Origin of the sequence: Micromonospora sp. NPDC023737 (assembly GCF_040639715.1) — a bacterium.
In the GTDB taxonomy this organism is placed as follows: domain Bacteria; phylum Actinomycetota; class Actinomycetes; order Mycobacteriales; family Micromonosporaceae; genus Micromonospora.
Window position 1 is genome coordinate 1 of the sequence record NZ_JBFAAL010000012.1, and the last position, 113,669, is coordinate 113,669.

Annotated in this window: 99 protein-coding genes, 2 tRNA genes, 2 pseudogenes and 1 riboswitch (1 of these 104 running past the window's edge); of the genes and pseudogenes, 63 read left to right on the forward strand and 40 right to left on the reverse strand. The window is 71.4% G+C overall.

Features of this window, described 5'->3' with window-relative positions; all coding sequences use genetic code 11:
- Positions 1-555: 555 nt before the first annotated feature.
- Positions 556-2,163: pseudogene (locus AB0F98_RS22880) on the reverse strand (beta-N-acetylhexosaminidase); the annotation flags it as partial.
- A gap of 309 nt (positions 2,164-2,472) precedes the next feature.
- On the opposite strand from AB0F98_RS22880, the gene ppdK reads away from it, so the two are divergent.
- The 7 genes from ppdK to AB0F98_RS22915 all read left to right on the forward strand — a co-directional run bounded on the left by ppdK (position 2,473) and on the right by AB0F98_RS22915 (position 10,098).
- Positions 2,473-5,181, forward strand: coding sequence for a pyruvate, phosphate dikinase (ppdK, locus tag AB0F98_RS22885; RefSeq protein WP_357738456.1), 2,709 nt, complete (start codon positions 2,473-2,475; stop codon positions 5,179-5,181).
- A 197-nt stretch (positions 5,182-5,378) separates the two neighbouring features.
- Positions 5,379-5,729 (forward strand): VOC family protein, encoded by a 351-nt coding sequence (locus tag AB0F98_RS22890; protein ID WP_355143379.1) that lies wholly within the window; start codon positions 5,379-5,381, stop codon positions 5,727-5,729.
- Positions 5,730-5,738: 9 nt separating this feature from the next.
- A complete protein-coding gene (locus tag AB0F98_RS22895) occupies positions 5,739-7,013 on the forward strand; it encodes a deoxyguanosinetriphosphate triphosphohydrolase (protein WP_357738460.1) in 1,275 nt (424 codons plus the stop codon).
- A 15-nt stretch (positions 7,014-7,028) separates the two neighbouring features.
- Positions 7,029-7,859 carry a siderophore-interacting protein gene (locus tag AB0F98_RS22900; protein WP_357738463.1) on the forward strand — a complete coding sequence of 277 codons (831 nt, stop codon included), beginning with the start codon at positions 7,029-7,031 and terminating at the stop codon, positions 7,857-7,859.
- Positions 7,860-8,013: 154 nt separating this feature from the next.
- Positions 8,014-8,988: an ABC transporter ATP-binding protein gene (locus tag AB0F98_RS22905; RefSeq protein ID WP_357738466.1), complete on the forward strand. Its 975-nt coding sequence runs from the start codon at positions 8,014-8,016 to the stop codon at positions 8,986-8,988.
- Positions 8,985-9,836 (forward strand): ABC transporter permease, encoded by an 852-nt coding sequence (locus AB0F98_RS22910; protein ID WP_357738469.1) that lies wholly within the window; start codon positions 8,985-8,987, stop codon positions 9,834-9,836. The genes AB0F98_RS22905 and AB0F98_RS22910 overlap by 4 nt, the downstream gene beginning before the upstream one ends.
- 10 nt (positions 9,837-9,846) lie before the next feature.
- Entirely contained in the window at positions 9,847-10,098 is a 252-nt protein-coding gene (locus AB0F98_RS22915; RefSeq protein ID WP_076473468.1) for a helix-turn-helix transcriptional regulator, read from the forward strand.
- Between the two features lie 47 nt (positions 10,099-10,145).
- On the opposite strand, the gene AB0F98_RS22920 is transcribed toward AB0F98_RS22915, so the two are convergent.
- Positions 10,146-11,285 carry a low temperature requirement protein A gene (locus tag AB0F98_RS22920; RefSeq protein ID WP_357738474.1) on the reverse strand — a complete coding sequence of 380 codons (1,140 nt, stop codon included), beginning with the start codon at positions 11,283-11,285 and terminating at the stop codon, positions 10,146-10,148.
- A 192-nt stretch (positions 11,286-11,477) separates the two neighbouring features.
- On the opposite strand from AB0F98_RS22920, the gene dnaG reads away from it, so the two are divergent.
- Complete coding sequence (dnaG, locus tag AB0F98_RS22925; protein WP_357738479.1) at positions 11,478-13,346, forward strand: DNA primase; 1,869 nt, start codon at positions 11,478-11,480, stop codon at positions 13,344-13,346.
- Positions 13,347-13,883 (forward strand): hypothetical protein, encoded by a 537-nt coding sequence (locus AB0F98_RS22930; RefSeq protein WP_357738483.1) that lies wholly within the window; start codon positions 13,347-13,349, stop codon positions 13,881-13,883.
- Positions 13,884-13,911: 28 nt separating this feature from the next.
- Here the strand turns inward: AB0F98_RS22930 and AB0F98_RS22935 are convergent, their stop codons facing one another.
- Both AB0F98_RS22935 and AB0F98_RS22940 read right to left on the reverse strand, forming a co-directional pair.
- The gene (locus AB0F98_RS22935) at positions 13,912-14,931 is read right to left on the reverse strand and encodes a TAXI family TRAP transporter solute-binding subunit (protein ID WP_357738486.1); all 1,020 of its coding nucleotides are present in this window, start codon (positions 14,929-14,931) and stop codon (positions 13,912-13,914) included.
- Positions 14,928-16,922: a TRAP transporter fused permease subunit gene (locus AB0F98_RS22940; RefSeq protein ID WP_357738975.1), complete on the reverse strand. Its 1,995-nt coding sequence runs from the start codon at positions 16,920-16,922 to the stop codon at positions 14,928-14,930. The genes AB0F98_RS22935 and AB0F98_RS22940 overlap by 4 nt, the downstream gene beginning before the upstream one ends.
- A 484-nt stretch (positions 16,923-17,406) precedes the next feature.
- Between AB0F98_RS22940 and AB0F98_RS22945 the strand changes: the two genes are divergently transcribed.
- Positions 17,407-17,946 carry a hypothetical protein gene (locus AB0F98_RS22945; protein WP_357738488.1) on the forward strand — a complete coding sequence of 180 codons (540 nt, stop codon included), beginning with the start codon at positions 17,407-17,409 and terminating at the stop codon, positions 17,944-17,946.
- Positions 17,947-18,086: 140 nt separating this feature from the next.
- Here AB0F98_RS22945 and AB0F98_RS22950 read toward each other — a convergent pair whose 3' ends face one another.
- Both AB0F98_RS22950 and AB0F98_RS22955 read right to left on the reverse strand, forming a co-directional pair.
- Positions 18,087-18,428, reverse strand: coding sequence for a hypothetical protein (locus AB0F98_RS22950; protein ID WP_357738491.1), 342 nt, complete (start codon positions 18,426-18,428; stop codon positions 18,087-18,089).
- Positions 18,425-18,739, reverse strand: a complete 315-nt coding sequence (locus AB0F98_RS22955; RefSeq protein ID WP_357738494.1) for a PadR family transcriptional regulator — start codon at positions 18,737-18,739, stop codon at positions 18,425-18,427. Before AB0F98_RS22955 ends, AB0F98_RS22950 begins: the two co-directional genes overlap by 4 nt.
- Positions 18,740-19,028: 289 nt before the next feature.
- Between AB0F98_RS22955 and AB0F98_RS22960 the strand changes: the two genes are divergently transcribed.
- The 18 genes from AB0F98_RS22960 to AB0F98_RS23045 all read left to right on the forward strand — a co-directional run bounded on the left by AB0F98_RS22960 (position 19,029) and on the right by AB0F98_RS23045 (position 43,469).
- On the forward strand, positions 19,029-20,078 hold the full coding sequence (locus tag AB0F98_RS22960; RefSeq protein ID WP_357738497.1) for a YihY/virulence factor BrkB family protein: 1,050 nt from the start codon (positions 19,029-19,031) through the stop codon (positions 20,076-20,078).
- A gap of 637 nt (positions 20,079-20,715) precedes the next feature.
- On the forward strand, positions 20,716-21,894 hold the full coding sequence (locus AB0F98_RS22965) for an ROK family protein (RefSeq protein WP_076473482.1): 1,179 nt from the start codon (positions 20,716-20,718) through the stop codon (positions 21,892-21,894).
- Positions 21,895-22,246: 352 nt separating this feature from the next.
- On the forward strand, positions 22,247-23,761 hold the full coding sequence (locus AB0F98_RS22970) for a sugar ABC transporter ATP-binding protein (RefSeq protein ID WP_357738978.1): 1,515 nt from the start codon (positions 22,247-22,249) through the stop codon (positions 23,759-23,761).
- Positions 23,758-24,873, forward strand: coding sequence for an ABC transporter permease (locus AB0F98_RS22975; protein WP_357738500.1), 1,116 nt, complete (start codon positions 23,758-23,760; stop codon positions 24,871-24,873). Before AB0F98_RS22970 ends, AB0F98_RS22975 begins: the two co-directional genes overlap by 4 nt.
- Before the next feature lie 95 nt (positions 24,874-24,968).
- The gene (locus AB0F98_RS22980) at positions 24,969-26,027 is read left to right on the forward strand and encodes a substrate-binding domain-containing protein (protein ID WP_357738503.1); all 1,059 of its coding nucleotides are present in this window, start codon (positions 24,969-24,971) and stop codon (positions 26,025-26,027) included.
- A gap of 54 nt (positions 26,028-26,081) precedes the next feature.
- A complete protein-coding gene (locus AB0F98_RS22985; RefSeq protein WP_357738981.1) occupies positions 26,082-27,281 on the forward strand; it encodes a Gfo/Idh/MocA family oxidoreductase in 1,200 nt (399 codons plus the stop codon).
- A gap of 84 nt (positions 27,282-27,365) precedes the next feature.
- The gene (locus AB0F98_RS22990; protein WP_357738506.1) at positions 27,366-27,629 is read left to right on the forward strand and encodes a hypothetical protein; all 264 of its coding nucleotides are present in this window, start codon (positions 27,366-27,368) and stop codon (positions 27,627-27,629) included.
- A 265-nt stretch (positions 27,630-27,894) separates the two neighbouring features.
- Complete coding sequence (locus tag AB0F98_RS22995) at positions 27,895-29,061, forward strand: inositol-3-phosphate synthase (protein WP_357738509.1); 1,167 nt, start codon at positions 27,895-27,897, stop codon at positions 29,059-29,061.
- Positions 29,045-30,142, forward strand: a complete 1,098-nt coding sequence (locus tag AB0F98_RS23000) for an SCO3242 family prenyltransferase (RefSeq protein WP_357738512.1) — start codon at positions 29,045-29,047, stop codon at positions 30,140-30,142. Before AB0F98_RS22995 ends, AB0F98_RS23000 begins: the two co-directional genes overlap by 17 nt.
- A complete protein-coding gene (locus AB0F98_RS23005; RefSeq protein ID WP_357738515.1) occupies positions 30,139-31,170 on the forward strand; it encodes a sugar phosphate isomerase/epimerase family protein in 1,032 nt (343 codons plus the stop codon). Before AB0F98_RS23000 ends, AB0F98_RS23005 begins: the two co-directional genes overlap by 4 nt.
- Before the next feature lie 228 nt (positions 31,171-31,398).
- On the forward strand, positions 31,399-32,019 hold the full coding sequence (locus tag AB0F98_RS23010) for an EboA domain-containing protein (protein WP_357738518.1): 621 nt from the start codon (positions 31,399-31,401) through the stop codon (positions 32,017-32,019).
- On the forward strand, positions 32,019-32,885 hold the full coding sequence (locus AB0F98_RS23015) for a TatD family hydrolase (protein ID WP_357738521.1): 867 nt from the start codon (positions 32,019-32,021) through the stop codon (positions 32,883-32,885). Before AB0F98_RS23010 ends, AB0F98_RS23015 begins: the two co-directional genes overlap by 1 nt.
- Positions 32,885-34,123 (forward strand): metabolite traffic protein EboE, encoded by a 1,239-nt coding sequence (eboE, locus tag AB0F98_RS23020; RefSeq protein ID WP_357738524.1) that lies wholly within the window; start codon positions 32,885-32,887, stop codon positions 34,121-34,123. The genes AB0F98_RS23015 and eboE overlap by 1 nt, the downstream gene beginning before the upstream one ends.
- Positions 34,120-35,526, forward strand: a complete 1,407-nt coding sequence (locus AB0F98_RS23025) for a nucleotide pyrophosphatase/phosphodiesterase family protein (RefSeq protein WP_357738527.1) — start codon at positions 34,120-34,122, stop codon at positions 35,524-35,526. Before eboE ends, AB0F98_RS23025 begins: the two co-directional genes overlap by 4 nt.
- Positions 35,523-36,590: a polyprenyl synthetase family protein gene (locus tag AB0F98_RS23030; protein WP_357738530.1), complete on the forward strand. Its 1,068-nt coding sequence runs from the start codon at positions 35,523-35,525 to the stop codon at positions 36,588-36,590. The genes AB0F98_RS23025 and AB0F98_RS23030 overlap by 4 nt, the downstream gene beginning before the upstream one ends.
- Before the next feature lie 304 nt (positions 36,591-36,894).
- Positions 36,895-39,765, forward strand: coding sequence for a ricin-type beta-trefoil lectin domain protein (locus AB0F98_RS23035; protein ID WP_357738533.1), 2,871 nt, complete (start codon positions 36,895-36,897; stop codon positions 39,763-39,765).
- A 76-nt stretch (positions 39,766-39,841) separates the two neighbouring features.
- Positions 39,842-41,959, forward strand: coding sequence for a lectin (locus AB0F98_RS23040; protein WP_357738536.1), 2,118 nt, complete (start codon positions 39,842-39,844; stop codon positions 41,957-41,959).
- A gap of 502 nt (positions 41,960-42,461) precedes the next feature.
- Complete coding sequence (locus tag AB0F98_RS23045; RefSeq protein WP_357738539.1) at positions 42,462-43,469, forward strand: sugar phosphate isomerase/epimerase family protein; 1,008 nt, start codon at positions 42,462-42,464, stop codon at positions 43,467-43,469.
- A gap of 150 nt (positions 43,470-43,619) precedes the next feature.
- On the opposite strand, the gene AB0F98_RS23050 is transcribed toward AB0F98_RS23045, so the two are convergent.
- The 3 genes from AB0F98_RS23050 to AB0F98_RS23060 all read right to left on the reverse strand — a co-directional run bounded on the left by AB0F98_RS23050 (position 43,620) and on the right by AB0F98_RS23060 (position 48,759).
- On the reverse strand, positions 43,620-44,687 hold the full coding sequence (locus AB0F98_RS23050; protein ID WP_357738543.1) for a sugar phosphate isomerase/epimerase family protein: 1,068 nt from the start codon (positions 44,685-44,687) through the stop codon (positions 43,620-43,622).
- Between the two features lie 91 nt (positions 44,688-44,778).
- Positions 44,779-48,108, reverse strand: coding sequence for a ThuA domain-containing protein (locus AB0F98_RS23055; RefSeq protein WP_357738546.1), 3,330 nt, complete (start codon positions 48,106-48,108; stop codon positions 44,779-44,781).
- A 273-nt stretch (positions 48,109-48,381) separates the two neighbouring features.
- Positions 48,382-48,759: a hypothetical protein gene (locus AB0F98_RS23060; RefSeq protein WP_357738548.1), complete on the reverse strand. Its 378-nt coding sequence runs from the start codon at positions 48,757-48,759 to the stop codon at positions 48,382-48,384.
- A gap of 281 nt (positions 48,760-49,040) precedes the next feature.
- Here AB0F98_RS23060 and AB0F98_RS23065 point away from each other — a divergent pair.
- The 6 genes and pseudogenes from AB0F98_RS23065 (at position 49,041) to AB0F98_RS23090 (ending at position 54,359) form a co-directional block, all read left to right on the forward strand.
- A tRNA-Asn gene (locus AB0F98_RS23065) sits at positions 49,041-49,116 on the forward strand.
- A gap of 256 nt (positions 49,117-49,372) precedes the next feature.
- Positions 49,373-51,493: an MMPL family transporter gene (locus AB0F98_RS23070; RefSeq protein ID WP_357738551.1), complete on the forward strand. Its 2,121-nt coding sequence runs from the start codon at positions 49,373-49,375 to the stop codon at positions 51,491-51,493.
- Positions 51,486-52,727 carry an NAD(P)/FAD-dependent oxidoreductase gene (locus AB0F98_RS23075; protein ID WP_357738984.1) on the forward strand — a complete coding sequence of 414 codons (1,242 nt, stop codon included), beginning with the start codon at positions 51,486-51,488 and terminating at the stop codon, positions 52,725-52,727. The genes AB0F98_RS23070 and AB0F98_RS23075 overlap by 8 nt, the downstream gene beginning before the upstream one ends.
- 277 nt (positions 52,728-53,004) lie before the next feature.
- Positions 53,005-53,081, forward strand: a tRNA-Ile gene (locus tag AB0F98_RS23080).
- A 67-nt stretch (positions 53,082-53,148) separates the two neighbouring features.
- Positions 53,149-53,400 (forward strand): annotated as a pseudogene (locus AB0F98_RS23085) (site-specific integrase); the annotation flags it as partial.
- A gap of 479 nt (positions 53,401-53,879) precedes the next feature.
- A complete protein-coding gene (locus tag AB0F98_RS23090; protein WP_357738554.1) occupies positions 53,880-54,359 on the forward strand; it encodes a DUF488 domain-containing protein in 480 nt (159 codons plus the stop codon).
- Here AB0F98_RS23090 and AB0F98_RS23095 read toward each other — a convergent pair.
- The 3 genes from AB0F98_RS23095 to AB0F98_RS23105 form a co-directional block, all read right to left on the reverse strand.
- Positions 54,325-55,164 carry a hypothetical protein gene (locus tag AB0F98_RS23095; protein WP_357738557.1) on the reverse strand — a complete coding sequence of 280 codons (840 nt, stop codon included), beginning with the start codon at positions 55,162-55,164 and terminating at the stop codon, positions 54,325-54,327. The two genes, AB0F98_RS23090 and AB0F98_RS23095, sit on opposite strands and share 35 nt — an antisense overlap.
- A 264-nt stretch (positions 55,165-55,428) precedes the next feature.
- A complete protein-coding gene (locus AB0F98_RS23100) occupies positions 55,429-55,761 on the reverse strand; it encodes a tyrosine-type recombinase/integrase (protein ID WP_357738559.1) in 333 nt (110 codons plus the stop codon).
- 46 nt (positions 55,762-55,807) lie between these two features.
- Positions 55,808-56,257 carry a hypothetical protein gene (locus AB0F98_RS23105; RefSeq protein ID WP_357738562.1) on the reverse strand — a complete coding sequence of 150 codons (450 nt, stop codon included), beginning with the start codon at positions 56,255-56,257 and terminating at the stop codon, positions 55,808-55,810.
- Positions 56,258-56,378: 121 nt separating this feature from the next.
- On the opposite strand from AB0F98_RS23105, the gene AB0F98_RS23110 reads away from it, so the two are divergent.
- Both AB0F98_RS23110 and AB0F98_RS23115 read left to right on the forward strand, forming a co-directional pair.
- Positions 56,379-56,933: a hypothetical protein gene (locus AB0F98_RS23110; protein ID WP_357738565.1), complete on the forward strand. Its 555-nt coding sequence runs from the start codon at positions 56,379-56,381 to the stop codon at positions 56,931-56,933.
- Between the two features lie 585 nt (positions 56,934-57,518).
- Positions 57,519-57,998 (forward strand): hypothetical protein, encoded by a 480-nt coding sequence (locus AB0F98_RS23115; protein WP_357738568.1) that lies wholly within the window; start codon positions 57,519-57,521, stop codon positions 57,996-57,998.
- Between the two features lie 139 nt (positions 57,999-58,137).
- Here the strand turns inward: AB0F98_RS23115 and AB0F98_RS23120 are convergent, their stop codons facing one another.
- Positions 58,138-58,869, reverse strand: a complete 732-nt coding sequence (locus AB0F98_RS23120) for a methyltransferase domain-containing protein (RefSeq protein WP_357738571.1) — start codon at positions 58,867-58,869, stop codon at positions 58,138-58,140.
- Between the two features lie 414 nt (positions 58,870-59,283).
- Between AB0F98_RS23120 and AB0F98_RS23125 the strand changes: the two genes are divergently transcribed.
- Positions 59,284-59,538, forward strand: coding sequence for a DUF6817 domain-containing protein (locus tag AB0F98_RS23125; RefSeq protein WP_357738574.1), 255 nt, complete (start codon positions 59,284-59,286; stop codon positions 59,536-59,538).
- A 132-nt stretch (positions 59,539-59,670) separates the two neighbouring features.
- Here the strand turns inward: AB0F98_RS23125 and AB0F98_RS23130 are convergent, their stop codons facing one another.
- The 4 genes from AB0F98_RS23130 to AB0F98_RS23145 all read right to left on the reverse strand — a co-directional run bounded on the left by AB0F98_RS23130 (position 59,671) and on the right by AB0F98_RS23145 (position 63,058).
- Positions 59,671-60,882 carry a hypothetical protein gene (locus AB0F98_RS23130; RefSeq protein ID WP_357738577.1) on the reverse strand — a complete coding sequence of 404 codons (1,212 nt, stop codon included), beginning with the start codon at positions 60,880-60,882 and terminating at the stop codon, positions 59,671-59,673.
- The gene (locus tag AB0F98_RS23135; protein ID WP_357738580.1) at positions 60,879-61,397 is read right to left on the reverse strand and encodes a SigE family RNA polymerase sigma factor; all 519 of its coding nucleotides are present in this window, start codon (positions 61,395-61,397) and stop codon (positions 60,879-60,881) included. The genes AB0F98_RS23130 and AB0F98_RS23135 overlap by 4 nt, the downstream gene beginning before the upstream one ends.
- A 504-nt stretch (positions 61,398-61,901) precedes the next feature.
- Complete coding sequence (locus AB0F98_RS23140; protein ID WP_357738987.1) at positions 61,902-62,534, reverse strand: flavin reductase family protein; 633 nt, start codon at positions 62,532-62,534, stop codon at positions 61,902-61,904.
- Positions 62,535-62,695: 161 nt separating this feature from the next.
- Positions 62,696-63,058, reverse strand: coding sequence for a hypothetical protein (locus AB0F98_RS23145; protein WP_357738583.1), 363 nt, complete (start codon positions 63,056-63,058; stop codon positions 62,696-62,698).
- Between the two features lie 35 nt (positions 63,059-63,093).
- Here AB0F98_RS23145 and AB0F98_RS23150 point away from each other — a divergent pair, with 35 nt between their 5' ends.
- The 3 genes from AB0F98_RS23150 (at position 63,094) to AB0F98_RS23160 (ending at position 66,250) form a co-directional block, all read left to right on the forward strand.
- A complete protein-coding gene (locus tag AB0F98_RS23150; protein ID WP_357738586.1) occupies positions 63,094-63,999 on the forward strand; it encodes an AraC family transcriptional regulator in 906 nt (301 codons plus the stop codon).
- Positions 64,000-64,262: 263 nt separating this feature from the next.
- On the forward strand, positions 64,263-64,712 hold the full coding sequence (locus tag AB0F98_RS23155; protein ID WP_357738589.1) for a nitroreductase family deazaflavin-dependent oxidoreductase: 450 nt from the start codon (positions 64,263-64,265) through the stop codon (positions 64,710-64,712).
- Positions 64,713-64,831: 119 nt separating this feature from the next.
- Positions 64,832-66,250 (forward strand): aldehyde dehydrogenase family protein, encoded by a 1,419-nt coding sequence (locus AB0F98_RS23160; protein WP_357738591.1) that lies wholly within the window; start codon positions 64,832-64,834, stop codon positions 66,248-66,250.
- Positions 66,251-66,322: 72 nt separating this feature from the next.
- On the opposite strand, the gene AB0F98_RS23165 is transcribed toward AB0F98_RS23160, so the two are convergent.
- Both AB0F98_RS23165 and AB0F98_RS23170 read right to left on the reverse strand, forming a co-directional pair.
- Positions 66,323-66,685 (reverse strand): hypothetical protein, encoded by a 363-nt coding sequence (locus AB0F98_RS23165; RefSeq protein WP_357738593.1) that lies wholly within the window; start codon positions 66,683-66,685, stop codon positions 66,323-66,325.
- 150 nt (positions 66,686-66,835) lie between these two features.
- Positions 66,836-67,558: a methyltransferase domain-containing protein gene (locus tag AB0F98_RS23170; RefSeq protein WP_357738596.1), complete on the reverse strand. Its 723-nt coding sequence runs from the start codon at positions 67,556-67,558 to the stop codon at positions 66,836-66,838.
- 160 nt (positions 67,559-67,718) lie between these two features.
- Here AB0F98_RS23170 and AB0F98_RS23175 point away from each other — a divergent pair, with 160 nt between their 5' ends.
- The 3 genes from AB0F98_RS23175 to AB0F98_RS23185 are packed head-to-tail and all read left to right on the forward strand — an operon-like array spanning position 67,719 to position 70,292.
- Positions 67,719-68,660 (forward strand): ATP-binding cassette domain-containing protein, encoded by a 942-nt coding sequence (locus tag AB0F98_RS23175; protein ID WP_357738599.1) that lies wholly within the window; start codon positions 67,719-67,721, stop codon positions 68,658-68,660.
- Positions 68,660-69,400, forward strand: coding sequence for an ABC transporter permease (locus AB0F98_RS23180; RefSeq protein ID WP_357738602.1), 741 nt, complete (start codon positions 68,660-68,662; stop codon positions 69,398-69,400). Before AB0F98_RS23175 ends, AB0F98_RS23180 begins: the two co-directional genes overlap by 1 nt.
- Before the next feature lie 55 nt (positions 69,401-69,455).
- Positions 69,456-70,292, forward strand: a complete 837-nt coding sequence (locus AB0F98_RS23185; protein ID WP_357738605.1) for a DUF4097 family beta strand repeat-containing protein — start codon at positions 69,456-69,458, stop codon at positions 70,290-70,292.
- Positions 70,293-70,295: 3 nt separating this feature from the next.
- Here AB0F98_RS23185 and AB0F98_RS23190 read toward each other — a convergent pair whose 3' ends face one another.
- The 3 genes from AB0F98_RS23190 to AB0F98_RS23200 form a co-directional block, all read right to left on the reverse strand.
- Positions 70,296-73,430 carry a BTAD domain-containing putative transcriptional regulator gene (locus AB0F98_RS23190; RefSeq protein WP_357738608.1) on the reverse strand — a complete coding sequence of 1,045 codons (3,135 nt, stop codon included), beginning with the start codon at positions 73,428-73,430 and terminating at the stop codon, positions 70,296-70,298.
- Between the two features lie 60 nt (positions 73,431-73,490).
- A complete protein-coding gene (locus tag AB0F98_RS23195) occupies positions 73,491-74,840 on the reverse strand; it encodes an MFS transporter (RefSeq protein WP_357738611.1) in 1,350 nt (449 codons plus the stop codon).
- A gap of 444 nt (positions 74,841-75,284) precedes the next feature.
- Positions 75,285-75,962, reverse strand: coding sequence for an alpha/beta hydrolase (locus AB0F98_RS23200; RefSeq protein WP_357738614.1), 678 nt, complete (start codon positions 75,960-75,962; stop codon positions 75,285-75,287).
- An 85-nt stretch (positions 75,963-76,047) separates the two neighbouring features.
- On the opposite strand from AB0F98_RS23200, the gene AB0F98_RS23205 reads away from it, so the two are divergent.
- Both AB0F98_RS23205 and AB0F98_RS23210 read left to right on the forward strand, forming a co-directional pair.
- Complete coding sequence (locus tag AB0F98_RS23205; protein ID WP_357738617.1) at positions 76,048-76,671, forward strand: helix-turn-helix domain-containing protein; 624 nt, start codon at positions 76,048-76,050, stop codon at positions 76,669-76,671.
- Between the two features lie 79 nt (positions 76,672-76,750).
- Complete coding sequence (locus AB0F98_RS23210; protein ID WP_357738620.1) at positions 76,751-77,677, forward strand: aminoglycoside phosphotransferase family protein; 927 nt, start codon at positions 76,751-76,753, stop codon at positions 77,675-77,677.
- A 54-nt stretch (positions 77,678-77,731) separates the two neighbouring features.
- On the opposite strand, the gene AB0F98_RS23215 is transcribed toward AB0F98_RS23210, so the two are convergent.
- Positions 77,732-78,232: an SRPBCC family protein gene (locus AB0F98_RS23215; RefSeq protein ID WP_357738624.1), complete on the reverse strand. Its 501-nt coding sequence runs from the start codon at positions 78,230-78,232 to the stop codon at positions 77,732-77,734.
- A gap of 216 nt (positions 78,233-78,448) precedes the next feature.
- Here AB0F98_RS23215 and AB0F98_RS23220 point away from each other — a divergent pair, with 216 nt between their 5' ends.
- The 3 genes from AB0F98_RS23220 (at position 78,449) to AB0F98_RS23230 (ending at position 80,410) form a co-directional block, all read left to right on the forward strand.
- A complete protein-coding gene (locus AB0F98_RS23220; protein ID WP_357738627.1) occupies positions 78,449-78,598 on the forward strand; it encodes a hypothetical protein in 150 nt (49 codons plus the stop codon).
- A gap of 505 nt (positions 78,599-79,103) precedes the next feature.
- Positions 79,104-79,373, forward strand: a complete 270-nt coding sequence (locus tag AB0F98_RS23225; RefSeq protein WP_357738630.1) for a hypothetical protein — start codon at positions 79,104-79,106, stop codon at positions 79,371-79,373.
- Positions 79,373-80,410, forward strand: coding sequence for a hypothetical protein (locus AB0F98_RS23230; protein WP_357738633.1), 1,038 nt, complete (start codon positions 79,373-79,375; stop codon positions 80,408-80,410). The genes AB0F98_RS23225 and AB0F98_RS23230 overlap by 1 nt, the downstream gene beginning before the upstream one ends.
- 60 nt (positions 80,411-80,470) lie before the next feature.
- Here AB0F98_RS23230 and AB0F98_RS23235 read toward each other — a convergent pair whose 3' ends face one another.
- Positions 80,471-80,647: a hypothetical protein gene (locus AB0F98_RS23235; RefSeq protein WP_357738636.1), complete on the reverse strand. Its 177-nt coding sequence runs from the start codon at positions 80,645-80,647 to the stop codon at positions 80,471-80,473.
- A gap of 183 nt (positions 80,648-80,830) precedes the next feature.
- Between AB0F98_RS23235 and AB0F98_RS23240 the strand changes: the two genes are divergently transcribed.
- The 5 genes from AB0F98_RS23240 (at position 80,831) to AB0F98_RS23260 (ending at position 86,553) form a co-directional block, all read left to right on the forward strand.
- Positions 80,831-81,760 (forward strand): LLM class F420-dependent oxidoreductase, encoded by a 930-nt coding sequence (locus AB0F98_RS23240; protein ID WP_357738639.1) that lies wholly within the window; start codon positions 80,831-80,833, stop codon positions 81,758-81,760.
- Between the two features lie 317 nt (positions 81,761-82,077).
- Positions 82,078-82,833 (forward strand): hypothetical protein, encoded by a 756-nt coding sequence (locus AB0F98_RS23245; RefSeq protein WP_357738642.1) that lies wholly within the window; start codon positions 82,078-82,080, stop codon positions 82,831-82,833.
- 137 nt (positions 82,834-82,970) lie between these two features.
- Positions 82,971-84,209, forward strand: coding sequence for an FAD-binding protein (locus tag AB0F98_RS23250; RefSeq protein ID WP_357738990.1), 1,239 nt, complete (start codon positions 82,971-82,973; stop codon positions 84,207-84,209).
- A 144-nt stretch (positions 84,210-84,353) separates the two neighbouring features.
- Positions 84,354-85,859 (forward strand): hypothetical protein, encoded by a 1,506-nt coding sequence (locus tag AB0F98_RS23255; protein ID WP_357738645.1) that lies wholly within the window; start codon positions 84,354-84,356, stop codon positions 85,857-85,859.
- Positions 85,852-86,553 (forward strand): NUDIX hydrolase, encoded by a 702-nt coding sequence (locus AB0F98_RS23260; protein ID WP_357738648.1) that lies wholly within the window; start codon positions 85,852-85,854, stop codon positions 86,551-86,553. Before AB0F98_RS23255 ends, AB0F98_RS23260 begins: the two co-directional genes overlap by 8 nt.
- Positions 86,554-86,571: 18 nt before the next feature.
- Here AB0F98_RS23260 and AB0F98_RS23265 read toward each other — a convergent pair whose 3' ends face one another.
- Positions 86,572-87,717: a site-2 protease family protein gene (locus AB0F98_RS23265; RefSeq protein WP_357738651.1), complete on the reverse strand. Its 1,146-nt coding sequence runs from the start codon at positions 87,715-87,717 to the stop codon at positions 86,572-86,574.
- Between the two features lie 290 nt (positions 87,718-88,007).
- Here AB0F98_RS23265 and AB0F98_RS23270 point away from each other — a divergent pair, with 290 nt between their 5' ends.
- Complete coding sequence (locus AB0F98_RS23270; RefSeq protein WP_357738656.1) at positions 88,008-90,107, forward strand: prolyl oligopeptidase family serine peptidase; 2,100 nt, start codon at positions 88,008-88,010, stop codon at positions 90,105-90,107.
- Positions 90,108-90,157: 50 nt separating this feature from the next.
- Here AB0F98_RS23270 and AB0F98_RS23275 read toward each other — a convergent pair whose 3' ends face one another.
- Positions 90,158-91,012 (reverse strand): alpha/beta fold hydrolase, encoded by an 855-nt coding sequence (locus tag AB0F98_RS23275; protein ID WP_357738659.1) that lies wholly within the window; start codon positions 91,010-91,012, stop codon positions 90,158-90,160.
- Positions 91,013-91,253: 241 nt separating this feature from the next.
- Positions 91,254-91,973, reverse strand: coding sequence for a TetR/AcrR family transcriptional regulator (locus AB0F98_RS23280; protein WP_357738662.1), 720 nt, complete (start codon positions 91,971-91,973; stop codon positions 91,254-91,256).
- Positions 91,974-92,081: 108 nt separating this feature from the next.
- On the opposite strand from AB0F98_RS23280, the gene AB0F98_RS23285 reads away from it, so the two are divergent.
- The 5 genes from AB0F98_RS23285 (at position 92,082) to AB0F98_RS23305 (ending at position 97,137) form a co-directional block, all read left to right on the forward strand.
- Positions 92,082-93,548, forward strand: a complete 1,467-nt coding sequence (locus tag AB0F98_RS23285) for an MFS transporter (RefSeq protein ID WP_357738665.1) — start codon at positions 92,082-92,084, stop codon at positions 93,546-93,548.
- A 107-nt stretch (positions 93,549-93,655) separates the two neighbouring features.
- Positions 93,656-94,555, forward strand: coding sequence for an ABC transporter ATP-binding protein (locus AB0F98_RS23290; protein WP_357738668.1), 900 nt, complete (start codon positions 93,656-93,658; stop codon positions 94,553-94,555).
- 2 nt (positions 94,556-94,557) lie between these two features.
- Entirely contained in the window at positions 94,558-95,358 is an 801-nt protein-coding gene (locus AB0F98_RS23295; RefSeq protein WP_357738670.1) for an ABC transporter permease, read from the forward strand.
- Positions 95,359-95,386: 28 nt separating this feature from the next.
- The gene (locus tag AB0F98_RS23300) at positions 95,387-96,517 is read left to right on the forward strand and encodes a sensor histidine kinase (protein WP_357738674.1); all 1,131 of its coding nucleotides are present in this window, start codon (positions 95,387-95,389) and stop codon (positions 96,515-96,517) included.
- Entirely contained in the window at positions 96,514-97,137 is a 624-nt protein-coding gene (locus AB0F98_RS23305) for a response regulator transcription factor (RefSeq protein ID WP_357738677.1), read from the forward strand. Before AB0F98_RS23300 ends, AB0F98_RS23305 begins: the two co-directional genes overlap by 4 nt.
- 65 nt (positions 97,138-97,202) lie before the next feature.
- On the opposite strand, the gene AB0F98_RS23310 is transcribed toward AB0F98_RS23305, so the two are convergent.
- The 4 genes from AB0F98_RS23310 to AB0F98_RS23325 all read right to left on the reverse strand — a co-directional run bounded on the left by AB0F98_RS23310 (position 97,203) and on the right by AB0F98_RS23325 (position 102,147).
- Complete coding sequence (locus AB0F98_RS23310; RefSeq protein ID WP_357738679.1) at positions 97,203-98,096, reverse strand: L,D-transpeptidase; 894 nt, start codon at positions 98,094-98,096, stop codon at positions 97,203-97,205.
- Positions 98,097-98,338: 242 nt separating this feature from the next.
- Positions 98,339-99,625 carry a serine--tRNA ligase gene (serS, locus tag AB0F98_RS23315; protein ID WP_357738682.1) on the reverse strand — a complete coding sequence of 429 codons (1,287 nt, stop codon included), beginning with the start codon at positions 99,623-99,625 and terminating at the stop codon, positions 98,339-98,341.
- 204 nt (positions 99,626-99,829) lie between these two features.
- Complete coding sequence (locus AB0F98_RS23320) at positions 99,830-100,906, reverse strand: MerR family transcriptional regulator (protein ID WP_357738993.1); 1,077 nt, start codon at positions 100,904-100,906, stop codon at positions 99,830-99,832.
- Between the two features lie 47 nt (positions 100,907-100,953).
- On the reverse strand, positions 100,954-102,147 hold the full coding sequence (locus tag AB0F98_RS23325) for a saccharopine dehydrogenase NADP-binding domain-containing protein (RefSeq protein WP_357738685.1): 1,194 nt from the start codon (positions 102,145-102,147) through the stop codon (positions 100,954-100,956).
- Positions 102,148-102,328: 181 nt separating this feature from the next.
- On the opposite strand from AB0F98_RS23325, the gene AB0F98_RS23330 reads away from it, so the two are divergent.
- Positions 102,329-105,235, forward strand: coding sequence for a LuxR C-terminal-related transcriptional regulator (locus tag AB0F98_RS23330; protein WP_357738688.1), 2,907 nt, complete (start codon positions 102,329-102,331; stop codon positions 105,233-105,235).
- Between the two features lie 4 nt (positions 105,236-105,239).
- Here AB0F98_RS23330 and AB0F98_RS23335 read toward each other — a convergent pair whose 3' ends face one another.
- The 3 genes from AB0F98_RS23335 to AB0F98_RS23345 are packed head-to-tail and all read right to left on the reverse strand — an operon-like array spanning position 105,240 to position 107,023.
- Entirely contained in the window at positions 105,240-105,788 is a 549-nt protein-coding gene (locus AB0F98_RS23335; protein WP_357738691.1) for a DsbA family protein, read from the reverse strand.
- Positions 105,785-106,282 (reverse strand): redoxin domain-containing protein, encoded by a 498-nt coding sequence (locus AB0F98_RS23340; protein WP_357738693.1) that lies wholly within the window; start codon positions 106,280-106,282, stop codon positions 105,785-105,787. Before AB0F98_RS23340 ends, AB0F98_RS23335 begins: the two co-directional genes overlap by 4 nt.
- Before the next feature lie 54 nt (positions 106,283-106,336).
- The gene (locus AB0F98_RS23345; protein WP_357738696.1) at positions 106,337-107,023 is read right to left on the reverse strand and encodes a BON domain-containing protein; all 687 of its coding nucleotides are present in this window, start codon (positions 107,021-107,023) and stop codon (positions 106,337-106,339) included.
- Positions 107,024-107,197: 174 nt separating this feature from the next.
- Here AB0F98_RS23345 and AB0F98_RS23350 point away from each other — a divergent pair, with 174 nt between their 5' ends.
- Positions 107,198-107,836: a maleylpyruvate isomerase N-terminal domain-containing protein gene (locus tag AB0F98_RS23350; RefSeq protein WP_357738699.1), complete on the forward strand. Its 639-nt coding sequence runs from the start codon at positions 107,198-107,200 to the stop codon at positions 107,834-107,836.
- A 150-nt stretch (positions 107,837-107,986) separates the two neighbouring features.
- Here AB0F98_RS23350 and AB0F98_RS23355 read toward each other — a convergent pair whose 3' ends face one another.
- Both AB0F98_RS23355 and AB0F98_RS23360 read right to left on the reverse strand, forming a co-directional pair.
- Positions 107,987-108,394: a hypothetical protein gene (locus tag AB0F98_RS23355; RefSeq protein WP_357738702.1), complete on the reverse strand. Its 408-nt coding sequence runs from the start codon at positions 108,392-108,394 to the stop codon at positions 107,987-107,989.
- 222 nt (positions 108,395-108,616) lie between these two features.
- On the reverse strand, positions 108,617-108,754 hold the full coding sequence (locus AB0F98_RS23360) for a hypothetical protein (RefSeq protein ID WP_357738704.1): 138 nt from the start codon (positions 108,752-108,754) through the stop codon (positions 108,617-108,619).
- Between the two features lie 354 nt (positions 108,755-109,108).
- Between AB0F98_RS23360 and AB0F98_RS23365 the strand changes: the two genes are divergently transcribed.
- Positions 109,109-109,471 carry an STAS domain-containing protein gene (locus tag AB0F98_RS23365; protein ID WP_355143460.1) on the forward strand — a complete coding sequence of 121 codons (363 nt, stop codon included), beginning with the start codon at positions 109,109-109,111 and terminating at the stop codon, positions 109,469-109,471.
- A 281-nt stretch (positions 109,472-109,752) separates the two neighbouring features.
- Complete coding sequence (locus AB0F98_RS23370; protein WP_357738709.1) at positions 109,753-110,223, forward strand: SRPBCC family protein; 471 nt, start codon at positions 109,753-109,755, stop codon at positions 110,221-110,223.
- Between the two features lie 30 nt (positions 110,224-110,253).
- Here the strand turns inward: AB0F98_RS23370 and AB0F98_RS23375 are convergent, their stop codons facing one another.
- From AB0F98_RS23375 to AB0F98_RS23390, 4 genes are all read right to left on the reverse strand, one after another.
- Entirely contained in the window at positions 110,254-110,772 is a 519-nt protein-coding gene (locus tag AB0F98_RS23375) for a hypothetical protein (RefSeq protein WP_357738712.1), read from the reverse strand.
- A 122-nt stretch (positions 110,773-110,894) separates the two neighbouring features.
- A complete protein-coding gene (locus AB0F98_RS23380; protein WP_357738995.1) occupies positions 110,895-111,959 on the reverse strand; it encodes a hypothetical protein in 1,065 nt (354 codons plus the stop codon).
- 13 nt (positions 111,960-111,972) lie between these two features.
- Positions 111,973-112,105, reverse strand: a riboswitch (cyclic di-AMP (ydaO/yuaA leader).
- A gap of 152 nt (positions 112,106-112,257) precedes the next feature.
- A complete protein-coding gene (locus AB0F98_RS23385) occupies positions 112,258-113,172 on the reverse strand; it encodes a cation diffusion facilitator family transporter (RefSeq protein ID WP_357738715.1) in 915 nt (304 codons plus the stop codon).
- A 108-nt stretch (positions 113,173-113,280) separates the two neighbouring features.
- Positions 113,281-113,669 carry the final stretch of an AAA family ATPase gene (locus AB0F98_RS23390; protein WP_357738718.1) on the reverse strand. The gene runs 1,729 nt beyond the window's last position, so the window shows 389 of its 2,118 coding nt (coding positions 1,730-2,118); its start codon lies off the right edge, out of view — the gene reads right to left on this strand; the stop codon is at positions 113,281-113,283.

Below are 113,669 nucleotides of genomic sequence, written 5' to 3' on the forward strand. Positions count from 1 at the left end.
TCAACGACCCGGCCCCCGGCATGATTCCGCGGCGGGGGTGGCCTCGGGCACGGGACGCCCACCCCGATACCGGATATTCCACGCGCCCAGCCGCCCTGCCGACCCGGACAAACCGGCCTGGTGAGGTCGGCGCGTGACGTGATCGACTCGCCTTCAATGAAGTCGCGGTAACCCAGCGTCTGGGACACCCCGACTTCAATGAACCCGAGTTGATCATCCCGCCGATCCCGCCGATCCCGCCGATCCCGCCGATCCCGCCGATCCCGCCGATCCCGCCGATCCCGCCGATCCCGCCGATCCCGCCGATCCCGCCGGTCTCGGCGATCCGGCCGACTCGCCGATGGGGTGTCAGACCGGGTCGGTCGCGGTTTCCGCTGTCGTCTGGGTAGGGATCGGCGCGGTACCCGTCACCGGATCGGTGGTTGGTGCCGTCGCGGCGGCGGCGGAGCGGGTCGTCACCGGATCGGTGGTTGGCGCCGTTGCGGCGGCGGCGGGCCGGGTCGTCACCGGATCGGTGGTTGCGGGTGGTGTGGTCGCTGGAGCGGTGGCTCCGGCCGGGGTTGCCGGCCAGGGGATCTCCGGGGTCGCGTGGTACGTGATCCCGGCGGCCGCCCAGCGCGGGCCGTGCCCGGCCAGCCGCTCCCGGAACCCGGCCCAATCGTGCGCCGACCTCGGTGACCAGCCCAGTTCCGCGATCGCGGGCAGCCGGGGGAACAGCATGAACTCGATCTCCGGCAGCGAGGTCACCGACTCGGTCCAGAGCGGCGCCTCCACGCCGAGCACCGCCTCGGCCGGTACGTCGGCGACGTGGCTGTCCGGGTCCCAGTCGTACGCCCGGTGTACGTCGATCAGGCCGGCCCAGTCGTGTCCGAGCGGGGTGTCCGGGGCGTACTTCATGTCCAGGTAGGCGTGGTTGCCGGGGGAGAGGATGAGCCGTGCACCCCGGCGTACCGCCTCTGCCGTGGCGGGGTCGTCGCCGTTCGTGCCCCACCACTGGAGGATCCGTCCTTCGGCCTGCGCGGCCGGGGCGATCTGGTGCCAGCCGACCACAGTTTTGCCGGTGTCGGCGACGATGCGCTGCACCCGCTCGACGAAGCCGGTGTACGTCGCGCCCTTCACCTTGAACGCCTCGTCGCCACCGATGTGCAGGTACGGGCCGGGGGTGTTCGCGGCCACCTCGCCGAGCACGTCGGCGATGAACTCGTACGTCCGCTCGTTCGTCGGGTCGACGTAGCTGAAGCCCACTTCGGTGCCGGTGTACGGCGGTGGCGTGACGCCGTCCGGGGCGAGTTCACCGTATGCGACCAGCGCGGCGTTGGTGTGTCCGGGCAGGTCGATCTCGGGTACGACGGTGATGTGCCGGGCCGCGGCGTACGCGACGATGTGCTGGTAGTCGGCGGTGGTGTAGTACCCGCCCGGCCCGTCGCCGACCTCGGTCGCGGCCCCGACGGTGGTGAGGCGGGGCCAGCCGGGTACGGCGATCCGCCAGCCCTGGTCGTCGGTGAGGTGCAGGTGCAGGCGGTTGAGCTTGTATCGGGCCAGGTGGTCGATGACCCGGAGTACGTCGGCGACCGGGAAGAAGTGCCGGGCCACGTCGAGCATCGCGCCCCGGTAGGGGTACCGCGGCCGGTCGACGATCGATCCGCCGGGCAGCACCCAGCGTTCGGCGACCGGTGTGCGGCTCTCGATGGCGGGCGGTAGGAGCTGACGCAGGGTCTGTACGCCGTGGAAGAGGCCGGCCGGGGTCGCTGCCGTGATCCGTACGGCGGCGCGGGTCACAGCGAGCCGGTAGCCCTCGGCGCCGAGCGCGTCGTCCTCGGTGAGCGCGAGGACGACCCCGGTGTCCGTTTCCCGATCGGTCGTGTCGGTCACCGGCAGCGGGTAGCCGGTGGCCGGCCGCAGCAGTCCGGCGAGGTGCTCGGCGACGGCGAGCGCGGCGGTGCCGGCGCTGGCCCGGATCTCCGTGTCGGCGGCCAGCTGGTGGTCGTCGGCCGGGTCCGGACGTACCTGTTCCGGCATGGGCACGACGTCGGTGAGTCGTGGCGGGGTGGTGGGGGTCAGCAGATCACCGGCGACCTGGGCGGCGGTCCGGGCGAGGTCACCGGCGGCGGGGGTGCGCAGCGACATCTGCTCGCGGTCGGCGGCGGAGGGGAGGGACGACACGGCGGCGGCTCCGGGGGTGTATTCGCGTCGGTTGTGGCAAATATGACGTTCACCGAAATGCGTGCCGTCAAGGGTACGGCGGGCAGTGGCTCCTGCGTGATCATGCGCGTGGGACCGTTCCCAAAAACCGGTACGAACGCGGATAGTGGTGATGGCTGTGCCTATTGTCACCGAACGGCCCCAGGCCACCCGATGTTCGCTTAACCTTCGCCCACCGATCGCTGACGACGCCGTGATTAACGGTGATCGCGCCCGGGGTATGTCCGAACTGAACCTTCGTTAAGTGTCGATGGCGCGCGGGAGGCTCTGGTGGCAGCGCAAGATACGGTCGATCACAAGTACGTCTACGACTTCGCCGAGGGCAACAAGGACCTCAAGGACCTGCTCGGCGGCAAGGGCGCCAACCTGGCCGAGATGACCAACCTCGGTCTGCCGGTGCCGCCCGGTTTCACGATCACCACCGAGGCCTGCAAGGCGTACCTCGCCACCGGTGCGGAACCGGCCGGGCTCGCCGAACAGATCGAGGCGCACCTGGAGGCCCTCGAGCGGGAGATGGGCCGGCGCCTCGGCGACCCGGACGACCCGCTGCTGGTCTCCGTCCGCTCCGGCGCGAAGTTCTCCATGCCGGGAATGATGGAGACCGTCCTCAACGTGGGCCTGAACGACCGCAGCGTGGTCGGCCTCAGCAACCAGGCGGGTGGGAACGACAGGTTCGCCTGGGACTCGTACCGCCGGTTGATCCAGATGTTCGGCAAGACCGTCTGCGACGTGCCGGGCGAGGAGTTCGAGCACGCGTTGGAGGAGGCCAAGCGCGCCAGGGGCACCACGGACGACCTCGACCTGGCCGCCGACGACCTGCGCGGGCTGGTCGACGCGTACAAGAAGATCTTCGCCAAGCACACCGGGCGCGAGTTTCCGCAGGAACCGCGGGAACAGCTCGACCTGGCCATCCGGGCGGTCTTCGAGTCATGGAACGCCGAGCGCGCGGTGGTGTACCGCCGACAGGAGCGCATCCCGGCCGACCTGGGCACGGCGGTCAACGTGGTGGCGATGGTCTTCGGCAACCTGGGCCCGGACTCCGGCACCGGCGTGTCGTTCACCCGCGACCCGGCCAGTGGCGCCCAGGGCATCTACGGCGACTACCTCGCCAACGCCCAGGGCGAGGACGTGGTCGCCGGCATCCGCAACACCGTGCCGCTGCAGGAGCTGGAGCGGATCGACAAGAAGTCCTACGACGAGCTGCTCGGCTACATGGCCCGGCTGGAGGAGCACTACCGGGACCTCTGCGACATCGAGTTCACCATCGAGCGCGGCAAACTCTGGATGCTGCAGACCCGGGTCGGCAAACGTACGGCGGCCGCCGCCTTCGTCATCGCCGGCCAGCTCGTCGACGAGGGCCTCATCGACCTGGACGAGGCGTTGCACCGGGTCAACGGCGCGCAGTTGGCCCAGCTGATGTTCCCGCGGTTCCGGCTCGACCACGAGTTCGACCCGGTGGCGAAGGGCGTCGGGGCCTCACCGGGCGCGGCGTCGGGCAAGGCGGTCTTCAGCTCCGACCGGGCCGTCGAACTGGCCGCCCAGGGTGAGTCGGTGATCCTGGTCCGCCGCGAGACCAACCCGGACGACCTGAACGGCATGATCGCGAGCAAGGGCATCCTCACCTCGCGGGGCGGCAAGACCAGCCACGCGGCCGTCGTGGCCCGGGGGATGGGCAAGACCTGTGTCTCCGGTGCCGACGAGCTGGACGTGAACATCCCGCAGCGGAGGTTCATCGTGGGCGGGCACACCGTCGGAGAGGGCGACGTCATCTCGATCGACGGCACGACCGGAAAGGTGTACCTCGGCGAGGTGCCCGTCATGCCGTCCGAGGTGGTGCAGTACTTCGAGGGCACGCTCGACGCCGAGCAGAGCGACAATCCGCTGGTCCGGGCCGTACACCGGATCATGACGCACGCCGACCAACGGCGGCGGCTGAGCGTACGCGCGAACGCCGACACGGCCGAGGACGCGGCCCGGGCCCGGCGCTTCGGCGCTGGCGGCATCGGGCTGTGCCGGACCGAGCACATGTTCCTCGGCGACCGGCGGGGGCTGGTCGAGCGGCTGATCCTGGCCCGCACCGACGACGAACGCGAGAACGCCCTCGGCGCGCTGCTGCCGTTGCAGCGGGCCGACTTCGTGGAGATCTTCAAGGCGATGGACGGCCTGCCGGTCACCGTCCGGCTGATCGACCCACCGCTGCACGAGTTCCTGCCGCCGCTGGAGCAGCTCGCGGTCAACGTGGCGGTGGCCCAGGAGCGCGGCGAGGACGTGGCCAAGGAAGAGGCGCTGCTCGCCGCCGTGCGGCGGATGCACGAGGAGAACCCGATGCTCGGCCTGCGCGGCGTACGCCTCGGCCTGGTCATCCCGGGCCTGTTCGCCATGCAGGTCCGCGCGATCGTCGAGGCCGCCGTCGCGGTCGTCCGCGACGGCGGGTCGGCCCGCCCAGAGATCATGGTCCCGCTGGTCGGCGCGGTGCAGGAACTGGAGACGGTACGCGCCGAGGCCGAGAAGATCATCGCGGAGGTGGTCGGGGAGAGCGGTGTCGAGGTGCTGATCGGCACGATGATCGAGGTGCCGCGGGCGGCACTGACCGCCGGGCAGATCGCCGAGGCGGCGGAGTTCTTCTCCTTCGGCACCAACGACCTTACCCAGATGGGCTGGGGGTTCTCCCGCGACGACGTGGAGGCTGCGTTCTTCTGGCGCTACCTGGAGCTGGGCATCTTCGGCATCTCACCCTTCGAGTCGATCGACGCCGAGGGAGTGGGCCGGCTGGTCCGGATCGCCGCCGAGGAGGGCCGGGCCGCCCGGCCCGGGCTGAAGCTCGGCGTCTGCGGCGAGCACGGCGGCGACCCCGACTCGGTGCACTTCTTCCATTCCGTCGGGTTGGACTACGTCTCCTGCTCGCCGTTCCGGGTGCCGGTGGCACGGCTGGAGGCCGGTCGAGCCGTCGTGGAGACGACCGGCTCGGACAGCCGCTGACCGGACCGGCGGCGGGGCGTTCGACCGTCCCGCCGCCGGCGGTGTCCGGCGAGCCGGATCCGGGTGGCCGGGGCGGATTCACCCGGCCCCGACCCGGGAACTGTCATCCCGCGAGCGGGGTTCGCCGGCGAGCCGTGCGGCGGTCGCGGGCGTAACCTTGGCTCGCTCGTACTCCGTCGTTGCGGAAGGGTGGCTGCATGACCAGCGTCTGGGAGAGCCTGACCGTCGACGCCCACGATCCGCCCCGGCTGGCCCGGTGGTGGGCCGAGGCCCTCGGCTACCAGGTCGTCACCGAGAAGCCCGACGAGGTGGAGATCCGGCAGTCGCCGGAGCGACTTCCCGGCATCGTCTTCGTGCCGGTCACCGAGGGTAAGGAGACCAAGAACCGGCTCCACCTCGACCTGCGCCCCGACGACCGCGAGGCGGAGGTCGAGCGGCTGGTCGACATGGGTGCGCGGCACGTCGACGTCGGGCAGGCCGGTGTCGACTGGACGGTGCTCGCCGACCCGGAGGGCAACGAGTTCTGCGTGCTCCGGCAACGTGACTAGGACGACCGGTTGAGCGGGCAGCCGTTCGACACGCCGGACGCGCAGCGGCGGGTCACGGAGGCGCCCAAGGACACCGGGTACGGCCGGTCCCCGTACGAGCGGGACCGCGCCCGCGTGCTGCACTCGGCGGCGTTCCGGCGGCTGGCCGCGAAGACCCAGGTGCACACCGCGGGCACCGACGACTTCCTGCGTACCCGGCTGACCCACTCGCTGGAGGTCGCGCAGATCGCGCGGGAGATGGGCGCCCGGCTGGGCTGCGACCCGGACGTGGTGGACGTCGCCGGGCTCGCCCACGACCTCGGGCACCCGCCGTTCGGGCACAACGGCGAGGCCGCGCTGGACCTGCTGGCCAGCGACTGCGGCGGCTTCGAGGGCAACGCGCAGACGCTGCGCGTGCTGATCCGGTTGGAGGCGAAGGTGTTCGCCCCCGACGGCTCCTCCGCCGGTCTGAACCTCACCCGTGCGTCGCTCGACGCGGTCAGCAAGTACCCCTGGCCGCGCCGGCCGGCGCGCCGCAAGTTCGGGGTGTACGCCGACGACGCCGACGTGTTCGGCTGGATCCGTGCCGGCGCGCCGCCGGGGGAACGGCGCTGTCTGGAGGCGCAGGTGATGGACTGGGCGGACGACGTGGCGTACTCGGTCCACGACGTCGAGGACGGCATCCACAGCGGGTACGTGTCGCTGCGTCCACTGCTCGACGACGCCGACGAACGTGCCGCGCTCTGTGCCGACGTGGCGGCGATCTACTCCCGCGAGTCGACGGGCGACCTCGGCGAGGTGCTGGTGGAGCTTCTCGCCGATCCGGTGCTCGCCCCGCTCGCCGGGTACGACGGCAGCCACGGTGCGCAGGCCGCGCTCAAGGCCACCACCAGCGTGCTGACCGGCCGCTTCGTCTCCGCCGCGGTCTCCGCGACAGAGGACCGCTTCGGCCCCGGCCCGCACCGCCGGTACGCGGCGGACCTGGTGGTGCCCCGGGAGGTGCGGGCCCGCTGCGCGCTGCTCAAGGGGATCGCGTTGCGCTATGTGATGCGTCGCCCCGGCGCGCGCGCCCGATACGAGTGGCAGCGGCAGGTGCTCGCCGAGTTGGTCGCCGCTCTGGTGGCCCGGGCGCCGGAGGGGCTCGACCCGGTCTTCGCCCCGCTGTGGCGGGCGGCCCCGGACGACGACGCGCGGCTACGTGTGGTGATCGACCAGGTCGCCTCGCTGACCGACCCCGCTGCGGTCGCCTGGCACGCTCGCCTGGCCAGGGATGGCGGACCCCGCCCCGCCGCCGCAAGAGGTTAGGGTAGCCTAACCAATATGACGGAGCGCCGTACGAAGGTCACCAGGGCCGAGGTAGCGCGTGTCGAGCGGCCCGCCCCGCGCCTGATCCGGCTGGTTCTCGGTGGTGAGGAGCTGACCGGCCTGCCGGTGGGCGAGTTCACCGACCACTACATCAAGGTGGTCTTCCCGCAGCCGCAGGTGGCCCACCCGTCGCCGTACGACCTGGAGGCCGTCCGCCGGGACCTGCCGCGCTCGCACTGGCCACGCCTGCGGGCGTACACCGTGCGGGCGTGGGACGCGCGAGCCGGGGAGCTCACCGTCGACGTGGTGCACCACGGTGACGAGGGGCTCGCCGGGCCCTGGGCGGCCGGCCTGCGTCCCGGCGATCCGGTTTACTTCGTCGGCCCCGGTGGCGCGTACGCCCCGAGCCCGGCGGCGGACTGGCACCTGCTGGTCGGGGACGAGAGCGCCCTGCCGGCGATCGCCGCGTCGCTGGAGCGGCTGCCGCCCGGCGCGTCGGCGAAGGTCTTCGTCGAGGTCGACGGCCCGGCCGACGAGTTGCCGCTGATCAGCCGGGGCGAGGTCGAGCTCTACTGGCTGCACCGGGCCACGCGGCCGGTGGGCGAGGTGCTCGTGGACGCCGTACGGACGCTCGACTTCCCGCCCGGCGCCGTGCACGCGTTCGTGCACGGCGAGGCGACGTTCGTGAAGGAACTGCGCCGGCTGTTGCGCGTCGAGCGGGGTGTGCCCCGGGAGATGTGTTCCATCTCCGGCTACTGGCGCCGGGGCATGGACGACGAGAGCTGGCGGGCCTGTAAGCCCGAGTGGCGGCGGCAGGCCGAGGCCGAGGAGGCGCTGGCCGCCTGAGCTGACGGTACGCATCGTGGGGTGGGACAGGGGTCCCACCCCACCGGCGTCTCCGGACCCGAAGTGGAAGACCTACGGGCAGCAGTGCGTCTACCGCGAGATGTAGTAGGGATGCTACATTCTGGCGCAGTAGTTCGTCAGCCAGGGAGGGGTCATGACCGCCGTCGAGCTCCCAGGAACCGTTGCCGCTCCGCACCCGCCCGACGCGGACGTCGTTCTCGACGTCCGCGACCTGCGCATGCGCTACGGCACCGTCGACGTGCTGCACGGCGTCGACCTCACCGCCCGGCGCGGCGAGGTGCTCGCGCTGCTCGGCCCGAACGGCGCCGGCAAGACCACCACCATCGAGATCCTCGAAGGCTTCCGGATGCGCTCCGCGGGGGAGGTCCGGGTCCTCGGCGTCGACCCGAGCCGGGGCGACGAGCGTTGGCGCGCCCGGATGGGGGTGGTGCTCCAGTCCTGGCGTGACCACGGCAAGTGGCGGGTCCGGGAGCTGCTGGCGCATCTGGGCTCCTTCTACGCCCCCTACTCCACCGACCGGATCCGCCGGCCGTGGCCGGTCGACGAGCTGCTGGACGCCGTCGGTCTCGCCGAGCACGCCCGCAAGCGGGTCGGCCAGCTCTCCGGGGGGCAACGGCGTCGGCTCGACGTGGCCGTCGGCATCGTGGGCCGCCCCGAGCTGCTCTTCCTGGACGAGCCGACGGTCGGGTTCGACCCGGCCGCTCGTCGCGAGTTCCACGAGCTGGTGCACCGGCTGGCCGACCTGGACGACACCACGATCCTGCTCACCACGCACGACCTGGACGAGGCGGAGAAGCTCGCCGAGCGGATCCTCATCCTGGCCGGCGGCCGCATCATCGCCGACGGTTCGCCGGACGAGCTGTCCCGCCGGGTCGCCGGGAACGCGGAGATCCGCTGGACCCGGGACGGCGAGCGCTTCGTCCACTCCGCAGCCGACGCCACGGCCTTCCTCCGCGACCTGTTCCGGCAGTACGGCGACGACGTGCAGGAGCTGGAGGTCCGCCGGCCCAACCTGGAGGACGCGTACATGGCACTGGTCTACGAGCAGGAGTCCGGGGCCCGAGGCGGCGCGGCGGCCCGGGCGTGGCAGCAGGGGAGGCAGCGATGAACCCGACCGCGGTGGCCGTCCGGGCCGGATTCCAGCGCGGCATGACGGAGCTGCGCAACACCTTCACCAACGCACAGGACTTGTGGGGCTACGTCTTTCCGACCCTGGTCCTGCTGGTCACCATCTTCTTCATGCGTGGAGCCACGGTGCCCGGCACGGACTTCTCCCTCGGTTCCCGTACGCTGCCCAGCGTCCTCGGCATGGGGCTGGCCTTCGGTGGCCTGATCACGCTCGCCCAGCAGCTCGTCGTCGAGCGCGAGGACGGCACGCTGCTGCGGGCCAAGGCCACCCCGAACGGCATGCTCGGCTACCTCGTCGGCAAGCTCACCCTGATGTCGACGGTCGCACTGGTGAGCATGCTCATCCAGCTGGTCCCGTCGCTCTTCCTCGTGGACGGACTCCGGCTGACCAGCGCGTCGGCCTGGCTCACCCTTCTCTGGGTGGTGGTGCTCGGCCTGGTGGCCACCCTGCCCCTCGGCGCGGTCATCGGGTCGCTGATCGAGAACCCGCGCAACCTCGGGCTGGTCATGCTGCCGATGATGGGGTTGATCGCGCTCTCCGGCATCTTCTACCCGATCAACGGCTACCCCGGCTGGCTCCAGGCCGTCGCCCAGGCCTTCCCGGTCTACTGGCTAGGGTTGGGCATGCGCTCGGCGCTGCTGCCGGACGCGCTGGCCGCGGTCGAGGTCGGCGGGTCGTGGCGGCACCTGGAGACGTTCGGCGTGCTCGGCGCGTGGGCGGTGCTCGGGCTCGTGCTGGCCCCCGTCGTGCTCCGGCGGATGGCCCGCCGCGAGTCCGGCTCGCGGGTGGCCGCACGCCGGGAGCGGGCCATGCAACAGATCATCTGAGAGGACGTCGATGAGCGAGACCGTGCACAACCGCATCGCGGTGCTGCGGGCCGAGCGGGGCATCTCCCGGCGGCAGCTCGCCGACGCGCTGGGTGTGCACTACCAGACGGTCGGCTACCTGGAGCGGGGCGAGTTCCGGCCCAGCCTGCACCTGGCGCTGCGGATCGCCGCGTACTTCGAGGTGCCGGTCGAGGTGGTCTTCTCGATCGAACCGTTCCCTCGCATCGGCGACGCCCCGGCGGAGGTCGGCCGTTCGGCGTGAGCGCCGGCCGGCTCGGCGCGCCGCGGCGACCCGCCTCGGATGCCGGGTCAGTCCGTAGCGGTGAGCTCCGTCCCCGGGGCGATCCGTTCCCTGCCCAGCATGAAGGTGAACAGCACCGCATACCCGACGATCGCCGCGCAGAGCAGCACCAGCACCAGGAACGGCGAGGGGGCCATCAAGGTGATCGCCCAGGCCGAGCCGATCCCGCACGCGGCGAGCAGGGTGGCACCGAGCGCGACCCGGATCGACAGCCAGTACAGGCCCAGCCCGCAGAGGAGCCAGAGGGTGGTCGAGCCGGCGAGCAGCAGGCGTACCTCCGTGGTCAGGGCCTCGTCGCGATGGACCGTCCGGACCACCTGCCCGAGCGCCCAGCCGAGCAGCAGCAGGCCGCCACCGAGCAGGTAGTGCAGGTAGGCGTAGGGCTGGCCGCCGCGCAGCCGGTGGATGGGGATGCCGCTGGTGACGAAGGTGGCGTAGATCCACCAGATCGCCGCCGGCACGGTGAAGGCCAGCGCCGCGGTGAGGGCCATCTTCTGGTCGGGGTGGTTCGGCACCGTGGCGAGCAGATTGGCCACCGTGCTGCCGAGCACGATGATGATGAACTGGCCGACCCGTTCCGGGAGGTGCCGGACGTCCACCGGCCACCGGCTCAGCCATCGGTAGCCGACCCAGGGTGTGACGAGCTCGACCGCCGTGCCGGTGATCCAGAACGCGGGCCGCAGATGCCCGGGGGCGGCCAGCGAGGCCAGCCAGATCAGCCAGCCGAGCCCGAAGCCGATCAGATAGACGAGGGTGCCCGCCCGGGCCACCTCGGTGGTGGGATGGCCCCGGAGGTAGAGCAGGAGCAGCACGCCACGGACGATCAGGTAGCCGACCGGCAGCATCTCGCCGGTGGGCACCTCGTCCACCCCGAGGGTGATCGCCCCGGCACCGAGCAGCGCGAGCAGTAGCAACAGCCGGTGCGACAGATCATCCGCTTCGTACCGGGTGGCGTAGTAGGCGTGCCCCACCCAGGCCCACTGCACCACCAGGAAGAGCCCGAACAGCGTGATCACGCTGCTCGACCGGGGGGTCGTGTCCTCGCCGAGCCGGTCCACCACGGCCGCCAGGGCGAAGACGAAGATCACGTCGAAGAAGAGCTCGAACCAGGTGGCGTGCCGGTGGCCGGCCTCGTCAGCGGTGGCCATCGGCCGACCCAGGACCCGTCGGCCCCATCCTGCCGTCCGCGTCTGCCACCTCCTCATCTGCCCATGCTCGCCGCACCGGGCCGGTACCTGTGACGGAATGGACAAGCTGCTCGCGATCCGGCTCACCCCGGCGTGCCCCCGGCGGCGCATCATCGATCCGGCAGGGCAGGATGTAACCCGAGGGGGTGGCCGATGGCGGGGCGAATCCGGGACGAGGACATCGCGCTGGTCCGCGAGCGCACCTCGATCGAGGAGATCATCTCCGAGACGGTGACGCTCCGGTCCGCAGGCGGCGGCAACCTCAAGGGGCTGTGCCCGTTCCACGACGAGAAGAGCCCCTCGTTCAACGTGTCGCCGGCACGCAACGTGTGGTACTGCTTCGGCTGTGGGGCGGGCGGCGACGCGATCAAGTTCCTGATGGATGCCGACCATCTCAGCTTCGTGGAGGCGGTCGAGCGGCTCGCCGGCCGCGCCGGGATCCAGCTGCGGTACATGGAGACCGACTCGGGCCCGTCGCGGAGCCGGCCACAGCAGGGGCAGCGGCAGCGGTTGGTCGCCGCGCACGCCGCCGCGGTCGAGTTCTACCAGTCCCAGCTCACCACCGCCGCCGCCCGACCGGCCCGCGAGTTCCTGGCCTCGCGCGGCTTCGACCGCGCGGCCGCCGAGCGGTACGCCTGCGGCTTCGCCCCGGACGCCTGGGACCAGCTCACCAAACATCTGCGCCAGCGAGGCTTCACCGCCGACGAACTGGTCACCGCCGGGCTGTCCCGTCCGGCCCGGTCGGGCTCGCTCATCGACCGCTTCCGCCGCCGGCTGCTCTGGCCGATCCGGGACCTCACCGGAGACGTGATCGGCTTCGGCGCGCGCAAGCTCTTCGACGATGACGACGGCCCGAAGTACCTGAACACCCCCGAGACGCCGCTCTACAAGAAGTCGCACGTCCTCTACGGCATCGACCAGGCCAAACGGGAGATCGCCAAGCAGGGCAAAGTGGTCGTCGTGGAGGGCTACACCGACGTGATGGCCTGTCACCTGGCCGGCGTCGCCACTGCCGTCGCCACCTGCGGCACCGCGTTCGGCGCCGACCACATCGGCGTACTGCGCCGGCTCCTGCTCGACACCGACGCCGTCGCTGGCGAGATCATCTTCACCTTCGACGGGGACGCCGCCGGGCAGAAGGCCGCCCTGCGCGCGTTCGACGACGACCAGCGCTTCGTCGGGCGCACCTTCATCGCGGTCAGCCCCGACAACATGGACCCGTGCGAGCTGCGCCTGGCCAAGGGCGACCTGGCGGTACGTGACCTGGTCGCGCGCCGCGAGCCGCTGGTCGACTTCGCGCTGCGGCACGTCATCGGCCGCTACGACCTCGACAGCGTCGACGGGCGGGTGGAGGCGATGCGCCGGGCCGCACCGCTGGTCGCCAAGATCAAGGACCGGGAGAAGCGGCCGGAGTACATCCGTAAGCTCGCCGGCGACCTGGGCATGGAGATCGAGCCGGTGCAGCGAGCGGTGCAGAGCGCGGCATCGGGCGCGGACGGCCGGGAGACGACCGCGCGGGCGCCCCGACCCGCCGCCGGGCCCGCCCTGGACAGTCCGCAGTCGATGGTCGAGCGTGAGGCGTTGAAGCTCGCCCTCCAGCAGCCGGTGCTCGCCGGCCCGATGTTCGACGCGGTGGAGGCTTCCGAATACCGGCACCCCGTCCACGTGGCGGTACGAGAGGCGATCGCGGCGGCGGGCGGGGCGGCGGCCGCGCCCGGCGGGGCGGTGTGGATCGAGTCGGTCCGGGACGCCTGTGCCGACCTCGCCGGACAGGCGCTCGTCGCGGAACTCGCCGTCGAGCCGCTGCGGATCGACGGCGAGCCGGACCCCCGGTACGTCTCGGTGACCGTGGCCCGGCTGCAGTGGGGGTCGGTGACCGCCCGGATCAAGGACCTCAAGTCCCGGATCCAACGGATCAACCCGATCAGCAACAAGGACGAGTACTTCGCGCTCTTCGGTGAGCTGCTCTCGCTCGAGCAGCACGCGCGGGCGCTGCGGGAACAGGCCGCGGGAGGGCTGTAGATGGGACTGTTCAACCGTCGGCCCAAGCTGCGCCCGGCCGACCGGCCACCACTCGAACGGGACGAACGGGTGCTCGCCTGGGCCGCGGCCGGAGACGGCGCGGACGGCGGCGTCCTGGTCGCCACCAACCTCGGGCTCTGGTTGCCCGGCCGGCAGGAGCGGTTGGGCTGGCACGAACTGATCAAGGCGGGCTGGTCCGGCCGGGAGCTGACCGTCACGCCGGCCGAGCTGGTCGCCGAGCGGGACGGCTACCTGGTGGTCGCCGACGCCGCCCCGCAGACGTACCTGCTGCTCGACCCGGGTGACGTGCCGCATCAGGTGCGGGCGCGGGTCACCCGGTCCGTCGCGTACACCCAGCACCACCGGATGACCGGCGGTGCCGGCCGGATCGCCGCCCGCCGGGCGCCCGGCGTCGACGGTCTGACCTGGACGGTCCGCTACGACCCGGGGACCCCGCCCGACGACGCCGAGGTGACCGCCGAGACCGACCGGTTGGTGGTGGCGGCCCGAGCCGCGACCGCTCCCGCCGACGTCTGATCCGGCGGGAGCGTCCGACGGCTGCGGGTCAGCGGGCGCCCAGGTCCTGCAACGCCTTCTCCGCGCCCCGGTGCAGCGGCACCGGGTCGGTGCGCCGCGCGTTCTCCAACGAGATCCCCTTCGCGGCCTGGTTCGCCTGGGCCAACGCGTCCTTGCGCTCGAACAGGGTTCGCGTGATGGCACAGGCGACGTTGGCGTCCAGATTCGTGCGCACCAGCAGCACGTTCGGCACCACGATCGTCGGAGTGTCCGCCGCCGTCCGGTACGCGTCCCGACCGATGGTGCCGGCCTGGTAGGCCAGGTTCAGCTCGGCCATCTTCGGCAGCAGCGGGGTGATGTCGAGGAACCGCACCTTGTCGCCGGCGGTGGTGAACAGGTCGGTCAACCCGCCGGTGGGTAGCCCGCCGGACCAGAAGAAGGCGTCGATGCTGCCGTCCTTCATCCCCTCGACCGTCTTGGTCAGGTCCAGTCGTTGCGCCTGGATGTCCTTCGCCGGATCGAGGCCCGCCGCCTGGAGCAGCCGGTGAGCGATCACCTCGGTGCCGGACTTCGGCGAGCCGGTGGAGATCCGCTTGCCGCGCATGTCGGCGACCGAGGAGATGCCGGCGTCGTTGCGTACGACGACCTGGGTGTAGTTGTCGTAGATCCGGGCCAGCGCCTGCACCGGCTGCGCGGAGGTGAAGCTCTCCTTGCCCTGGACGGCGTTGACCGCCGTGTCGAAGAGCGAGAAGGCGACGTCGTACTGCCCGGCGACGAGTTGCTCGATGTTCTGCACCGAAGCGCCCGTCTCGGCGGCGGTGCCGGTCAGCCGGCCGCCGGTGGCAGCGGGCAGCTGACCGGCGAGGGCGTTGCCGACCACGTAGTAGACGCCTGTCGAGTTCCCGGTCGCGATGCCGACCCGGGTGTCCCGGGCCACCTCACAGGTGACCTCACTGGCGGTGTCGTCCTGGGCCGCCCCGCCCTGCCGGCCGCCGCAACCGGCCACTCCCGCGGCCGCGACGGCGAGCACACTCACGCCCGCGAGGAGCCGAACGCTTCTCCCGCTCACTGTGTTACCTCCCTCAGCTCAGCCGGTGTCCCGGCCTGCCCGCCGGACCGACCGGCGGATCCGCGTCGTACGAGCACCCCCGCGATCGCCGCGACGGACAGTCCGACACCGATCGCCACCGACACCGGCTCCAGCCGGAGCAGGATCACCCCGGCCAGCGCGGCGAGCACACGTTCCGGGGCACCGGCCGGTCCCACTCCGGGCAGCCAACCACCGGCCGCGACGGCGAGTACCGCGACACTGAGGGCGAGGACCACGGTGGCCGTCAGGATCTGTCGTAGCCCACCGATGCCGAGCAGCCCCAGCCCCGCGGGCGTGATCACGAAGGCGATCGGAATGAGGTACGCCGGAAGCGCGTAGCGCAGGGTCTGCCACATGGTCGGCACCAACCGGCCGCCGGTGACCGCGGCCGCGGCGACGGCGGCGAGCGCGGTCGGTGGGGACGCCTCGGAGAGCACCGCGAAGTAGAAGACGAACATCGCCGCAGCCGGCGTGGCCACCCCCAGGTTGAGCAGTGCCGGCCCGATGATCACCCAGCCGATAACGAAGGAGGCGGTGACCGGCACGGCGAGCCCCAGCAGGGTGAGGGCGAGCGCGGCGAGCACCGCGGTCAGCACCAGCACCACGACCGGATCGTCGGTGACCGCCCGGGCGCCGTCCACCAGCAGCGCCGCCGCCTGCGGACCGAGCCCGGTCTTCGTGGTGGTCGCCGTGATGATTCCCGCGGCGGCACAGACGGCGGTGACGGCCAGCACTCCACGTACGCCACCGGCGAGGGCGCTCGCCAGCCGGCGCGGGGTGAGCCGGTGGCCGCGGTCCAGGAAGGAGAGTGCGGCGGCCAGCACGGTCGCGAGCACCACCGCCCGGGTGGCCGACATGCCCACGGCGAGCAGCACGATGATGACGATCAGGGACGCGAAGTGGTAGCCGAACCGACCGAGCAGCCGCCACGGGGAGGCCGCGTCGACGGACACCGACCGTACGCCCGAACGGCGGGCGTCGATCTCCACGGAGAGCAGGATGCCGAGGTAGTAGAGGACGGTCGGCACGGTCGCCCAGCCGAGCACCTGCAGGTACGAGACGCCGAGGTACTCGGCGATGATGAACGCCGCCGCGCCGAGCGTGGGCGGGGAGAGGATCGCGCCCACTCCGGCGGCCGCCAGCATGCCGCCGGCCCGTTCCGCCGGGTAGCCGGCCCGCCGCAGGATCGGCCAGGTCACAGCCCCGATGCTGACCGTCGTCGCCGCTCCGGAACCGGAGACGGTGCCGAGCAGGAACCCGGAGGCGACCGCCGTCCGCCCGGCGGCCGTGCGGGACCGGCGGAACGCCGCGGTGGACAGGTCGACGAAGAACCGGCCCGCGCCGGAGAGGTCCAGTACGGCGCCGTAGATGGTGAAGAGCACGATGTACGACGCGGCGACGTCCAGCGGGGTGCCGTAGAACCCGCTGTCGGAGTTGTAGAAGGCGTCGACGATCTGGCTGAAGTCGAGCCCGGCATGGGCCACCGGCCAGGACTGCGGAAGCAGACCGCCGTAGTAGCCGTAGCCGAGGAAGAGCAGGCAGACCGCGGGAAGGATCCAACCGGTGGTGCGCCGGCATGCCTCGAGCAGCAGCACGAGCAGCCCGGTGCCCATCACCAGGTCGGCCGGGGCGAGCAGTCCCTGCCGGTCGAGGAAGGCGTCGTAGCCGCCGCCGCCCGAGCCGAACGGGATCGGCAACACCGGGTAGAGGCAGGCGACCAGCGCGAGCGCGGCGAGTGACCAGTCCGCCGCGGTGGGCCGCGACCGGGTTGCCGCCGTACCGCCGCGGCCCGGCCGGAGCCGCAGGCCGGAGGGGTAGGCGAGGAAGACCAGCGGCAGGACACCCGCCAGGAAGATGATGAGGTAGTACTTGCTGCCCTGGGGCAACGGCCGGAAGACCTGCCAGAGAGCGAGTACGCCGACGGCCACCGCCGCCGTGCCGACGAGCAGGTTGGCCGAGCCGGTGAGCATCCGGCCGGGCTTCTCGTCCTCGAACTGTGCGGCCAGTTCGGGCAACCCGTCCGGATCGCGCCGCGCCGCGCCGCCGGGCTGCCCACCGTGCTGTTCGTCCGCGATGGCGTCCAGGCCGGGGTGGACGATGTCGCCCGGCGGGTCGGAATCCGCGGACGCGCGGGCCGGGCCTGGAGCGGTCTCGGCCGGCTCGTTCGCGGCCTGGGCCGGGCCGTTCATGGCCTCCGTCGAGGCGGGGCGGCGGGGCGTCGGCGGCGAACCGTCAGAGGAGCGGGTGGGCGCCACAACCGGACGATACACGTCGATTGATGGTTGGCGGGTGCATCGATTGGGGTGAGCAGGTTCGGCGACCTCGCCGCGGCCCGGAGGGCATCTTCCCGCGTCTCGCCGGCCGCACTCGCGCGGAATCGGGGCAGCGGCGCGGGGGCGGCGTCCCTAAGATCAACTGCGCGGTTCCTGGCGAACCCACGAGGGGGGACAACCAATGTCCAGTGTGGATGTCGGCCGGCGGTGGCAGGAAGGGCTGGGCGCTCTCTACCTCGGCGTCTTCGCGACCGTCTGGTTCAGCGTCCCGGCGGCGGAGCAGCCACTGCGCGGCCTGTTGGTGGCCGGCAGCGTGGCAGCGCTGCTCACCGCGATCGCCGGCGGTGTCGTCACGGCGCGGTCCCGGGGCGCGGCGGCCGGTCCGCGTGACCGGGCGGGCGACCGTCGTTACCTCCTGATCGTCGTGGCCGAGTTCGCCCTCGCCGGGCTCGGCGCTGCGGCACTGGCCGTCGCCGACTGGTCGGAGTACATCCCCGTGCTGGTCTGCGCCGTGGTGGGGCTGCACTTCTTCCCGCTCGCCCCGCTGCTGCGCAGCCCGCTGCTGCGACACCTCGGCGTCGCGACGTGCGCGGTGGCGGTGGCCGGGCTGCTGACGGGGCTGATGACGGAGGTGTCGGCCGGCGTCGTCACGGGCACCGGCGCCGGAGCTCTGCTGCTCGGCTACGCCCTCCGGTCGCTGGTGCGGAGCGTCCTTGGCTGAATCCGCGGGCTCGTGCTCGCCGACCGGACGACCAGGTGCCACAGCCGGGCCGGCCCGCGTATTCCGTAGCAGCGCGAGGTCTCCGTCGTCGGTCATCGCGCCGGCCCGCGCGGCGTATCGCGGTCCGGCGCGGATGCGCGTCAGCCGGCGATGAGCAGGCCGACCCCGGCCAGCAGGGTCAACGTGAGCACGGCGGCGAGAGCGGCGGCGTGACGGCGGGCGTTGGTGCCGCCCACGAGGCGCAGGGCGAGGGCGAGAGGGCCGATGGGCTGCATGGTCCGAGTTCCCTTCCGGTTGGCGTTGGCGATCAGGGCTGCGGCGCCGAGGGTGCCGGCGGCGAGCCGTAGTGGAGACATGCCCAGGTCCGTAGCACCACGTACGTCGGCTTCCCACTGCTCGCGGTAGCGGCCACGCAGGTCGCGGGGAAGCAGCGCCACCGTGCAGCGCAGGACGACTATCGCGACGCGGGTGGACGGCGTCATCGCGCCTCCCGTAGCCGTGCCGGACGCTGCCGTGCCTCTCGCGTCGCGGCCTGTGCGCACACACGCCGCGCTGCCAGGGCACCGTCGGCGGTCAGCTCGTACATCCGCCGCCGGGGACCGCGGCGCTCGGTCTCCTCCCAGTGCGACGTGACCCAGCCGTTGCGCTCCAGCCGCTCCAGCAGGGGATAGACGCTGCCCGAGGGACGCCCGGTCAGCTTGATGATCTCCAGTCCCCATCGTGGCCGGTCGCTGTCCACCAACACGCGAAGTACGTCGATCGTCGCGCCGCCGATGCGTCCGAGTGGCTCCACGCATCCAGACTACCTATGTAGATTAAGCGCGTACAGTGAATACGGAATCAGGGCGCACGCGGGCCCTGGCTGACCGGCATGCGTTGCCTGCTCGTGATGGTGGCGGTGGGGCTTCTGGTGGCCGCGCGGCAAACGGGGCGGTTGCTCCGCCACTGGCGCCACGGGCGAGCCTGCGTCGACCGGTCCGCCTCACGGTGCCGCGGGGGAGCCTGATGAAACAGGCTCCAGGTGGTTACCCGCCGCTTTGTCGGGGCATGTCCGCAGGGCATGCGATGACGAGGAGGGGCGAATGGCCGCCGACGAGTCCGCCCGACCCGACCGTGACGACGATGCGGCGCGGGCGGCCACCGACCGCCCCGGGGAGAGCCGGAACCCGGTCGGGCCGGAGGCGGGGCCGGAGAGCCCCGCCCAACTGCCGGGCACCGGATGGCTGGCGGCGCTGCGCCGGACAGTACGGGAGTTCCAGGAGGACAACCTGACCGACTGGGCCGCCGCCCTGACCTACTACGGCGTGCTCTCCATCTTCCCTGGCCTGCTCGTGCTCATCTCCATCGTCGGCCTGCTCGGGTCGGGGGCCACCGAAGGCGTCAAGGACACCGTGGGCCAGGCCATCCCGCAGGGCAACATCCAGCAGATCCTCGAACGGGCGATCGAGCAGGCGCAGAAGTCCGGGGGACTGGCCAGCGCCGGCGCGGTACTCGGTCTGCTCGGTGCCTTCTGGTCCGCGTCCGGCTACATCGCCGCCTTCATGCGTGCCTCGAACGCCATCTACGACGTACCGGAGGGGCGGCCGATCTGGAAGACGCTGCCCACCCGGATCGGGGTGACCGCCGTGATCGGAGTGATGCTGCTGATAAGCGCGGTGATCGTCGTCTTCACCGGCCGCCTCGCCCGGGCGGCCGGGGAGGCGATCGGGCTCGGCTCCACGGCCGTGACGGTCTGGAACATCGCCAAGTGGCCGGTCCTGCTGATCCTGGTCAGCCTGATGTTCGCCATCCTCTACTGGGCCTCGCCGAACGCCCGGCACGGCGGCTTCCGCTGGGTCAGCCCGGGCGGCGTGCTGGCCGTGGTGATCTGGCTGGTGGTGTCCGGACTGTTCGCCGTCTACGTGAGCAACTTCGGTTCGTACAACAAGACGTACGGGACCCTCGCCGGCGTGATCATCTTCCTGGTCTGGCTCTGGCTGACCAACATCGCGATCCTGCTCGGCGCGGAGTTCCAAGCCGAGTTGGAGCGCGGCCGCGCGATCTCGGCCGGTCACGCCGCCGACGAGGAGCCGTACGTGGAGCTGCGGGACGACCGCAAGCTCCGTAAGGCGGCACGTCGACGCCCGCAGTGACGAGCGGGCGCAGCCGGCCTGGCCGGAGAACTGCCTGCCGCTGACCGGTGGGCGCCTGGAATCGTCGGCGTCCCGAGTTCCGGACAGCGTGGGAAGGGAAGCGGTGCCGACACTCGCCGGAGGCATCGTTCTTCGTATTCGAGGCGGTCGGCGCAGAGCCTCGCCGCGCGGCCGATCCGGTTTCCGCCGCGCGGCAGAAGATGCCCGCGGTCGGGCTCTCCAGGCGGGCGATGTCCCCACCGGCGGCCGTCCTGCCAGCTTGCGGCGCATCCGACGGCACCACGGGCGCGGACCCCGGCACGGGCTCCTCCGCTTGGTAGGTGGGCGTCCGGTAGGCGTAAATACCGCTGCTACTGCTGGCGCGTCCCATGCCCCTGCCGCCGCAGGCTGGAGCCGGTCGAGCCGGTGACCGCCGGCTGCCTCGCCGTGCGCGATGTCGTCCGTACGGTTGGTGACCCGAGCGCCGACGGCGGCCTTCGGGACGCCGGTCGCTACCAAAACTTCTGTCCGAATGAGCAAAAGTTAGCGACGGATCAGCCGAAGCCCTGGACATCCGGCGCGGAAGACTCCTACTGTGTCGAGCACAACGCATAGACAGTCCGTCGATGTGAAGGATGCCGATGTGGAGGTGAGCCCGGTGCGGACCGACGACCCCCTGCACGTACGCCTCCTGCGCTTGCTTCGCGACGAGGGAGCAGTCTCCCGGGCCGAACTCGGCGACCGGTTGCAGATGCCACGCCCCCGACTCCTGGCCGAACTGGAGCGGCTCGTCAACCTCGGCTACGTCGCCGAGGCCGGGCTGGCGGCGTCCCGCGGGGGCCGTCGGTCCACCCTGGTCGAGCTGAACCCGCGGCTGCGTTTCGCCGCCGTCGACCTCGGCGCCTCGTCGATCGACGTCGAGGTGGTCAACGGGCGGCTCGAACCGGTCGCGGCGTACGGGGAGGCGGCCGACATCCGTTCCGGCCCGAAGGTGATCCTGCAGCGGGTCAACGAGTTGCTGCACAAGGCCAAGGTGGACGGCGCGTACGAGCGGCTGGACGCCGTCGGTGTCGGGGTACCCGGCCCGGTGAGCTTCCGTGACGGGCTACCGGTGTCGCCGCCGATCATGCCCGGGTGGGACCGCTTCCCCGTGCGCGAGCTGCTCACCCGCGAGCACGGCTGCCCCGCCGTGGTCGACAACGACGTCAACATCATGGCCATCGGCGAGCGGCACGGTGGGGTCGCCCACTCGGTCGACGACTTCCTCTTCGTCAAGATCGGTACGGGTATCGGCTGCGGCATCTACCTCAGTGGCGAGGTCTACCGGGGTACTGACGGCTGCGCCGGCGACATCGGGCACATCCAGGTCGACTCGCACGGGCCGATGTGCTCGTGCGGCAACGTCGGCTGCCTGGAGGCGCTCTTCAGCGGTGCCGCGCTGGCCAAGGACGCGGCTGCCGCCGCCCGCAACGGGACCTCGGCCGCGCTGGCCGAGCGGCTGGCCGCCAACGGCACGGTGACCGCCCTCGACGTGGCCGAGGGCGCCGTCGAGGGAGACGTGGCCTGCATCCAGTTGATCCGCGACGGGGGTCGGCGGGTCGGCGGCGTGCTGGCCGGACTGGTGAGCTTCGCCAATCCGTCCATGATCGTGATCGGTGGCGGCCTCGCCCAGCTCGGTCACATCCTGCTCGCCGAGATCCGCAGCGTGGTCTACCGCCGGTCGCTGCCGCTGGCCACCGGCAACCTGCCCGTCGTGCTCTCCGAGCTCGGCCCGCGGGCCGGGGTCGCCGGCGCTGCGGTGCTCGCCAGCGACGTCGCGTTCGGGGAGGCCTCGTGAGCGCGAGGAGTGAGCCGGGTCTGCGAGCCCCGCAGTCGCGAACTGGGGTGGTGCTGTGAGCGCGAGGAGTGTGCCGGGTCTGCGAGCCCCGCAGTCGCGAACTGGGGTGGTGCTGTGAGCGCGAGGAGTGTGCCGGGTCTGCGAGCCCCGCAGTCGCGAACCGGGGTGGTGCTGTGAGCGCGAGGAGTGAGCCGGGTCTGCGAGCCCCGCAGCCATAGGTGGAGTGGGTGTGACCGAGCGGGAGGAGGGCGTGGTGACCGAACGGGAAGCGAGCCCGACGGGCGGCGGTGCGCAGGGCGGGTCCGTGGACGCGCCACTGCTCGAGGCGCCGGCCGACACCGTCGCGGGCGAGGTGGTGCTGCGCCTCACCGACGTGGTCAAGACCTTTCCGGGCGTACGCGCCCTCGACGGCGTGCAGTTGGAGGTCCGCGCGGGCGAGGTGCACTGCCTGCTCGGCCAGAACGGCGCCGGCAAGTCGACTCTGATCAAGGTGCTCTCCGGGGTGCATCAACCCGACTCCGGTCAGGTCGAGTGGCGCGGCGAGCCGGTGACCTTCGCCAATCCGCAGGCCGCCATGCGCGCCGGGATCGCCACGATCTACCAGGAGCTGGATCTCGTCGAGGACCTCTCAGTCGCGGAGAACGCCTTCCTCGGCCACGAGCCGCGCCGGTTCGGCTTCGTGCGCCGTGGTCAGATGGCTCGGCGTACCCGGCAGATCCTCGGTCGGCTCGGTCACGCCGAGATCCCGCCGAACCGGATGGTCCGCTCGTTGCCGGCCGCCGGCAAGCAGGTCGTCAGCATGGCCCGCGCGCTCTCCCACGAGGCGCGACTGATCATCATGGACGAGCCGAGCGCGGTGCTCGCCCATGACGAGGTCGGCAACCTGTTCCGCATCATCCGTGAGCTGACCGCGCAGGGGATCGCCGTCATCTACATCTCGCACCGGTTGGAGGAGATCCGGGAGATCGGTGACCGGGTGACCGTCCTCAAGGACGGCGGGACGACCGCCGCCAACCTGCCGGCTCGCGACACCCCGACCCGTGAGCTGGTCAACCGGATGACCGGCCGCACGATCGAGTACGTCTTCCCGGAGCGTCCGACCGGCACGGGCGCGGCGGAGGCGGACCTGCTCGTGGTGGAGGGGCTCACCCGGGCGGGCGAGTTCGCCGATGTCTCGCTGCGGGTACGGCCCGGTGAGGTCGTCGGTATCGCCGGGCTGGTCGGCTCCGGCCGCTCGGAGCTGCTGGAAACCATCTACGGCGCTCGCCGGGCCGAGGCCGGTACGGTGCGGATGGCCGGCCGAGTGCTGCGCGCGGGCAGCGTCGGCGCGGCGGTACGGGCCGGGATGGGCATGGCGCCGGAGGAGCGGAAGAGCCAGGCGCTGCTGCTCGGCGAACCGATCTACCGCAACGTCACCCTGGCCACCTTCGCCAGGTACGCCCGGGCCGGTTTCACCGACGTGGGGCGCGAGCGCGCGGAGGCGGACCGGATCGCGGACAGCCTGGAGTTGCGCCCGCGCGACGTACGCCGCCCGGTGCGCACCCTCTCCGGTGGCAACCAGCAGAAGGTGGTGGTCGGGCGTTGGCTGCTCGGCGACACGAAGCTGCTGTTGCTGGACGAGCCCACCCGGGGGGTCGACGTCGGCGCGCGGGCGGAGCTCTACCAGGTCATCCGTTCCCTCGCCGAGCAGGGCGTCGGGGTGTTGCTGGTCTCCAGCGAGGTTCCCGAGGTGCTCGGTCTGGCCGACCGGGTGCTGGTGATGCGGGAGGGGCGGGTCGTCCGCGAGGCCCCGGCCGGCGAACTTGACGAGAACACCGTCCTCGACCTCGTCATGGCGGGGTCCCTGATGGAAGGCGCGGCGGCATGAGCGACGTGACCGACACCTCCACCCCGGAGCGGCCGGCGCAACTACCGGCGCAGTCTCCGCCGGTGGACCCGGCGGAGACCGCGGCGGCGGAGCAGCGGGCCGCGGGCCGGCTCTCCTGGTGGCGCGGCGAGGGCGGTGAGGGCGCCCGCCGCAACCTCTGGTTGATCGGCGTGCTGGTGGCGCTGATCGTCATCGGCATCGTCACCCGGCCCGACCTCTACGGGAACTCCAGCTGGGTGTGGAGCAACATCCTCGTCATCCTCAAGCTGGCCTCCGTGGTCGGTGTGGTCAGCGTGGGGATGACCTTCGTCATCATCGGTGGTGGCATCGATCTCTCGGTCGGCGCGATCGTCGCGCTGTCCGGGGTCTGGGCGACCACGGTGGCGACCCAGAGCTACGGCGCCGGCGGCATGATCTTCTGCGCGCTCGCCGTCGGTCTCGGGGTCGGTCTGGTCAACGGACTGCTCATCTCGTACGGCCGGCTGGTGCCGTTCATCGCCACGCTGGCGATGCTGGTGGCCGCCCGCGGCCTGGCCGCCGAGCTGTCCGACAAGCAGACCCAGGTCTCGAACAACACCACCATCAACGACATCGCCAGCACGAACCTGCTCGGGATCCCGCTGCTGGTCTACATCCTCGCCGCGGTGGTGATCGCCGGGTGGGTGCTGCTCAACCGCACCACGTTCGGGCGGCGCACCGTGGCGGTGGGCGGCAACCCGGAGGCGGCCCGGCTGGCCGGCATCGACGTGAAGCGGCACACGCTGCTGCTCTACGCGCTCTCCGGTCTGTGCTGCGGCATCGCCGCGATCATGCTCACCGCCCAGGCCACCTCGGCCCAGGCGGCGATGGCGAACCTCTACGAGCTGGACGCGATCGCCGCTGTGATCATCGGCGGCACGCTGCTCAGCGGCGGGCGGGGCACCATCATCGGTTCCCTGCTCGGGGTGATCATCTTCTCGACGATCACGAACCTCTTCGCGATCAACGGCCTCACCACCGAGGCCCAGAACATGGTCAAGGGCGGCATCATCGTCGCGGCCGTCCTGGTCCAACAGTTGCAGTTCCGCAGCCTCACCCAGTTCCTCGGACGTAACCGACTCACCACCAACTGACCCACCGCAGCACACCCGGTCACCGTGCAGGCGACGGTGACCGGGCCCCGCACACCCTTTTCCCACTCCCACCACCGCGAATTCAGGAGGTCGTCATGACCGAGCACAGTCGCGACCTGTCCCGCCGCCGCCTGCTCTTCGGCGGGGCTGCCGTCGGCGCCGGCGTGCTGCTCGCCGGTTGCACCAGCAACGAGACCGAGCCCATCGCAGCGCAGACCAAGGGCGCCGACGCCGCGGCCAGCGGCAACGCGGCGCCCGGCCAGAAGGTGGTCATCGGCTTCTCCGCCCCGGCCGCCGACCACGGCTGGCTCGCCGCGATCACCACCAACGCCAAGGCCCAGGCCGACGCGTACTCCGATGTGGAGTTCAAGACGGTCGAGGCCGGCGCCGACGCGGCGGCCCAGCGGGCCGCGCTTTCCACGCTGATCTCGCAGAAGCCGAACGTGATCGTGATGCTGCCGCACGACGGCAAGGAGCTCAACGCCGCCGGCCTGGAGGCGATGAAGGCCGGTATCCCGGTGGTGAACCTGGACCGGGCCTTCCCCGACGCGCTGGCCTACCGCCTCCAGATCAAGGGCGACAACTACGGCATGGGTGTGGCCGCCGCCCACTTCATCATCGACCAGCTCAAGGCCAAGGGCGTCAGCAACCCGATCATCGGTGAGATCGCCGGCACCGACTCCCTGGAGCTGACCCAGGAACGCTCCAAGGGCTTCGCCGACACCCTCGCCCAGAACGGGCTGAAGGTGAACAACCGCCGGCCGGCCGAGTTCACCGCCGACTCCGGCCAGCAGGCCGCCACCAGCCTGTTCCAGGCGCTGCCGAAGATCGACGCGATTTGGAACCACGACGACGACCAGGGCATCGGCGTGCTGGCCGCGGTCAACCAGGCCAACCGCAAGGAGTTCTTCATGGTCGGCGGCGCCGGCTCGAAGAAGGCCATGGAGGACATCCAGGCGGACAACACCGTGCTCAAGGCGACCGTCACCTACAGCCCGTCGATGGCGTCCTCGGCCATCTCGCTGGCGCGGCTGATCGCCCAGGGCAAGGGCATGTCCGACCTGGTGGAGCTCCAGGTGCCCAAGGAGATCATCCTCGCCTCCGAGACGATCACGAAGGAGAACGCGAGCAACTACCTCAAGCTCGGGTTCTGACACATTGGGGGGAGACCCACCTTGTCCACTACAGGTAAGCAACTGCGGGTCGGCATGGTCGGCTACGCGTTCATGGGCGCCGCGCACTCGCAGGCGTGGCGCACCGTGAACCGGGTGTACGACCTGCCGGCGCGGGCCCGGATGGCGTTGATCTGCGGCCGGGATTCCGGGAAGGTGGCCGACGCCGCCGACCGGCTCGGTTGGGAGGCGTACACCACCGACTGGCGTGACCTGGTCAACCGGGACGACATCGACGTGGTCGACGTCTGCACCCCGGGCGACAGCCATGCCGAGATCGCACTTGCCGCGTTGGCCGCCGGTAAGCACGTGCTGTGCGAGAAGCCGCTGGCCAACACGGTGCAGGAGGCGAGGGAGATGGCCGCCGCGGCGGCCACGGCCCAGGCCGCCGGCGTGCGGTCGATGTGCGGGTTCAACTACCGCCGGGTACCCGCGGTCACGATGATGCGCCAGCTGGTCGCCGACGGACGGCTCGGAGTGATCCGGCACGTCCGGGCGGTGTACCTGCAGGACTGGATCGTGGACCCGCAGTTCCCGCTGGTCTGGCGGCTGCAGAAGGACAGGGCGGGGTCGGGCGCGCTCGGGGACATCGGTGCGCACATCATCGACCTGACCCAGTACGTGACCGGTCAGCGGATCACGGGGGTGAGCGCGGTGACCGAGACGTTCGTCAAGGAGCGGCCGCTGCCCGCCGGATCGAGCGGCCTGGCGGCCACGGCGAACGGTGCCGACGGTCAGGTCGCCGACGGGGCCGGTCCGGCCAGCGGACCGGTGACCGTGGACGACGCCGCGCTCTTCGTGGCCCGGCTCGACGGCGGCGCGCTCGCCACGTACGAGGCGAGCCGTTTCGCCACCGGCCGCAAGAACGCCCTGCGGGTGGAGATCAACGGCTCGCTGGGCAGCGTGGTGTTCGACCTGGAACGCCTCAACGAGCTGGAGTTCTACGACGCCACGCGGCCCACGGCCGAGCAGGGCTTCAGCCGCATCCTGGTGACCGAGGGTGAGCACCCGTACATGTCGGCCTGGTGGCCGCCGGGGCACATCATCGGCTACGAGCACTCGTTCACGCACCAGATGCGCGACTTCATCGAGGCGATCGCCACCGGCGCCGACCCGGCTCCCTCCTTCGCCGACGCGCTGCAGGTCCAGCTGGTGCTGGACGCGGTGGCCCGCTCGGCGGAGAAGAGTTCGTCGTGGACGGAGGTGGAACCCGCGCTCACCGCGGTGCCCGTCTGACGTCCTCCGGCCCGGCCGGGCACCCTCCGGCCGGGCCGCACGTTCCCGATCCGCCCGCGGTCGCGGCGACGCCGCTCCCGCCTGATGAGTACCTCCGGACCGACCGGCGAGGGCCGGCCGCGGTTGCGCCCCGTGGCCGGGACGAGGTCGAGCCCGGAGGGCGTGCACCGGGCCGGCGCCCGGTGGCACACGCAGGACGGCCGTCCGGTGCGGCCGGACCGGGATTCCCCGGCCGCACCGGAGGACCGCCACGATCCCGACGATCCGGAGGAGCACATGGCACCGTCCACCTCTCGGCAGACCGTCATCGAGCGGTCCCGCCGATCCGGGGTGGACGTCGGCCACTGAGACGTCCGGCCGGGGCGGTGGGCCACCGCCCCGACGCGGATGCGGGGGAGGCAGGGTCGAGACGCCGACCGGCCCTGCCTGCCACCCCGTCCGTCCGCACCCGAACTGGGGTCGGCCGGCGGCGTTGCCGCCGACTTCGACGCCGGACCGTCCCGGCGGACGGACGGACGGGGTCCATCCGTTCAGACCCATAGTTTTCCGAGGCAACTTCTGATATCAATGTAATTCGATACACAACGGTCCTCCTGATCGGGGAAGGGGCGCCATGCGTACGGGTGTCTGGCTGGTGGGAGCACGCGGATCGGTCGCGACCACGAGCATCGTCGGAGGGCTCGCGCTGCGGGCCGGCCTCGCCGGGCCGACCGGCTGCGTCACCGAACTTCCCGAACTGCGCGGGCCCGCCCTTCCCGCCTTCGCCGACCTGGTCTTCGGGGGCCACGACGTGGTGACCACCCCACTGGCCAAGCGCGCCGAGGCGCTGGCCGCCGCCGGTGTGCTGCCCGGCCGGCTGGTCGCCGCGCTCCCGGACGAGCTTGCCGCAGTCGAGGACGAGCTGCGTCCCGCGCCGACCGGCGCCACCCAGGCGGTGCGGGCCGTCGCCGCCGCCCGGGATCTGATCGGCTTCCGCGACCGGCACGAGCTGGACCGGCTGGTCGTGGTCAACGTCTCGGCCACCGAGCCGCCCGCCCACCCCCACCCCGGCCACGCCGACCCGGCCGCGCTGCGCGCCGCGCTGGCCGGCCCGCAGGAGGTGCTGCCCGCCAGCTCCCTCTACGCGTACGCGGCCCTGGAGGCCGGCTGCCCGTACGTCGACTTCACCCCGTCGACCGGGGCACGGCTACCCGCCCTGCACGCGCTGGCCGTCGAGCGCGGACTGCCGTACGCCGGGCACGACGGCAAGACGGGGGAGACCCTGGTGAAGTCGGTGCTCGCCCCGATGTTCGCGATGCGGCACCTGCGGGTGCGCTCCTGGTCCGGGCTGAACCTGCTCGGTGGCGGTGACGGCGCCAACCTGGTCGACCCGGGCGCCAACGCGGCGAAGGTGGAGAGCAAGCAGCGGGTGCTCGGCGAGACGCTGGGCTACGTCCCGCAGGGCGAAACCCGGATCGACTTCGTCGAGGAGCTGGGCGACTTCAAGACCGCTTGGGACCTCATCACGTTCTCCGGCTTCCTCGACACCCGGATGCGGATGGAGTTCACCTGGCACGGCTGCGACTCCGCGCTCGCCGCGCCGCTGGTGCTCGATCTGGCCCGGCTCACCGCGGCCGCGCACGCGGCCGGCGAGGTGGGTCCGCTGACCGAGTTGGCCTTCTTCTTCAAGGACCCGCTCGGCTCGCCGTCCCACTCGCTCACCGAGCAGTGGGTCCGGCTCGTGAACTTCACGCGCAGCCTGCACGCCGGACCGGAGAGCGTCGATGGCCACGCTGGCTGACCTGGTCGAACTGGTCCGCGCGCCGGCCGCCCTGTCGGTTCCCGGGGACGTCGTCGCCGGGGCCGCCGCGGCCGGGATGCTCGATCGGCGTACGCCCGCACTGGCCGGAGCGTCGGTGCTGCTCTACTGGGCCGGAATGGCCGCCAACGACTGGGCGGACCGGCGGTTGGACGCCGTCGAACGGCCGGAACGGCCCATCCCCAGCGGCCGGGTCCGCCCGGGCACGGCGGTCGGCCTCGCGGCGGGCCTCACCACCGCCGGGGTCGCCCTGGCCGCTGCCGCCGGCGGCCGGCGCGCCGCTGCGGTCGCGGTGCCGCTGGCCGTCACCGTCTGGGGCTACGACCTGCGTGCGAAGAACACCCCGGCGGGTCCGGCCGTGATGGCCGCCTGCCGGGGTCTGGACGTGCTGCTCGGCGCGAGCGGCGGCCGGCTGACCCGCGCGCTGCCGGCGGCGCTCACCGTGGCCGCGCACACCTGGACGGTCACGGCGCTCTCCCGCCGGGAGGTCACCGGCGCCGACCCGGCCCTGCCGCTCGGCACGCTGGCCGGCACCGCCGTCGTCGCGGCGGCCGCCGCGCGGGCCGCCCGGCCCACTCCCGGCGGCGACCGTCCCGGCCGCGACCTCTTCGGGCGGGTCGGCGCCGGGAGAGGCGGCGACCCGGACGGGGCGGACCCGGCCGGGCGTGGCCCCGACGCGCGACCCGTCACCTCGTCCGATGCGGACGCCCGGCGCGGCGTTGCCCGCGCCGCCTCGCACCGAACCGACCGGATCCGGGCGCGCCGGAACCCACGGCGCGGTTCCGGGGACGGAAGAGCGGCGGCACTGCGCGGCACGCTGGCCGCCGTGGTGCCGGCGGCGCTCGCTGCCTGGTACGCCGCCGGCTACGGCGCCGCGCAGGCCCGGGTGGTGGCCGAGCCCAGCGCCGGTCGCGTCCGGGCGGCGGTCGGGGCGGGTATCACCGGGCTGCCCGCGCTCCAGGGTGCGCTCACCGCGCGGGGTGGCGCCGGCCTGCTGGGCCTGGCGGTCGCGGCCGCCGCGCCGCTGGGTCGGCGACTGGCCCGGATGGTCTCCCCGACATGAGCGCCGCTATCGATCCGTCAGCCGGCCGGACCGCCTCGGCCGCCCGACCGGGGGGCACGGGTCCGCGTTTCGGGTACGGCACGAACGGCTTCGCGAACCACCGTCTCGACGATGCGCTCGCCGTGCTGGCCGACCTGGGCTACGAGGGGGTCGCGCTCACCCTCGACCACGACCACCTCGACCCGTTCGCGCCGGGGCTGCCCCGCCGGGTGACCGCCCTCCGGCGGCGGCTGGACGCGCTCGGCCTCGGCGTGATGATCGAGACGGGCGCACGCTACCTGCTCGACCCGTGGCACAAGCACGCGCCGACGCTGCTGCACGACGACCCGACCCGCCGCGTGGAGTTCCTGCGCCGGGCCGTGCGGATCGGCGCCGACCTGGGCGCGGAGGCGGTCTCGTTCTGGGCCGGCGTACGTCCCGAGCACATCCCGCCCCGGGCGGCCTGGGACCGGCTGGTCGCCGGCTGCGCGACGGTGGTCGACACCGCCGACCGGGCGGGCGTACGGCTGGGCTTCGAGCCGGAGCCGGGCATGCTGGTCGAGGACATCGCCGGCTGGAGACGGCTGCGCGCCGCGCTCGACGCACCACCCTGCTTCGGCATAACCCTCGACATCGGACACTGCCGCTGCCTGGAGCCGCAGCCGGTGGCCCGCTGCGTCCATGAGGTCGCCGAACACCTCGTCAACGTCCAGATCGACGACATGCGCCGGGGCGTCCACGAGCACCTCGAGTTCGGCGAGGGTGAGATCGACTTTCCGCCGGTGCTGCGGGCGCTGGACGATGCCGGCTACCGCGGTCTCGTCGCCGTGGAACTGCCCCGGCACTCGCACGCCGCTCCCGCCGTCGCCGCCCGCTCACTGGAGTTCCTGCGCGCCGCCGCGGCGTGCGCGGGCATCCTGCCGGACGCGCCGGCACCACCTGCGCGGGTGGCTCAGCCCGCCGTGCCGGCCCAGCCGGACGCCACCGCGCCCCTCCGCTCTGCACCCACCGACGCGTCGCCGACCGGAACGGGCCCGGTGCGTATGTAGGTGCAGAGCAGAGGGGGTCCGAGGCGTACCCACGCCGCTGCTGCGGCCTTCGTCGCGAGCACGTCGCGGTTCCGGCCGCGGCACGGCGCACGGCGATGCGGTCGCGGCGTCGCGACCGGGCCACGGCCAACGGCGCGGCTTCCGGCCGCGGCCGGGGAGGCGACGCTCGGGCACCCACGGCGATACGCGCAGGCTCCGGGATCCGGAGCGGCGCCGAGGGGAGGCACGATGACAGTGGATCATCTCCGGGTGGCCCTGCGGGGCGTACCCGACCCGGACTGGCTGGACGAGGCGCTGCGGCAGGTGGCGGTCGACCCGGCCACGATCACCAGGTTCTTCCCGGCCGCCGGCCGGCGCTGCGGTCGGGCCGCGCTGCCCGACACACCCGGCTGGACCGCTGACGAGGCCGCCCGCGCACTTCTGCTCACCACCCTGCCCGCCGACCACGCCGAATACGCCGACAGCCTCTACCGGCGGGGCGACGCGGCCGAGAAGCGGGCCGTGCTCAAGGCCCTGCCGCTGCTGCCGATCGGCGCGGCGGCGGTACCCCTGCTGCACGACGCGATCCGGACCAACGACACACGGCTGCTCGCCGCCGCACTGGGCCCGTACGCCCGGCACCTCGACGCCGCCGCGTGGCGGCAGGCGGTCCTGAAGTGCGTCTTCACCGGGGTGCCGCTGGCCGCCGTGGCCGACCTCGACGCCCGCGCCGACGGCGAGCTGGCCGTGATGCTCGCCGGTCTCGCCGACGAACGGCACGCCGCCGGGCGGAACATGCCCGCGGACGCCACCGACCTGCTCGGCCGGCTCACCGCCGGCTCCGGCCGACCCACCGCCACGGAGGCGTGATGCGCATCTTCGACCCGCACATCCACATGACCTCGCGCACCACCGACGACTACGAGCGGATGGCCGCGGCCGGAGTGCGAGCGGTGGTGGAGCCGGCGTTCTGGCTCGGGCAGCCGCGTACCAGTCCCGCCTCGTTCACCGACTACTTCGACTCGCTGGTCGGCTGGGAGCCGTTCCGGGCCGGGCAGTTCGGCGTACGGCACTACGCCACCATCGCGCTGAACCCGAAGGAGGTGAACGACCCGCGCTGCCGACCGGTGCTCGACCTGCTGCCGAACTACCTCGAGAAGGACGGCGTGGTGGCGGTCGGGGAGATCGGGTACGACTCGATGACCCCGGAGGAGGACGAGGCGTTCGCCGCGCAGCTCGCGCTCGCCGTGGCGCACGACCTGCCCGCCTTGGTGCACACTCCGCACCGCGACAAGGCCCGCGGCCTGGAACGCAGCCTCGCCGTGGTCCGCGAGTCCGGCATCGAACCCGGCAGGGTGGTGCTCGACCACCTCAACGAGGTCACCGTGAAGCTCGTTCGGGACACCGGCTGCTGGCTCGCCTTCTCCATCTACCCCGACACGAAGATGTCACCGCCCCGCATGGTGGAGATCCTGCGGGAACACGGCACCGAGCGGATGCTGGTCAACTCGGCCGCGGACTGGGGCCGTTCGGACCCGCTGCTCACCCGGGCCACCGCCGAGGCGATGCTGGCGGCCGGGTTCACCGCCGACGACGTCGACCAGGTGCTGTGGCGCAACCCGGTGGAGTTCTACGGCCAGTCCAAGCGGCTCGACCTGACCGACGTAGAAGTCACCGACCTCGACCCGCCGCCCGCGACCTTCGCCGGCAACTCGATCCTGCGCGGAGGCAGCTGATGCGGCTGCGGCACGCGTCCGGCGAACTCGTGCACCTCGGCTACTGCACCAACGTGCATCCGGCCGAGGACCTCGCCGGCATCATCGCGCAACTGGACACCTACGCCGTCCCGGTCCGGCAGCAGCTCGGCTCCGACCTGCTCGGGCTCGGGCTCTGGCTGGCCGCCCCGGTCGCCGCGGCGCTGGCCGCCGAGCCGGCGGCCCGCCTCCGGCTGCGTGCCGAGCTGACCGCCCGGGGCCTGGAGGTGGTCACCCTCAACGGCTTCCCGTACGCGGCCTTCCAGGCCCCGGTGGTCAAGGGCGACGTCTACCACCCGGACTGGACCACGCCGGACCGGCTCGCCTACACGCTGGACCTGGCCCGGATCCTCGCCGACCTGCTTCCCGACGACGCGGCCCGCGGCTCCATCTCCACCCTGCCGCTGGCGTGGCGGTCGCCGTGGGACGCCGGACGCGCCGCGACGGCCCGTACCCGGCTGGACCAGCTCGCCGCCGGGCTGGCCGAGGTGGAGCGGGACACCGGCCGACGAATCCGGGTCGGGTTCGAGCCGGAACCCGGCTGTCTGGTGGAGAGCACGAGACAATCCGCGGCGATGCTGTCCGCGATGGACACCGATCGACTCGGCGTGTGCGTCGACCTCGCGCACCTCGCGTGCGCCTGGGAGGAGCCGGCCGAGGCGCTGACCAGGCTGCGCGCGGCCGGCCTGCCCGTGGTGAAGGTGCAGGTCTCGGCCGCCTTGGAGGCGGCCGACCCGGTCGGCTCCGCCGAGGCGCTCCGACGTTGGGTCGAGCCGCGCTTCCTGCACCAGACCCGGGCCGCCGGCTGCGCGGGCGGCGACGACCCGGCCGATCCGGCGTACGCGGCGGACGACCTCGACGCCGCGCTCGACGCGCGGCTGCCCGGGCGGTGGCGGGTGCACTACCACGTGCCGTTGCACGCGCCGCCCGAGGCGCCGTTGGAGTCCACCGTCCCGGTGTTGCGCGCCGCGTTGACCGAGCTGTTCAGCGGTCCGGACGCGGGCTGCGACCACCTCGACGTCGAGACGTACACCTGGGGGGTGCTGCCGGAGGCGCGGCGCCCCCGCACCGACGCGGAGCTGGCCTCGGGGATCGCCGCCGAGCTCGCCTTCGCCCGGGCCGAGCTGACCGCGCTCGGCCTCGCGCCCGTCGGCCCGGCGGGCGTGCCAGATCAGGGAGCGCCGCGCAGCGGCGTCGAGCGGAGCGAGGTGCCGGCATGAGTCGTCGTCTGGTGGTGCTGGACGTGGTCGGGCTGACCCCCCGGTTGCTGGCGCACATGCCGCGCCTGCGGGCGGTCGCCGAGCGTGGCTTCCAGGCCGAACTCGGCACCGTGCTGCCGGCGGTGACCTGCTCGGTGCAGTCCACGTTCCTCACCGGGGAGCCGCCCGCCGGGCACGGCATCGTGGGCAACGGGTGGTACTTCCGGGACCTCGGCGACGTGTTGCTCTGGCGGCAGCACAACGCCCTCGTCGGCGGGGAGAAGCTCTGGCAGGCGGCCCGGCGGGTCGAGCCCGGCTACACCGTGGCCAACGTCTGCTGGTGGTACGCGATGGGTGCGGACGTCGACTGGACGGTCACCCCCCGGCCGATCTACCACGCCGACGGGCGTAAGGACCCGGACTGCTACACCGACCCGCCGCAGCTGCACGAGGCGCTCACCGGGCGGCTCGGCACCTTCCCGCTCTTCAGCTACTGGGGTCCGGGCGCCGGGCTGGCCTCCTCCGCCTGGATCTGCCGGGCGGCCGAGCAGATCCTCGCCGACCAGGCGCCGGACCTGACCCTGGTCTACGTGCCGCACCTCGACTACGACCTGCAACGGCACGGCGCCTCCTCGCCCCGGGCCGCGGCCGCCGCGGCCGAGTTGGACGTGGTGCTCGGCCCGCTGCTCGACGCCGCCGCGGCCCGGGACGCGACAGTGGTGGTGCTGTCGGAGTACGGCATCACCGACGTGTCCCGCCCGGTCGACGTCAACCGGCTGCTGCGTGCCGAGGGGCTGCTACGGGTGCACACCCAGGCCGGCATGGAGTACCTGGATCCGTGGACGTCCCGGGCGTTCGCGGTCGCCGACCACCAGGTCGCACACGTCTACGTGCGGGACCCGGCGGACGTACCGGCGGTGGCGAAGCTCTGCGCCGGCCTGCCCGGGGTGGCCGAGGTGTTGGACGCCGACGGCAAGGCCGCATACGGGCTGGACCATGAGCGGGCCGGCGAGCTGGTGCTCGTGGCGGAGCCGGATGCCTGGTTCACCTACTACTACTGGCTGGACGACGACCGGGCGCCGGACTTCGCCCGGCTCGTGGAGATCCACCGCAAGCCCGGGTACGACCCGGCCGAGCTCTTCTTCGACCCGGCCGCTCCCGCGGCGGCCAAGCGTCGGGCAGCGGTGGCGCTGGCCCGGAAGAAGCTCGGCATGCGTTACCTGATGAGTGTGGTCGGGCTGGACGCGGGAGCGCGGGCGGTACGTGGTTCGCACGGACGGCTGCCCGCCGACCCGGCGGACGGGCCGGTGCTGCTCTGCTCGGACCCGGCCGCGGCCCGGGAGCGTCTCGCGGCGACCGACGTGAAGTCGCTGCTGCTGGAGCTCGCCGGGCTTGGCGCGGCCACGAAGGAGGACACCCGGTGACGGTCACGGTTGCGCCGACCGACGCGAGCGGCCTGCGGGCGCGCTTCGACGCCGAGCTGGCCGCGTTCCTCGACCGTCAGGGGCCGGACTGGCCGGACGGCGCGCCGCGCGGCGTGTTCACCGCGTTGCAGCGGTTCGTGCTGGCCGGTGGGAAGCGGCTGCGCCCGCTCTTCTGCTACTGGGGCTGGCGCGGTGCCGGTGGTGCGGACGGGGCGCCCATCGTGGTGGCCTCGGCCGCCCTGGAGCTGTTCCACGCGTTCGCCCTGATCCACGACGACATCCTCGACGGCAGTGACCGCCGCCGGGGTGAGCCGTCGGTGCACCGGCTCTTCGCCGACCTGCACGCGCGTTCGTCGTGGCGGGGCGACCCGGAGGCGTACGGGCGGAACACGGCGCTGCTCTGCGGGGACCTCTGCGCCGCCTGGTCGGATCAGATGTTCCACGAGTGCGGCCTGCCCACCGAGCAGGTGCACCGGGGGTACGCCATGTTCGCCCTGATGCGTACGGAGGTGATCGCGGGGGAGTACCTGGACCTCGTCTCCGGGGTCGGGGACGGCTCGGTGGCCAGCGCGCTGACCGTGATCCGGATGAAGGCCGCCCGTTACACGGTCACCCGGCCGTTGCAGATCGGCGCGGCACTGGCCGGTGGATCGCCGGAGCTGATCGAGGGGTTCGCCGAGTTCGGCGATCCGTTGGGCGACGCGTTCCAGCTCCGCGACGACGTGCTCGGCGTCTTCGGCGACCCGGCGGTCACCGGCAAGTCGATCCTGGACGACCTGCGCGAGGGCAAGCCGACGGTGATGATGGCGCTGGCCCGCAGCGCCGCCGACCGGACGCAGACGGCCCGGCTGCGCGAACTCTTCGGCAACCCGGAGCTGGACGCCGACGGCGCGGCCGAGCTGCGCACGATCATCGAGGCGACCGGCGCGCGGATCCGGATCGAGCAGATGATCCGGGTACGTACCGAGCAGGCGCTGGCGGCGCTCGAGTGCGCGCCGGTGGACGACGCCACCCGTACGGCGCTGGTCGGCCTCGCCGAGCAGGCGATCGAACGGCGCTCCTGACCGGCCTCTTCCCGCGACTTTCGACCGGTGGAGCGAAAGTCCGGCTCGGCCTGGCAGAAGGTATAGACACATTCAAGTTCATAACTTAATGTCGTGGCCAATACCACCACTGTTTCGTCGAGGTGAACCGGCGGCGCGGTAACCCATCGACTGGTGACCTCCGCGCGGGTGGCTCCAGCGTCGGAGTGCTCACGGCCGGCCGGATCGGCACACCGGCGGGCCCCACCGCAACCCCCGCTACGGCCCCGGCGCGTCGGCGCGCGCCCCGCCTGGCAGCCAATCGTCAGGAAGGGACAGCCCCACGATGTCCAAACCGGACAGAAAACACCACCGACCTCGACGTCGACTCACCGCCTGTTCGGCCCTGCTGCTGGTCGTCGGGGCCGGCACGGTGTCCCTCGCCGCAGGCCCCACCGCCCTCGGCGGCCCCACCCCGGCTCAGGCCCACCCGATCAACGCCACCGACTTCCAGCAGGTCGAGCTCGCCCGCGGCGTCGCCGAGCTGGGCGAGCCGATGTCGTTGGCCGTGCTGCCGGACCGCTCGGTGCTGCACACCGCGCGCAACGGCACGCTGCGGCGCACCGACGCGAACGGCACCACCACCGTGGCCGGCACCATCCCCGTCTACACCCACGACGAGGAAGGCCTGCAGGGCGTCGGAGTGGACCCGAACTTCGCCAGCAACCGGCACATCTTCCTCTACTACGCGCCGCCGCTCTCCACTCCGGCCGGCGACGCACCGGCCACCGGCACCGACTTCTCCGCCTGGCAGGGCGTCAACCGGCTGTCCCGCTTCACCTTGAACGCCGACTTCACCCTCAACCAGGCCAGCAGGGTCGACGTGCTCGACGTGCCCGCCGACCGGGGCCTCTGCTGCCACGTCGGCGGCGACATCGACTTCGACGCCGCCGGGAACCTCTACCTCTCCACCGGGGACGACACCAACCCGTTCGACTCCGCCGGGTACGCCCCGATCGACGAACGCACCAACCGCAATCCCGGGTTCGACGCGCAACGCAGCGCCGGAAACACCAACGACCTGCGTGGCAAGATCCTCCGGATCAAGGTGAACGCGAACGGGACCTACTCGACACCGTCCGGGAACCTCTTCGCGCCCGGTACGTCGGGCACCCGTCCCGAGATCTACGCGATGGGCTTCCGGAACCCGTTCCGGATGAGCGTGGACAAGGCCACCGGCATCGTCTACGTGGGCGACTACGGGCCGGACGCCGGCTCGACCAGCGCCACCCGCGGCCCGTCGGGTCAGGTCGAGTTCAACCGGGTCACCGGGCCGGGCAACTACGGCTGGCCGTACTGCACCGGCACCAACACCAGCACCGAGACGTACAACGAGTGGAACTTCGCCACCAACGCCACCGGCCCGAAGTTCAACTGCGCCGGCGGCCCGACGAACAACTCGTTCCGCAACACCGGTCGGCCCACCCTGCCGCCGGCGCAGCCCGCCTGGATCCGCTACGGCGGTGACGCGGGCAGCCCGTCCGAGTTCGGTGGCGGCTCGGAGTCTCCGATGGGTGGTCCGGTCTACCGGTACAACGCCGCCAACCCCTCGACCACGAAGTTCCCGCAGTCCTTCGACGGTCAGTTCTTCGCCACCGAGTTCGGCCGTGGCTGGATCAAGCCGATCCACGTCAACGCGGACGGCTCCCGGGGCACCATCGACGCCTTCCCGTGGACCGGCAAGCAGGTGATGGACTCGGCCTTCGGCCCGGACGGCGCGTACTACGTCCTCGACTACGGCACCGGCTACTTCAACGGGGACGCGAACTCGGCGCTCTACCGCTTCGACTACATCGGCGGCGGCAACCGGGCGCCCACGGCCCGGGCGGCAGCCGACAAGACCTCCGGCGCCGCCCCGCTGACCGTGACGTTCTCCTCGGCGGGTTCGTCGGACCCCGACGGCGGGGCGCTGACGTACCAGTGGGCGTTCGGCGACGGCACCACCTCCACGGCGGCCAACCCGACGAAGACCTACACCGCCAACGGCACGTACACGGCCACCCTTACCGTGCGTGACCCACAGGGTGCCACCGGCAGCGCGAACGTGGTGATCAACGTCGGCAACACCGCGCCCACGGTGACCATCACCAACCCCGGGAACGGCAAGCTCTTCTCCTTCGGGGATTCGGTGCCGTTCAGCATCACCGTCACCGACCCGGAGGACGGCACGATCGACTGCACCAAGGTCAAGATGACCTACGTGCTCGGCCACGACCAGCACGGGCACCAGATCACCTCGCAGAACGGCTGCTCCGGCACCATCGCGATCCCGGTCGACGGTGAGCACGACTACGCGGCGAACATCTTCGCGATCTTCGACGCCGAGTACACCGACGCGGGCGGCCTCACCACCCACACCCAGCACACCCTCCAACCCCGGCACCGCCAGGCCGAGCACTTCAAGACCTCGTCGGGGATCAACACCTTCGACAAGGCCGCGGCCGAGGGTGGCAAGACCGTCGGCGACATCCACAACGGCGACTGGATCGCCTTCGAGCCCTACCAGGTCGGCAACGTGACCTCGTTCACCGCCCGGGTCTCGTCGGCCGGCGCCGGCGGCACCCTCCAGCTGCGGACCGGCTCGGCCACCGGCACCGTCATCGGGTCGGCCACCGTGCCCGTGACCGGCGGCTGGGAGACCTTCACCACGGTCACCGGCACGGTCACCAACCCGCCCACCGGCACCACGACGCTCTACCTGACGTTCGCCGGGTCGGGCACCGGGGCGCTCTACGACGTGGACACCTTCACCCTGAACACCGGCGGCGGTACGTCCGGCACGGGCCCGATTCGGGGTCTGGCGAGCAAGTGTCTGGATGTGCGTGGTGCGGCGACGGCGGATGGTACGCAGGTTCAGCTGTATTCGTGTAATGGGAGTGCGGCGCAGGTGTGGACGGTGACCGCGAATTCGACGATCCGGGCGTTGGGTAAGTGTCTGGATGTGTCGGGTGGTGGGTCTGCCGACGGGACGAAGATCCAGTTGTGGACGTGTAACGGTACGGGTGCGCAGAACTGGTCGGCGCAGGCTGACGGGACGTTGCGTAATCCGCAGTCGGGTAAGTGTCTGGACGTGTCGGGTAACAACTCGGCGGACAGCACGCCTGTGCATTTGTGGACCTGCACAGGTGCGGCGAATCAGAAGTGGATCCTGCCCTGAGTTGAGGCGGAAGGGCCCCTTGTCGACGCATATCGTGGGGGAGGGGCCCCTCCTGACCAGTCTGAGGAGAGCTGAGATGCGCAGACTTCTGCGATCCGTCCTCGGTGGGGCCACCGCTGCCCTCGCCGTCATCGCCTGCACCAGCCCGGCAACCCCGGCCAGCGCGGCCGACGCCCCGTACGACGTGCTGGTCTTCTCCAAGACCGCCGGCTTCCGGCACGACTCGATCGCGGTCGGCACCCAGGCCATCCGCGACCTCGGCGCGGCGAACAACTTCACGGTCACCGCGACCGAGGACGCCGCCGCCTTCACCACCGGCAACCTCGCCCAGTACGAGGTGGTGGTCTTCCTCAACACCACCGGTGACGTGCTCAACGCCAGTCAGCAGACCGCCTTCGAGTCCTACATCGGCTCGGGTCGCGGCTACGTCGGGGTGCACGCGGCCGCCGACACCGAGTACGGCTGGTCCTTCTACGGCAACCTGGTCGGCGCGTACTTCGCCTCGCACCCGGCCATCCAGCAGGCCAACGTCAAGGTGGAGAACCGGGCGCACGCGGCGAGCGCGCATCTGCCGCAGACCTGGACCCGCACCGACGAGTGGTACAACTACCAGACCAACGCCCGCTCCACGGCCCGGGTGCTGACCACCCTCGACGAGTCGTCCTACTCGGGCGGCGGGATGGGCGCCGACCACCCGCACTCCTGGTGCAAGACGTACAACGGCGGCCGCGCCTTCTACACCGGCGGCGGCCACACGCAGGCGTCGTACGCCGAGCCCGCGTTCCGCGCCCACCTGCTCGGCGGCATCCGGTACGCGGCCGGCCGGACGAAGGCCGACTGCCGTCCCGAGACCGGCTACACCGCCCTCTACAACGGCTCGACCACCGGCTGGTCGCAGGCCGGGCCGGGCAACTTCACCAACGCGGACGCCACCCTCACCTCGGTCGGTGGCATGGGCCTGTCCTGGTACAGCGCCAAGCAGTTCACCAACTACTCGCTGAAGCTGGACTGGCGGATGGCCGGCGACGACAACTCCGGTGTCTTCATCGGCTTCCCACCGTCGAGCGACCCCTGGTCAGCGGTGGACAACGGGTACGAGGTGCAGATCGACGCCACCGACGCGGCCGACCGCACCACCGGGGCGGTCTACACCTTCAAATCCGCTGACCTCGCGGCCCGCGACGCGGCACTGAACCCGCCGGGGGAGTGGAACACCTACGAACTGCTCGTCGAGGGAGAGCGGCTCCAGGTCTTCCTCAACGGCACGAAGATCAACGATTTCACGAACACCGACCCGGCCCGCTCGCTCGCCGGGCACATCGGCCTGCAGAACCACGGCACCGGCGACGACGTCTCGTTCCGCAACGTCCGGATCAAGGAGCTCGGGGGTACGCCCCCGCCGGGCGGGAACGCCACCGTCCAGGCGGAGGCGTTCAGCTCGGCCGGCGGGGTCAGCGCGTTCAGCAAGCCCGGCGCGAACGGCGGCCAGACGCTCGGCTACATCGACCCGGGCGACTGGGCGGCGTACAACGGCGTCGACCTGACCGGCGTCACCTCGTTCCGGGCCCGGGTCGTCTCCGGCGGCCCGGGCGGCACCATCCAGGTCCGTACGGGTTCGACCACCGGCCCGGTGCTCGGCTCGGTGGCGGTGCCGAACACCGGCAGTTGGACCACGTTCGCCGACGTGACGACGACGCTCTCCGGTGTGCCGTCGGGCGCGCAGAACCTCTACCTGACCTTCACCGGGTCCGGTGGCGGCCTGTTCGACGTGGACGAGTTCACGCTGGTGAAGGGGACCGGTGGCGGTACGCCGGGGGTGGGTCCGGTTCGGGGGCTGGCCGGTAAGTGCCTGGACGTGCGGGGCGGCGCCACGGCCGACGGCACCCAGATCCAGCTCTACACCTGCAACGGCAGCGCCGCGCAGAGCTGGACGGTGACCGCGAATTCGACGATCCGGGCGTTGGGTAAGTGTCTGGACGTGTCGGGTGGTGGGTCTGCCGACGGGACGAAGATCCAGTTGTGGACGTGTAACGGTACGGGTGCGCAGAACTGGTCGGCGCAGGCTGACGGGACGTTGCGTAATCCGCAGTCGGGTAAGTGTCTGGACGTGTCGGGTAACAACTCGGCGGACAGCACGCCTGTGCATTTGTGGACCTGCACAGGTGCGGCGAACCAGCGGTGGATTCTGCCCTGACCCTTGCCCTGCCCCGAGGCTGTCGTGAGGTGTGGTCGGGCGGGCGCGGTGGCCGGCGCCGTGGGCGGTGGCGTGGAGCCGGCCCGACGCCGACAGGTCACCGCCGCCCGTCGCACCTCCGCTGGATCGTGATGACTCAGAGGCATATTCATGCCTCTGAGTCATCACGATCCAGCCGGGTCGTCCCACCCGGATCACGACACGCCGGCACCAGGTGCGCCCGCACCGAAGGGCCCCGGGAAGCTTGCCGCCGGCCGCTGCCCGTCGCCTCCGCCCGCTGCCGGTCGCCGCTCACAGGTGGGGCTTCCGTGGCGGTGGCGGCGGCCATAGAGTGGGGGCGGCGATCGTGGAGGTGGCCGGCGACCCGGCGGGAGGCGCAACCCGGCGGGTCCAGGTGCGTACGCGTACCCGTCGGCATCGCCGCGCTCGCCGGGCACCCCCGGTCACCCTCGCCCCGGTCCGCAGGTACGGAATCCCCATCACCACAGGGGAGAGAAGGACAATGGCGCGACCAATCACGCTCTTCACCGGCCAGTGGGCCGATCTTCCGTTCGACGAAGTGTGCCGGCTCGCCTCCGAGTGGGGGTACGACGGTCTCGAGATCGCCTGCTGGGGCGACCACTTCGAGGTCGACAAGGCGCTGGCCGACGACTCGTACGTCGAGCGCAAGAAGGAGACCCTCGCCAAGCACAACCTGAAGGTCTACACGATCTCCAACCACCTGGTCGGCCAGGCCGTGTGCGACCACCCCATCGACGAGCGGCACCAGGACATCCTGCCCGCACGGATCTGGGGCGACGGTGAGCCCGAGGGGGTACGCCGGCGCGCCGCCGAGGAGATCAAGGACACCGCACGGGCGGCGGCGAAGCTCGGCGTCAAGACCGTCGTCGGCTTCACCGGCTCGTCGATCTGGCACACGCTGGCGATGTTCCCGCCGGTGCCGCCGTCGATGATCGAGCGCGGCTACCAGGACTTCGCCGACCGGTGGAACCCGATTCTCGACGTCTTCGACGAGGTGGGCGTGCGCTTCGCGCACGAGGTGCACCCCAGCGAGATCGCGTACGACTACTGGACGACGAAGCGGGCCTTGGAGGCGATCGGCCATCGGCCGGCGTTCGGGCTCAACTGGGATCCGTCGCACTTCGTCTGGCAGGAGCTCGACCCGGTCAACTTCATCTTCGACTTCGCCGACCGGATCTACCACGTCGACTGCAAGGACGCGAAGGTGCGCACCGGTGACGGCCGGCGTGGCCGGCTCGCCTCGCACCTGCCGTGGGCGGACCTGCGCCGCGGCTGGGACTTCGTCTCCACCGGTCACGGCGACGTGCCCTGGGAGGACTGCTTCCGGGCGTTGAACGCGATCGGCTACGACGGGCCGATCTCGATCGAGTGGGAGGACGCGGGCATGGACCGGCTCGTGGGTGCGCCGGAGGCGCTCCAGTTCGTCCGCCGGCTCGCCTTCGACGCGCCCGACGCCGCGTTCGACGCGGCGTTCAGCAGCAAGGACTGACCCGCCGGGGCCAGGGGAGACAACCCGTCGCTCCCGGCCAGCCGGCGGCGGGAGACGAACGGTCGTACGGGCCCGTGGGCCCGGTCCAGCAGCTACCGGGGGCCGCATCCGTGCACGGATGCGGCCCCCGGCGTTCACATGTCGGGTCGGTCAGCCCCGCAGACCCGACATGTGCTGGTAGCTGATCTCCGCGTACCGCAGCGAGCGGCCCGGGTCGGTGGCGCCACCCGGCGCGTTGTCCTGCTCCCACATCGGGTTGTGGTAACCCTTCGCGCCCATGTTGGCGAAGAAGTTGCCGTAGTCGATGTCGCCCTCGCCGAGCGGCACCATCGCGTAGCCGGCCGCGCTGGCCGGGTCGTAGGTGCCGTCCTTGGCGTGGAACAGCGGGAACCGGATGGTCTGCGCGGCGACCACGGCCAGCGGGTCGAAGATGCTGGTCTGGGTCACCCCGTCGGGGTCGGTGTAGCTGCGGAACCGGTGCTGGGCCACGTGCGCCCAGTAGATGTCCATCTCGAACCAGACCCACTCCGGGTTGGTCCGCGCGATGAAGTACTCCAGCTTTCGGACGCCGGAGGACCGGGTCGGGCGACCCTGGGCGTCCAGCGGCCCGCTGTCGCGCAGGAAGTCGTACGCCGCGTCGTGGTTGTGCGTGTACAGCTTGAGCCCACGGGCGGCGGCCATCTCGCCGAAGGTGTTCCACCGGTCGACGGCGGCGTCCCAGTCGGCCTTGTAGTTGCTGCCGGTCGGGTCGCTACCCGTGCCGATGTGGGTCATGCCGAGGATCTCGGCGGTGTCGAGGGTCTGCTCGAACTGGGCGATGGTGGTCGGGTTGACGGTGCCGGGGACGGAGGCGTGCGAGCCGTTGGCGCGCAGCCCGTTGTCGTCGAGGATCTTGCGAATCTCCTCCGGCGTGATCTGCCGGCCGAGGATCGAGGTGTGCTGGGTGTAGCCGGCGAACTCGACCTCCTTGTAGCCGATCTCGGCGAGTCGGGCGAGCACCCGCTCGAAACCGTACGGCACACCCGTGGCGTCCGGGGCCGCGCTGATCCGGTCCCGGACGCTGTAGAGGATGATGCCGCGCTTGCCGGTCGGGACGAGCAGGCCGTTGCCGGCGACGGCCGGGGTGCCCAGGCCGGTGGCGCCGACGGCGGCCGCGCCGGCGACGCCGGCCAGGGCGCCGAGCATCCGGCGACGACTCATTCCGTGCTGACTGTTCATCTGCTGCTGCCTCTCTCGGTGCTGGTTTCCGGTGTTGCGGACGGTGGGCGGTGGCCGCGGGGCCGCCCCTGGCGGCCCCGCGACCCCGGCGTCACGGGGTGACGCCGATGCCCTGACCGGCGAACTCGATCCAGTTCAGGTTTCCGAAACCGCTGGTCGGGCCGCCGGGGACAGTGGTGAACCGGAGGTAGAGCCGGTGCGCGCCACCCGGGTCGGTGATCGGGACGGTGGTGCTCGTGTAGGCGTTGTTGCCGCTGGTCGCGTTGATCACGGCGGTGTTCAGCAGTGGGCCGGTGGGCGAGTCCAGCCGCAGTTCGACGCCGAACCGGGGCTGCCCGGCGGTGGCCGCGCTGCCACCCGAGGTACGCAGGGTGACCGACTGCATGTTGAGCAGGTTCACCGTGCCGTTGATCGCGATCCAGTCGCCCGGGTCGAGGCTGCCGCGCTGCTGCCCGCCACCGCTGTCGGCGCTGGTGCCGACCGTGGTGCCGGACTGGTCGGCAGCGAACTCGACCTCCTGCCGCTTGTCCTGGATGACCTGCTGGTCCACGGTCGTCAGCGCGGGCTGCCCGTTGGCCCCCCGGTCCGTGTAGGTCGCGCTGACCACGCCGTAGATGTATCCGCCGTGCGAGGCGTCGTCCGGATCTGTGGGCAGCACGCCCGAGCAGCCGAACTGGTTGGCCTCGCCGTGGCCGTGGCTGTCGTGACCGAGGACGAAGGTCACTTCGACCTTGGCGCAGTCCACCGGTCCGTCCTCCGGGTCGGTGACCGTCACCGACCACGGGATGGAGTCACCCCAGCTGAAGAAGCCACCCTCCAGCGGGGTGTCGACGGTGACCGTGGGCGCGGTGTTGCCGACCGTGATCGTGGTGTTGGCCGACGCCGTCTTGCCGCTGGAGTCGGTCACCGTGAGCCGGGCGGTGTAGACGCCGTTGGCGGTGTAGGTGTGCGTCGGGTTCGGGTCGACGGAGTCGGTGGTGCCGTTGCCGTCGAAGTCCCAGGCGAACGTGATGGAGTCCGCCGGGTCCGGGTCCTTCGACCCCTCACTGCTGAAGTTGACGGTCAGCGGCGCGACGCCGTTGGTGCGGTCGGCCGCGACCACCGCGGTCGGCGCCCGCAGGCCCTTGACGTAGCTGAACTTCAGCATCGCCGCGTCCGGGTTGACGTTGAAGAACCCGTCCCCGTACGTCAGCAGGTAGAAGTTGCCGTCCGGACCCCACTTCATGTCCATCGGGTTGTCGCAGAGGAACGGCTTCGCCGGGGTGCTCGGCCCCTGGCCGCAGTTCAGCACGTCGTTGATCTTCAGGATGTCGCCCTGGCCGTCCAGCCGGATCTCCTTGAGCGTGTCCCGGGTGAACTCGCCGAAGAAGATCGAGCCGTCGAAGTACGCGGGGAACTTCGTCTCCGACCTCAGCTCCGGGTCGAAGTCGTAGCGTGCCGCGCCGTGCGGCCCAACCCCGCCGGTGCCCAACTCGGGAAAGAGCACGGGGCAGGTCTGCGTCGGGGTGGACAGGTAGGACTCCGGGCACGGGGTCGGTGCCTGGAACGAGTACCAGAGCTCAGACTTCTCCACCGCGGGCAGGTCGGTCAGGCCGGTGTTGTGCCGCGAGGTGTTCCGCGGTGCCGCGCAGTCGAACGGCGCGACCGGGGAGATCGGGTTGGTGGTCCAGTTCATCTCGATGTACGGCAGGTTCGGCTGCACGCACATCGGCCAGCCGTAGTTGGCCGGCTTGTCGACCACCATCATCCGGCCGGTGCCCGCCGGCCCTCGCCCGACCGCCGGGGTCGAGGAGTCCGGTGAGTAGTCGGTGACGTAGGCGCGGTCGTCCTTGTCAAGGGTGAGCCGGAAAGGGTTCCGGAAGCCCATCGCGTAGATCTCCGGCCGGGTCTTGTCGCCCGGGTCCTGCGCCTCGGGGAAGAGGTTTCCCGCCGGCACCGTGTAACTGCCGTCCGGCGCGACGGTGATGCGGAGGAGCTTGCCGCGCAGGTCGTTGGTGTTGGCCGAGCTGCGCCGGGCGTCCACGAACGGCGCCTGGTAGACGCCGGTGGCGCTCACCGAGTCGTTGTGCGGGGAGAAGCCACCGGACCCGCCGCCGCCGGCCGGGGTGTCGTCACCGGTGACCAGCCACAGGTTGTTGTGGGAGTCGAAGGCGATGTCACCGGCCACGTGGCAGCAGGCGCCCCGGTCCACCGGCACCTGCATGATCTTCTGCTCCGACGCCACGTCCAGGCTCGGCGTCTCGCCGTCGACGAACTTGAACCGGGAGAGCTGGAAGTAGCCCTTCCACGGGTCCCAGGTCGCCGGGTCGGTGCTCGTGGTCGGCGCGCCGCCGGTCGGCGTGTTCAGTGGCGGCGCGTAGTAGAGGTAGACCCACTTGTTGGTGGCGAAGTCCCGGTCGATCGCCGGGCCGTACATCCCGTCCTCGCTGTGGGTGTAGACCGGGATCTGCGCCAGCACGCTGGTCGTGTTGGTCTCCGGGTCGTGCAGCCGTACGCCGCCACGGCGGTCGGTCTGGATCACCCGGCCGTCGGGCAGCACGTCGAAGCCGATCGGCTCGTTCACGTTCGGCTGCGCGCCGATGACCGTCATCTGGTAATTGGCCAACACCGTCGCACCGCAGTCGCCGTTCGTGGTTCCGGACGCCCACTGGATCGCTCCGGCGAGGTGGGCCCGCAGGTCGGCGCCACCGTAGCTCTCCGGAGTGGCGCCGAGTCCGGTGTAGAACGAACGACCGCCCTGGTAGTCCTTGCACCAGGTGATCGGATGGTCGAAGCCCATGCTGCCGCCGCTGTACGTCTTCTCGTCCACCGTGGCCAGGACGTGCGAGACACCCCGGACGTTGGCTGCGAAGTTGTACCACCGGTCGGTGGTGTCCCACCGCTCCGGCAGCGGTGCGGACGCCGGGTGCACCCGGTCGGCGACCGTCACCCTGGCGGCGCTGGGCGGCGTGGGGGCACCGACGGCCCGCGTGCCGAGCACGTTGTCGAGGAAGGCCCAGCCGGGCTCCGCCTCGATCGCGGAGTGCACGCCGACGAATCCGCCGCCGTCGCGGTAGTACTGCTCGAATGCGGCCTGCTGGTCGTCGTCGAGGACGTCGCCGGAGGTGTTGAGGAACACCACGGTGCGGAACTGCTTGAGATGCGGCTCGTCGAACTTCCGGGCGTCGTCGGTGACCTCCACGGTGAACCGGCGGTCTTTGCCGAGTTCCCGGATCGCCTCCACGCCGGCGGCGGTTGCGGCGTGGTCGCCGTTCGCGGACCGGGTGAAGACGAGCACCTTGTATTGGATGCCGTTGCTGTCTGGGGCCGGTGCGGCCTGTGCCGGTGCGGCCCAGTGCGGTTCGGTCGCGACGAGCGTCGCGCCGACGAGGGTGAGAAGGCTCAGGTAGGTGGCGGCTCTTCGGCCGATGGGTCTGCGCATCGAACCTCGCTCTGGTCGGGCGGGTCCGCCTCAGCGTCGTGACGTCGCTGAGGAGGTCGCGGGAGTACCGAGAGCCTGGCCAGGTTCTATGCAGGACGATATTGGTGCCCGACACTGAATAGAAGAGGCGAGCGCCAAAAGTTTTCGTCTATGCGGCCGAACTTTTGCTTCAATCGGAGAAAGTCGTCAGGGTTCCGGCCGAACCATCTGACATGCGTGGACACGTCACAGACCCGGCCGCCAGAATGGCGGCCGGGTCCGTACGCGCTGTTATCAGAGGGTGCTGCCCGAGCCGGATGGCTTGGACGTGGTCGAGCCGGCGGCCGCACCACCGCTGGCCGAGTTCGGGCCGGACTTCGCGCCCACGGTGGCCGGCGAGCCGGCGAAGGCGTCGTCGGCAGCGGTCAAGCCGTGCTTGCTGCCGTTGCCGGTCAGCTTCTCGCCCAGCTTGGTCTGGCCGAGCTTGTCCTTGCCCTCGCTGTAGAGCCGGGTCGCCTGGGCCTGCGCGACGCCCGCCGCCTCCTGCACGGTGGGGTGGTCGAGCACCTTACGGCCCCGCATCATCAGCTCTTCGTACTTCTCCCGGCCGGCACGGGCGCCCAGGACGAAGCCCGCAGCCAGCCCGCCAAGAAACATCAGTTTTCCGCGCATGGCGGCTCCTTCCGTACCTGACGCGCCGTCGTCCGCCGAGCTCACTCCCGGCGGTACGACCAACTCGCGCCTGCGTCCTGTCGTCCAGCTAACTACCCATCCTGCTCCGCGCTCATACCTGCTTGTGCCCTGATGGCGATTTGTCCGACTTGCCGATTCTGCCACCCGCCCGAACGCCCGCGTGCTCGGGACGGTAACCCCCTGGACCAACACCCCCGGGAATCCTGTACTCTTGTCTCCGTCGCACGGGGCCGGAGAGATCCGGAACCGGGCAACGGCAGTCCCCTGTAGCTCAATTGGCAGAGCAGCCGGCTGTTAACCGGCAGGTTATTGGTTCGAGTCCAATCGGGGGAGCCACTCGAAGCGCCCGTCGGTCCTGCCGGCGGGCGTTTGTCGTTCCCGTCGCGGCCGATGGCGACCGTGTCCCACCCCACGTGCGGCCGCTGCGGCGGGCCTTCCGCGCCCGGGCGTCCGGCATGTCCGAAGAGCGCGCGGTGTTGATGATATTTGGTCCGTTTCACCCGAAAATGCCCGGTCGGCCGGGCAGGATGAGCGGTGCCGGCGACAGGGATCGCCTACGTCCGTCGGTACGTCGACTCACGGGTGGGGGCGGATGTCCGGAGCGCTGGGTCGCGGCCGGGCAACACTGGTCGCGCTCGTCGTCGTGCTCGCGTGGCTGGTCGTCGGCGGGCTCGCCGGCCCGTACTCGGGACGGCTCTCCGACGTGGCGACGAACGACAACGCCGCGTTCCTTCCCGCCGACGCGGAAGCCACCCGGGCCCAGGAGCTCTCCCGCGGATTCATCCAGCGGGAGACGACGCCCGCCCTCGTCGTCTACGAACGCGCCACCGGCCTCACCGAGGCGGACAAACGTAAGGTGAGCGCCGACGCCGCCCGCTTCGCCCAGGTCCCCGGCGTGGTCGGGCCGCTGCCGCCGCCCATTCCCAGCGCGGACGGGCAGGCGTTGCAGGTGGTCGTACCGATCGACGACGCCGAGGGAGAACGGATCGGCACGGTCGTCGAACAACTGCGCGACATCACCGGCGACGGTGGTGGCGGGCTCACCGTGGACGTCGCCGGCCCGGCCGGCCTGCTCGCCGACCTGATCGAGGTCTTCTCCGGCATCGACGGGGCGCTCCTGCTGGTCACCCTCTGCGTGGTGCTGGTGATCCTGCTCGTGGTCTACCGCAGCCCGGTGCTCTGGGTCTTCCCACTGCTCGCCGCCGGGATGTCGTACGCCCTGGCGTCGCTCTTCGTCTATCTGCTCGCCGACGCCGACCTGGTCACCCTCAACGGGCAGGCACAGGGGATCCTCACCGTGCTGGTCTTCGGCGCCGGCACCGACTACGCGCTGTTGCTGGTGGCCCGCTATCGCGAGGAACTGCACCGGCACGAGCGATCGTGGGACGCGATGCGCGCCGCGTGGCGGGGCGCGGCCCCGGCCGTCATCGCCTCCGGCGGCACCGTCATCCTGAGTCTGCTCTGCCTCCTGCTCTCCAGCCTGAACTCCAACCGGGCGCTCGGCCCGGTCGCCGCCGTCGGCATCGCCGCGACCCTGCTGGTGATGCTCACGTTCCTGCCCGCGCTGCTGGTGCTCGGCGGTCGGTGGGCGTTCTGGCCGCGGCGGCCCCGGTACGACCCGGCCGCCGCGCAGATCGGGCACGGCATCTGGAGCCGGATCGCCGGCTTCGTGGCCCGCCGCGCCCGCCCCGTCTGGTTGATCACCGCCGTCGGGCTGGGTGTGCTCGCGATCGGTCTCACCCAACTCGGCACCACGACGCTGGGCCAGTCCGACCTGTTCACCAAACGCACCGACTCGGTGGCCGGGCAGGACGTGATCGCCCGGCACTACCCGGCCGGCACCGGCAGCCCGGCCACGATCATCGCCAACCAGGCCGCCGCGAGACAGGTCACCGAGGCGGCCCAGGGCACCCGCGGGGTGGCCGACGTCGGACCGGTCACCCGCGAGCGGACGGCGGGTTCCGGGCCACCCGGCCCGCCGTTGGTCGTCGACGGCAGGATCCAGCTCGAGGCGACGCTCACCGACCCGCCGGACAGCGTGGGCGCGGAGCGAACCATCCGCGACCTGCGCGCGGCGGTGCACCGGGTACCCGACGCGGACGCCCTGGTCGGCGGTTTCACCGCCACCAACGTGGACATCACCGCCGCCGCCGAGCGGGACCAGAACGTCATCATCCCGGTCGTGCTGGCGGTCATCGCCGTCATCCTGGCCCTGCTGCTGCGCGCCCTGCTAGCCCCGCTCCTGCTGATCGCGACGGTGCTGCTCTCGTTCACGGCCACCCTCGGGCTCTGCGGCGTGTTGTTCCGCCACGTCTTCGACTTCCCCGGCGTAGACGCCGCGTTCCCGCTCTTCGCCTTCGTCTTCCTGGTCGCCCTCGGCATCGACTACAACATCTTCCTGATGAGCCGGGTCCGCGAGGAGTCGGTGCGGCGCGGCACCCGAGCCGGCGTCCTGGCCGGCCTCGCGGTCACCGGCGGCGTGATCACCTCCGCCGGCATCGTGCTCGCCGCGACGTTCTCCGCGCTCACCGTGCTGCCCCTCGTGGTCCTGGTCGAGCTGGGCACCGCGGTCGCGGTCGGCGTACTCATCGACACCATCGTCGTGCGCTCGCTGCTGGTGCCCGCGCTCGCGTACGACATTGGTCCGACCATCTGGTGGCCGGGCCGACTGGCCCGGACGAGCCGTGCGGAGGGACGCCGTGACACTGGCTGAGACGGACGTGGTCATCGTCGGGGGCGGGCTGGCCGGCCTCGCGGCCGCCCGCCGGCTGCACCGTGCGGGCGTGCCCTGGCGCCTGCTGGAGGCCGGTGGCCGGCTCGGCGGCCGGATCGCCACCGACGAGGTCGACGGCTACCTGCTGGACCGCGGCTTCCAGGTGCTCAACACCGCCTACCCGCGGCTCGGCGCCCTGCTCGACGTGAACAGCCTGCGACTCGGGTACTTCACCTCCGGTGTGCTGGTCCGCAAGGGTGACCGGCTGGTCCGGCTCGTCAACCCGCTACGCGAACCGGTCGGCGCGCCGGGCACCGCGTTCGCCGGGGTCGGCACACTGCTCGACCGGCTCCGGTTCGCGGGGCTGGCCGCCGGCTGCGCCACCCTGCCCGCCGGTCGGCTGCTCGACGCGCCGGAGACCACCACCGAGGTCGCGCTGCGCCGCGCCGGGCTCTCCGACGCACTCATCGAGGAGCTGATCCGCCCGTTCCTCTCCGGCGTCCTCATCGACCGGGAACTGGAGACCTCCAGCCGGGTCTTCGCGATGGTGCTCCGCTCGTTCGCCCGCGGCCGCAACGGTCTGCCCGCCGAGGGTATGGCAGCGCTGCCGCGGGCGGTCGCCGCACCGCTGCCGGCCGACCTCATCGACCTGGACACCCCGGTCGCCGAGGTCGCTCCCCGGCGGGTCCGCACCCAGGCCGGCGACATCCGCTGCCGTGCCGTCGTGGTCGCCGTCGACCCGCCGGCGGCCGCCACGCTGCTGCCGGCGCTGAGAGCGGTACGCATGCACAGCTACACGACCTACTACCACAGCACCGACCAGCCCCCGGTCGACGAGCCGATCCTGCTCCTCGACGGCGATCGTCGTGAGTTGATCACCAACACGGTGGTCGCGAGCCGGGCCGCGCCCACGTACGCGCCGGCCGGGCGGCACCTGGTGGCCACCTCGGTGGTCGGTCCGACGCCCCCACCCGAGCCGGCCGTACGACTGGAACTGGATAGGCTCTACGGTCGCTCCACAGCCGACTGGACGCACCTGAGCACGGTCACCGTTCCCCAGGCGCTGCCCGCCGCACCGCCGCCGCAGGGGCGGCTGCGCAAGCCGGTGGCGCTCGGCGACGGGCTCTTCGTGGCCGGTGACCACCGGGACAGCCCGTCCATCCAGGGGGCGCTGACGAGCGGCTGGCGGGCCGCGGGCGCGGTGCTGAGGCAACTCCGGGACGGCGGGACGTGAGCGTCGACGGCCCGATCCGGATGCGCGCGGCGCCGGCCGTTCCGGCTCGTCCCGGCGGCGGCCGTCCGGCTCGTTCCGAACCCGGCCGTCCCGGCTCGTTCCGGCGGCGGCCGGAGCGACGAGGACCGGTTATGGGGCGTCGCCCCGGCGGGCAGGCTGCACGCTGTTATCCTCGCGTTGCCCATCGTGCTGCTGCACCGGCGATGCCGATGAGCGACAGCGTTGGTTCCGCCCCTGGCCGATGATCGACCGGCCAGGATAAGATCCGCGCGGTGCCGGGGCGGTAGCTCAGCCGGTTAGAGCAGGGGACTCATAATCCCTCGGTCGCGGGTTCGAGTCCCGCCCGCCCCACCAGGTATAACGCTAGATCCGCGACCTTCCCGTGGTGCTACTCGTGGTGCGAACGCGCTACGGTCGCCCCATGGCGACCGCATCCGGGCGCGTGAAGCGTCAACGAGGCGAGATCGAAGAGTCGCCGAGCGGCTCACTCAGGGTGAAGGTCTACGCGGGCATTGACCCGATCACGAAGAAGCGGCACTACCTCACCGAGACCATCCCGGCCGGCCCGACGGCGCGGAAGGAAGCTGAGAAGTCGCGTACCCGGTTCCTCGCTCAGGTAGACGACCGGCGCAATCCCCGTACCCGTGCCACCGTCGATCAGCTGCTCGACCGGCAGCTTGCCGAGCAACGGCCGTACGTGCTTGTTCAGCTTCTTGACGTACCCCTGCCGCGTCGACGCCTCCACGTCCAGCACTTCGTCCGCAACTCCGCAACTCCGCAGCAACCCACCACCACCAGGAGAGACAGGCTGCAGAGATCAGACCATCAGGAAACATCGATCTCCGCATCTCCGCACGATCTTGCGGAGATGAACGGCTCTTGCGGAGATCTCCCTTAGCCAGTACTCCGCATCTCCGCAAGCATTTGCCCAGCTCGCGGCCATGTTTGCGGAGATGCGGAGATGCGGAGATGGTTCAGCCTCTCCCGCAACGAGCACCGACCACCGCGACCGACCCGCGCGGCCGGCCCGCTGAGAGGCCGTGAGTCAACCCGTTGCCCTTCTTCGGTTGCTTCCGTTCGAAGCTGTGCAGGGCGGCACATTTCTTGGCCGTCCCGATGGTCTTGGCGGACGGGTCATGAAAGGGTGTTCTGATGAGCGTCACCTTAGCTGTGAGTCACCGGGCCGGTATCCTGGGTGTCGGCTACGAGGGTCGCTCCATCGATGAGTTCGTGACCGGCCTGGCGGACATGGGCGTCACGCGCTTAGTCGATGTCCGGATGACGCCGATCTCTCGCAAGCGTGGCTTCAGCAAGTCAGCCCTCAGTCAGGCGCTCGCCACGCAAGGCATCGTCTACGAGCACCGTCGGGAGCTTGGTAATCCGAAGGAGAACCGCCCCGGCTTCGGCGGCAACTCCGAGGAGTTGCGATCTGCGCGGGCGGTGTACGCCTCTCGGTTGCGCCACGCTGAGTCCCTGGCGGCGCTCGACGCGCTCGCCGAGACAGCGCAACGTGAGCTGGTGGCGCTGCTCTGTTTCGAGGCGGATGAGAGTCGGTGCCACCGCCAGGTCGTGATGCGCGCGCTCGAAGACCGGATGCCTATCGCTTCGGCCAGTACACGCCCAGCACGCTGAAAACGTGAACGCGCTTGGCTTGGTTGCCAACGTAGAAGGCGACATCACGGTTCGGCGAGCACATCTCTCCCAGGAACTTGGCCTCCAGGGCTTCCTTCAGTGCGGCATCCGAGTGGCCGGCGAGCCGGCGTTGTAGCGCTACCAACTCCCAGTCGATGACGTGCTGCTTGTGTCCGTTGCACCCGCGTTCGTGGCAGCGGTAGTGGTACGCCGCCCTGTAGCGGGGCGCCTGTAGCGGGGATCTGCTCCGGCCGCTGAAGAGGTCGGGCTGACTCGCGTAAGCCTCGATCTTGCGCTGCTCGTCAGCGGTCCAGCCAGGGTGCGGCGTGACCTTGAGAGCACGAACCTCCTTGGGACGCACGAGTGCCAGCGATTGCGCGTCAGCGCGCTCCTGAGCGTCGCGGTTGAGGCGGCACATCGAATCCTCGATAGCCGGGTCAAGCAACGGCTGCCGCGACCTCCAGCCGTCGAGATGCCGCTCCTTCTGAATCCGCTCCATGATTGGCTTCCAACTTTCGCGCCGCTGGTCTTGCCGTGCCGGTTTGGCGTCAACGGAGACGATGTCGTACTTCCTGAACGCCTCGTCACTGTCGAGATGCCGGAAGTTGATCGGGTAGAGGCGAACCCACGTCGGCCGCAGCACGTCCGTCCGCAGCCCCGCTACGCAGACGGTCTCTCCGTACTTCTCTGAGGGGTTCGGTGCAGCCTTCACAGTGATCAGGAGCTGTAGCCGCACAGTGCGGTCGTCGGCCGGCTTCGGGTCAGGTCCGGCCTCACTGGGACCGAAGAGCGACATCTGGGCCATGCGCGCCTCCAGCGGAGATAGCCGTAGGTAGTCGTGCGATCACGCGAACGATTCAGGTTCTCATGGGATCGACTGATCGGCATAGAGCGCGTGGTGCCGCTTGTGGTGCGAAGCGAGGGTGGTTCAAGTGGTTGCAGTGCTGGGGAGTCGCCTCGACTGTGGCTGTAGTTGCAGCTAGTGGGCGCAGTCTCCGCCACGAAGGCCACTCATAATCCCTCGGTCGCGGGTTCGAGTCCCGCCCGCCCCACCAGGTAAACACGCTGGTCAGCCATGCCGTCGACGACCCGAGCGAACCGCGTCAAGATCCGGACCGACACCCTCAGTCCGCACTGAGTCCGCAGCAGCACGACCCGCCGCCCGGTCGAGGCGATCGGCCACCTGGTCCAGGTCGTCTTGGAAGAGGTCCGCGTACACGTCCAGCGTCATGGCCGCCGAGGCGTGCCCGAGCATCCGCTGCACCGCCTTCACGTTGGCGCCCTCGGCCTCCGGCAGACTGGCCGCCGTGTGCCGTAGCTCGTGCGGTGTCAGGCCAGCGAGACCGACGGACTCCGCAGCCCGATCGAAGACCCGGCGGCGGAAGTTGTTGTTGCGCAACACCTCGCCGGTCGGGGAGGTGATACCAGCCAGCGGAACGGCCGGCGATCTACGCGGCCATCGGCTCGACCAGGAACCGGGGAAGCGGCACAGACCGGCGCTGGTGTGTCTTCGGCGTACCGAACACCGCCCGACCGTTGACCTCCGTCACCGACTCCGCCACCAGCAGCCGCCGCTTCACCAGGTCCACCCGCCGCACGCGAAGCGCTGCCAGCTCGCCCCACGGCCGCAGTCCGGCGAGCTGGCACCAGCCAGTGGCAAGGCCGTGACTTCGACTTGCCCAACGAACTGCGCGGCCAGGACGACCGCTGGAACTGCTCCGCGCGACCACCGCCTTCGCGCCCCAGCTGGTCGCCACCATCAGCGCAGCCCTTGAGGCAGCCGAGGTCGAAGCCGCAACCACCGCGGAGACGACGATCGGCTTCTTCGACGTTGTCAGGGTGTGCGTCGCCACCGGACGAGCCCTCGCCATCGTCAGCAACAGCTCCGCCGCAGCCATCAGCGCCTACCTCGGACGCCGCGACCGCGCCAGGTACTTCGCCTCCATCGTCGGCCGGGGCGAGCGACCGGAACTCATGAGGCGATCGCCGCTCTACGACTGCCCGACGAGGACAGCTTCGATGGCCAACATTCCAGTAGTGTCCCCCGTGGCCAGCGAGAAGGGGCGAGCCATGAGCCGAGGCAAACGGGCCTGGATCGCCATTGCATGCGCTTCGGCCGGCTCGTTGATGCTAGGGCTGCTCGGCTGCCTTGGGGCGCTTGTACTACTGCTGCCAGACGGCCCAAAGCACGCTCGTGAGTATCTGAGCCAGGTGCAGGTGGACCCCGCGTACCGCCGAGTGGGTGAGGGCGGCCAGGGTAACTGCAACTGCAATCTGGAGTACATCTATGTCGGCCCGAGCGACATCGAACTGGGTCAGGTCTTTTCAGGCCCTGCGCTCGCCCTTCAGCCCACCGATGGATCCTTTGCAGTCTGGGATCGGCTCCTGGAGGGTGAAGGAGCCAGCGAGGCGAGCGGTCCGTGTCGGGTAGTGGTTTATCGGTACCAGCGTGACCGCGAACCCCGTGACGAATGGAACCTCACGGAGTTGCCCGCCGACGAGCGTGCCCTCGTGGCGTCTGGCCGTCTAGCGGTCCTCTCTCTATACGCGTCATGCGAGCGCGACTACGACTGACAGGGCGAGCTAAGGGATGCGCCGCTTGGTGCCGCCGCGACAGGCGAGCGGTCCGCGTCTGGTCCGCAAGAGGTCGACGGACGGCGGGGGAGTGGTGTGAGATGCCGGGAGCCATTTCCGCTGCTGGACCCCCATGCGTCCAGGTCAACGGGGCCGGCAACTTGATCTCATATTCCCTCGGTCGCGGGTTCGAGTCCCGCCCGCCCCACCACCTGTTTCCCCTGATCAACAACGCAGCCGACCGACCCGGACGCACCACGTCGAGGTCCGGACCAACGCCGTCGTTCCGCACCGAGTCCGCTACACGATCCGCCGCCCGGTCGAGGCGCTCCGCCACCTGGTCCAGGTCTTGCTCGAACAGACGGTCAGTCGCGGATCACGTCGCCGGGCACCGCAAGGGCTACCAGCTTCCCCGATCGCGGCCGAGGTCGCTCGTCCGGTAGGGCGGCTCCGCCTTGTGCCCATCGGGGGAGGCTGGACGGTCTACGACTGCCAGACGAGGAGATCCACCTCCGTTGGCGACGGGGCTGTATGTTCTCTCGGTCGCCTACAGGTCGCGGCGTAGCGGGGGAGCGGGAGGCTTCTGTGGGTGTTCTTTACGACTACTTCCGCGCTTCTGACGACGAGGCTGTCGCAAAGCTGATGGCTGCTACCGATGGCGGCCCTGCGGTGCGAGAGGGAGATTCCCCCGTCGCGGATGCCGTGGACGGCAATGGCATTGATCCGCCCGTAGTCCTCGGCAAGGTCGTCTCGTTCGCTCTCGACGTGCCATGGGCCACCGACCTGATCGGGGAACGACTTATCTGGCCGGACGGCGCTGGTGAGGACCCTGAGTACGAAGGACCCTGGGTCGTCGTACTGAGTGAGCGCGCCCGGGACGCTCTTGCCGAAATCCCCGATGACCGCTTGCCGGGTCTGGCCGAGCGGTGGTCACACATCGAGGAGCTGTCCCACTACAGCGACACGCAGCCGGAGGTCATGCTGTCGCGTCTGCGGGAGTTCGTTGGGTTGGCCCGCAGAGCATGCACGAGTGGCGAAAGCATCTACTGCTGGATCTGCCTCTGAGGCACGGTGCCCGGCCAGATGATCCACAACTATCCGGCGGTCAATTTGCGCTTGCGCCGGCGTGAGTGACGAATGGCTAAGTAGCCCATGGCGACCTGGCTCAGGGCGGCACAGCGTGCTTCAGTGACGTCGGGGGCGATCAGCGCAGCACGAGCAGGTCCAGGGCGTCGATGACTGGTTCAGTGTCGATCCTCGCCGCTCGGCGAAGTCGGGCAAGGCCCGCGGCGTAGTCATCGTCGCTGATCAGATGCAGGGGGGTGTGCGCCTCGCGGCGTAGCGTCGTGGCGGCCTCGTGCAGGGACGCAGCGGTGGTCTGCGGAACCTGTTCGCAGGCGACGGTGGTGAAGCCGGCGGCGGCGAAGGCGCTCTCAACGTCGGCCACGCTGGGGTAGGTGTCGAGCACGCGGACGGCTTCCGGGAAGTATCGGAAGAGGGTGATCGCCTGGTGCCGGCCGGCGAACGCGGAGCGGATCAGCAGCGGAGCGCCGGGGCGCAGGACCCGGCGCACTTCGTGGGCCGCGGCGGCAAGGTCGGGCACGTGGTGGATGACGGTGGAAATCCAGACGCCGTCGACGCTGTCGTCGTCGAGCGGGATGTGCGCGGCGTCGCCGGAAGCCACGGGCTGGTACATCGAGCGGGCGCGCATCGCCTCGGACGGGTCGACCGCGACGACATCGACGCCCTTGTACCAGTTGGTGAAGGCCTGCGCCCAACTGCCGGTGCCGGAGCCCAAGTCGAGAAGCCGCATCCCGGGGCGGGGACCGAGGTGCCGGGTGATCGCCTCCCGCCAAGCCGCGAGTCCGTCGTCGGTGAGGTGGCGGGTCGCCTCGTACGCCGCCGCGCTAACGCTGTCGTACGCGATTCGAGCCATACCCCTGACTCAACCGTCTCGATTTCCGGAGTGGAAGGGGTGGTGCATTGATTCACATCTGTGAGTCTTGTTGGCGTGCTTTCGGCGCAGTCGCCGTGCTGGTGACTGCGGCGGCGATGGACCTTGCCATGAGGTCTAACCGCCGCGGCAGTGGGGTCCTTTGACGAATCGGGCAAGAGGAGGAACAGCCCGCCGACGCGTCCGTGCTTAGGGTCGAACCCATGAGTGTCGGCGCTGATACGCGCCTGGCTACGTAGATGTTGGCGCTGAGGCGATCGAGCATCCGGGCGGCACGCTCTACGCGCACCTGTGCCGTGTGCAGGAGCGCCTTGCCACACTCGGGTCGGACGTGGAAACGCAGATCGCCGGCCTCGCCCACGCTGTCTACGGGACCGGGGGGGCTTCGACCTCGCGATGCTCGACTGGACCGACCGGAAGCAGGTGCGAGATCTCATCGGGGACGACGCCGAGGCCCTCGTCTACTTGTACGGCGCCTGTGACCGCAGGCGCAACTGGCGGGACCTGGCGACGACCGGCGAGGTCTTCGACCGCTTCACCGCCCCCGCCACGCGTACCCGAGCCCGGGGCGAGCGGTCCGCATCTAGTCCGCAAGAGGTCGACGGACGGTGGGGAGTGGCGCGAGATGTCGAGAGTCATTTCCGCTGCTAGACCGCCGTGTGCCCAGGTCGGCGCGGTAGTCAATCAGATCTCGTGATGCGTAGGTCGACGGTTCGATTCCGTCAGGCGGTGCGGCCGGTGACGGTCGCCCGCCCCGGTCGCACCTTCCTCACGGTCGTCGTGTCAACAACGCCACATGCGCGGCCCGAGGTTCTGATCGTCGTCGCGGCCACTGGTCAGCGCCTGCCCGACGACCAGCCCGCTGTCGGACACGGCGACCGCGCTGCTGGTCTGCCCGTTGGGCACAGCAAGGTCGACAGTGGCACCGTCACGCAGCACGGAGCCACTGGCGACGACCCAGGCGGAGGCGTTTACCGCCTCGCCCGGTCCCTGCGTCCCAAGATTGATCACCTCGCCGGTCTGGAGGTTCCACAGCGCGCTGGCAGGACCAGGTGGACCTGCTGGGCCGCGGCCACCGCCGGCGGATTTGGACGGCCACAGGCCGCCCGTCGCCCAGTCGCCCTGTGCCGCGTATGCGGCTGCGGTCTGGCCGGTCGGCACCTCCAGCTTCCGGCCGTTGCCCTGCTGGTCCCAGGCGTACGCCGTGTTGGCGTGGCCGTCCTTGTACATCGCGCCGACGATCGTGCCGTCGTCGGTGATGTCGTAGGCGTTGGCGCCGGCCGGAAGCGGCAGCGTGACCGGGGTCGTCGAGCCGGCCTTCCAGAGCAGGACGATACTGTCCTCGCCTTCGATCTTGCCGCGCGGTTCGACGTTGACGATGATGTCGCCAGCAGCGTTGATCGCCGGTTCCGGGTAGGGCTTCCAGTGCCCCGGCGGGGTGCGCAGCCTCGTGTACGCGCCATTGTGGTAGCGGAAGACGTACTCCTCCTTGGTGTTCCACACCAGGCCGACCACGACGCCGCTGGCGTTGACGGCGGTCACCTGGACCGACGTGCCCGGCACCGACAGTGCCTGCGGTTGCCCGTCGGTCCACAGGATCGGCCGGTAGTTCTGCCCGACGACGTTGTTCCCCACGAAGTATCTGCCGGTCGGATCGACGCCGACGACCTCGACCCTCTTCATCCCGGACGGCACGGGCAGTTCCGTCATCCGGCACTGAACGGCCTGGCGAGCGGGTGCGGTTGCTCGCGCCGAAGCGCTGGCCGGGGCCGCACCCGCCTCGACGGCCGTCTGCGCCTCCGCTCGTGTCAGGATCGACGGAGCCGCCAGCAGCACGGCTGCGACCAGCGCCACGCCCCCGGACGCCTGTGCTGATCGGCGGCGAAAGGCGCGCCGACGCCCGGCGCGGACCAGCGCGTCCATCTCGATGCGACTGGGTGGCACGGCGACCGCTCGCAGCCGGTCCCGCAGCTCCTGTTCCTCGTTGATGATCAACCCCTCGCTCCTTCCGCGGTGGCGACCAGACGCCCTGCGCCAAGCGCTTCGCGCAGGCTGGCAAGACCTCGGGAGCACTGACTCTTGACGTTGCCCGTCGAGCACCCCATCGCCTCTGCGGTCGCCTCGACCGACAGGTCAGCGAAGAAGCGCAACACCACGACTGTCCGCTGGCCCTTGGGCAGCGACCGCAATGCCGTCACCAGGGCGTCTCGCTCCTCGACACCGTGCTCTGCGGATGCGGACGGTTCCGGAACGCGATCCCCGAGCAGCACCTTCGACCACGCGCGCCGCCGCTCGTCGAGGTGGCGCCGCACCATGATCCGATGCACGTACCCGTCGAGGTTTTCGGCAGCGGCGGCTCGCTTCCAGTTCACATAGAGCGCCGTGAGCGTCGCTTGGACGATGTCGTCCGCCTGGTGCGCGTCGGCGCAGAGTAGGTACGCCGTGCGATGCAGGCGGGGCATCCGCGCCGTCACGTACTCGACGTACTCCCGTTCGAGGTCCGGCCGCATCCTGCTCCCTTCTTTCATCCATGTGAAGTTGTCCTTGGTCGTCTTCTTGTCGGAGCAGGGTTAGTGAGAGGTTGCATCTGGGCCGGGAAGCGGCCGACCGAGCCGCCAAGCTGCCGGACGATGACAGACACGACGCGATCGTGTACGTGTTGACCACCCGTCCGGCGGACATCCTGGCAGCAGTGAGTGACAGCAAAAGGCTCGGACTCGACAGGACCGGGCAGGACGCCAACCGGCATGAGACATGGGCGCAGGCCGTCAACCGGACGGATCGGACCACCTCGCCGAGGCTACGGATCAGATGGTCAGCGGTGACCCTGCCGTACAGCGATCCGTACAGCCAAACCCGCCCGCTACTGCCGACGATCGCCGACAACGACGGACGGCTGACCAGGTGTACGACCCGCTGACAACCCATCCTGGATTCACAGGCCGGGCGGGGCCGTCCAACGCTGACCGCCGTTGATGCTCGTCCAGCGAGGCGCTCCGGCCACGTCCGGGGCACTACCGTTCGGCTGCCATTCCGGCCGCCGGCGTCTCCGACCGGAAGGTGTGCCCGAGTTCAGTGCCGAGGCTGAAGTAGTGCCGGAAGTTGTAGATCAGCGGGCGCCACGCGGCGGGGGCGACGTGGTCCGTGCCGGGCACGACGATGGTGGGATCTGCGTGTACGCGAAGCACGTGCGCCTCGACGATCAGGAAGTCGCCGTTCAGGTCGGGGTTGATCCGTACGGCCCGCGCCTCCAGTTGGAGCGGGCACTCCGCGACCCGCTGCGGTCGTACCAGCTCGGCCGGCTCCGGACGCAGCCCGGCGGCGGCGAACTTCGCCGGCTCGTACTGGAACGCGCTCCGCTTGTGGTCCGGAACCGGGTCGCGGCCCGTGAGCGGGGCGAGCCGCTCCACCGCCGGCCACTGCTCCGCGCTCGGCAGGTTGATCACAAGGTCGGGTCGTTCGCGCAGGTTCCGGGCGGTCTGCCCCTCCGACCCGAGGCCGAGCACCACGACCTGGCCGAGCGCCCAGGCCGACGACATGGGCGCGAGGTTGCTCGTCCCATCCTCGTTCTCGGTGCTCAACAGCACTACGGGCGTGCCGAAGTAGAGGATCTTGGGATGGATGGTCAGGTGATCGTTCGTCCGCATCATGCCGGGACCGTATGGGCGGGACGATTCGGTGCGCGGCGAACAGTCCGCGAGACGGGTTCGCATCCAGCCCGCAAAAGGCCCACGGCCAGTGGGCGGGCGATGAGCGATGTCGAAAGGTGTTTTCGCTGTTGGACGACCACGCGTCGGAGGCCCTGCACTCAGGGCTTCGGCACTACGCGGACGATGCTGCCGCTGCTCACCGTGTGGTCGTCGCCGCCCACGGATGTGACGAGGTTGTAGTAGCCCGGTTCGGCCTCGGGACCGATCACGATGGTGCTGACGGGGCGTTCGTCGGGCGTACTGGATGGTCGAACCGGTGCGGCCGTGAAGGTGACCAGCCCTGGCGCGCTCGGGGCGGCTTCTGTCGCGGCCTTGACGTCGCCTGCGGTGGCGAAGGGACCCGTCAGGCGTGCGGCCAGCTCGACTGTCCCGTAGCGCGCGTGGCCGTCTGAATCTGCGGTGGTCCGTGCGCCCCACGTTGCACGTAACTCTCCGATGCTTGCACGATCCTTTCGCCGCACGGCAGCCGGCGCGGGGTCCGTGCTGCACTGGTGACATGCCCGCAGACGAACTCGTTGAACTGCTGAAACGGCATGCGCGTCCGGACTTGACCACTGCCATCGATGGTGTCCGGATCTGTAGAGCCGACCATACCGTTCTGCCCGGATCCTCGATGTCCGGTACGGTGCTGGCGGTCGTCGCTCAGGGCACCAAGCGTCTGGCAGTGGGAGACCATGTCTACGAGTACGGCCCCGGTCAGTATCTCGTCGCTTCGGTCGACCTTCCGGTGACAGGACAATTCGTCGATGCCGTTCCGGGTCATCCCGCGCTCGCCTTCGGGATGACTCTGGATCCCGCCGCCATCGCGGAACTGCTGTTGCAGGCCGGTCCGGGCGATCTACCGAGGGCTGCTGGCGCCGTACGACCGGGAATCGCGGTCACCGAGGCCCCGGACGAACTGCTCGACGCGATCGTGCGGCTACTGCGTCTGCTCGACCGCCCAGCGGACAGGAGAGTGCTGGTCCCGCTGGCGAAGCGGGAGATCCTCTGGCGGTTGATGACCGGGGAACAGGGTGACATCGTCCGTCAGATCGGGCTGGCCGACAGCAGCCTGGCGCATGTCAGACGTGCCGTGCAGTGGATCCGGGAGAACTACAACCGGCCGTTCCGGGTGGAGGAAGTGGCACGGCTCTCGGGGATGAGCGTGCCTGCCTTCCACCGGAACTTCCAGGCGGTAACGGGGATGGCCCCTATCCAGTTCCAGAAGAAGCTTCGGCTGCAGGCGGCGAGGTTGCTGCTGGCCAGCCGTCCGCATGACGTCACCGGCGTCGGTCACCGGGTCGGATACGACAATCCGTCCCAGTTCAGCCGGGAGTACCGGCGCCAGTTCGGCGCTCCGCCCAGCGTCGACGCGGCCCGCATGCGTGGCGGCGCGGCGCCCGCCCCTGCCGCACTGCCCTGACAGTCACTGCGACGAAGAGGATTGTGCAGGGACGAAAGACGATCGCGCTAGCTCCGTTGTCGCGGCATTGCTTGTATTGGAGATACCGGAACGCACCACGGATTCCGGAACCACCACCACAAGAAAGAGGCGAGTGGCGACGGTCGATCACCGACCAGGCTCGCCGACCGTTCAAAGGGGGAGAACGTGAAGCACCGCAAGCTGGGGTGGCCGGGAACCAGGAATGGTCACCTGCCTCTTCGCGAAGTGCGGGTGAGTCGACCATGACCGTGGACGACGCCGTTGTCCGCGCCCTCAGTATCGGGCCGGACTCTTCCCGGGCCGAGCGCACGATCGAGATCACGACATTGGGCCGACGCAGCGGTATACCCCGCCGCAACGAGATCTGGTTGCACCGCGTCGACGGCCGCTGGTACCTGACCGGCATGCCCGTTCCCCGCAGCTGGTACGCGAACCTGCGAGCCAACCCGCGATTCATGGTTCATCTGAAGCACGGTGTCACGGCCGACCTGCCCGCCACCGCGGTGCCGGTCGACGAGCAGACCCGGCGGCGCGTGATCACCGCAGTGCTCGACCTGCAGAACCGCCCCGACATCGCGGCGCGGGTCGGCCAGCGCCAGAGCTTCGACGTGTGGTTCGCGCACAGCCCGCTGGTCGAGGTCGTGTTCGACGACGAGCAGTTGCGCGCGGCATCTTCGGCGCAGCCCGAATAGGCCAGGTTTTTTATCGGGCCGGAAGTCTCGACGTATCGCGCACTGCCGGCCGCAATGTAAACACCACCCGCCGATAAGCTGGATCCGGCGGCGAACAACCGTGGAGAAAAACAATTACCATGCCGAACAACGTGATCAACAAGATCTACATCGACGGTGAATTCGTAACCCCGCACGGCACGGAACTCTTCGACCTGCACAATCCCGCCACCGGGCAGGTGATCGGACAGGTTCAGCTCGCCGACGAGGTGGACGCCGAGGCGGCCATCGCAGCCGCGAAGCGGGCGCTGCCCGCGTGGTCCGCGACCTCGCGAGAAGAGCGGATCGACGCGCTACGCCGCCTGCACGACGCGGTCGCCGCGCGACTGGAGGACATCCGGGAAGCCGTGGTGGTGGAGTACGGCGGGCCCGTGCGCAACTCGTTCCTGGTCGAGGGAATCCTCGGCGCGTTCGCCAACATGATCAAGACGCTGGAGGAATTCGAGTTCACCCGGCAGGTCGGCAACGCCGTTGTGGAGATGGCGCCGATCGGCGTCGCCGGCCTGATCAGCCCATGGAACTCCGACGCCTTCTTCATCGCCGACAAGCTCGCGACCGCATTGGCCGCCGGCTGCACCGCCGTCATCAAGCCGAGCGAGATGAGCGCGACCCAGACCCGGGTCATGACCGAGGCGCTACACGCGGCCGGACTGCCCAAGGGCGTGTTCAACATCGTCACCGGCCGTGGCGACGTCGTCGGAACCACCATCAACCGGCACCCCGACATCGCCAAGATCTCCTTCACCGGCTCCACCGAAGTCGGCAAGACCATCATGCGTGAGGCGTCCGACACGCTGAAGAGCCTGACCCTCGAACTCGGCGGCAAGTCGCCGTCGATCGTCCTCGACGACGCCAACCTCGAGGAGGCCGTGACCGGCGTGCTCGGGGTCGGATTCGTCAACAGCGGGCAGGCGTGCACCGCCGGCACCCGCATCCTCGTCCAGGAGGACCAACTCGACGACGTCCTCGCGCTCATCACGAAGAAGGTGGCGACCGACTACCGGGTCGGCGACCCGCGCGACCCGGCCACCGCCGTCGGCCCGATGGTCAGCCAGCGGCAGTGGGAACGTGTCCAGTCGTACATCCGCCGCGGTATCGAGGAAGGCGCGCGGATCGTCGTGGGCGGACCCGACCGCCCCGACGAACTGCCCGACGGCTACTACGTGCGACCGACGGTCTTCGCCGACGTCACCAACGACATGACGATCGCACGCGAGGAGATCTTCGGACCGGTCCTGTCGGTCATCACCTACCGCGACGAGGACCACGCCGTCGAGATCGCCAACGACACCACCTACGGCCTGCACGCCTACGTGTTCTCCGGCGACCCGGCAAGGGCACACCGCATCGCGTCCCGCCTGGAGGCGGGCCGGGTGTCGGTCAACGGTGGTTACGAACCGGTGTCCCCGTTCGGAGGGTTCAAGCAGTCGGGCCTCGGCCGCGAATACGGCAGTTTCGGTCTTGAAGACTTCCTGGAGCCCCGGTCCGTGATGCTGTGACGGCACGGCCGGACCCCGTGACTGGTACGCGTACGTAATTCGTGGCGCGTCCAGCACGGGGTCCGGCCGCGGTCAGTCGTGGATCGCCGGATTGCTGCCGCGGTCCCGTCGAAACTGCGCCTTGAGCTGCTCCCGCCGTAGGTGGTCGGCCATCCGCCAGGCCGCCATGTCGGTCTCGGACCGCCTGTTCAGCTCCGCCGACGCGTCGAAACCCGGTTCCAGCTCCTCGACACAATGCGCCGCCTGCTCCATCGGCACGCCGTTGGCGAGCAGGTGCACCAGCACGTCACCCGGGTAGCGGAGGCCGCCGGTGACCTGCGCCCCGTGCGTCACCGACAGCTTGCCGTCGGACCGGCGCAGGTGAACGCTGTACTGGTCACCCACGCGCTCGACGCGTACGGCCACGACGGGGTTGTCAGCTGATGGATGAACCACGCGACGAGCGTAGTGACCTTCCCAGCCTGGCGAACCAGTTGAGGATGTGCTGACGCGCTGGACGGTGCCGCGACGACCGCCGGTACCGCGACTGCGAGCGGCTCGCGTCCCGTGCGTAACCCGTCAAGCCGCCTGCACGGCGAGCGGGCATCAGTGTGGGTTCGCCGGCTTGTGTGCGAGGACGAGCTGGCATCGAGGGCTGCCGTCCCGGCGTCGCCCCAGGGCGGTCATCGGGACGGCTCGCACGGTGAAGCCGGCCGCGGTGAGGTCGTCGCGAACCGCGACCAGCGGGCTGGTGCGGTAGTACATGACGAACGGCGGGCGCCAGACGGCATTCCGGACGCGCATGGCCAGGTCGAACCCGAGCACGGCCCAGTGCGAGAAAGAGAGCGGGGACGGCGGTGCGCCGATCGGGAAGGCGAGTAGCCCGCCGGGCCGTAGCGCGCGGTACATCCCGTCGAAGAGCGCGGGGCGTTCGGCGGGCAGGAAGTGCCCGAGCGCTCCGAAGGTGACCACGAGGTCGAAGTCCCCGGCGAACGGGAGGGCCCGGGCGTCGGCGCGTACCCAGGTGGCGTCCGGGTGTGTGTGCCGTGCCTGCGCGAGCATTCCGGTGCTGAAGTCGACCCCCGTGATCTGCCCCCGGCACAGGGGCTTGAGGACGAGCAGTCCCGCGCCGGTACCGCAGCAGACGTCCAGGCCCCTGTCGAACGGCCCGAGTTCGGACAGCGCTTCGACGGTGGCGCCGAGGATGCTCTCCGGCGTGCGGAAGGGCGTGTGGTCGAACTTCGGCGCCAGCAGGTCGTAGCCGCGCTCGACCGAGGAGAGCGCCTGGGCGCACAGTTCACGCAGTGACGGGCCGTGGGGCGAGAACATCGACCGAGGCTACCCGCCGGACGGCGCCCTCGCCGGCCGGCTGCGATTTCCACGGGACGGCCACGCCCAGCAGGCTGACGACGCGCAGCCGGCCACCGTGTCAGCGGTCGTGTCAGGAGCGTGTCAGGGGCGTGGCGGGCCGGGCGTCGATGGTGGTCGCATGACGAGTTCAGCGATCACCGCCTCCGGGCTGCGGAAGGCGTACAAGGACAAGGTCGTTCTCGACGGCATCGATCTCGACGTCGCGGCGGGCACGATCTTCTCCCTGCTCGGCCCGAACGGAGCGGGCAAGACGACGACGGTCAACGTGCTGACCACGTTGACGAAGGCCGACGGCGGCACGGTACGCGTCGCCGGCCATGACGTGGCGACCGAGACCCGGGCCGTACGCGCGGCGATCGGGGTCACCGGCCAGTTCGCGGCGGTGGACGAACTGCTGACGGGCCAGGAGAACCTCCAGTTGATGGCGGATCTCAAGCGGTTGGGCTCGGGCGAGGGTAGGCGGGTCGTCACCGACCTGCTGGAACGGTTCGACCTGACGGAGTCGGCGCAGAAGATGGCGTCGACCTACTCCGGGGGTATGCGCCGGAAGCTCGATCTGGCGATGACCCTGGTCGGCAGGCCCCGGATCATCTTCCTCGACGAGCCGACCACGGGCCTCGATCCGCGCAGCCGCCGGACGATGTGGGACATCATCCGCCAGCTGGTGGCCGAGGGCGTCACCATCTTCCTCACCACCCAGTACCTGGAGGAAGCCGACCGGCTCGCGGACCGGATCGCGGTGCTCGATCAGGGCAGGCTGGTCGCCCAGGGCACTCCCGCCGAGCTCAAGCGCCAGATCCCCGGCGGCCACGTCCGGCTCCGGTTCGCGGGCGACCTCGAACTCGACGCCGCGGCGCGGATCCTGCCCGACTCCACCCGCGACGACGAGGACCTGATCCTGCGGGTGCCCAGCGACGGCGGAGCCAATTCGCTGCGCGCCCTGCTCGCCCGACTCGACGAACTCTCCATCGAGGTCGAGGAGTTCTCGGTGCACACGCCGGACCTCGACGACGTCTTCCTCGCCCTGACCGGCCGTACCAACACGAAGGTGAACGCATAATGAGCTACGCGACGACCATGCTGGGTCGCAACTTCAAGCACACGCTCCGCAATCCGGTCGCGGTCTTCAACGCGGTCCTGTTCCCGATCGTCCTCCTGCTGATGTTCGTCTACGTCATCGGCGGTGCCTTCGACATCGCCGGCAACTACGTCGACTACGCGACCCCGGGCATGATCGTGTTGACGATCTGCTACGGGTTGAGCGCCACCGCGCTGGCCGTGAACTCCGACATGACGAAGGGGATCATCAACCGCTTCAAGGTGATGGACATCCCGCGCAGCGCCGTACTGAGCGCGCATGTCGCCGAGAGCATGCTGCGCACGGTGATCGCCATCGCCGCCCTCGTCGGTGTGGCCGTGACGATGGGATTCCGGCCGGCGGCCAGCCCCCTCGAGTGGCTCGGCGCGATCGGTTTCGTCGTGCTGATCTCCTTCGCGACCACCTGGCTCACCGTCGCCCTGGGACTGTCTGCCAAGACCCCCGAGTCGGCGGGGATGGTCTCCGTGCCGCTGGTCATGCTGCCCTTCCTGAGCAGCGCGATCGTCCCGGCCGAGACGATGGGACCCGGTGTGCGGCAGTTCGCCGAGTACCAGCCCTTCACGCCGATCATCGAGACGGTGCGCGGGCTGCTCGCCGGCGAACCCTCCGCCGACAGCGCGATCGTCGCCGTCATCTGGTGCGTCGGGATCGCCCTGGTCGGATACGTGTGGTCGCTCTCCACCTTCAAGAAGCGCGCCTGAACCGGCGCGGACATCCCCACTGACAACCCACGTACGAGCAAGAGGAGAAGCCGCCATGCCTACCTTCGCCACGCCAGGGCCCATCGCCGCCATCGTGGAGGTCGCCGGTGCCCAGGTACGGGTCGTCGCGAGCGACCGGACCGACACCGTGGTGCTGGTCGAACCGATCGACCAGGCCAGCAAGAAGGACATCAAGGTCGCCGAGCGGACCACCGTCGACCTCTCGGATGGAAAGCTGTCGGTCAAGACGACGGTCTCCGGGGACCGGGCCGGTTCGGTCGCCATCACGATCGACCTGCCCACCGGTTCGGGCCTGGCCGCCTACCTGGCGCACTCGGACGTCCACGCCGACGGCTTCCTGGGCGCGTGCGACCTGCACATGGCATCGGGCCGGGCCCGCCTGGACCACGTCGAGGCGCTGCAGGCGAACATCGCCTCCGGTGAGGTCGAGATCGGCCACGTCGCCGGGCGGACCGACGTCGACGGCGGGGCGTTCACGCTGCGGATCGGCGAGGTCGAGGGCACGATGCGGCTCTCCAACTCGGGCGGGCGGGCCTGGATCGGCCACGCCCACGCCGACCTTGACCTCAGTAGTGCCAGCTGCGACTTCGACGTCGATCGTGCCGACGCGAGCGTGGCCGCCGGAACGGCCAGCGGCGCCATCCGGATCGGCCGGATGACCAACGGTGCGGCGAAGCTGACGAACGGCTCGGGGAGCATCGAGGTCGGCATCGCCGAGGGCGCCGCCGCCCACATCGACGTCAACAGTGAGCGAGGGGCGGTGCGCGACTCGGTCTCGGCCGAGGGGAACTCCGACCCTGCGGACACCGAGGTCTCGGTTCACGCCCGCACGAGGCACGGCGACGTCGTCGTCCGGCGCGCGGCACGTTGACCGTCACAGGGCGAGCGCGACCTCGACCAGCGGGGCCGCGCTCGCCCGCGTACCTTCCCGCGTCACCTCGGCGAACCGTGCCTCGCCGAGGTGACGCCGCACCTCCTGTTCGATCCGGCCCGCATCCGGGTGAGCGCGATCCGGCAGACCGCGCACGGCGACGCTGGCTGCCAGTAGTCGCGCCGCCTGCTCGTACTGGTCGTGCCGCAGTGCCAGGTCCGCGACGCCGACGAGTATCTGGCCGGTCAGGAACGGGTGTCCCGCCTCGGACGCCGCCTGCCAGGCCGCCACGCGGTGTGAACGAGCCTCGCGGAGGTCGTCGGCCAGGTAGCCGAGCAGGTCGTGGATGCTCGCGCGGATCTGCGCCTGCTCCGCGTCGTCACCCAGGACGGCGGTCGCGATGCCGAGTTGATGGCGTGCCTCCGCGGTGTCACCGCCCCACCGTGCGAGTTCCGCCTTGGTGAGCGCCAGTTCGACCAGCGCATGCGGCCAGGTGACCCCTTCGGCGTGCCGCTCGGCCTCGGCGATGGCGGCCGCGCTGGAGTCCCGATCGCCGTCCCGCCAGTGCAGCAGGGCCTGCTGCGTCCGTAGCCGGATGACATCCTCGACGGCGCCGACCTCGGTGACGACCGTGATCGCCTGTTCGCAGTACCCACACGCACCGGCGAACTCACCGCGCAGCGCGAGTTGGACCGCCAGCTCGGACAGGGCCAAGGAGATGCCGAACCGTTCACCGAGCGTCCGGAACTCGGCGAGCGCCAGCTCCAGATTGGCCTCCGCCTCCCGACCACCCCGGCCGAGCATGATCCGCATCTTGCCTGCCTGCCAACGGGCCAGGGCGCGTACCCAGGGGTCTTCGTTGTCCAGCAACGACTCGAACGCGGACACTGCGGTCTCCGGCGCCTGCAGCATGCGTTCCAGCGGGGTGACCAGCCCCAGCAGCGGGTTGCGGTGCCGGCTCTGCTGACTGAACCGGTACGCCTTGTGGATCCATTCGGCGCCCTGGTGTTCGTCTCCACGCCCGGAGGTCACGAAGAGCACCACCAGCCCGTACGTCATGGCGCGGACGTCGTCGGTCACCTCACCGGGGATGCCGGTGGCCGCGATCATCAGCTCGAGGCCTTCGGCCCGGCGTCCGCCGAGCCACCAGTACCAACCGGTGGCCGCCGCGAGCCGCATCGCCGCCTGCGCGTGGCCCGCCGCGATCGCCCCCCGCAGTGCGGCACTGATGTTGTCGTGTTCGGCTGCGAGCGTGGCGAGCCAGACCAGTTGTTCGGCGCGGCGCAGATGCGGCTCCGCGGTCTCGGCGAGCTCGGTGAAGTAGGCGAGATGCGCCTGACGAGCCGGGTCCGGTTCACCTGCCTCGGCGAGCCGATCGGTGGCGTACTCCTTGATCGTGCCGAGCATCCGGTAGCGCGGGGCGCCGTCGCCCTCGGTCACCAGCAGCGACTTCTCGGCCAGGGAGGTGACCAGCTCCAGCACCTGATCCTGCTCGACGATGTCGCCGGCGCAGACCCGTTCGGCGGCCTCCAGGCTCGCCCCGCCGGAGAACACCGACAGCCGGCGCAGGACCGCCCGCTCGGCGTCGGTGAGTAACTCCCAACTCCAGTCGACCACCGCGCGCAGCGTCTTGTGTCGAGGTAGAGCGGTACGGCTGCCGCTGGTCAGCAGCCGGAACCGGTCGTCGAGCCGGTTGGCGAGTTGCTCGATGGTCATGGTGCGCAACCGGGCGGCGGCCAGCTCGATGGCCAGCGGCATCCCGTCCAGCGCCCGGCAGACACGCACCATCGTCGACAACGTGTGCTCGTCGTCGCCGAGGTCCCGGCGTACGGCGCCCGCCCGGTCGCCCAGCAGGCGGACGGCGGGCGAGGATGCGATCTCGGCGAGGCCGGCGTCGGTTGGCACGGCCAGTGGCTCGACCAGCCACAGCGCCTCACCGGTGATGCCGAGCGGTTCCCTGCTCGTCGCCAGGATCCGCAGCCGGCGGCATTCCCCGAGCACCCGGTCGGCGAACCTTGCCGCCGCTTCGATCACATGCTCACAGTTGTCCAGGATCAGCAGCGCCTCCCGCTCGCGGATCGCGGCGATGAGCCCGTCCGCCAGGTCGGCGCTCGGACCCGCACCGAGCAGGGCGTCCCGGAGCCCGAGCCCGGTGAGCGTGGCCTGCGCGATGTCGCCGTCGGCGCCGATGGCGGCGAGTTCCACCAACCAGACCCCGTCCGGCAGGTCACCGATCAGGGTGCGTGCGGTCTCCGTGGCCAGCCTGGTCTTGCCCGAACCGCCAGGCCCGATCAGGGTGGTCAGCCGGTGCTCGGCGACGAGTTCGCGGACGGCGGCGACATCGGCGTCCCGGCCGACGAAGCTTGTCAGCTCGGCACGCACGTTGGTCTTCCGGTGCTCTTCCCGCCGTCCCAGTTCGCCCCGCAGGATCGCGACGTGCAGGGCGGACAACTCGGGCGAGGGGTCGACGCCCAGCGTGTCGGAGAGCCCCTCTCTCGTGCGTTCGTAGGTGAGCAGGGCCTCGGCGTCACGGCCGGCCGCCACCAAGGCCCGCATCAGCGCAGCGACCAGCGGCTCCCGCAGTGGATGCGCGGCCACCGCGTCGGTCAGTTCCGCGACCAGCTCCGCGCCGTGGCCGAGGCTGACCTCCGCTGCGAAGTGATCTTCCATCGCGGTCAGGCGCAGCCCCTCGAGCCGCGTCACCGCCGCGTCGAACGCTTCGCTGTCCTCCAACCCGACATCCTGGAGGGCGGCACCGCGCCACAGGCCGAGGGCTTCGCGCAACAGCCGGACTCGCTCCTGCCCCTCCTCGTGGCGAGCGCGGCCCAGGAGGCGCTCGAACCGAAGGGCGTCGACAGCGTCCGGCTCCACCAGCAACCGGTAGCCGCCCGGATGCCCCTCGATCACACCGCCCGGCAGGGCCTTCCGCAGCCGGGAGGCCAGGCGTTGCAGGGCGTTCGCCGCGTCGGCGGGTGGGTTCTTACCCCAGATCCAGTCGACGAGCATCGACTTCGGGACCGTGCGGCCCGGTTCGAGGGCGAGGGCGATCAGCAGTGCGCGCAACCGGGCGCCCGGCACGTCGGTCCTGGTGCCGTCGTTCGTGTGAACCTCGAATGATCCAAGCATCCCGACCTGCACCGGCTGATCCTCCCACGGTGGCGTGCCGTTGCCTGCTCCCGCTCGGCGGGGTGGGAGCCGCTACGGCTTGCGTCCGCCGTCAACGGTGGCCGGGTCGGGAGTCTCGTGCTCGGGCGGTCGGGCATGGTCGCGCATCTGGCGATAGGCGAGCGCGCCCATCCCGACGGCCAGCAGACCGCCGCCGAGAATCACCGGGCGCGTGCCGTCGATGAGGAAGTTGTTGCCCCACAAGTGCACGGGGCGCCGGCCGATCAGTGTCACCAGCAATGGTGACAGGGCCACGGAACAGCCCAGGACGACCTTCAGCATCGACTGGTAGAGAGCGTTGATCCGGCCGCGCATCGAGTCTTCGACGCGGGAACCGATGATGGTCGTACCGGTCAGGAATGCGGTGCCGGCGCAGGCTCCGACCATCAGCACCGCCACCAACGAGACGGCCAGGTGCGGGGAGAGCGCCACCGGGACGAGTACGCCGCCGGCGGCGACGACGGCGATGCCGAACAACCGCTCCTGCGTCACCCGGTACGCCAGCTTCGGGGTGCCGACGATGCCGATGACCAGACCCAGGAAGGCGGCCAGGAGAAGCAGCCCGAAGGCGGCCTGGCCGCCGAGCAGGCTCAGCGCGTAGGGCTGTGCCGAGCCCACGACCGCGCCACCGGCGGCGAAGGCGCCCATCATGCCGATCAGCAGACCGCGCACGAGCGGGACGTTCCGTAGGTAGCTGACGCTTTCACGGAGCATTCCCGCGATACCGGGACCGCGGTCGACGGCGGGTGACGAGGCCGGCTCCGGGCGGCCCGCCGGCGTGCCCCCGGCGAACGGCCTGGAGAGCTCGGGCAGGAGGGCGGTGAGCGAACTCGCGCTGGCCAGATAGAGCAGCGCAGCGACCACGATCGTGATCCGGGACAGACCGTTCACGCCGATCACCTCGGCGGACACACCGAAGAGGGTCCCAGCCCCGGTGATCAGGGTGAACAGGCTGCCGGCCGCCAACACGGTGATCCCGTACGTCATGACCAGGCCCAGCTGCACCGCCGAGGCGACCTGATCCGGTCGACGGAACAGGCGGGGTAGCGCGGCGTCCTTCGCCGGGATCCACATGGTCGTGGCCATCTGCACGAAGAAGTTGCCGGCGAGGATCCACCAGTAGCTGTTGGCAACCGCGATCGACAGCAGCAACGCGCAGCGGGCCAGGTCGGCGACGACCATCACGGTACGTCGGTCAAAGCGGTCCGAGATCAAGCCGGCGATCGGCGCGAACAGCAGGCCCGGCAGCAGATTGACGAACAGGATGCCGCTGAACGTGAAGTTGACCCCTGCCGCGCTGGAAGCGAGGGTGTTGCCCAGCGCGGCGAGCCCGAACAGAGCCAGCCAATCCGCGGTACTGCAATAGCCGGTGACGATCCACAATCTGCGGAAGGGCCTTACCGCCAGCAGCCCTCGGGCGCGCGCTAGGGAGGAGGTTTGAGCTCTGCGCGAGCCATCTCTCTTGGCTTCTGGCCCGTCGTCCACCTCGATCCGCATCCAGCGAACGCTAGACCTACATCGGAGGTGGGGCTGAAGAGCCCCGGAGTACCCAGGCTGTTCGACCGACGAGCCCGCGACAGACCCGGACAGGCTGCTGACCGTCTCGGGCCGGCCGGGGAGCCGAAGCCTGCAGCCGGCGACCGGTCGGTGCGGGCTGAAGCACCGGCGTGTGGTCACGGCTCGTGGCGCCGCCGGCCGTCTCCTCGCCTGACGAGGAGACGGCCCTCACCACGGACGGTGTGGCGGGGGACTGACCCGCGCAGCGGGTAGCCCCGGAGTTGGGCCTGCCCCTGTTCAGGGCGAACCCGACGATCGATGACGGTTCGGTCAGTTCTTGGCGATCTCGTCGAGGAGCGCGGCCAGTTCGGCGGGGCGGGACAGGTGGGGGGAGTGGCTGGTCGGGATCCGGTGGATGGAGTTCGCGCGGGGGGCCATCCGCTCCTGGAGTTCGACGGGGAGCGACGCGTCGTTCTCGCTGAGCACGTAGGTCGACGGGACGGTGTGCCACGCGGCTCGGGTCGCGCGGTCGGCCCACGGCTGGAGGCGCTGGTCGACGAGCTGGCTGATGGCCAGGTCGGCCACCGCCTTGGGGACGTCCGCGTAGAGCTGGGCCCGCGGGTCCGAGCCGATCGGGAACAGGCCCTCCGACGAGTCGGGGTCGGGCATCCCGTGCAGGGTGAACATCGACTCGTTGACGTCGGGAACGTAGGCGGCCAGGTAGACGAGGTGCCGGACGTTGGGCAGGCCGCCGACGCCCTCGGTGGCCGGGATGCCGCCGTAGGAGTGGGCGACCACGACGACCGGGCCGTCGATGGCCTCGATGGCCGCACGGATCGCGGCGGCGTCGTCCTGCAGGCCGCCGCGTGGGTTGGGGCCGGTGGTGGGCAGCTTCACCGCACGGCTGGCGTAACCGAGGGCGTCCAGCTCTCCGCGCAGCAGATCAAAGGTGGACGGAAGGTGCCAGGCACCCGGAACGAGGACGAATGTGGGCCGCTGAGCGGTCATGGTGCTTCTCTCCCGGAGGTGTCGGACAGGTCGTCGAGACATCTTGTCTTGTAGCCAGCGTAGGGCGCGCATCTAAAATCGCGATATGGCCTCTGTCACCCGCCGAACCTCGCCCGGGCCAAACCGCCGCGCCGCCGCCGATGCCAAGATCCTGGAGGCGACCGAGCGGTTGCTGGCCGGCGGCGCGAGCTTCACCGAGCTGGGTGTGCAGCGCATCGCGGCCGAGGCCGGCGTCGTCCGCTCGACCTTCTACCTGCACTTCCGGGACAAGACCGAGCTGCTGCTGAGGCTCATCGACACGCTCGCGGACGGCGCCTTCAACCTGATCGGATCGGCCCCGCCCGCGGCCGGTCGGGATGGGCTGGTCGCGGCCATGGTGCGGGACATGCGTTACTACCGGGAACGGCGGCACCTGCTGGCCGCGGTGCTGGAGGTGTCCGGGTACGACGCGGTGGTGCGTGAGTTCTGGAACAACCAGTTGCAGCGCTTCACCGACCTGGCCGAGGCGTGGCTGCGCAGCGAGCAGGACGCCGGCCACACCGCGCTCGACCTGGAGCCGGCCACCGCGGCCCGGGTGTTCACCTGGGGCGGATTCCAGGTGCTGGCCAACCACGTCCTGACCGGCCCCGTGGAGCAGGACGAGATCGTGGCCCGGGAGATCGCCCTGCTCGAGTGGTACGGCGCGTTCCGCCGGCCGGCCCAGGACTGAGCCGCGTTCCCGCGCCGCAGCCTGCTCAATCGTGACCGGCGGCGGACGACCCGTGACCACCCCTCAGGAGCCGGGAACGATGACGGAACAGACGATCGGGTACGACGACGTACGCGCCGCGTTGGTCGAGGCGTGTCCTGGTGTCGGGATCGCGCACATCCGGCGGCTCGACGCCGGCCACACCAGCCGGCAGTGGGTCGCCGACACGGACGAGGGCCCGTTACTGGTCAAGACGCCGGTCCGGAACTCGGACCCCGAGCACCTACGGCGGTTGATCGCCACCACCCGGCGGGCCGCCGAGGGCGGTTTACCCGTGGTGCGGTTCCGCGCCTACGTGCCCAGGAGCAGCGACCTCGCCGCGCCGCTGCTCGTGCAGGAGTACCAGGACGGCACGCCTGCCGACGAGGCGTGGCAGACGATGAACCCCGTCGAGCGCCTCACGTTCGCCAAGGAACTGGGTGAACTGGTGGGCCGCCTGCACTCCTGCTCCGGCCCCTGGTTCGGGGACGTGCTCGGCGCGGAGAAGCACGCCGACGTCCGGTCCTTCCTGCACGCCCTTGTCGACAGTCGGCTCGCGGAGGCGCCCGAGGACATCACCTCCGCCGGACGCGACGGCCTCTCCGCGGCCATGCACCACGCCATCGACACCGTGCCCTCGGACGGCGTACCGGCGCTGACGCACGGCGACCTGTGGCGCCAGAACATCCTCCTGCGCGGCGGGCGGATCGCCTGCCTGCTCGACTTCGAGCACGGGCTGTACGCGGACCGTTTCCTCGACTTCGGCAAGCTCGACGAGCACATGCTCGACGCGTTCCCGCAGGGGCGCACGGCGTTCCTCGACGCGTACGACCAGGTGTGCCCGCTGCCGGACGACTGGGCGGCGAGGGTACGGCTCGGTCACGCCGTGCACGCGCTGTCGATGAGCGTCTACTTCCTGCGCTGGACGCCCGGATACGCGCCGCAGTACGTCAGCGAACTGGAGGAGTGGCTGGCCACGCGGGGGTGACCGGCGGCATCGGCGCCGCTCGGGCCGGCAGGGGAGCCCCGCCGCAGGCGGACGTTACGCAGCCGTGCCGAACTTGCCCCTGACCGCGTGGTCGGTGTCCGTCACCTCGCCCGTCTCCAGGAGCTGTTTCAGCCGGTGCAGGTTGGCTGCCACCTCGGCGGCAGGAGGCTTGCCGATCAGGACGAGGGCGGCATGACCGAGCCTGCCCAACGGCATCTCCAGCAACTCGCGGACCTCTGTGCGGCCCGCACCGACCTCGGCGAACCGCACCGTCCAGCGAGCTCGCAGGCCGGGCGGTCCCGTCGTCTCGTAGCGGATCAGCTCGCCCGTACGATCCTCGGTCAGCCGGATCGCAGATTTCAGCTGGATACCGAGCGGGCCCACAATCGTCCACCGGAATGTCGCGGGGTCGACCCGTTCGATCGCCGTGACGTCGCCCAGGAACCGGGGCAGGTTCTCGAAGTCGCGGTAGAACTCGTAGACGTCCGCGACTGAGCGCTCGATGACCACGCTCGCCTCGACCGCGTGCACCCCGGGACGAGACGGACTGCTCATGGCTGCCTCCGACAGATTCGCTCGGCTCCGCCTACCAGGGTGCGGCGTGCATCGGCCCGCTACCTGGTCGCCGACGTTGACTTGTCAGGTACGGCGGGCCGCCCGGCCCGCAGCGCTTGCCCGCGTGCCTGCCCGCTAAACCATGACACGGAGCGCCTACGCCACCGGGCAGTTGCTTCGACGGATGCCGCGATGAGGCCGCCGAGAATGGCGACCATGAGCGCGGAGGCTGTCGGCACACACATGCCCGCTGTCGTGACGCTCGACGACCTGGCGGCGATGAATGCCGCCGATCTGAACGGCCACCGCTACGAGACCAGCCCCGAGGGACTTTCGGCGTTCCGAGAGGCGCTGTCCGATAGCTGACAGGACACCGGGGGTGTTCGCGTCGCACTGTTGTAGCAGGTGAGAGGCGTATGGATGGCGGGCCACATCCGATTCCTCCGGTCCGGTGGCGACAGCAGCGTCCCGCCGGCGCCGTGATCACCGGGTTCGGCCCCGCCGCCGCGGCGGTTCCGGCGTAGCGCAGCGCCGGCCCGTACGCATCGGCGAGATCGCGTCCGGTGGACACCCGTCCCGGGCGCCCGGGACCGCCGTCCGACATCGACGTCCCCACCCTCGCCGCCGTACGTCCGGCGAGTCAGCGTCCGCTCGACGCGTACCGACCTACCGCGACCCGAGACCGGCGCAGCGCCGCGGCACGGCTCGACGCGCGATCACGCCGACCCCCGACGACGGGGTGTGCGTACCCGGGGAACCCACGCCGGAGCACCGACGCGCCCGGCGGCCCCGGTCGTTGCCGCAACCGACGACAGCCCGCCCGCACCGGTCAGCAGCCGGTCCGGCGCTGAACAAGGAAGGAGGGGCCGGCATGGCCGCTCCCACCGCGTCCGCATCCCTCAACGCGTCGACCTACTCACCGGGTGACCAGATGAACCTCACCGTCACCTACGGCGACACCGACAGCAGACCGCTGACCATCACGATCGTGGTCACCGACGCGCAGGGCAACAGCAGCGCGCCGGTACGCGTCGCCGCGGTCATCGATCCCCTCACCGTCACCGTCAGCGACGACTCCGGCCGCAGTTGGACGCGGCTGTCGGACAACGGCGCGGTGGCCGTCTACCGGGCGGTGGCGTGATGCCCAAGGTCACTGTCACGGTGCGTGACTCCGGCGGGCGTACCGCCACTGCCACCGCCAGCTATGCCATCGCGCCGCCGGTGCTCGGCGGCTACTACCTCTCCGGCGGCGCCGACCCGACGGCCGACATCGCGGGCGGCAACTTCCGTTCGCTCACGCAGTACCGCAGCTTCGCCGACGGCTACATCTTTCCCGGGTACCAGCGGCAGTGGCTGACCACACTCGGCAAATCGGGTATCAAGATCAACATGGTGCTGGAGCTGAAGCACTACGGGGCGCCGAACGCCGGACCGCAGACCTTCACCGTGGACGGTACGTCCTACACCGTCCCGGCGCCTGCCATGACCATCCAGCAGCGTCCGGGGACGACCTGGCCCAAGGCGTACGGGTACGGCCAGGTGCTCGCCGGGCAGTGCGACGGGCTCTTCGCCCGAGCCCTGTCCCAGTACCGGACGCTGGGCTTCCCGGTGAACATCCAGCTCGCCTCGGAGCTGGACACCGATCACGAGTTCGGCACCAGCGAGGCGGGCAAGGCCTACAACTGGGCCGAGTCGGACGCCCGCGCGGTCCAGGCGGTGACGTACATCGTGAACTGGTTCAAGGCACGGTCACTCCCCGCGGGCAGCACGTTCTCCGTCGGGCTGGGCGGTTTCGACCGGGCCTGCTTCCAGCGCACCCACCCCGAGTCGCTGATGGCGCGCCTCGACCACCTGCAGTGGAACGTGTACGCGACCAGCCCCACCCACACCGCTCTCGACCGCTTCCGGCGTACGAAGGACTGGGCCGTCGCCGACCTCGGCCCGGTCGCGCTCTCCCGGCCGGTGATCATCGCCGAGTGGGGTGTGCGGGTGGCCGAGATCCCGAACCAGGCCGCCTGGATCGCCACCGTGCCGGCCGCGATCGCCAAGCTCAACGCCGAGCGGGGACCGCGGATCGTGCAGACGAACTACTTCAACTCCGGCTGGGGCACACTCTCCCCGAAGGCGACCGGCCTGTCGGCGTTGAGGGCCGCCTACGCCACCCGTCCGTACGTCTGACGCGGCGCCGCGGCGGTGCCGGGTGGACCGGCCCGGCGCCGCCGCGGCTCGCCGCCCTCGTCAGCGGGGCGGGTCGCCGCCAGGCGTCCGGTACGACCAGTCGAAGGTGCTGAACAATCCGAAGTCCAGCCCGCGGCCACGGTCGCCCGCGACGGCGACCACGCAGTTCCCGTCGGTCCGGACGGTCACCGGCCCGCGGTCCGGGTAGCGCAGCACGAACGCCGTCTCGGCGGACACCCACTTCGCCGTGCAGAGCAGACCGTCGCCGGGGGCGGGCGCGGGCGACCTCGCCGGTCGGGCCGTGTCGGGGGAAGCGCCGGCTGCCGGTCATGCGTACCTCCCGCCGGACAAACGAGCGGCCCGGCCGGGAGGTCGACGGGGTGACCCGATCGACGCCGCCCGGCTCCATATGCTCGGGGTATGGAACTGCGGATCTTCACCGAACCCCAGCAGGGCGCCAGCTACGACCAGCTGCTCGCCGTGGCCCGCTGCACCGAGGACGCCGGCTACGGCGCGTTCTTCCGCTCCGACCACTACCTCAAGATGGGCGACGTGAGCGGTGAGCCCGGCCCCACCGACGCGTGGACCACGCTGGCCGGCCTCGCCCGGGACACCAGCCGGATCCGGCTCGGCACGCTGATGACCGCCGCCACGTTCCGGCTGCCCGGGCCGCTGGCGATCACCGTGGCTCAGGTCGACCAGATGAGCGGCGGCCGGGTCGAGCTGGGCATCGGCACCGGCTGGTACGCCGAGGAGCATGCCGCGTACGGCATCCCGTTCCCGTCCCTGGCCGAGCGGTTCGACCGGCTGGAGGAGCAGCTCGCCGTCATCACCGGCCTCTGGGCGACGCCGCGGGGCGAGAAGTTCAGCTACGACGGGCGCTACTACCCGGTGGCCGACTCGCCCGCCCTGCCGAAGCCGGTGCAGTCTCCGCGTCCGCCGATCCTGATCGGCGGGATGGGCAAGAAGCGGACCCCGCAGCTCACCGCCCGGTACGCCGACGAGTTCAACCTGCCCTTCGCCTCGGTGGCGGACTCGGCTGCCCAGTTCGACCGGGTACGGGCGGCGTGCGCCGAGATCGGCCGTGACCCGGCCGAGCTCTGCTGGTCGAACGCGCTGGTGCTCTGCTGCGGGCGCGACGACGCCGAGGTGGCCCGCCGCGCCGCGGCGATCGGCCGGGATCCCGAGGAGCTGCGCGCCAACGGAATGGCCGGCACGCCCGCCGAGATCGTCGACAAGATCGGCCGGTACGCCGAGATCGGCGCCCAGCGGATCTACCTTCAGGTGCTCGACCTCGCCGACCTCGACCAGATCGAGCTGGTCGCGGCCGAGGTGATGCCGAAGATCTGACGCCCGTCCCGTGGGTCGTCCCGCTGGTCGTCCCGGCGGGGCGGCGGGGCGGGTGTCGGCACCGGTGTGGGCGCGGGCGGGGGCGCCGGCGTCGGGCGCGGCCCGGGCGACGAGGCGTCCGGGCCGCCGCCGCAGCGGATCTCGTGCGTCTTCGGCTTGGACACGCCGCCGTTCGGGGCGGGATCGAGGTGACTGTTCATGGGCGTAGGGTTCCCCTCGGTGCCGGTGCCAATCGTGGCCGAATGACGGGTGCCCACCGGTTCCGGGCTGTCGGAGGATGCGCACACCGACGAGCGCAGTCAGAACGGGGGCAGGACGTGGAACTGCGGCGGACCCGTGGATCACTCGTGCTGCCCGTGGTCTGCGTGCTGGGCGGCGTGGCCCTGCTGGTGGTGCCCAGAGAGGGCGCCCTGCTGCGCAACCTCGTCGCCGTCGGCGCCGTCGCTCTCGGCGGTCTGGCGCTGCTCGGCGCGTTCCGGCCGTTCCGGTTCGGCATCGGCCCCGAGGGGCTGACCGTACGGCGACCCGGGCTGCGTCGGATGATCAGATGGGCGGAGATCGACGCGCTCGTGCTCGACGAACCACCGCCCGTCGAGGGCACCCCCGCCTCGCCCCGCCTGCTGGCGGTGCCCGCCCCCGGCCACCCGCTCGGCCTGCCCGGGAACGCCCGGCACCCGTTGGACGGCCGCGCCGCGGTGGAGCTGCTCGACCTGGGCCAGGTGCGGGAGAAGCCCGAGGAGGTGTCCGCCGCGCTCACCCGGTACGCCGGTGGTCGCTTCACCGACGCGCTGGCCTGCCGCCGTGCCGCCTTCGCCGTCGAAGAGTTCACGATCGGGTTGCGTGGCTACCGGACGGACCAGGTCGACGAGCTCATCCGGCGGGGCCAGGAGGCGCTGGCCTGGGGAGGAACGCCGGAGCGGGAGTCCGCCCGCGCCGAGATCGAACGCGTCCGGGCCGGCGGGCTGACGGTCGCCATGCGCGGCTACGACACGTTTCAGGTCGACGAGGCGCTGCTCGCGCTCAGCACCGCCCTCGCCGAAAACCGCTCGACCGATCGGGAGACCACCTCGTGACCACCGCCGACGAACTGACCAACGCCGCCGTGCCCGGCGAGCCGACCAGTTCGACCGGCAGGTCGGGGTCGTCGACCGTGACGGGTACTGCGGGCGGGGCGGCCGACGCCTCCGTGCCGACCGGCACCGGCGACGACGTGCCCCGCCGCAACTGGGCCGGGAACGTGCGTTACTCGGCGCGCCGGTTCCACCGGCCGACCAGCGTCGACCAGTTGCGTCGGCTGGTGGCCGCCGCCGAGCGGGTCCGCGCGGTCGGCACCGGGCACTCCTTCAACCGGCTCGGCGACACCGACGGCGACCTGGTGAGCCTGGCCGGGCTGCCGCCGGAGATCACCATCGACCGGGATCGTCGGCAGGTCACGGTCGCCGCCGCACTGCGGTACGGGGACGTGGCCACCCGCCTGCACGCCGAGGGGTACGCCCTGGCCAATCTCGCCTCCCTGCCGCACATCTCGGTCGCCGGGGCGATCGCCACCGGCACCCACGGCTCCGGTCAGGCCAACGGCAACCTGGCCACCTCGGTCGCCGCGCTGGAGCTGGTCACCGCCGACGGCGACCTGCTCCGGGCAGACCGGGACACCGACGGAGACACCTTCGCCGGCATGGTCGTCGGCCTCGGCGCGCTGGGCGTCGTCACCCGGGTCACCCTCGACCTGCTGCCCACCTTCGAGGTGCGCCAGTACGTCCAGCTGGACCTGCCGCGCGAGCACGTCGACGCAGCGCTCGGCTCGGCGTACAGCGTCAGCCTCTTCACCGACTGGCGAACGCCGCGGCTCAACCAGGTGTGGCGCAAACAGCGGGCCGACGAAGCGGCGCCGTCACCCGACTGGCTCGGTACGACGGCGGCCGCCGCGCCGCAGCACCCGGTGCCGGGCATGCCGGCGCAGAACTGCACGCCGCAGCTGGGCGTGCCCGGGCCGTGGCACGAGCGGCTGCCGCACTTCCAGCTCGGCTTCACCCCGAGCAGCGGCGACGAGTTGCAGTCGGAATATCACCTGCCCCGCGCCGCGGCGGCGGAGGCGCTCGCCGCGCTCGACCCGATCGCGCACCTGATCGCGCCGGTGCTGCAGATCTGCGAGCTGCGTACGGTGGCGGCCGACCAGCTCTGGCTCAGCCCGAACCACGGCCGGGACAGCCTCGCCGTGCACTTCACCTGGGTCGACGACCCCGCCGTGGTGTTGCCCGTGGTGGCCGCCGTCGAGGAGCGGCTCGCGCCGTTTCAGCCGCGACCGCACTGGGGCAAGGTCTTCGCGATCGACCCGGCCCAGGTGGCCGCCGCCTACCCGCGGTACGCGGACTTCGCGGCCCTGCTGGCCCGTCTGGACCCGCGCGGGGTGTTCCGTACCGAACTGCTCGACCGGTACTTCCCGCGCTGACCGCCACCCCCGGGGGCCGGGTCCGGATCGTACCGGTACCGCCTTTCCTGGGTACGGATTTCGGACTTCAGTTCGGGTCCCTCTTTCGGCGGTGTGGACGGCATGATGACTCGGGACCCCTTCCTGCGTCCACTGAGGAGTCGTATGGCCCAGGAGATCACCGGCGCCGGCGATCGGGTCGTGCCGATCGACAACCGTGACCTCGCGCCGATCACGGTCGTCGCGCAGTGTCTCGACAACCAGTGGGTGACACAGGATCTGCTTGCGCAGATGCTCCGGCGCAGGCAGTCCTACCGGGACGTCGAACGCCGCCGGCGGCAGGACGCCCGAGCCGAGTACCTGCGCTCCATTCTGAACGCCGAGCAGGTCGTGGTGAACCGGGCCTACTTCTTCAACAATCCTGTCGTCTACCAGGACTTCATCGATTCCGGACCGCAGCGGGACGCGTTCCGCACGATGCTGGCCGAGAGCGTCCTCGTCCCGTTCCTCCTGCGCGAACGCGATCCGGCGGCGGCGCCCCGGTTCGGCGTCGACGCAGCCGGCTGGCGGGCGTGGCTGAGCGTCCTCGACGAGCTGGACGAGCTGCGCTGCATCCGGCTCTCCTGGGACGACGCGGAGAACGAACGGCTCACCCAGCGGCTGATGTTCGCGGAGTTCCGCCGGTTCCTGCTTCAACTGCCCGCGCTCGACCTCGGTGAGCTCCAGCGTGACCTGCGCCTGGACGACGAGGCCGTGCCGGTGCTCAAACGCCGGTTGCGGGATGTCAACCAGTGGGCGCTCGACGCCGACCAGGCCGACCGTGACGGCTTCTACCGCGAGTTCCTCGTCGAACCCGGCACCAATCCGGCCCACGGCATGTTCAGCGCCGAAGCGCCGCTGGTCGCCGAGCTCAAACAACTGGTCGACCTGCGGTACAACACCACGCTGCCGGACGCCGTCGACGGGTACGCGTTGATTCCCACGGACTCGCTACGGCGCACCGCGATGCAGGAGTACCGCCGGGAGCGGCCGCCCGAGCGGGGGATGGACGACCTCCTCACGCTGCTGCGTACGCTGCGGCCGTACGCCTTCGACCTGGCACAGCTGCCGCTGCGAATCGACCTCACCGGGATCGACCTGCACCACGTCCAGCAGGCGCGGGCGACCGACGAGTGGCACGCGTACGTCGCCGGACTCCAGGAACTGCTCGACGACCCGTTCGACTTCGTGGCCCGGGGCCAACTGGTCTACGACCGGTACGTCGCCCTGGCCCGGCGCCTCGCCGGCATCGTCGGGGAACGGCGGCTGAAACGCATGCAGGCGTGGGAGCCGGCCATCCGGGTCACCGTCGAGGTGCTCGGTTCGAGCGTCTCGGTCGTCTTCGACGGCGACCCGCGGATCGAGCTGATCGGCGAGGTGGCCACCGAGGTGGTGGCCCGGGGCGCGACGGCCGTGGTCCGCTTCGCGGTGGTGGGCCGGGACCAGCGGCGGGCCGAGGCGGAGCTGGGTACCGGGATCGACGTGATGCGGGTGCATCTGCTCCGCGCGGGGGAGGATTGGCGGGAACTCGTCCGCCGGTTGCGGGAGGCGGGCTTCCCGCTGGTGGACGGAGTCGTCGGGCGGGACTCGGACGCCAACATCGACCGACCGCAGGGAGACGACGGTGAGTAGTGGCTGGGACGACTACCTGGACCTGCGGAAACGGCTGCCCGAGTATTTCGCCGACCCGGCCGACGCCGCCATCCGGATCCTGGACGACGCGGAGCAGGTGACGGCCGCGGAGCAGGCCAAGGCCGCCGCGTTGCGCGCCCGCGGGCTGCCGCCGGAGTGGAGCCGTGCGGGCGTGGTCTACCGGGACGAATACCTGACCCTGGTCCGCGATCCGGTCCGGTTTCCCGGCGGCGGCCTCGGCACGTACATCCGCAAGATGCCCAGCGGCGGAGCGGACGGGGTCGTGTTGCTGCCGGTGCTCGACCGGACGATCGTCCTGATCGAGCATTTCCGGCACGCCACCCGCCGCTGGCACCTGGAGGCGCCCCGCGGCTTCGGCGAGGCGGGCGTGCCCCCGGCCGAGCAGGCCGCCCGGGAACTCCAGGAGGAGATCGGCGTCGCTCCGGCCCGGCTGGTCGAGCTCGGGTCGATGCATCCGGACACCGGGACGTCGACGGACGAGGTCCGGCTGTACCTGGCGGAGATCACCGAGCTCGGGCCGCCGGACGCCGACGAGGGTATCCGTGCGGTGCGTACCTACCCGGCGCAGCGGGTGGGCGACCTGATCCGGGACGGGGTCATCACGGATTCGTTCACCATCGCGGCGTGGACCCGGGCGACGCTGCGCGGGCTGCTCACCGACCCGGCGAGGTGACAGCGCCGGAGCCCCCGGTCACCGATGGTCGCCGGCCATCTGGTCGCGCAGGCTGCCCCGCTGCACCGCCCGGCTGATGTCGCTGGGCGAGACGATGCCGACCAGCTGACCCTCGGTCACCACCAGAGCGCGTCCGTCGGCGCACTGGTTGAGCCGGGGCAGCAGCTCATTCAACTGTTCGTCCGGTTTGGCGAGCACCAGCTGCTCCTCCCGGCAGGCCACCTCGGCCAGCGTGGTCGCCGACCGGCGCTCCGGCGGTATCCCACGTACGCGGTCCAGGGTGACCAGCCCGATCGGCCGCCCCCCGTCCTCGGTGAGCGGCAGCGCCGAGTGCCGGTACGCGAAGAGGTACCGGTCGACGAAGTCGGCGACCGTCATGTCCGCCGACGCGGTCTGCGGCTGCGCCGTCATCACGTCGCCCACCCGGACACCTTGCAGCGCGCTGCCCATCCGGGCCTGCCGCTCCTCCATGGCGGCGGCGCCGATCAGGAACCAGCCGATCAGCGCCAGCCAGAGCCCGCCGAACCCGACGCCGGCCAGGAACTGCCAGAGGCCCAGGCCGATGAGCAGCGCTCCGAACACCCAGCCGGCGCGGGCGGCCACCACCGTCGCCTTGGTCCGGTCGCCGGTCCATCGCCACACCCCCGCGCGCAGCAACCGTCCGCCGTCGAGCGGGGCCGCCGGCAGCACGTTGAAGACCGCCAGCAGGATGTTGATGCCGGCCAGCCAGGCGAGCACGCCGAGCGCGAGCCCGCGGTACCCGACCTGGGCGAGGATGATGGCGAACGCGCCGAAGACGAGCCCGATGCAGAAGCTCACCAGCGGACCGATCCCGGCGATGCGTAGTTCCGCGCCCGGGTCCTTCGCCTCGCCGCGCAGCTCGGCCACCCCGCCGAACAGCCACAGCGTGATGCCGCCTACCTCCAACCCGTTGCGTTTGGCGATGATCGCGTGGGAGACCTCGTGGGCCAGCAGTCCGACGAAGAAGACCACCGCCGCGACCAGCCCGGCCAGCACGTAGAGGATCACCGGCCGGTCGGGGTACGAGCGGGGGAACTGGCTCGCCGCCAGGCCCCACCAGATCAACGCGAAGATGACCAGGACGCTCCAGTTGACCCCGACGGGTACGCCCGCGACCCGCCCGAGCCGAAAACTCGCCCTCATGAGCGAGTGATACCCGTGCAGCGTCCGGCCATGCCAGGGGCAAGAGTCACCGGTTGGACGCTCTGACTGCTCGAATCCATCGCGTGAACAGCATCGAGAACATCGTCCTGTCGGCTGCGCCAGTGCGACTGGTGCCACAAGACGACCAGGAGGTCCGCTTCTCGCCCGGCGCCGTGGCTCGCCGTCCCGGCTATCGGCGAGTCGCCCAGGGGGCGGTGAGCCGGTGTGCGTCGTCATGCCGACAGACACCGGCGACGGCCACGGCTCGCCCGTCAGGGATAGTTGCGTAGGTGACGGCACGGATCGATGAGGATGATGACCCGTACCTCTGGTTGGAGGACCTCGACGGGGCGGAAGCCGCCCGGTGGGTGCGGGATCGCAACGCGGAGACCCTCGCCGCGCTGACCGGTGGCGAGCGGTTCGCCACGCTGCGGGCCGAGATCCGGCAGGTGCTCGACGCCGACGAGCGCATTCCCTACCCGGGCTGGCGCGGGGATCACTTCTACTACAGCTTCTGGCGGGACGCCGCCCATCCGCGCGGGCTCTGGCGTCGAACCACTCTCGACCAGTATCGCCGGCGGGTACCGGAGTGGGACGTGCTGCTCGACGTCGACGCGTTGGCCGCCGAGGAGGGGGAGAGCTGGGTCTGGGGCGGGGTCACGGTGCTCCGGCCCGGATACCAGCGCTGCCTGATCAGCCTGTCCCGGGGCGGCGCCGACGCGACGGTGGTCCGTGAGTTCGATCTGGACCGTCGGGAGTTCGTGCCCGGGGGCTTCACCCTCCCCGAGGCGAAGACTGCCGCTGGCTGGATCGATCCGGACCACATCTACGTGGCCACCGACTTCGGACCCGGCTCGCTGACCACTTCCGGCTACCCGCGGATCGCCAAGCGATGGCGGCGGGGCACGCCGCTGGCCGAGGCCGAGGTCGTCTACGAGGCCCAGCCCGACGATGTGACCGTTTACGCCTCGCACGATCCGACGCCGGGGTTCGTGCGCGACTTCGTGGGCCGCAGCCTGGACTTCTACCGGACGGAGAACTTCCTGCTGACGGAGGCGGGGGAGCTGGTCCGGATTCCCGTGCCGGAGGACGCCTCGTGGGACGTACACCGGGAGTGGCTGGTGATCCGGCTCCGCTCGCCGTGGCGCGTCGGTGTGGCGACCCATCCCGCGGGTGCTCTGCTGGCGACCCGGTTCGACGCGTTCCTCGCCGGCGAGCGGGAGCTGACAACACTGTTCCGCCCCGACGAACGTACCGCCCTGAGCTACCACGTCTGGACCCGAAACCATCTGATCATGGCCACTCTCGTCGACGTGCGGAGCCGGTTGACGGTGCTGACGCCCGACGAGACGGGGTGGCGGCGGGAGCCGCTCGCGGGGGTACCCGCGGACGAGCACAGCCGGCTCGTGGAGACCGACCCGGACCTGGGCGACGAGTACCTGCTCGCCTCGGAGGGGTTCCTCCAGCCCGCGACGCTGCGACTCGGCCGGGTCGGCGGCCCGGTCGAGGTCCTCAAGCGGGAGCCGGCGTCCTTCGACGCCGCGAACCTGGCGGTACGCCAGTGCTTCGCCACGTCTGCCGACGGCACTCGGGTGCCGTACTTCGTGGTGGGGCCCGAGCCCATCACCACCGGGCCGGCCCTCCTCACCGGGTACGGCGGTTACGAGATTCCCCTGACGCCGGACTACGACGGAGTCGTCGGCCGAGGCTGGCTGGCCCGTGGCGGCAGTTTCGTGGTGGCGAACATCCGCGGCGGCGGCGAGTACGGCCCACGATGGCACCACGCCGCGATGCGGGAGAACCGGCCGAAGGCGTACGAGGACTTCGCGGCGGTGGCGTCCGACCTGGTCGCGCAGGGGATCACCACGCCAGCGCAGCTCGGCATCGAGGGCGGCAGCAACGGCGGCCTCCTGATGGGTGTGATGCTCACCCGCTACCCGGCGCTCTTCGGCGCGGTCGTCGCCCAGGTGCCCGTACTGGACATGCGCCGCTATCACCGGCTGCTCGCCGGCGCCTCGTGGATGGCCGAGTACGGCGACCCGGACCGGGAGGAGGACTGGGCCTACCTGCGGGAGTACTCGCCGTTCCACAACATCCGCAGCGGGCTGACGTATCCGCCGGTACTGCTGGTCACCTCGACCCGGGACGACCGGGTGCATCCGGGTCACGCCCGGAAGATGGCGGCCCGGCTGCGCGAGCACGGCCACGACGTCTCCTACTACGAGAACATCGAGGGCGGGCACGGCGGCGCTGCCGACAACGAACAGCACGCGTTCATCTGGGCGCTGGCGCTGGACTTCCTCTGGCGCAAGCTGACGCCGCAGGGCCAGGGTGTACCGCGCCAACCCTCTGCCGATACGAGCGAGCGGGCTCAGGTCTTCCAGCGGTAGCTGCGGGCGTGCCGCATCGGCCGGGTCGCGGTGAGCGGCCCGGGCCGGAGTCAGCGGCGCGGGCTCTCGCTCGCGATGGTCTCCGCGCGCGGTAGGGCGGCCGCCTCCAGCGCCCAGTTCAGCGAGTAGTCGGCGACCTCCTCCCAGCCCTCCTGGCCGACGGTGAAGTGCGACCGGCCGGGGAACGGGTGGTACGCGGTCAGCGCCCGGGACTTCGTGTAGAGCGCGGCGTTGCTGCGTACGACCCCTGGCGGGATGACGTGGTCGGCGCCCCCGGCGAGCAGCAGCAGTGGGGCCCGGTCGTCGCGCCGGGTGTACACGTCGGCGGCCGAGTTCGGGTCGAGGTTGGCGAAGACGCCCTCGAAGAGCACGTGCCCGGCGCCGGGGACCGCGTAGCGCTGCCAGGCGCGGTCGGAGTCGGCGCGGTTCATGGTGTTGCCGAACGCGTAGTGGAAGTCGTCCTGGGTGAACGGTACGGCCCGGTGCCGGTTCGCCGGGTTGCGCAGGATCGAGAACCCGGAGCGCAGGGTGCTGAGCGGCAGCTTGGCCACGCCCTTGATGGGCGCGGGATGGACGCCGACCGCGGCCGCGCCGAGCCTCCGGTCGACGAGGATCTGGGTGATCAGACCGCCGAACGAGTGCCCGATGATGATCGGTGGTCGGGGGAGGCCACGGATGATCTGTTCGTAGTGGTCGACGATGTCGGCGATCCGCTGCTTCGCGATCGGCGTCGGGTCGTCGCGCAGCTGCTCGACCTCGCCCTCCATGCCGGGCCAGGAGGGGGCGAGCACCCGCAGGCCGCGCGCCTCGTAACGCCCGACCCACCGTTCCCAGCTCCGCGAGGTCATCCACAGCCCGTGGATCAGTACGACGGTGTCCACGTTCCCCTGCGGCGCGCTGCCCATCGGCGTCCCTCCCCGGTCGCGACGTGCGGACCCCGGCGGTTACCCGGTTGACGCCCAGAGAATCCTCCAGTCGCCGACCGCCCCGGTAGGTGCCGCGAGTCGGGCTCCGGATGCGCGCTGGCGGCCAGGTTGCTCGGGGGCCTGATACCTCAGAGGCATATTTATGCCTCTGAGGTATCAGCCCCATGCCGCAGCCCCATGCCGCAGCCCCATGCCGCAGCCCCATGCCGCAGCCGGCGGGTCAGCGCGGCGTGGCGTAACGGGCGACGCCCTGCACCAGCAGGTCGAGCCCGAACGCGAAGCGCTCGTCCCCGCCGCCGGCCAGCAGTTCGTCGACGTGGGCGAGCGTGTGCGGGAAGCGTTCGGGCGGGAGGCGGAGGTAGTAATCGCGCAGCTGCGCGAGCATGCCTGTCCAGTACCCCTCGGCGTCCTTGCCCGAGGCGCGGACCTTCTCGCCGATGAGCGCTCCCTCGTACGCGTCCCCGGCGATGTAGAGGAAGAGCCGGTCGAGGAACCAGGCCGCCGGTCGGGGCGGCACCCCGCCGGCGAGCAGGATGGCCAGCATCCCCTCGGCCACCCGCAGCGCGTTCGGCCCGGTGGGGATGGTGGCCAGGGAGGCCAGCGCCAGGTGGGTGTGGGTCGCGTAGGCGCGGTACGCCTGCCAGGCCACTTCCTTGATCTGGTCCGGCCAGCGCTGCGGGTCAGGTTCGGGAACGGTGATGGCGGCGCTCACCCGGTCCAGCAGCAGCTCCAGCAGCTCATCCTTGCCGGAGACGTGCGCGTAGAGCGAGGCCGGGCCGGTGCCCAGCTCCTGCGCTACCCGCCGCATGCTCAGCCCGCCCAGCCCCTCCCGGCCGAGAACTGCCAGGGCGGCGTCCACGATGACCTGCTGGCTCAACGGCCGGCGCGCCGGCCGGCTGCGGGCGGGCGTACGCCAGGGCGGGTCGGGCAGGTCGCTCACGGTCACCTCCGGATCGGGACTCGGACATCCTACTTGCCGACGAACGGCGTTCGCTGATAGAACAGTGTTCGTAAACGAGCACCGTTCGCAGTAGCCCGAGGAGTTCCGATGTCCCAGGCCACCGTCGACGCGGCGGGCACCGCCCCGCCCTCCGTCGCCGAGCCCCAGCCGTACCGCTGGCGCTGGCTCGCCCTCGCCGTCATCCTCGCCGCGGAGGTCATGGACCTCCTCGACGCTCTCGTCACCAACCTCGCCGGCCCCGCGATCCGCGCAGAGCTGGGTGGCTCGGCGAGCCTGATCCAGTGGCTCGGCGCCGGCTACACCCTCGCCATGGCGATCGGCCTGATCACCGGCGGACGCCTCGGCGACCTCTACGGGCGGCGCCGGATGTTCCTGGTCGGGGTGGTCGGCTTCACCGTCGCCTCGGCGCTCTGTGCCCTCTCCGTCAGCCCCGGAATGCTCGTCGCCTCCCGGGTCGCGCAGGGCCTGTTCGGCGCAGTCCTCCTCCCGCAGGGTCTCGGCATCATCAAGGAGGTCTTCCCACCTCGGGAGCTGGCCGCCGCGTTCGGCGCGTTCGGCCCGGTCATGGGGATCTCCGCGGTCGGCGGCCCGATCCTCGCGGGGTGGCTCGTCGACGCCGACCTTTGGGGCACCGGCTGGCGCGCCATTTTCCTGATCAACCTGCCGCTCGGCCTGCTCGCGATGCTCGGTGCGCTGCGCTTCCTGCCGGAATCCCGCCCCGCGCCCGCGTCCCGGCTCGACCTGCCCGGCGTCGGCCTGGTGGCGCTCGGCGCGGTGCTGCTGGTCTACCCGCTGGTGCAGGGCCGCGAGCAGGGCTGGCCGGCCTGGATGTACGCGATGCTCGTCGCCGCCGTCGTCGTCTTCGCCTACTTCGCCCGCTACGAGGTACGCCGGCAGCGGGCCGGCCGGGAGCCGCTCGTGGTGCCGTCGCTGTTCCGCCGCCGCGCGTTCACCGGTGGCCTCGTCGCCGGGCTGGCGTTCTTCACCGCACTCACCGGGTTCTCACTGGTGTTCAGCCTCTACCTCCAGCTCGGTCTCGGGTACTCGCCACTGGAGGCCGGGCTGGCCGGCGTACCGCAGGCGCTCGGCATGGTGGCGGCCTTCGTGATCGCGGGCACCGGCCTGGCCCGGCGGTTCGGTCGTACGCTCATCCACACCGGCCTGGTCGTGGTGCTGGCCGGCGTCGGCGGGATGTTGCTGACCCTGCGGCTCGCCGGTCCGGAGGTCACCCCCTGGCGGCTGGTACCGGCGCTGCTCGTGGTCGGATTCGGGATGGGCCTGGTGATGTCCCCGTTCTTCGACATCGTGCTCTCCGGAGTGGAACCGGCCGAGACCGGCTCGGCCTCCGGCACGCTCACCGCCGTCCAGCAACTCGGCGGTGCGCTGGGGGTGGCGGTGCTCGGCACGGTCTTCTTCGCCCAGCTGCCGGACGGCGGCGCCGGCTCCGCGGTCCGGGCCACGCTCTGGGTGGAGGCGGCGCTCCTCGCAGGCACCGTCGTCGCCGCGTTCTTGCTGCCCAGGCAGGCCCGTGACCCGGAACCGGGACAGCACTGATCAACCGGTGGGGGCGGCGCCGCCGCCCTCACCCCTGACAAATGTCACGGCGGGAACGTGACGCGCGCTCGGGGCACGAAGCGCCCGGTCGCAAGAGCATGGTTGCCATGACGAGCACTGAACCGGCCGTGGAGCTGAGCGGCCTCACCAAGACCTTCGGCGCGGTCACCGCGGTGGACGGGCTGAGCCTGCGGGTGGAACCCGGCGAGGTGGTCGCCTTCCTCGGCCCGAACGGCGCCGGCAAGACCACCACCATCGACATGCTGCTCGGCCTGGCCCGCCCGGACGCCGGTTCGGTGCGGATCCTCGGGGGCAGCCCGGCGGACGCGATCGCAAGCGGCCGGATCGCCGCGGTGCTCCAGACCGGCGGGCTGCTCAAGGACCTGACCGTCGGCGAGACGGTACGGCTGACCGCCAACCTCTACCGGCACAGCCGCCCCGCCGAGGAGGTGTTGGAGCGCGCCGGAATCACCGGCATCGCCGACCGGGTGGTGGGCAAGTGCTCCGGCGGCCAGCAGCAGCGGCTGCGCTTCGCTCTCGCCCTGCTGCCCGACCCTGACCTGATGGTGCTCGACGAGCCGACGACCGGGATGGACGTCGAGGGGCGGCGCGAGTTCTGGCAGGCGCTGCGCCGCGACGCCCGGTCCGGACGGACCGTCATCTTCGCCACCCACTACCTGGACGAGGCCGACGCGTACGCCGACCGGATCGTGCTGGTCCGGCAGGGACGGATCGTGGCCGACGGCACCACCGCTGAGATCAAGAACCTGGCCGCCGGCCGCCTCGTGCGGGCCACTCTCCCCGGCGCCGACCAGGCGGCGCTCGCCGCGCTGCCCGGCGTCGACGCGGTGGAGGTACGCGGCGACAGCGTGCTCGTGCGTACCGCCGACTCCGATCTGGTCGCCCGGCACCTGCTCACCCGGACCGAGGCCCGGGACGTGGAGATCACCTCCCGCAACCTCGAAGACGCCTTCCTCGCCCTCACCACCGACCACGCCGGAGTCTGACGATGACCATCTCGCTGAGCGCCACCACCGACCGCGTCACCCCCGACCGGCGTCCCCCGGCCCTGGGCGGGTTCTCACCAGCCGTGCTCCGCATCGAGCTGCGCCGGGTGCTGCGCAACCGGCGAACTCTCGCGTTCACCCTGATCATGCCGGCCGTCTTCTTCCTCATCTTCGGCCTGCCACAGCGTGGGCAGCAGCTTCCCAACGGCTACGCGGTGACCGCGTACATCATGGTCAGCCTGGCCGTCTACGCCGCCATGGTCGCGACCACCAGCATCGGGGCCGCGGTCGCCACCGAGCGGGCGCTGGGTTGGAGCCGCCAGTTGCGGCTCACCCCGCTGCGGCCGACCGCGTACGTCGCCACCAAGGTCGTCACCGCGATGGCTCTCGGCCTCATCGCGGTCGGCGTCGAGTTCGTCGTCGGCGCGGCCTCCGGCGTACGGCTATCCGCCGACGTCTGGCTGCTGACCGGCCTCGGGGCGTGGCTCGGTTCGCTGGTCTTCGCCGCGTTCGGCCTCTTCGTCGGCTACCTCTTCCCGGCGGAGAACGCCATGCAGTTCATCGGCCCGATCCTCGCCGTGCTGGCGATGTTCGGTGGGCTCTTCGTCCCGCTCGAGGTGCTGCCCGAGGTGCTCCAGGACGTCGCGCGGTTCACCCCGGTGTACGGCGTCGGTGAACTCGCCCGCGCCCCGCTGACCGGCGACGGCGTCAGCCTGGCGGCGGTGGCCAACCTGGTCGTGTGGACGGTCCTCTTCGCGCTCGGCGCGACCCGGCTGTTCCGCCGGGACACCGCCCGCGTCTGAGCGGAAACCGACCGCTAGCGTGGGCCCGATGGACGTTCCGAAGGGTCAGCCCCAGCCGGCGAGCCGCAAGTGGCGGCTCGCCGGCTGGTTGCTGGCCGCGGTCTGGCTCTTCTTCCTCAACGTGCCGCTTGGTACGGCGCTGGGTCAGGCCGAGCTCTGGCGCAAGTGGCTCGGGGTCGGCTCGCTGATCGCCTTCGGCGTGGCGTACGTGCTGCTCTTCGAGTGGGCCCGGTCGCACCGGCAGAACGGTCGACCGATCCCGCGCGGCCGGGCCAGCGTCCTGCTGCTGGGGCTGCTCGTCCTCGGCCTGGTCGGCATTCCCGGCACCGGCACGGACTGGATGACCACGCTGGTCTTCGTCGCCACGGGGGCGGTCTTCCTGCTCCCCGGGGCGTGGGCGCTGGTCGTCGTCGCCCTCGCCGCGCTGACGCCGCTGGTGGTGGGATACCTGCTGTCCAACTGGTCGGGTGTGAGCGGGGTCTTCTTCGCCGTGCTGCTCGCCTCGTTCGCCATGTTCGGCGTGGCCGCGCTGGCCCAGCGCAACGGCGAGCTGCGGGCGGCGCAGCAGGAGATCAGCCGCCTGGCGGTGGCCGAGGAGCGGGCCCGGACCGCGCGGGACCTGCACGACATCCTCGGCCACTCGCTCACCGTGGTCGCCATCAAGGCCGAGCTGGCCGGCCGGCTGGTGGAGGTGGACCCGTCCCGGGCGGCGGTGGAGATCGCCGAGGTGGAGCAACTCGCCCGGGCCGCACTCGCCGACGTACGGCGGACCGTCGGGGCGTACCGCGGGGTGCGGCTGGCCGAGGAGGTGGCCGGCGCACGATCGGCGTTGATAGCCGCGGGTATCGCCGCCGACCTGCCGGCCGACCTGCCGGAGCTGCCGGCCGAGCAGGACCAGCTCTTCGGCTGGGCGGTACGGGAAGGAGTGACGAACGTGGTGCGGCACAGCGGAGCACGCCGATGCACGATCCGGGTCAGCCCGGACGCGGTGGAGATCAGCGACGACGGCCGGGGGCCGACGTCGGAGGACGCGGCCACCGGGCACGGCCTGATCGGCCTGCGCGAGCGTGCGCAACGGCTCGACGCGACAGTGAGCGTCGGCCGCCCGCACGGGCACGGGTTCGTGCTCCGGGTCGGACTCCCGGCGGGTGCCCGGTGACCGAGCCGATCAAGTTGTTGCTCGCCGACGACCAGGCGCTGGTACGCGGGGCGTTGGCGGCGCTGCTCTCCCTCGAACCGGACCTGACAGTGGTCGCCGAGGTGGGCCGGGGCGACGAGGTGGTGGCCGAGGCGCGGCGGACCGGCCCGGACGTGGCGCTGCTCGACGTGGAGATGCCCGGGCTGGACGGGATCGCCGCCACCGCCGCGCTGCGGGCGACGCTGCCGACCTGCCGGGTGCTGGTGGTGACCACCTTCGGCCGTCCCGGTTATCTGCGGCGGGCCATGGAGGCCGGTGCGAACGGCTTCGTCGTCAAGGACACCCCGGCGCGTCAGCTCGCCGAGGCGGTCCGCCGGGTGCACGCCGGGCTGCGGGTGGTCGACCCGACGCTGGCGGCCGAGACGCTCGCCACCGGGGCGAGCCCGCTCACCGAGCGGGAGACCGACGTGCTGCGGGCGGCGCGGGACGGCGGGACGGTCGCGGACCTGGCCGCCGCGTTGCACCTGTCCGAGGGGACCGTGCGCAACCACCTCTCGGCGGCCATCGGCAAGACCGGCGCCCGCAATCGGGCCGAGGCGGTCCGCATCGCCGAGCAGAACGGCTGGCTGCTCGGCGACTGAGCGGCGGCCGTGCCCAGTGCCGTCGGCGGTTCAGGCGGGCTAGGAGTGTCGGACCGGTGTCCGGGTCACGCGGTGGCCGGCGGTTCGGGCAGCTCCTCGACCACCACCACGCTGCTGCCGGGCAGTACCTCGGCGAGCAGTTCGCGCTGGCCGCTGCGGGTGAGCCGGATGCAGCCGTTGGTGGTGTTCTCGCCCAGCTCACCGTCGTGGTACCAGGTGTGCAGGCCGATGTGCGCGTTGCGCAGGCTTTCCGGCACCGCGTCCGGGTCGTCGGGGATCGAGCCGAGGGCGTAGATGTCGACGCCGCCGTACACGTCCTGCGGTGGAGGGGTGCGGCCGAGGATGAAGGTCCGGCCCAGCGGCGTCTCCTGACCGCGTTGGCCGAGGCTGACCTCCCAGGTGCGTACCGCCCTGCCGGCCCGGTACCAGGTGAGCCGATGCACGCGGCGCTCCACCACGATCTGGTCCCGCAGCGGGACGGTGGTGTAGCCGCCGGGCGGAAGCCAGGCGAGCTTCCGGTTGGCCGAGGGAAGCAGGACCGCCGTCCAGCCCGACTGCCGGTCGGCGATCGGCATGGTCACGTCGACGCCGGTGATGGTCGGTGCGAGGAAGGCGATCGGCCGGCCGCCCGGCGCGTCGTATGCGGCGAGCCTCCGAGCCGGGCGCAGCCCCTCGGTGAGCGGGGTCGTGTCCATGGTCTCGGGGTCGTCCGGGAACCCGGCCGGCGCCGGGTCGTACGTCACCACCGGTAGCCCCTTCGGAGCCGGCGCGGCGGGAAGCAGCGTCGCCTCGGCGCTCTGGTCGACCTCACTCGGTGTCGAGGTCGGGACAGGCGTGACCTGCTGGGCCACCGGTTCCGTTCCAGGGGTCAGCGCCAGGCCGGTGAGCAGGGCGGTGACCAGGAGCGCCGGTACACCGACCCCGGCGGCCACCCAACCCCGACGTCCAGGGGGGATCATTCGGTCAAACGACACAAAAATACTGTACGGGCTGGGAAGGCCTCAACGGGTCGGATACTCCCAAAACGCCGAAGCGCCTTGAGGGGACGCGTTGCGGCCGGTTTCAGGCGTGTGAATCCCCCGGCGGGGTCCCGATCCGATCTGCGACGCCCCGGCCATCCGGGCGGCCGAGTCGACCTCGACCGGGGTCGGGCGCGTCGGCGGGAGCCGGTAGTCCCGGCTCCCGCCGACAGCGGTGTGGGTCAGCGGCCCGGCGTGAGGCGGTCGACGCCCAGACGGTCGCGGAGCACCTCGGGCACCAGCACCGAGCCGTCGGACTGCTGGAACTGCTCGAGGATGGCCGGGAAGAGGCGGCTGGTGGCCAGCGACGACCCGTTGAGTGTGTGCACGAACCGGGTCTGCTTGCCGCCCGGCTCGCGATAGCGGATGGCCGCGCGGCGCGCCTGGTAGTCGCCGGCCCAGGAGACCGACGACACCTCCTTGTACTTGTCCATGCTCGGCATCCACACCTCGATGTCGAGGGTCTTGCGCATGGACGCGCTGGCGTCGCCGGCCGACAGCAGGCTGCGCTGGTAGTGCAGGCCCAGCTTCTCGACCAGGCTCTCGGCGTGGGTGACCATCTCCTCCAGCGCCGCGTCCGCCTGCTCCGGCAGCGTGAACTGGAAGATCTCCACCTTGTTGAACTGGTGGCCCCGCACGGTGCCGCGCTCGTCGGAGTGCGAGCCGGCCGCCTCCCGGCGGTAGCACGGCGTGTACGCGAACCGTTTCAGCGGCAGCGTCGTGGTGTCCAGGATCTCGTCCTGGTACGCGCCGAGGATCGCCGTCTCCGAGGTGGGCAGCAGGAACTGGCCCCGGGGGCCGCTCTCCCGGTCGAGGTGGTAGACGTCGTCGTAGAACTTCGGGAACTGCCCGGCGGCGAAGCCGGCCGTGTCCAGCAGCAGGTGCGGCGGCAGCAGGAACTCGTAGCCGGCCTTGACGTTCTCGTCGATGAGGAAGTTCAGCAGCGCCCACTCCAACCGGGCGCCCATGCCGGTGTACATCCAGAAGCCGGAACCGCCGAGCTTCACGCCCCGCTCGTGGTCGACCAGACCGAGCATCCGGGACAGCTCCACGTGGTCGCGGACCTTCTCGATCACCGGTGCCGTGCCGAAGGTCTTGACGACCCGGTTGGCCTCCTTGCCGCCCGCCACCACATCATCGGCCGGTAGGTTGGGCAGCTCGCTCATCGCGGTGCGCAGCCGGCCCTGCACCTCGTCCAGCTCGGACTCCAGCTCGGAGAGCTGCTTGCGACCGGCCTCGGGCGCGACGACCTCCGGCTCGCGGCCGGCCCGCTTCGCCTCCGCGTACGCCCGGGCCTCTGCCTTGCGGCGCTGCCGGTCGGCGTCGATCTCGCCGATGAGGGCGCGACGCTCCTGGTCGAGCCGCTGGATCTCGTCCAGCGCCCGATTGACCTCGGCGGGATCCAGACGCTTCGCCAGCGCGGTCGCCACCGCCTCGCGATCCTTCCGGATCAACTCCATGTCGAGCATGCTGCTCCGTACGCCTCCGTCCGGCAGTCGGGTGGACTCCCAGATGCTACCGTCGCAGCCCGCCGCACCCGGGTCGGGGAGCGAGGCCGGGGCTGCGCTCCGTCGAGCCGACGGGGCTGACCGGTGGCACTCCCGCCCGTGGCGGGCCGGAGCCGACGACGAGCCGGCCCGCCGGTCGCGGCATCTGCCCGGGCGAGGACGGGGTCAGAGACGGATCGGCATCAGGATCGAGAATGCGTCGTCGTCGCCGGGGCGGCGTACGGCCAGCGGGGCGATCGGCCCGTCCAGCTCCAGCACCAGCTGCGGCTCACCGGCCGCGTCCAGCGCGTCGAGCAGGTAGTCGCCGTTCACCCCGACCCGCAGCCCGCCGTCCGGGGCGGCCTCGCCCGGTTCGAGCAGGCGCAGCCAACCCGTGTCGTCCACGCCGAGCACGGCGACCGCGACCGGAGCGCCGTCGTGTTCCAGGGCCACCGTCGGCGCGTCGGGACGGCGCAGCGCGCTCCGCAGGGCGGCGGCGTCCACCGGGATCCGGTACGTCGGGGCGTCGCCGGCGGCCGCCCGTAGCAGCCGCTGGTAGTCCGGGAAGTCGTACGGCAGCGGGGTGGCGGTCACCACCCGCCCGGCGACCGACACCGACACCGCGGCGCCGTCGACGGTCAGGTGGGCCTCCGGGGTGACGCCGGCACCGGTGTCGAGCAGGGCGCGTACCTCGTCGACGAAGCCGCCCGGGGCGACCACCCGCACCGCCGGTCCGTCCGCCCGGGTGGCGCCGGCCCGGGCGAGCGCGAGCCGGTGCCGGTCGGTCGCGACCAGCCGTACGCCGTCCGGCGTCACGTCGAACAGGACGCCGGTGAGCACCGGCAGCTCCGGGTCGGTACCGACGGCGAACCGGACCGCGCCGATGGCGTGCGCCAGTTCGATCCGGGACAGCACGAGACGGGTGGCCATGGCGGGCTCCTCAGGGCTGATCAGGGCACGGATCCGGCAGAGTTCGCGGCGGGCGTCGGCGAGGCCGTCCTCCAGCCGACGCAGGTGTGCGTCCAGCAGCCGGTGCACGGCGGCCGGCTCGGCCCGCACCGCGGCGGCGATCTCGGCGACCGGCATGCCGACCCGGCGCAGCCCGGCCACCAGCCGGGCCGGCGCCACCTGCTCGTCGGTGTACCAGCGGTAGCCGGTCACCGGATCGACCAACGCCGGCACCAGCACCCCGGCCGAGTCGTAGAACCGCAGGGCGCTGACCGTGAGCCCACTGGCCCGGGCCAGCTCACCGATGCTGCGCAGCTCGCTCTCCACGTCGACCGATCCTGCCGCCTCAAGCTGGTCGAGGGTCAAGCCGGTCCGGCGTCGGTCTGCTCCAGCACCCGGAACGTGATGCCGGCCCGGGTGAGCCGGGCGAGCAGTGGCTCGCCCATCGCGGTGACCGCGGTGACCTGGCCGGCCGTCGGTGGCAGGTCGTCCAGGGCCAGGCAGAGCGCCGACTCGGCGAGCATCTTCGCGGTCTCGTCGTAACCGGGGTCGCCCCCGGCCACCTCGGTGCGTACGCGCCGCCCACCGCCCGCGCCGAGGAACCGGACCCGGAACCACGAGCGTGCCCGCTGGTGCGGCGCCGGTCCCTGCCCGGAGGTGAGTCGGCCGAGCAGCCAGCGGCGGGTCGGCGCCAGCCGGACCAGGCCCGCCAGGGCGCCCAGCCCGACCCCGGCGGCCAGCACCGTGGGCAGCCGCTTCACGGCGGCGAAGTTTCGGTAGCGAAAGTCCGGGCCGTACTCCGGGCAGGCCGCGGCCGAGCGGCACACCACCTGCGGGTCGATGGTGGGCAGCGGCACGGCCCACATGTGCAGCTCGGCCGGGCGGCCGAGCCGGCCGCGTACCGCACGGACCCGGCGGCCCTCGGGCCGTGGCTCCGTGGACCGCCGCTCCCGAGCCATCCGGCGGGCCTGCTCGGCACGGGAGAGGGCGATCAGCGCCGAGTGGTACGTCCCGGCGGAGAAGCGCCCGCCGACCCGGACGAAGCCGTCGACGGTGATCGGCACGTCGGCGGGCAGTTGCCGGACGGTGAACCAGGCGCCCAGGTCGTGTGGGAGCGAGTCGAACCCGCAGGCGTGCACGAGACGCGCCCCGGTGCGTACCGCCTGGGCGTGGTGGCGCAGGTACATCAGATCGACGAACTCCGGCTCGCCGGTGATGTCCAGGTAGTCGGTGCCGGCCGCGGCACACGCGGCGACCAGCGGTTCCCCGCGTTGGATGAACGGTCCGACGGTGCTGGCGACGACTCGGGTGCGCTCCGCCAGCGTGCGCAGCGACCCGGGGTCCGTCGTGTCCGCGGTCAGCAACGCCAGCTCGGCCAGCGCCGGGTCGATCGCGGTGAGGCGGTCGCGCACCGCCGCCAGCCGGTCGGGGTTCCGTCCGGCGAGGGCCCACCGCAGCCCCGTCGGCGCGTGCCGGGCCAGGTATTCGGCGGTCAGCCCGCCGGTGAAGCCGGTCGCCCCGAAGAGCACCACGTCGTACGTCCGCTCGCCGGCCATTCCGCGAGTCTGCCACCCCCATCGCGCTGTTCGAGAGGGCTGCCGGAAAGGTCCGGGCAAGTCCGTTGTGAGTCCTCCGCCCCCGCCGGGGTGACCGGGCTCGCCCCGAAGGGGTGAACGGCCGCCCGCCGGGTAACCGCCCGCCGACCAGGGGTGGAACGCGTCCGTGGGGGTGGGCCGGATGCCGGAGCAGCGAAGCGGCGCACGGGTGGATACCGCGGACGCGGCGCGGCCGCCGCTGCTCGCGTCCCGCCTGACCCCGCCCGCGCTGCCCGAGCCGGTGGTGGCCCGGCCCCGGTTGCTGCGCCGGCTCGACGAAGGCAGCGCCGGGCCGGTCACCCTGGTCAGTGCCCCCGCCGGCTGGGGCAAGACCAACCTGCTCGCCGCCTGGGCCCGCCTCGCCGGTGGCAGCGCGGGGGAGGGCGCCGAGGTGCGTCCGGACGGCAGCGTCGCCGACGCCGTCCGGCCGGCGCCGGCCTGGGTGTCGGTGGAGGCGGGCGACGACGGTGAGCGGCTCTGGTCGTACCTGCTGGCGGCACTGCGATCCAGCGCGGACCCCGGGCAGGAGACCGCGCCCATGCCGGCCCGCCCGCCCCGGCCCGACCAGCTCGAGTTGCTCGCCGCCGGGCTGGCCGCCCGGGAACGGCCGATGCTGCTGATCCTCGACGACCTGCACCGGGTCACCGACCCGGCGGCACTGACCGGACTGGACTTCCTGCTCCGCCACGCGGAGCAGCGGCTGCGTCTGGTGGTCGGGGCGCGGGCCGGGCTGCCGTTGGCCGTGCACCGGCTGCGGTTGGCCGGGGAGCTGACGGAGATCGGCCCGGACGAGCTGGCCTTCACCGACGACGAGGTGGCCGACCTGCTCACCGCGCACGGGGTGACATTGCCCGGCGTGGCCCTGCACCGGCTGCGGGAGCGGACCGGCGGTTGGCCGGCCGCACTCCGGTTCGCCGCGCTGGCGCTGCACCGGCGTCCCGACCCGACGCGTTGGGTCGAGCAGTTCGGCGGCGACCAGCCGGACGTCGCCGGCTACCTGCACGAGGAGGTGCTCGCCGCGGTCGACCCCGCAGCCCGGGACCTGCTGCGTCGCACCGCGCTCGCCGAGACGGTCTGCGCCGACCTGGCCGACGCTCTCACCGACGGCTCGGACGCCGAACGGACGCTCGCCGACCTGGCCGGCGACGGTGGTCTGTTGAGCCGCGACGAGAGCCGCCCACCCTGGTACCGCTGCCAGCCCCTACTGACCGACCTGCTCCGGGCGGAGCTGGCCCGGCTGCCCGCCGACGAACTGCGTGAGCTGCACCTTCGAGCGGCCGGGTGGTACGCCGACAACGGCCGGCCGGTGGAGGGGCTGCGGCACGCGCTCGCCGCCGGGAACTGGGACCTCGCGACCGAGATCTTCGTGGCGCAGTGGCCGGAGCTGGCCCCGTACGACCGGGCCGACTTCGGGGGCTCGCCGCCGCCGTCCCCGACACCGGAGGCCGTACGCCGCGATCCGGAGCTGGCGCTCGCCTGCGCGGCCGAGCGGGCGTACGCCGGCGACGTGTCGGCGGCCACGGCGCACCTGCACCTCGCGGTCGAGCACGCGAACGCCCTGCCCACCCCGCGCCGGGACCGCTTCCTCCGGCTGGCCACCGCGGTGGAGCTCACGCTGGCCCGGCTCGCCGACGACCACGCCGAGGTACGCGCCGCCGCCGCCCGGCTGATCCGGCCGCTCCCCACGGCGCCCGGATCACGTGACCTGCCCACCGGGCCCAGCAGCGGGCGTGCCACCGGTTCCGCGCAACGATCGGCTGCTTCGGTGACCGGTGCGCGTGGCCTGGAACCGCTCGCCGCGCCCGTGGCCGGCGGGCCGCGTGGCAGCGCCACGGAGGACGCGGAGCTTCGCGCGTTCGCCGGCATCGCACTCGGACTCGTGGAGCTGGCCGAGGGGCAGTTGCCGTCGGCGCGGTTCACCCGGGCGCTGAACGCGGCCCGCGAGGCGGGTCGGCTCCGCACCGAGCTGGTCTGCGCCAGTCGCTCGGCGCTGCTGCACGCAGTGCGGGGCAGACTGCGGGCCGCCGAGGCGTCCGCCCGGGAGGCCCTCGCCATGCCCCCCTGCCACGGCTGGGCCTGCCGGCTCGACTGCGCGTACGCCCACCTGGCGCTGGCCGTGGTGGCTCTGCACCGGGACCAGCCCGAGGAGGCCGCCGGGAACCTGGCTCTCGCCGGCCCCGCGATCGGCGAGGGGCAGCCGGGGACGCCCGGGGCGGGGATCGCGGCCGTGGAGACCACCGCCGTGGCGGTCGCCGCGCTCTGCCGGGCGCAGCTGCTGCACGACCGGGGTGAGGTGGCTGCCGGCCATCGGTTGCTGACCGAGGCGCGGCACCGGCTCGCGGACCGGCCGGCCGCCGCGGAACTGGCGCACCAGTTGCTCGCCGCGAACGCCGACCTGCTCGGTGCCCGGGGTGACCTGGAGGCCGCCCGCGACCTGCTGGCCGGACCGGTCCATGACCAGGTCGAGCCGCTCGCTCCGGTCGCCGTGGCGCTGGCCCGTGTGGAACTCAGAGCCGGTGACCTGCGGGCCGCCGGTCGGGTGCTGCCGGACTGGACGGCGCCGACGGCGGCCGAGTGGCCGCTGCCGGTACGCCTGGAGGCGGGCCTGCTCGACGCCGTGCTGGCGCGCCAGGGTGGGGACGAACGCCGGGCCGGCCGGCTGTTGGAGCAGGTGCTCGATCTCGCCGGCCCGGAGGGCGTCCGGCGGGTCTTCACCCGCGCCGACCCGGCCGCGCGGGACCTGCTCGCGGCACACCTCGACACCGGCACGGCCCACTGGTCGATGGTCAGTGACCTGGTGCGGGGCGCGGACGAGCCGGCCGAGCGCGGGCCGGTCGAGCCCGGCCCGACGCTGGACGAGCCGCTCACCGAGCGGGAGCTGACCATCCTGCGTTACCTGCAGAGCATCCTGTCCAACGTGGAGATCGCCAGCGAGCTGTCACTCTCGGTGAACACGGTGAAGACCCACGTGCGCAACATCTACCGCAAACTCGACGCGACCCGCCGGCGTGAAGCGGTCCGGCGGGCGCGTGAACTGCGGCTGATCTGAACGGTCAGGTCTCGGCCGCGGCGTCGACGGCGGCGAGCAGGTCCGGCAGGGCGTACCCCCCGTCGTGGCGGACGTCGTTGACGAAGAGCGTCGGGGTGCCGTTCACCCCGCTGCGGATCCCGCCCACGAAGTCCCGGCGCACCCGATCGGCGTGCGCGTGCCGTTCCACCTCGGCGCCGATGTCGTCCGGTGGCATTCCGAGCTGCTCGACGCCGAGTGAGAGGTGCACCGGGTCGAGCTGGTCCTGGTGCTCGTAGAGCCAGTCGTGCATCTCCCAGAACCGGCCGCGGACCCCGGCCGCCTCGGCCGCCTCGGCGGCGCTCTCGGCGTAGGGATGCACGTTGGCGATCGGGAAGTAGCGGTAGACCAGCCGTACCGTGCCCTCCCGCTGCCGGAGCAGCTCGGTCAGGTTCGGGTACGCGGAGCCGCAGTACTGGCACTGGAAGTCGCCGTACTCGACGACGGTCACCGGGGCGTCGGCCGCCCCCCGGACATGGTCGGCTCCGCTCACCGGCGTCCGGAGCCGGGCGGTCACCTGCAACGGGGTGGTCATCCAACCCTCACCTCCCCGCCGACCCGCATCCGTTCCAGCGCGTCGAGGATGCCGTCCGCACCCGGGTTGACCTCCTGCGGGTAGAGCTGGCGCCAGGCGACCGCGCCGTCGGGGTCGATCACCACGAGTGCCCGGGCGGCCTCCCCGCCGCGGGTGTACGCGCCGTACGAGCGGGCCACTGCGCCCTTCGGCTCGAAGTCGGATAGCAGCGGGAACTCGATGCCCTGGTTCTCCGCGAAGGCGCGGTGTGACCAGAAGCTGTCCACGGAGATGCCGAGGACCGCCGCCCGGTAGCTCTCGAACTCCGGCATGGCGGACTGGTAGAGCGCCATCTGGTCGCCGCAGACCGGGCTCCAGTCGGCCGGGTAGAAGGCGAGCACCACCGGTCGATCGCGGTACTCGCGAAGACCGGTGCGCCGCCCGTCCGGGGTGGCCGGCAGGGTGAAGTCGGGCGCCGGCCGCCCGGGTCTGATCAGCCCGTTCGGATCAGTCATGGCTCCCACGCTCGCCGCCGGCCGGGTGAGGGCGGCTCACCCGGCCCGGGTGGTTCAGCGCAGCACGGGGGCGACGGCGATGTGGTTCTGCACTTCCCGGATGCCCGGCGCGGACCAGGCCACCCGCTCCACCTCGGCACGTTCCGGCATCGAGTGGACCAGACCGGCCAGCAGCACGGTGTCGCCGTGCACCCGTACCGTGACGTGCTCGGACTCCGTCGCCCGGCTGCGGGCGAGGGCGTCGACGATCCGCTCGGCCAGCTCGTGACCGTCCGGGCGCACCGCCGGGCGGACGGTGATTCCGCTGCTCACCCCACGTACGCCGGTGAGCCGGCTGACCGCCCGTTCGGCGGCTCGGCGCTGGTACTCCCACTCCACTTCGCCGTGCAGGGTCACCCAGCCGTCCGAGACGGTCACCTGCAACTGCTCGATCGGCACGAACGCGTCCCATTCCAGGGCATGGCCGACCGCCCCGGCGATCTCCGGGTCGGCGCGCTCCGCCCCGCCGGGCAGTTGCACGGTGAGGTCGTTCGCGACCGCGCGGACCCGGGGCACCCGGTGCGCCGCCCGCTCGGCGGCCCACTTCTTCGCGTAGCTGTCGACCCGCCCGGTGAGTGTGACCACACCCTCGGACACGATCACGCCGATCTCGTGTGGCCGGACCCGCGGCTCCCAGGTCAGCTCGTCGAGAACGTCGGACTGGATCTCCTGGTCGGTACGGGTGACGGTCTCGGTGGCCATTCGCTCCGTCCTCCTCATCGCGTCGGGCGGCTCCCGCACGCACGCCCGCCTGGAGGCGATGCTGCCGCCGGCCCGGGTGAACCACCCTCGCCCGACCCGGGTGATCGCCCTCGACGATCTTGGTGGTGGGGCGAGGTCTAGGCTCGCCGTGGTCCCAACCCGAGGAGGTGCGACATGGCTTCGATCAGGACGGCCTATCTCACGGCCGCTCGCTCGGCGGTGCGGCTGCTGGACGACCCGGCGGTCGCCGAGCGCTGGGAGCAACCGAGTGCGCTCGCCGAGTTCGGCGTCGCCGGCCTCGCGGGGCATCTCGCCTCGCAGGTCTTCCAGGTCGAAACGATGCTCGCCGAGCCGGTCCCGCCGGGCGATCCGATCGAGCTGCTCGAGCACTACGCGCGGGGGAGTTGGCTCGGCGCGAGCGTCGACGACGACGTGAACGTGGGGATCCGTCGGGTGGGGGAGAGCCTCGCGCAGGAGGGGCCGGACGCGTTGGTCGCGCGTACGACCGAGGCGGTGGACCGGCTCACCGGGGCGCTGACCCGGGAGCCGGCGGAGCGCGTGGTGCACCTGGCTCGGGGGCCCTGGTCACTCACCCTGGACGACTTCCTGACCACCCGGCTCATGGAGCTGGCCGTGCACTCGGACGACCTGGCGGTCAGTGTCGGCGTGGCCACCCCGGAACTGCCCGCCGACGCCATCGAGCCGGTGCTGTCGCTGCTCGCTCGGCTGGCGGTACGCCGACACGGCCAGCCGGCCGTGCTGCGCGCCCTGGCTCGCGCCGAACGTGCCCCGGACAGGATCAACGCGATCTGACCGGACCGACTCGACCTCGTGGATGTCCGGGGTGTCATCGAACGCCGGACACCCCGGACTTCAGCGAAACCCGGTGGCCCGCGCTGCCGCCTCCCAGCGCTCGAACCCGTCGTCCGACGTGGATCCGCGGTCGTGTCGCGTCCGCTCCGGTCAGGTGTCCAGGTCGACCGGGGAGTTGGGGCGGTCCACATCCACGAAGTCGATGTCGTCGACCGCGCGGTCCTCGCGACTCCCGGCGGCCCGTGCGGCGGTGCCGGCGGCCCAGCCGATCGCGGCACCGACCAGCGCCACGCCGATCAGCAGCGTCCAGGGCAGCGCCGGTCGGCGACCGGCGAGCGCATCGAACGCGAAGGTGGCTCGGCGGCGTGCCTCGTCGGCGGCGTTGCCGACCAGGTCGCCTGCCCCGTCGCCGAGGCGGTGACCGCCGCGCTGGGCGGAGCGGGCGGTGCCTCGGACGGTGTCCCCGGCGGCGTTGACCGTGGAGACCAGGTGTTGCCAGGCGTGGTCCGCGATCCGCTCGGGTCTGCTGCGGCGGTCCAGCAGGTTCGTTCCGAACATCGGGTTACCTCCTCGGGGTGCCGGCCGCGGTGGCCGGGTCGGCATCGGCCGTCCGGACCGGCGCGTCACGGTTGGCCTACCCGGCAGTGCCCCGGCCATCGGCACCCCAAACCCACCGAACCGCCCACCCGGGTCATCCACCGGCACGTCCCGGTTCGGCCCCGGCATCGAACTGCCGGCCGCGATCGGGCGGCCGGCAGGTCCGAGAAGGAGGTGTCGCGGTCAGCGCGCCAGGACGACGGCCGCACCACGAGCGAAGTCGTCGTCATCGTCATCGTCGTCGCCACCGCCGAAGCCGCAGGCCAGTACGAGGGCGAGCAGGGCACCGACGCCGGCCAGCGTGGCCAGTCTCTTGATCATTGATCATCCCCTCTGTGGTGGACTCCCGGCCGATGCTAGGCGGCAGGGGCAAGCGCGAATCGGGCTCGCGGGGACCGATCGATGCCTGGTCATGACGTCCGGAGCCGTCCGGGGCCGCGTCGTTTCGGCCCGACTGGCCTTCACCGGTTACCCTGGGCGGCGATACGTCGGCCCGCGACGGGCCGTTGAACGAACAGACGAAGAGAAGAATCCGGACAGGGGTGACGAAATGTGCCCTGATCCGCGAATTGCTCATCCCCCGGGGGTGGCGACCGAGGCCATCGGAGGAATACTCTCGGTCGCGGCCCGCGTACTGATGAGACGCCCGGGGGACGGGCGGGTGGAGGTGCTCGCGTGAGCCTGTCGATCGTGAAGTCGGTTCTTCCCGGTGGTGTCGTGGAGATCGCCCCGCGGGGCGAGATCGACGTGGACACCGCGTACGAGGTGCGCGAAGCGATCGCCGAGGTGCTGGCCAAGGGGCGCCCGGCGCGCATCGAGCTCAACATGCGCCTCGTCACCTTCATCGACTCCGTCGGCATCAGCGCGATGGTCGCCGGCTTCCAGACCGCCGAGGTGAGCGGCGTCAAGCTCGCCGTCACCGAGCCGAGCCGGTTCGTGCACCGGCAGCTTTGGGTGACCGGCCTGCTCGGCCTGTTCGGCGCTCCCGAGCCCTACTACGCCGGCACCGCCACACCTGAGGTGCTTCCCGGCGCCTGAGTCGCGCCACCCCTCGTCCGGGTCGGCGCGAGGTCCACGAGGCCCACGGTCACCCGTAGGCGGGCTCGCGAGGTCCACGGTCACCCCATGAGCAGGGGAGTGGCGCGAACGCGTGTCCGTTCACGCGCTGCCTCCGGCCCTGGTTCCGGCTCCCGCGGCCCGCGCCGCCCGTCATGCGACAGGTATCCGAAACCACGGCATGCGCTCCGTGGCCCGCTCAGCCGTTGCCACCCCGCCTCGGGTAGGCGAGGATCGGGCGACCGGCGACGGCGGGAGGCGGTGTGCTCAGGCGCGATTCCTTCAGTTACACCGTGCAGGCGCGCTGTGCCCTGACCGACGCCGCCGCGCTGCTCGGCGACCTGGGCCGGCAGGGCGCACTGCACCCGTTGGTCGTCCGGGTCCGCCGCCTGCCGCCCCGGCCGGGAGCCAGGGCCAGCTACGCCATCACCGACCGGCTGGCCGCCGGGTCGCTGCGGTTCCCGGTGACGTACCGGGCCGACGTGCTGGTCCGGGCGGACGACGAGATCGTGACCGTGGCTCGGCAGTGGCCGGCGACCATGGTGCGCAATCACACCTTGCTGCGTGCCGAGGCGGACGGGCTCGTGCGCATCGACGTCGAGATCACCCTCGCCGCGCCGGCGCCGCTGTTCGCGTACGCCTTCCGGCAGGCCCGCGCGGCGCACCTGGCACTGGCCAACCGGCTCGTCTCCGCGCTCGAACGACACCGGGAGAGCCCGCCCACCGCACAATGACCGGCACCGCGACAGCGGCCGGCGAAACGATCAGGCACCCGCGCGGCCGGCCACCGCGGGGCGCCCGCGCCTCGCCGCCGGTCCGGCCGGCCGCATCCGCCCCCACGGCTTGTACGTCGAGAGCACCGTCGCGATGATCATCAAGCTGGTCGACACGGCGGGCGCGATCACCAGGTCGGCGCGGTCGTGCGCCGGAAGCGCGGCCCCGAGGTCGCCGGCGGCGCGCAGGTTCGGCGTGAGCAGGAACAGCACGAGCCCGACCATCACCGTGGTGATCAGCAGTTTCACCAGCACCCAGCGGTACCGAAACAGCTTCCACGGGGTCAGCAGGGCGCTGGCCACGCCGACCACCCACACCGCTACGGCCAGCGGCGTGAAGAGCGTCGTGCCGATCAACGCGGCGACCGGATAGACCGTGGCTGCGTCGGCGCCGCGCAGCACCGCCACGCCCAACGCGAGCAGTACGAGGTCGGTCCCGAGCCAGCCCAGTGAGGTGACCAGGTGCAGCGTGAGCAGAGCCTTACGCACGGTCGGCGGTGTTCGGGTCATGGCCTCGATGCTGCCCGTGCGGGCCGGCCGGATCGTCCGCCGGCCGGCGACATCGTGGCTACGTTGCGGAACGTACCCGGGCAGTGCGGGTGGCCGCCGGGGCCGCCACCCGCACCGCGGCGTCAGTACACCGAGAGGTGCACGTGGTTGGTGTGATCGCTGGACGGGTCTCCGCCCGCCCCGCTGTACGACTTCCATCCGCTGCTGGGCAGCCAGATCTGCCGGTACCAGATCACGTAGAGCACCGCGAGCCGGTCGGAGTTGCGGATGAAGTACGCGGCCAGGTTGTTGCCGTACGTCTTGTCGCCGCCGGTGGCGTCACCGCCGAAGCCGTTCTTCTGCGCGGCGAAGTCGCATGCCCGCCCCTTGGGATGCTCGCCGGAACCGCCGTTGCGATGGCACGAGACGTAGCGGCTGAAGCCGGCCGCCTTGGCCTGCTCCAGCGCGTGCAGCGCGCGCGGGGTGATGCAGCCGCTCGCCGGTGTCGGATCGTTGACGCTGCACGACTCCTTGGGCCAGGAGCCGTCTGGGTTGCGTGGCGCCGGGTCGGCGTTCGCGGTGGAGGTGCCCCGGTTGGACCCGCCGGCGGAGGAATGGACCGCTGTCGCGTTGGCCACCTCGAGGGCTCGCTCGGCCTGTTGCTTGCGCTTCGCCATCACGGCGACCTGCTTGCGCTGCTCCTTGATCTCACCGTTCAGCGCGACGCGGGTCCGGTTCGCCTCGTCCCGGGTCGCCATCAGGTCACGCAGCGCCCGGTCCTCGTTGGAAGCGACGGCCTCCAGGGCGGCGGCGCGGTCCATGAAGCCCTCCGGGCTGCTGCTGCTGAGCAGAGCCGAGACCGCGCCGAGCCGGCCGGTGCGGTAGGCGACCCCGGCGATCTCGCCGACCTTGCCGCTGCGCTCCGCCAGTTCGGCGTCGGTCTTCTTGAGCCGGTCGGCGAGCTGCTGCTGCCTTGTCACGGAGCGGGCCAGGGCTGCCTTCGCGTCGAGCCAACCCTTGCTGGCCGCCTCCAACTGGGCGCGCAGGGCGGGGGTGCCGCCCTCGGCGTCGGTGCTGGGGGCCGCGGCGGGCAGAGCCGCCGGGGGCGTGGCCGCGGTGCCGGTGCCGGGGGTGGCCGCGAGGGCGAGGGCGAGCGCCGCGGCGATCAGGGCCGCCATCCGGGCGGCGCGTCGTCGTACGGGTGCCACTACTGGCATGCACATGTCCTTCCGTCAGCCGCCGACCGGGTTAGCTGACGGGTTCGGGACGGAAGATCCCTACCGCTCGCGCGGATGCACCCCAGGAACGTGGTTCCCCGGCTCGCCGAACGTCGGCGATTAGGCGGCGGTCGCCGCCGGCGCTGGTGGGCGCCTCCTGGCGGAGACCGGGACCGAGCCTACCGGTGCCGGTGGGACTCGTGCAGCAGTTGTGACTCCCCGTGCCGCTGGGCTCACCGGAAATTACGGCATAACCGCATCATGCGTCCGAAAACCCCGGGTGTTCCCGTCACCATTCGACCGCCCCGCAGGCCCCAGGGGCCGCGCCGGGCTCGATCTGCAACGTCGCGTGCTCGATGTGGAAGTCCTCGTGGAGTGCCTCCCGAGCCGCCGCGAGCACGGTGCCGACCTCCGCGCCGGGCGCCATGGTGAGGTGCGCCGAGGCCACCTCCATGCCCGAGGTGAGCGTCCAGACGTGCAGGTCGTGTACGCCGGCCACGCCGGGCACCGCGGCCAGCCGGTCGTGCACCGCCGTCACCTGAAGATGCTCCGGGGCGGCCTGGACCAGGATGCGGACCGCCGCCCGCCCGAGCCGCCAGGTGCGCGGCAGGATGAACAGGCCGATCGCCACCGCCACCAACGGGTCCGTCCACCACCAGCCGGTAAACGTGATGAGCAGCGCCGCCGCGATCACCCCGAGCGAGCCGAGCAGGTCGCCGAGGACCTCGAGGTAGGCGCCCTGGAGGTTGATGCTCTCCCGGGCACCGGGTCGCAGCAGCCAGAAGGCGGCCACGTTGGCCAGCAGGCCCAGCACGGCCACCGCCAGCATCGGGCCGGCGAGCACCTCCGGCGGGTCGCCGAACCGGCCGACGGCCTCGACCACCACGTAGACCGCGACCCCGGAGAGCAGTACGGCGTTCGCCAGCGCGGCGAGCACCTCGAGGCGGTAGAGGCCGAAGGTGCGTTGGGGGTCGTGACCGGCCCGTCGGGTGGCGGTGATCGCCGCGAGGGCCATGCCGATGCCGAGCACGTCGGTGAACATGTGCCCGGCGTCGGACAGCAGGGCCAGCGAGCCGGTCCGGAAGGCGGCGACCGCCTCGACCAGCATCAGGGCCGCCAGCAGGGCGAATGCCGCCCAGAGCCGGCCGCGGTGGTGCTGCGCGGCGTTCACCACCGACTCGTCGTGGCCATGCCCTGCGCCCACGAGACCACCCTCCGCCGACGGTCGGAACCTCTCAAACATATGCTCACATCGCAATGTGTGCAACTGTCGGCCGTGCCGGGGGCTGAGGCAGAGCCGCCGGGGGACCGGTCAGCCGGTCGGGTCGATCGTGCTGAGCCGCTGAGTGGCCCGGGAGAGCGCCACGTAGAGCGTCCGGACGCCCGAGCCGGGATCCGCCCGGATCTCGCTCGGCGCGACCAGCACCACCCCGTCGTACTCCATACCCTTCGCTTCCAGGCTGGTCACCACCTGTAGGCGGGACCCGCCGACCGTGCCGAGCCAGCCGGCCACCTCGTCCCGGCGGGGCGCCGGCGTGATCACTCCGACCGTCCCCTCCACCTCACCCAGCAGGGCCGCGGTGGCCGCCACCGTCGCGCTCTCCAGCTCCGCCCGCGGCACCGCCAGCTCGACCGGATCGATCCCGGTGGACCGGACCGCGGTGGGCAGCGCCAGGTCCGGGTCGAGCCGGCGGATCTCGG

What these genes read in the sequence shown, in the direction of transcription:
- AB0F98_RS22890 (WP_355143379.1), top strand. Translation starts at nt 5,379, where the DNA reads ATGACCAGCGTCTGGGAGAGCCTGACCGTCGACGCCCACGATCCGCCC.
- AB0F98_RS22900 (WP_357738463.1), top strand. Translation starts at nt 7,029, where the DNA reads ATGACGGAGCGCCGTACGAAGGTCACCAGGGCCGAGGTAGCGCGTGTC.
- AB0F98_RS22905 (WP_357738466.1), top strand. Translation starts at nt 8,014, where the DNA reads ATGACCGCCGTCGAGCTCCCAGGAACCGTTGCCGCTCCGCACCCGCCC.
- AB0F98_RS22910 (WP_357738469.1), top strand. Translation starts at nt 8,985, where the DNA reads ATGAACCCGACCGCGGTGGCCGTCCGGGCCGGATTCCAGCGCGGCATG.
- AB0F98_RS22915 (WP_076473468.1), top strand. Translation starts at nt 9,847, where the DNA reads ATGAGCGAGACCGTGCACAACCGCATCGCGGTGCTGCGGGCCGAGCGG.
- AB0F98_RS22920 (WP_357738474.1), bottom strand. Translation starts at nt 11,285, where the DNA reads ATGGCCACCGCTGACGAGGCCGGCCACCGGCACGCCACCTGGTTCGAG.
- dnaG (WP_357738479.1), top strand. Translation starts at nt 11,478, where the DNA reads ATGGCGGGGCGAATCCGGGACGAGGACATCGCGCTGGTCCGCGAGCGC.
- AB0F98_RS22930 (WP_357738483.1), top strand. Translation starts at nt 13,347, where the DNA reads ATGGGACTGTTCAACCGTCGGCCCAAGCTGCGCCCGGCCGACCGGCCA.
- AB0F98_RS22940 (WP_357738975.1), bottom strand. Translation starts at nt 16,922, where the DNA reads ATGCTCACCGGCTCGGCCAACCTGCTCGTCGGCACGGCGGCGGTGGCC.
- AB0F98_RS22945 (WP_357738488.1), top strand. Translation starts at nt 17,407, where the DNA reads ATGTCCAGTGTGGATGTCGGCCGGCGGTGGCAGGAAGGGCTGGGCGCT.
- AB0F98_RS22950 (WP_357738491.1), bottom strand. Translation starts at nt 18,428, where the DNA reads ATGACGCCGTCCACCCGCGTCGCGATAGTCGTCCTGCGCTGCACGGTG.
- AB0F98_RS22960 (WP_357738497.1), top strand. Translation starts at nt 19,029, where the DNA reads ATGGCCGCCGACGAGTCCGCCCGACCCGACCGTGACGACGATGCGGCG.
- AB0F98_RS22975 (WP_357738500.1), top strand. Translation starts at nt 23,758, where the DNA reads ATGAGCGACGTGACCGACACCTCCACCCCGGAGCGGCCGGCGCAACTA.
- AB0F98_RS22980 (WP_357738503.1), top strand. Translation starts at nt 24,969, where the DNA reads ATGACCGAGCACAGTCGCGACCTGTCCCGCCGCCGCCTGCTCTTCGGC.
- AB0F98_RS22985 (WP_357738981.1), top strand. Translation starts at nt 26,082, where the DNA reads ATGGTCGGCTACGCGTTCATGGGCGCCGCGCACTCGCAGGCGTGGCGC.
- AB0F98_RS22990 (WP_357738506.1), top strand. Translation starts at nt 27,366, where the DNA reads ATGAGTACCTCCGGACCGACCGGCGAGGGCCGGCCGCGGTTGCGCCCC.
- AB0F98_RS22995 (WP_357738509.1), top strand. Translation starts at nt 27,895, where the DNA reads ATGCGTACGGGTGTCTGGCTGGTGGGAGCACGCGGATCGGTCGCGACC.
- AB0F98_RS23000 (WP_357738512.1), top strand. Translation starts at nt 29,045, where the DNA reads ATGGCCACGCTGGCTGACCTGGTCGAACTGGTCCGCGCGCCGGCCGCC.
- AB0F98_RS23005 (WP_357738515.1), top strand. Translation starts at nt 30,139, where the DNA reads ATGAGCGCCGCTATCGATCCGTCAGCCGGCCGGACCGCCTCGGCCGCC.
- AB0F98_RS23010 (WP_357738518.1), top strand. Translation starts at nt 31,399, where the DNA reads ATGACAGTGGATCATCTCCGGGTGGCCCTGCGGGGCGTACCCGACCCG.
- AB0F98_RS23015 (WP_357738521.1), top strand. Translation starts at nt 32,019, where the DNA reads ATGCGCATCTTCGACCCGCACATCCACATGACCTCGCGCACCACCGAC.
- eboE (WP_357738524.1), top strand. Translation starts at nt 32,885, where the DNA reads ATGCGGCTGCGGCACGCGTCCGGCGAACTCGTGCACCTCGGCTACTGC.
- AB0F98_RS23025 (WP_357738527.1), top strand. Translation starts at nt 34,120, where the DNA reads ATGAGTCGTCGTCTGGTGGTGCTGGACGTGGTCGGGCTGACCCCCCGG.
- AB0F98_RS23035 (WP_357738533.1), top strand. Translation starts at nt 36,895, where the DNA reads ATGTCCAAACCGGACAGAAAACACCACCGACCTCGACGTCGACTCACC.
- AB0F98_RS23040 (WP_357738536.1), top strand. Translation starts at nt 39,842, where the DNA reads ATGCGCAGACTTCTGCGATCCGTCCTCGGTGGGGCCACCGCTGCCCTC.
- AB0F98_RS23045 (WP_357738539.1), top strand. Translation starts at nt 42,462, where the DNA reads ATGGCGCGACCAATCACGCTCTTCACCGGCCAGTGGGCCGATCTTCCG.
- AB0F98_RS23050 (WP_357738543.1), bottom strand. Translation starts at nt 44,687, where the DNA reads ATGAACAGTCAGCACGGAATGAGTCGTCGCCGGATGCTCGGCGCCCTG.
- AB0F98_RS23055 (WP_357738546.1), bottom strand. Translation starts at nt 48,108, where the DNA reads ATGCGCAGACCCATCGGCCGAAGAGCCGCCACCTACCTGAGCCTTCTC.
- AB0F98_RS23060 (WP_357738548.1), bottom strand. Translation starts at nt 48,759, where the DNA reads ATGCGCGGAAAACTGATGTTTCTTGGCGGGCTGGCTGCGGGCTTCGTC.
- AB0F98_RS23070 (WP_357738551.1), top strand. Translation starts at nt 49,373, where the DNA reads ATGTCCGGAGCGCTGGGTCGCGGCCGGGCAACACTGGTCGCGCTCGTC.
- AB0F98_RS23090 (WP_357738554.1), top strand. Translation starts at nt 53,880, where the DNA reads ATGAGCGTCACCTTAGCTGTGAGTCACCGGGCCGGTATCCTGGGTGTC.
- AB0F98_RS23095 (WP_357738557.1), bottom strand. Translation starts at nt 55,164, where the DNA reads ATGGCCCAGATGTCGCTCTTCGGTCCCAGTGAGGCCGGACCTGACCCG.
- AB0F98_RS23105 (WP_357738562.1), bottom strand. Translation starts at nt 56,257, where the DNA reads ATGGCTGCGGCGGAGCTGTTGCTGACGATGGCGAGGGCTCGTCCGGTG.
- AB0F98_RS23110 (WP_357738565.1), top strand. Translation starts at nt 56,379, where the DNA reads ATGGCCAACATTCCAGTAGTGTCCCCCGTGGCCAGCGAGAAGGGGCGA.
- AB0F98_RS23120 (WP_357738571.1), bottom strand. Translation starts at nt 58,869, where the DNA reads ATGGCTCGAATCGCGTACGACAGCGTTAGCGCGGCGGCGTACGAGGCG.
- AB0F98_RS23125 (WP_357738574.1), top strand. Translation starts at nt 59,284, where the DNA reads ATGCTCGACTGGACCGACCGGAAGCAGGTGCGAGATCTCATCGGGGAC.
- AB0F98_RS23135 (WP_357738580.1), bottom strand. Translation starts at nt 61,397, where the DNA reads ATGCGGCCGGACCTCGAACGGGAGTACGTCGAGTACGTGACGGCGCGG.
- AB0F98_RS23140 (WP_357738987.1), bottom strand. Translation starts at nt 62,534, where the DNA reads ATGCGGACGAACGATCACCTGACCATCCATCCCAAGATCCTCTACTTC.
- AB0F98_RS23150 (WP_357738586.1), top strand. Translation starts at nt 63,094, where the DNA reads ATGCCCGCAGACGAACTCGTTGAACTGCTGAAACGGCATGCGCGTCCG.
- AB0F98_RS23155 (WP_357738589.1), top strand. Translation starts at nt 64,263, where the DNA reads ATGACCGTGGACGACGCCGTTGTCCGCGCCCTCAGTATCGGGCCGGAC.
- AB0F98_RS23160 (WP_357738591.1), top strand. Translation starts at nt 64,832, where the DNA reads ATGCCGAACAACGTGATCAACAAGATCTACATCGACGGTGAATTCGTA.
- AB0F98_RS23170 (WP_357738596.1), bottom strand. Translation starts at nt 67,558, where the DNA reads ATGTTCTCGCCCCACGGCCCGTCACTGCGTGAACTGTGCGCCCAGGCG.
- AB0F98_RS23175 (WP_357738599.1), top strand. Translation starts at nt 67,719, where the DNA reads ATGACGAGTTCAGCGATCACCGCCTCCGGGCTGCGGAAGGCGTACAAG.
- AB0F98_RS23180 (WP_357738602.1), top strand. Translation starts at nt 68,660, where the DNA reads ATGAGCTACGCGACGACCATGCTGGGTCGCAACTTCAAGCACACGCTC.
- AB0F98_RS23185 (WP_357738605.1), top strand. Translation starts at nt 69,456, where the DNA reads ATGCCTACCTTCGCCACGCCAGGGCCCATCGCCGCCATCGTGGAGGTC.
- AB0F98_RS23200 (WP_357738614.1), bottom strand. Translation starts at nt 75,962, where the DNA reads ATGACCGCTCAGCGGCCCACATTCGTCCTCGTTCCGGGTGCCTGGCAC.
- AB0F98_RS23205 (WP_357738617.1), top strand. Translation starts at nt 76,048, where the DNA reads ATGGCCTCTGTCACCCGCCGAACCTCGCCCGGGCCAAACCGCCGCGCC.
- AB0F98_RS23210 (WP_357738620.1), top strand. Translation starts at nt 76,751, where the DNA reads ATGACGGAACAGACGATCGGGTACGACGACGTACGCGCCGCGTTGGTC.
- AB0F98_RS23215 (WP_357738624.1), bottom strand. Translation starts at nt 78,232, where the DNA reads ATGAGCAGTCCGTCTCGTCCCGGGGTGCACGCGGTCGAGGCGAGCGTG.
- AB0F98_RS23220 (WP_357738627.1), top strand. Translation starts at nt 78,449, where the DNA reads ATGAGCGCGGAGGCTGTCGGCACACACATGCCCGCTGTCGTGACGCTC.
- AB0F98_RS23225 (WP_357738630.1), top strand. Translation starts at nt 79,104, where the DNA reads ATGGCCGCTCCCACCGCGTCCGCATCCCTCAACGCGTCGACCTACTCA.
- AB0F98_RS23230 (WP_357738633.1), top strand. Translation starts at nt 79,373, where the DNA reads ATGCCCAAGGTCACTGTCACGGTGCGTGACTCCGGCGGGCGTACCGCC.
- AB0F98_RS23240 (WP_357738639.1), top strand. Translation starts at nt 80,831, where the DNA reads ATGGAACTGCGGATCTTCACCGAACCCCAGCAGGGCGCCAGCTACGAC.
- AB0F98_RS23255 (WP_357738645.1), top strand. Translation starts at nt 84,354, where the DNA reads ATGGCCCAGGAGATCACCGGCGCCGGCGATCGGGTCGTGCCGATCGAC.
- AB0F98_RS23265 (WP_357738651.1), bottom strand. Translation starts at nt 87,717, where the DNA reads ATGAGGGCGAGTTTTCGGCTCGGGCGGGTCGCGGGCGTACCCGTCGGG.
- AB0F98_RS23275 (WP_357738659.1), bottom strand. Translation starts at nt 91,012, where the DNA reads ATGGGCAGCGCGCCGCAGGGGAACGTGGACACCGTCGTACTGATCCAC.
- AB0F98_RS23285 (WP_357738665.1), top strand. Translation starts at nt 92,082, where the DNA reads ATGTCCCAGGCCACCGTCGACGCGGCGGGCACCGCCCCGCCCTCCGTC.
- AB0F98_RS23290 (WP_357738668.1), top strand. Translation starts at nt 93,656, where the DNA reads ATGACGAGCACTGAACCGGCCGTGGAGCTGAGCGGCCTCACCAAGACC.
- AB0F98_RS23295 (WP_357738670.1), top strand. Translation starts at nt 94,558, where the DNA reads ATGACCATCTCGCTGAGCGCCACCACCGACCGCGTCACCCCCGACCGG.
- AB0F98_RS23300 (WP_357738674.1), top strand. Translation starts at nt 95,387, where the DNA reads ATGGACGTTCCGAAGGGTCAGCCCCAGCCGGCGAGCCGCAAGTGGCGG.
- AB0F98_RS23310 (WP_357738679.1), bottom strand. Translation starts at nt 98,096, where the DNA reads ATGATCCCCCCTGGACGTCGGGGTTGGGTGGCCGCCGGGGTCGGTGTA.
- serS (WP_357738682.1), bottom strand. Translation starts at nt 99,625, where the DNA reads ATGCTCGACATGGAGTTGATCCGGAAGGATCGCGAGGCGGTGGCGACC.
- AB0F98_RS23325 (WP_357738685.1), bottom strand. Translation starts at nt 102,147, where the DNA reads ATGGCCGGCGAGCGGACGTACGACGTGGTGCTCTTCGGGGCGACCGGC.
- AB0F98_RS23330 (WP_357738688.1), top strand. Translation starts at nt 102,329, where the DNA reads ATGCCGGAGCAGCGAAGCGGCGCACGGGTGGATACCGCGGACGCGGCG.
- AB0F98_RS23335 (WP_357738691.1), bottom strand. Translation starts at nt 105,788, where the DNA reads ATGACCACCCCGTTGCAGGTGACCGCCCGGCTCCGGACGCCGGTGAGC.
- AB0F98_RS23340 (WP_357738693.1), bottom strand. Translation starts at nt 106,282, where the DNA reads ATGACTGATCCGAACGGGCTGATCAGACCCGGGCGGCCGGCGCCCGAC.
- AB0F98_RS23345 (WP_357738696.1), bottom strand. Translation starts at nt 107,023, where the DNA reads ATGGCCACCGAGACCGTCACCCGTACCGACCAGGAGATCCAGTCCGAC.
- AB0F98_RS23350 (WP_357738699.1), top strand. Translation starts at nt 107,198, where the DNA reads ATGGCTTCGATCAGGACGGCCTATCTCACGGCCGCTCGCTCGGCGGTG.
- AB0F98_RS23355 (WP_357738702.1), bottom strand. Translation starts at nt 108,394, where the DNA reads ATGTTCGGAACGAACCTGCTGGACCGCCGCAGCAGACCCGAGCGGATC.
- AB0F98_RS23360 (WP_357738704.1), bottom strand. Translation starts at nt 108,754, where the DNA reads ATGATCAAGAGACTGGCCACGCTGGCCGGCGTCGGTGCCCTGCTCGCC.
- AB0F98_RS23375 (WP_357738712.1), bottom strand. Translation starts at nt 110,772, where the DNA reads ATGACCCGAACACCGCCGACCGTGCGTAAGGCTCTGCTCACGCTGCAC.